The following is a 111,500-nucleotide window of genomic DNA, read 5'->3' on the forward strand; positions in this document are numbered from 1 at the left end:
CGGGGGCGCGCACCTCGTCGACCAGGGCCCGGGCCACGTCGTCAGCGGCGCCGTCGAGCACCAGCAGGTCGGCAGCGCCGAGCAGGTCGACCAGCACCTCGCCCACGGCGCGGATGTCGCCGGCGTGGCGCTGGTCGTCGCGCTCGCGCAGGAGATCGTCGCCGCACAGGTCGTCGAGCAGGCGGGACCCGTCGAGAGCGGCGACGACCGCGCCCATGGTCAGCAGGGGCCGGCGCTCGAGCATCGGCGGCAGGGCCGCAGTGAGTGCCGAGGTGTGGGCGGCCGGCGGGAGGCTCAGCACCAGTGAGGCCCAGCGACCCGCTTCGGACAGGCGGGCCAGCGTCGGCACGATCTCGTGGCGCAGTGCGCAGGAGAGGCACGCGTGGTCGAGGGGCACGGTCTCCCGCTCGAGGATGCCGGTCGCGTCGGAGACGACCCGGGTGATCGTCTGGCCCATCACGTCGAGCTCGAAGCGGGCCAGGGCCGAGTCGGGCAGGGTGAACGCGAGGCTGGCTTCGACCGGCTCCTGGGCCTCACGGGTGAGGCCGGCAAGGACGACGACGGGAGTCTGGCGGCTGGTGAACGAACGCATGGCCCTGACCCTAAATGAGAATGGTTCTCAAACACAACCCGAGATGCGGCAAAAGTTAACGGGGTCGGGTGCCTTGCCGGACTCCGGCCCAGACCCGAGTGTTGGGCTCGACCCGGCCGTCGAGGTGACGGCCATCCCCTCTCGGGAGGATCCACCGCATGACACCCGCACGCACTCGCATCGCGGCCCTGGCCGGCATCGCGACCCTCGCCGCCGGAGTCGCACTTGCCCTGCCCGGCAGCGCCACCGCCCTGCCCGGCGGCGCCACTGTCGACCCTCAGCCGGCAGCCGTGGCGGACGCGCCGGACATCCCGCTCAGCGCGGTGACCACGCATCTCGAGGAGTTCCAGTCGATCGCCGAGGCCAACGGCGGCAACCGCTACACCGGGCAGCCCGGCTACCGCGCCTCGCTCGACTACGTCCAGGCCCAGCTCGACGCCGCAGGGTTCGTCACCGAGGTGCAGTCGTTCAGCACCCGGGCCGGTACGTCGTACAACCTGATCGCCGACTGGCCGGGCGGCGACACGACGAACACCGTGATGATGGGCGGCCACCTCGACAGCGTCGACGAGGGGCCGGGCATCAACGACAACGGCACCGGCTCCGCAGCGATCCTGGCCAGCGCCCTCGCGTTCGCGCAGAGCGGCGCGGAGCCGGCGAACCACGTGCGCTTCGGATTCTGGGGCGCGGAGGAGCTCGGTCTCCTCGGCTCCACGCACTACGTCGACAGCCTCTCGACAGTGGAGGTCGACGACCTGGCGGCGTACTTCAACTTCGACATGGTCGGCTCGCCGAACCCCGGCTACTTCGTCTACGACGACGACGCGAACGGCACCGAGCTGCGCGACAGCCTGACCGCGTCGTACGACGCGGCCGGCATCGACTCCGACTACATCGACGTCGACGGTCGCTCCGACCACGCCGCGTTCATGCAACGCGGCATTCCCACCGCCGGCACGTTCTCCGGCGCCGAGGGCACCAAGACCTCGACGCAGGCCGCGAAATGGGGCGGGCAGGCCGGGCAGGCCTATGACCCGTGCTACCACTCCGCCTGCGACGACATCGACAACCTCGACACCGCGGCACTCGACCTGAACGCCGACCTGATCGCGGACACCCTGTGGGCGTGGGCCGACCACGACTTCGGTGGCGGCACGACGGAGCCGCCGACCGGCGACGACGCGATCACCAACGGCGGCTTCGAGGACGGCACCACCGGATGGCAGGCCACCAACGGCGTGGTCAGCACCGATCTCGACCAGTCCGCGCACGGCGGTTCGGGCAAGGCGTGGCTCAACGGCTACGGCCGGGCGCACACCGACAGCGTCGCGCAGACCGTCACCGTGCCCGACGCCGGCCGGCTCACGTTCTGGCTCAGGGTCGACACCGACGAGGACACCACCGGCCAGGCCTACGACACGCTCCGGGTCAAGGCCGGCTCCACGACGCTCGGCACGTGGTCGAACCTCGACGCAGGCGACTACCGGAGCATCGCGCTCGACCTGTCGGCGTACGCCGGGCAGTCGGTGACCGTCACCTTCGTGGGAACAGAGGACGCATACCTGGCCACGGACTTCGTGCTCGACGACGTGTCCCTCACTTCTGCCGGGTGACCTCGGCGCGGCGCGCGTTTGATCGCTGCGCCACCGGGGGAAGGTTCTGTCATGACGCAGATGCCGCAGCAGCACGACCCGACGTACCAGGCGCTCAACCAGCTCGTGGCCGCCGGACAGCTGTCTCCCGACCAGGCCCAGGCTGCGCTGGACGCCACGCGTGCCGGCGGAGGACGCGCGCCGTTCTTCGCCAACTCGTTGGTGCCGGTGTGGCTGCGTCCCGACGTACTCCTGGTGGTCTTCGGCACGGCGCTGCTCAGTGCGGCCGTCGCCGTCTCCACCGTGTGGACCCGCGAGGACGGCGACATCGACTGGTCGAACTACCTGGTCGGCATCGGTGCCACAGTCGTCCTCCTGGCCGGTGCCGCCGCCGGGTGGTTCCTCGTGCAGGACCCGGCGCGCAAGGCAAACCTGATGTCGTGGCCCGGTGCACTCGGGGCCATCGGAGTGGGCCAGATGATCGGCGTCGGCCTGGACGACAACGACTTTGCCGTCTACGGCGTCGGCGTGGTCATCGTGGCGCTCTGCGCCGGCGGCTACTACCTGATCCGCCAGCCCGCGTTCGTGGTCGCAGCCATCGTCGGCATCTTCCTGCTCTACGTGCAGGTCTTCGACGACACCTACGGCGTCGACGACATCGACGGCGACAACTTCGGCATCGCCCTCGGCCTCGTCGTCCTCGTCTTCACACTGATGATCACCGTCGCTGGATGGTTCCTGCCCACCCGTGACCTGACCGCGCTCATCGTGGGTGCCTTCGCGGTCGGCGCCTACGCGGTCACGCTGGTGGCGCTCGTCGCCATCGCTGCCGTGTCGATGGCGTTCTCCGGGTTCGACGAGATGGACGGAGGGGAGCCCAAGCAGCCGGACAACCCCTACACCAACGACGTGTGGTTCCTGCTCGTCTTCGGAGCGATCCTCACGCTCGTCTGGGCGGCCGCCTGGTGGCTGCGCGGCCACGACGGCTACCGCGTGCTCATCCTGGCGATGCTGACCTCGATCCTTCCCGCTGCCACGTTCGCGCTCGCGGTCGAGCACCCGACTTGGTGGGGTGTCGTGCTGGCCGCGCTCGGCGCCATCGGTCTCGCGCTGGCCGTCGGCCGGGCGCTGGGGATGCTGCCGAACAACCGCCAGGCGCCGGCCCGGCCTCCCGTCTGAGCAGACTCGTTCGCTTCCCGGCGGCGACAGGGACGAGGTGGCTTGTGCGGGCACGGCACACTGTCGGCTGCACCGGCTAACGTCGGCAGCCCGCACCTCGGCCATCTGGGAGGCCCCGCTTGAGCTTCGTCCCCGTCACCGGACCGGCGACCTTCCACGTCGCCGACCCGGCCCGCGACAGCGTGGTCGAGTTCAGTGACGACCGGCGCACGGTCAGCCTGCCGATGCGGGCCGCCCTTCCGGTCCTGACCCGGGCCCGCGGCCGCGACGACGTGCACCCGAGTGTGGGTCTGCTGGCCGGTGCGGCGCTGCTCGGCATGCAGTTCGTGGCTGCCGGCAAGCTCGAGCCCGGCATCGGCGGCTGGCGCATCGCGACGCTCGAGCACGCCGACGAGGAGCGGCTGCGCCTGCTCGCGGAGTCCCGCGACCACGACGGCACCACCGACCCGCTGGGCCTGGTGCGAGGCGTGGTGCACGCCGTCGCCGACGCGATGGCCCGCTCCGCCCCGTCCTCCACGTCCGTACGACGACCCGCGCGCCCGACCGGCATCGGCAGTGGAGGTCCCGGCGGCCTGAAGCGCAGGGCTCCGCACGCCGACGTCACCGCCCGCATCCAGGAGCGGGTGTCGCGGCTGGCCCGGCCCGACGACCTGCCCCACCTCGTCTCCCTGGGGCTGCGCATCGAGGCCGACGAGGAGGAGCTGATCGGCGGCTCCGTGCGCCTCGTGCTCCAGGTGCACGACGAGCAGAATCCGCTCCACTTCGCCGACGCCGCGCGGCTGTGGACCGAGCGCCCGGCCGACGCCACCCACGGTTTCGGCTCGCGCGCCCACATCCATGCCAGCCAGGCGCTCCGGGCCGCGGCCGAGGCCTGGCCGGTGCTCGAGCGACTCCTCGAGCTGCGCGTCCCCGACCAGATCACCCTCGACTCGATCGAGGTCGCCAGCCTGCTCGACGACGGGTTGAGCGCGCTCCAGGCCCGGGGGGTCGACGTGCTCTTCCCACGCTCGCTCGGGCGTGACCTGACCACCCGCGCGGTCCTTCGGCCCGGGGGCGGCAAGCAGGAGGAGCCGTTGGTCGACGGGCTCTTCGGCACCGACGCGCTGTTCAGCTTCAACTGGCAGGTGGCCCTGCACGGCGACCCGCTCACCGAGGCCGAGATGGACGAGCTGGCCGCCGCCACCAGCCCGGTGATCAAGCTGCGCGACAACTGGATGCTGGTCGACCCCAAGGTCGCCAAGCGGGCCAAGAAGCGGCTGATCAGCACCGCCAGGCCGGCCCAGGCCCTGGCCGCCACCCTGACCGGCACGATCGCCGTCGACGAGGTCGACACGTCGGTGATCGTCGGGGCGACGCTCGAGAAGGTACGCGAGCGCATCCGCACTGCCGCCACCCGCGATCCGCTCGCCGCGCCATCCGCGTTGCGGGCCACGCTGCGCGACTACCAGCTGCACGGCCTGACCTGGCTGGCCGAGATGAGCTCCCTCGGCCTGGGTGCCTGCCTGGCCGACGACATGGGCCTGGGCAAGACGATCACCGTGATCGCGCTCCACCTGCACCGACTCGAGTGCGGCCACACCGGACCGGTGCTGGTGGTCTGCCCGGCCTCACTGCTGGGCAACTGGGAGGCCGAGATCAACCGCTTCGCCCCCGGAGTCGACGTACGCCGCTTCCACGGCGGCCAGCGCACCCTCGAGGGGCTGGAATCGGGCTTCGTGCTCACGACGTACGGCACGATGCGCGCCGACGGACAGCCGAAGGGCAAGCGAGAGCTGGCCGGTGTCGAGTGGGACCTCGTGGTCGCCGACGAAGCGCAACACGTGAAGAACCCGCAGTCCTCCACGGCCCGGGCGCTGCGCACGATCGACGGCCAGGCCCGCATCGCCCTGTCGGGCACCCCGGTCGAGAACAACCTGACCGAGCTGTGGGCGATCCTCGACTGGGCGATCCCCGGGCTGCTCGGCTCGCGCAACGCGTTCCGCAAGGTGTGGGCCGGCCCGATCGAGTCCGGCCTCGAGCCGACCAAGGCGCGCCAGTTCGCCGACCTGATCGAGCCGTTCCTGCTGCGCCGTCGCAAGTCCGACCCCGGGATCGCGCCCGAGCTGCCGGCCAAGACCGAGACCGACCACCCGCTCCAGCTCACCCGCGAGCAGGCGGTGCTCTACGAGACGCTGGTGCGCGAGTCGATGGAGCGCATCGAGCAGGCCGACGAGCACGCCCGCCGCGGCCTCGTGCTCCAGCTGCTGACCGGGCTCAAGCAGATCTGCAACCACCCGGCGCACTACCTCAAGCAGGCCAGCTCCCGCCTCGCCGGTCGCTCCGAGAAGCTCGACCTGCTCGACGAGCTCCTCGGCACCGTGCTCGCCGAGGAGGGCGCGGTGCTGATCTTCACCCAATACGTGCAGATGGCGCGGCTGCTCGAGCAGCACCTGGCGCACACCGGCGTCCCGACCCAGTTCCTGTACGGCGGCACGCTCGTGCAGGAGCGTTCGGCGATGGTCGACCGTTTCCAGCGGGGCGAGGTGCCGGTCTTCCTGCTCTCGCTCAAGGCCGGCGGCACCGGGCTCAACCTGACCGCGGCCGACCACGTCATCCACTTCGACCGCTGGTGGAACCCCGCCGTCGAGGAGCAGGCCACCGACCGGGCCTACCGCATCGGACAGACCCGGCCGGTGCAGGTGCACCGGCTGATCACCCGCGGCACGATCGAGGAGCGCATCGCCGAGCTGCTGACCCGCAAGCGGGCACTGGCCGACTCGGTGCTGGCCCGCGGCGAGGCGGCGCTGACCGAGCTGAGCAACGACGACCTGCGCGACCTGGTCACCCTGCGGAGCACCGATTGAGCGCGGTCACCCATCCCCGGTTCGCCCCGCGCCGCTCGACCAGGTCAGCTCCGTGGTGGAGCAAGGCCTGGTCGCGGGCCGTCGAGGAGGCGGCCTACCACCTCACCGACCTGCGCACCGGCCGAGCCCTGGCCCGGGGCGGGCACGTCGGCGCGTTGACCCTCGACCGGGGCAGCCTCTTCGCCGCGGTGCAGCAGGGGGACGACGCCTGGACGGTCCAGATCGCGATGCCCACCCTGTCGGGTGAGGGCATCGCCACGTTCGTCGAGCTGGTGGCCGCCGAGTCCGGGCGCATCGCCCGGCTGCTCGACGGCGACCTCCCGCACCAGCTGGTCGAGGACGCCGAGGACGCCGGCGTCGAGCTGCTGCCGTACGGCGGGGAGCTGTCGGCCGAGTGCAGCTGCGAGGCGTGGGCCCAGCCGTGCGTGCACGGCCTCGCCGTGCTGACCCAGTTCACCTGGCTGATCGACGACGACGCCCTGGCCCTGCTCCACCTGCGCGGCCTCCCGCGCGAGGAGCTGCTCGCCCAGCTGCACGCCCGCCAGGTGCAGAGCGCCGAGACGGAACCCCAGTCAGCGGAAGGCGGCGCAGACCCCGAGCTTCTCGCGGATGTCGACGTGGGAGTCGATGCTGCCCTTCGGGCCGCACGCGTGTTGGAGCTGCTCGAAGAAGGCGCCGACGTCGACCACCTCCTCTGACCCACGAACCGTCAATCCTTGCGTCGCGAACCTGCAATTCTTGATGCGCGAGCCGTGGGTTCTGGACGTCCGAACCGTGGATTCTTGGTGGTCGGTTCAGGCCCAGGGGTCCTCGCGACGCCACACCGTCGGGAAGTGCAGGTCGACGCCGTCGGCACGCGCCAACGGGTCGAGCACCCGCATCGTCTCGTCGAGGTCGTCACCGGCGTAGGGCAGTGCCCGCATCGGCTCGTCGAGCGGCCTGAAGAAGTCGTCCCAGTGGATCAGGACCACGCGTCGGGCGCCCACCGCGCGCACCGTCTCCTGCCAGAACGTGGTCATGTACTCCTCGGACTGGACCCCGAGCTGACCGACGCCGAGGTAGACGACGTCCGCGCTCTGCTCTGCGAGGGCACCGGGGACGAACCCGGCGCTGCCCTGGACGAGCACCGAACGCCCCGACGCGTGCCGGATGAACGTCGACCACGCCTCGCCGCACTTGTACGCCGACGCGCGGGCCGGCGTACCCACGGGAGTGTCGATCGTGCCCGGATAGCGGTCCGGTGGGCAGTGGTGGCTCTCGACCAGGGTGAGCGTGAAGTCGCCGAAGGTCAGCGAGTCGCCCGGCGCCACCTCGTCGATGCGTGACTCGGGCAGTCCGTGGCCGCGCCCGATGTTCGCGGTCGAGGTGCCGCCGACCAGCTGCGCACCGGTGCGCTCAGCGACGACGGCGGAGTCCATCGCATGGTCGAAGTGGCTGTGCACCGGCAGTACGGCGGCCAGTCGGTCGACGCCGACCCGGTTCAACGCAGTGTCGATGCGTGAGTCGTCCGGGTTCAACGCGCGCAGCGCCACCCTGGGCAGGCTCGGCCGGCTGAAGAACCCGTCGGTCATCAACGAGGTCTCGCCGTCGCTGACCAGCAGGGTGGCCACTCCCAGGAAGGTCACCGAGAGGTCACTGTCCGCAGCAGGTACGTCGAACCGGTCGGCGTACTGGGCGAGGTCCGGGCGTCCGAAGCGAAGGCGCATGGCCCGAGGCTAGACCTTGGACCGACCGAGGAGGACCGTGTCGACGTCCTTCCGCAGCGGGCGTGCTGTCGGGTGTGCGTTGGGCTCACGGCGACGGCCAGGTCGGTGTCTCGCTGCATCTGCCGATCCGATTGGCCCCCTCTGCGGTCAGCATTCGAGGCCAATCGGCCCGGCCGACCGAGCGCGCGATGGACTCTCTGGGGACCTACGCGCGAGGCCGGGGATCCGCTCAGCGCCTGTCGACGGCTGGCTCGGGCTGGACGACGGGCCGGGTCAACCGCGGTAGACCGAGACCGCCCAGTCGGAGGCATCGGTGAAGGGATCGAGCTCCCAGGTGCCGAAGCGGTGCTCGAGGGTCCAACCGACAGCGGACGCGTCACGGTCGAGATCGGAGGTCGAGTAGGGCCGGTCGAGGTGGAAGCCGAACACCGCCCGGCCGCCCGGCACCAGCACAGAGGCCATCGCCGCCAGCACCCGCGGCTCGGAGCCCGGGTCGACGTAGACCATCACGTTGCCGGCGCACACGATCACGTCGAAGGTGCCGAGCGACGGCGTCAGGTCGACGAGGTCGAGCACTTCCAGGCGTACGTCGGGGTGCTGCTCGTGGCCCGCTTCGATCAGCAGCGGATCGGCGTCGACGCCGACCAGGTCGTGCCCGACCCGGGCGAGTGCGGCGGCGACCCGTCCGGCACCGCAGCCCGCATCGAGGATCCGGGAGCCGCGCTTCGCCATCGCGTCGGTGAACCTGGCCTCGCCGTCGACGTCCTTGCCCTGGGCCGCGATCTTCACGAACCGCTGGCTGTAGTCCTCACGTTGCTCGAGGGACCGCTCGTCGAACCACCTGGTGCTCACGCTCCCGAGTCTCCCACGCCGACGGACGGCCACCCGGCTCGGTCAGAGGCCGAGCGCGCGGGCGGCCATGTCCTGGAGCAGTCGGCGCATCTCCTTCTCCGGCAGGAAGGCGCTGTGCGGCGTCGAGTTGAGCAGGCCGAACGTGGCGTGGGCCCTGGCCCGGGCCGCGACCAGGGTCAACGAGTCGTCGGCCTTGCGCAGCTCGCCGGCCCACAGGTCGACGTACGACCGCTGGAGGGTGCGGACCTTCTCGCGCGCCTCGGCAGGCAGCGAGGCCCAGTCCCGGTCCTGTACGACGATCAGCGCCTTGTTGGCCAACGCGAAGGAGATGTGCCAGTCGATCAGCGCTTCCAGGGCCGAGCGCGGGTCGGTCGACGCGGCCACTCGAGAGCGCCCGACGCTGAGGAGCTCCTCGCTGATCGCGACCAGCATCTCGGCGAGGATCGCGTCCTTGGCCGGGAAGTGCTTGTAGAGCGCGGGGCCGCTCATGCCGCACGCTGCGCCGAGCTCGCCGACCGAGACCCCGTGGAAGCCACGTTCGGCGAACAGCGTCGCCGCGGTGGCGAGGATCTGTTCGCGTCGGCTCATGCGCGACAGAGTAGGCCACGCACTGTTCAGGACGACGAGGGTGCGCAATCCTCGGTTGTGTCGTAGCCTAAGCAACGGTTAATGATCATTAACCAACAAGATCTTCTGGGAGGGCACGTGACCGACACCGAGTCCGGAGGCCTGCGGGCTGCCGTCGACGAGCTGCGCGACCGCCTGGCCGCCGTACGCAACGACGGCGCCGGTGGCAACGAGGCGGCCCGCACCAAGCACACCGACCGCGGCAAGCTGCTGGTGCGCGAGCGGGTCAACAGGCTCCTGGACCCGGGCAGTCCCTTCCTCGAGTTCAGTGCCCTGGCCGCGACCGGCATGTACGGCAAGGAGGGTGACGAGAACGCCGTGCCCAGCGCCGGCATCGTCACCGGCCTCGGCCAGGTCAGCGGCCGCACCTGCGTGATCATCGCCAACGACGCGACGGTCAAGGGCGGCACCTACTACCCGATGACGGTCAAGAAGCACCTGCGCGCGCAGGAGATCGCCCGCGCCAACAAGCTCCCGGTCATCTCGCTGGTCGACTCCGGCGGCGCGTTCCTGCCGATGCAGGACGACGTCTTCCCCGACAAGGAGCACTTCGGCCGCATCTTCTTCAACCAGGCCAACATGAGCGGCGAGGGCATCCCGCAGATCGCCTCGGTGATGGGCTCGTGCACCGCCGGCGGCGCCTACGTGCCCGCCATGTCCGACGAGACCGTGATCGTGAAGAACCAGGCCACGATCTTCCTCGGCGGCCCGCCCCTGGTGAAGGCGGCGACCGGGGAAGTCGTCACCGCGGAGGACCTCGGCGGCGGCGACGTGCACGCCCGCAAGTCCGGCGTGGTCGACCACCTCGCCAACGACGACGCCCACGCGCTGGCCATCGTGCGCGGCATCATCGAGACTGTGCCGAGGCCCACCTCCACGCCGTGGGAGGTGCTCGAGCCGGAGGAGCCGCACGAGGCGCCCGAGACGTTGTACGACGTGGTGCCGAGCGACACCCGCACGCCGTACGACGTCCGCGAGGTGATCCGCCGCGTCGTCGACGCCAGCCGGTTCACCGAGTTCAAGCAGTACTACGGCGAGACGCTGGTCTGCGGCTTCGCCCGCATCTGGGGTCACCCGGTGGGCATCGTGGCCAACAACGGCATCCTGTTCAGCGAGTCCAGCCTCAAGGGCGCGCACTTCATCGAGCTGTGCAACCAGCGCAAGATCCCGCTGGTCTTCCTGCAGAACATCACCGGCTTCATGGTCGGTCGCGAGTACGAGAACCGCGGCATCGCCAAGGACGGCGCCAAGCTGGTCACCGCGGTGGCGTGCAGCGTCGTACCCAAGTTCACCGTGGTCATCGGTGGCTCGTTCGGCGCCGGCAACTACGGCATGTGCGGCCGGGCCTACGACCCGCGCTTCCTGTGGATGTGGCCCAACGCGCGCATCTCGGTGATGGGCGGCGAGCAGGCCGCGAGCGTGCTGGCCACGGTCAAGCGCGACGGCATCGAGGCCAAGGGCGGCGAGTGGTCGGCCGACGAGGAGGAGCAGTTCAAGGCGCCGATCCGCGACCAGTACGAAGCCCAGGGCTCGCCCTACTACTCCACCGCGCGCATCTGGGACGACGGCGTGATCGACCCCGCCGACACGCGCCGCGTGCTCGGCCTGGGCCTGGCCGCCGCCGCGCACGCGCCGGTGCCCGAGCCCTCCTACGGAATCTTCAGGATGTGAACAGGTGAAGACTCTTTTGATCGCCAACCGTGGCGAGATCGCGCTGCGCGTCATCGGCAGCGCCCGCGCCCTCGGCATCCGGACCGTCGCGATCCACACCGACCTCGACGCCACGGCGCCGCACGTCCGTGAGGCCGACCACGCCGTCCGGGTCGAGGCCTACCTCGACATCGACGCGGTCGTGCAGGCCGCGAAGGACTCCGGCGCCGAGGCCATCCACCCGGGCTACGGCTTCCTGTCGGAACGCGCAGAGTTCGCCCGCGCGGTCGAGCAGGCCGGGCTCACCCTGGTCGGCCCGAGCGCCGACGTGATGGACCGGATGGGCCGCAAGGACGCCGCTCGCGAGGTCGCGATCGCGGCCGGCGTGCCGGTCGTGCCGAGTTACGGCATCGACGACGACCCGGCCTCGATGAACTACCCGATCCTGGTCAAGGCTGCGGCCGGCGGGGGCGGCAAGGGCATGCGCATCGTGCGCGCGGCCGACGAGTTCGAGGCCGCGGTCGCCGCCGCGAAGCGTGAGGCCGCGAAGTCGTTCGGCGACGACACCATGCTGATCGAGAAGTACGTCGAGCGCGGTCGCCACATCGAGGTGCAGGTGATGGCCGACTCCCACGGCAACGTCGTCCACCTCTTCGAGCGCGACTGCTCCACGCAGCGGCGCCACCAGAAGGTGCTCGAGGAGGCCCCCGCGCCCACCATCGACGAGGCCACCCGTGCGCTGATCACCGGCGCCTCGGTCGCCCTCTCGAAGCAGGTCGGCTACGTCAACGCCGGAACGGTCGAGTTCCTCCTCGACGCCGACACCGGCGAGGCCTACTTCCTGGAGATGAACACCCGCCTCCAGGTCGAGCACCCGGTCACCGAGTCCGTCGTGGCCTGTACGCCGAGCGGCGACAAGGTCGACCTCGTGGCCGTGCAGCTGGCGGTCGCGTCGGGCGAGGAGCTGCCGTTCACGCAGGACGACCTCTGGCTCGACGGCCACGCGATCGAGGCCCGCGTCTACGCGGAGGACCCCTACTCGGGCTTCCTTCCCCAGGCCGGCAACGCCACCCTCGTGCGCTGGCCGGTGCCGCCGTTCGAGGGCACCCGGGACGGCATGCGCGTCGACGCGGCGCTGGAGAGCAACCAGGTCGTCTCCACCAGCTTCGACCCGATGCTCGGCAAGGTGATCGCCGTCGGCAAGGACCGCGAGGAGGCCCGTCGCCAGCTGGTCACGGCGCTCGAGCGCACCTCGATCCTGGGCCTGACCACCAACACCGGCTTCCTGCGCGAGATCGCCGAGAGCGACGCGTTCCGCGACGCGGAGATCGACTCGGCCTGGCTCGACCGCCACCCGCCGACTGCGCCGGATCCGTCGTTGGCCCGCACCATCGCGGCGTGGACCGACGTGGCGATCGCCCGCCTGGTCGAGAGGCCCGGACCCTTGATGGCCGACGGATGGCGTGACGGCGGCCCCGCCGTACCCACCCTGGTCGAGCTCGACCAGGTGGTCCGCGTCGACCGCGCCGCAGGACTGGTCGACGACACCCGTGTGGTCGAGCGCTCGATGGCCGACCACGTCGCCAGCCTGCGGGTCGACGGCCAACGCATCGACGCCGTCGTCAACGCCCAGGAGCACGGTATCGACGTCGCCCTGCGTGGGCAGCGCTTCAACTTCGAACGCCCCGACGTGTTCGGCGACCACGGGCCCGTGGTCGGTGACGGCACCCTGCTCGCCCCGATGCCCGGCACCGTCCTGGCGGTCAACGCCACCAGCGGCCAGGAGGTCAAGGAGGGCGACGTGCTCGGCACCATGGAGGCGATGAAGATGGAGCTCGCCCTCAAGGCGCCCTTCGACGGCACCGTCGTCGCCGTGCACCCGAAGGTCGGCGAGCAGGTGCCGTTGGGCGCCGTACTCTTCGAAGTGGAGGCAAGCGCATGAGGCAACCGCAACGCGTCGAGAGCTCTTCGCCGATGCCCGACCGGGTCACCATCTGGGAGGTCGGACCCCGCGACGGCCTGCAGAACGAGAAGGCGATCGTGCCGACCGAGGTGAAGGCCGAGTTCATCCGGCGGCTCCTCGACGCAGGGCTCCCGATCGTGGAGGCGACCAGCTTCGTGCACCCCACGTGGGTGCCGCAGCTGGCCGACGCCAAGGAGCTGATGGAGGGGTTGGCCAATCCGGAGCTGCCCGTGCTGGTGCCCAACGAGCGTGGCCTCGACCGGGCGCTCGAGCTGGGTCTCAAGCACATCGCTATCTTCGGCAGCGCCACGGAGACCTTCGCCACCAAGAACCTCAACCGCAGCCTCGACGAGCAGTTCGCGATGTTCGAGCCGACCGTACGCCGGGCCCGCGAGGCCGGCATGGACGTGCGCGCCTACGTGTCGATGTGCTTCGGCGACCCGTGGGAGGGCGACGTGCCGGTCGAGCAGGTCGTCGGCGTCGGCAAGCGGCTCTTCGACCTCGGCGCCAGCCAGCTCAGCCTGGGCGACACGATCGGCGTCGGCACCGCCGGCCACGTGAAGCGGCTGATCGGCGCCTTCGACGAAGCTGGCCTCGGCGTCGACCACCTTGCGGTCCACTTCCACGACACCTACGGCCAGGCGCTGGCCAACGCGTACGCCGCGCTCGAGGCCGGCGTGACGACGTTCGACGCCAGCGCGGGCGGCCTCGGCGGCTGCCCGTACGCCGAGAGCGCCACGGGCAACCTGGCCACGGAAGACCTCGTCTGGATGCTCCACGGACTCGGCATCGAGACCGGGGTCGACCTCGAGGCGCTGGTCGCGACCAGCACCTGGATGGCCGGACACCTCGGACGGCCCAGCCCCTCGCGGGTGGTCACCGCGCTGTCATGACGGGTGCGGTGCTGTCATGACGCGTGCGGCACAATGCCGCCCATGAGCAAGCGCAAGGTCTACCTGCACATTGGGGCGCCGAAGACCGGCACCACCTATGTGCAGGACAGGCTGGCGCTCAACGCCCGCGGCCTGACCGGCCACGGTGTGCACTTCCCGAACAAGCGGCTCTTCGCCGATCCGACCCTGTTCCACTTCCGTGCGGCCCTCGACCTCCTCGGCCAGGACTGGGGCGGACCCTCGGGGCACGCGGACGGCTCCTGGGCCACCATGCTCAAGCAGGTACGCCGGCGCAGCGGCACGGTGATCATCAGCCACGAGATCCTCGCGCCGGCACCGGCCGACAAGATCGCCCGCGTGATGAACGACCTGTCCGACAGCGAGATCCACGTGGTCTACAGCGCCCGGGACATGGTCCGCCAGCTGCCCGCCGCGTGGCAGGAGAGCGTCAAGCAGGGCCGGAGGTGGACCTTCGAGCGGTTCTTGGCCAAGGCCGAGCACGGCAGCCCCTGGTTCATGAAGGCCTTCGACCTGCCGGCCGTGCTCGAAGCGTGGGGGAGGAGCCTCCCTCCCGAACGCCTCCACGTGGTCACCGTCCCGCAGGGACGCACCGACTCCAACCTGCTCTGGAAGCGCTTCTGCACCGCGTTCGGGGTCGACCCGACGTGGGCGCCCCTCGACAGCGAGCGCTCCAACGCGGGGCTCGGCGTCGCCGAGACGGAGCTGTTGCGACGGCTGAACCGTCAGCTCGACCGCACCACCCGCAGCACGGCGTCCCACGACGAGCTGATCCAGACGATGCTCGACCGAAGTGAGCTCGGGCGGCGCCGGTCGCGCAAGGTTCAGCTCCCGCCGGCCCACTACGCCTGGGCGCAGGGTGAGGCCGAGCGGTGGATCGCGTGGGCCGAGCGCGTCGGCGTCGACGTGGTCGGCGACCTGGCCGACCTGCGCTCCGGAGAGCCGCCCGCGGACCTGCCGGAGGACCCCAACGAGGTCCGGGCCAAGGCGATCACCAAGGCCGCGGTCAGTGCGCTCACGGTGATGACCCGCGAGGCGGCCAGTCGTCCCGACCCCTCACGCGAGATCGGTGCCCGCCTCAAGGCGCGCGCCGAGCAGATGCGGCAGCGGTGACGGTTTGAGCAGTGACGCGCATCGGGAGCCCGGTCTCCATCGCGCCTGGGCCTGGGTCGACCACCTCCGCGCCGGCGGCACGACCCCGTGGAGCGACTTCACCGGCAGCGTCGACTCCCGCGGCAGCCTCCTGCCCGGGGCGATCCAGCTCGAGGTGGCCCGTCGGCTGAACCTGGTCGGCGGGGTCGACTCTGCGGAGCATGCAGCGCTGGTCGACCGGGTCTTCGAGACCAGCGGACCCGGGCGCGGCCAACCCGACCTGGAGCTCGTCGGCGTGCACACCGGCTCCCGCTTCGGGCCCCGGCCCGTCGATCCCGCGGAACTGCCCGGCGACGAGCTGATCCGGATGGCGGTCGGCCTGCTCGCCGACCTCGTCGTCGCGCACGACCCGGGCGAGCCGGTGGTCGAGAAGCCGCGGGCCGCGCTCCCGTGGCGCCGTGCCTACAGCCTGTACGGCGACCCGCTGGCTGTGTCGCAGGTGCGCACCACCCTGGTCCGCGCCGGGGCAGCGCCGGGACGTCGATCGCCCGTCGCGGTGATCCTGGCCGACGACCTGGCCGGCATGCTGGCCGACGTGTGGAGCTGGCGGGTGCAGCACGCGGTGAACCCGTCGTGGCGTTGGTGGCTGGCCGGCTGGGCCCGCAACGACCGGCTGCCCCGGGTGCTCGACCTGCCGTCGGTGGCCGCCAACCAGGCCGCCCGGCTGGGTGCCGACCGTGTGCACATCGTCGCGGCTGCCCATCACGTACCACTGGTCGCCGGCCTGGTCGGCTGCCGACGACCGGTCGACGCGACGAGAGTGGGGCTCTCACCGGAAGCCCTCGACGTGGTGCGCCACGTCAACGTGGTGCTCCGGGTGCTGGCCGACCCCGATCGGCACCAGCACCTCCTCCGTGACGTGCTGCTGCCGTGGCTGGCCGACGAGACCGGCCGCCGCCGCGTCGTACCGCCCCGCCACCTGGAGTGGGTGCGCCACCGGGCGATGCGAATGCGCGATGAACTCCGGGTTGCTGGATACCCTGTGCTCGGGGATCTGGACGCCCTCGTCCCGACCGACCAGCCACGTGCTGCCGGTCCGACCGATGACGGTGTCCTCGACGTGGCCCTGAGAACGTTGCTGAAGGTCAAGGAGATCGATACGTGAGCCCGAAGCGGGTCATCCTCCACGTCGGGACCCCGAAGACCGGCACGTCCTACCTCCAGGACGTGCTGTTCAGCAACCGCGACCACCTCGCCGGACAGGGCGTGCTCTACCCGGCCGACCGTTTCGACGGGCACTTCCTGGCGGCGCTCGACCTGATGCGGCTTCCGTGGGGCGGTCTGGAGACCCAGGCTGTCGGGGCATGGGACCGGCTCGCCGCCCAGGTGCGCGAGTGGCCCGGAACCGCGATCATCAGCCACGAGATCCTGGCCACCGCCGACCGCACGCAGATCCGCCGGGCCCTCGAGACGCTGGGCCACCCCGACACCGAGATCCACGTGGTGCTGTCGGTGCGCGACCTGGTCCGCCAGATCCCGGCGGAGTGGCAGGAGAACGTCAAGCACCGGCGCACGATCAGCTACCGCAGGTTCCTCGCCCAGGTGCAGGACCCCGACCGCGCCGGCCGCATCGCCACGTGGTTCTGGGGCGTCCAGGAGATTCCCGACATCCTCAACCGATGGGGCGCCGAGCTCGATCCGTCACGCGTCCACGTCGTCACCGTGCCGAAGCCGGGCGCACCCAAGACGCTGCTCTGGGAGCGCTTCGCCGAGGCCTTCGACCTCGGCGGCCTCGACCTCGACCTGCACGTCGAGCGGGCCAACCCGTCGCTCGGCGTCCCCGAGACGGCCCTGATCCGGCGGATCAACAAGACCTCGAACGCCGACGTCGAGCCGAGTGCCTACCGGCCTCTGGTGCGCGAGCTCCTGGCCCACCAGACCCTGTCCCGGCGCGCGGAGTCGCCGCGGCTGGCGCTCCCGCCGGACGTCTGGGCCTGGGCCGACGAGCTCTCCCACGCCTGGGTCGACGAGCTGCGCGCGCGGCGGTACGACGTGGTCGGTGATCTCGACGACCTCATCCCGGACCGCAACCCGGTGGAGTTCAGCGACCCCGACCGCCCGCGCCATCGCGAGGTCAACGCCGCCGCGCTCGACGCGATCCACGCGCTGCTGCTCGAGGGTGCCCGCATGCGCCAGGTCGAGGCCGACCTGCGCGACGAGCTCCGCGACACCCAGATCGCGCTGGAGCGGGCCTACCTGCGACCGACGTACCGCGCCCGCGAGAAGATCGTCCGCTCCGCCGAGGACAAGGGCTGGGGGCGCCGGATGCTCGGCCTCTACCGTCGGGTGCGGGGCAGGAGCTCGCGGCCGGCATAGCGGCCGACCTGCCAGGTGCTCCATGCGTCGGCGCTCATGCCGACGACGCCGCCCACCACCGGGACCCGTCGCCCGATCGTGGTGGCCAGTCGCTTGCCCGCGACCTTGCCGATCAGCGACGCGGCCACCTCGGACGCGATGGTCCTGTCGAGTGCCGCGTCGTGCACGGGCGCGGTGGCCAGGGCCATCGGCGGTGCCGGCAGCTTCTTCGACTTCACCATCTTCTTCACCGAGTCCTCACCGAGGGCGCAGGCCAGGATCGCGTTGCGGACCCGCTGGTCGTCGAGGTCGTAGCCGCGCAACGACGCGATCACCGAGATCATCCGGCACTGGATCAGGGCCAGGCCCGTGATGTTCGCGGGCAGGGCGGCGGCGGCCGTGACCAGCCCGCCGAGGTTCGTGGCGAAGCCCTCGGCGCCGGCGTAGGCGGCGTGCAGCTCGATCGTCTCGCGGATCGCGCGGTCGACGTCGCCGCCCTCCTTCGCGAGCTTGCGCCGGGCGGTCGTCTCGGCCGACGGCAGGGGGCCCACGCCCTCGATCGCCCGCCGGAGCGCCTCGCGGACGAACCCGGAAGTCAGGTTGGGTGCTGCCTGCGTGATCTTCGGCGTGATCCGCTTGGTGATGCTCGATCCGATACCCATGCGGTGCATCCTAGGTGGGTGCCCGTCGAACCGCCCGTCACGCCGTGGGAGTTCCCCGATCCCTCGCCCGTGGCCGACGACCTGATCGCGATCGGCGCGGACCTGCAGCCGGGAACGCTGCTGCGCGCCTACCGTGCGGGCTTCTTCCCGATGCCGCTGGAGGGCGACGACCTCGGTTGGTGGTCGCCCCAGCTCCGCGGCGTCCTGCCACTCGACGGGATGAGGGTCACGCGTTCATTGCGCAGGTCGTGCCGTGACTTCGAGATCCGCGTCGACACCGCCTTCGAGGAGGTGATCGACGCCTGTGCCGATCCTTCGCGCGAAGGCTCCTGGATCGACGGCGGCATCCGTACGGCGTACGTCGACCTGCACCACCTCGGGTGGGCGCACTCCGTCGAGGCCTGGCGCGACGGCCGACTCGCCGGCGGGTTGTACGGCGTCGCGACAGGTGGCCTCTTCGCAGGTGAGTCGATGTTCCACCACGAACGCGATGCCTCGAAGGTGGCCCTCGTCGGACTGGTCGACCTGCTCGACGACGGGGTCGAGGGCCGGCTGCTCGACGTGCAGTGGCAGACCGAGCACCTGGCCTCCCTGGGAGTGGTGGAGGTGCCGCGGTCGGCGTACCTCGAGCGGCTGCGGCGCGCCGTCGTACTCCCGCTACCGAAGGCGTTCGCCTGAGCGCTGTGGATCCTCGGGTGCCGGCGCCGTACCCCGCCCCGGTGTCGGCTCAGGTGTCGTGAGTCAGGATGGGCGGAGTTGAACGGGGAAATTCCATCGACCCGAGGAGTGACCGGGATGCGACGAGCCACACTTGCCTGCGCCAGCCTCTTGCTGCTGGCCGGCCTCACCGCCGGCTGCGGTGACGATTCCGGCGACGACTCGAAGAAGGACGACGAGACCTCGTCCGCCTCGCCGACCGAGTCGACCGAATCCACGGACCCGTCCGACGACGCGTCCGAGGAGTCCGACGACACCCCGGACGACGAGTCCAGCGAGGCGCCCTCCGACGGTGCCAGCGTCGACCCGTCCGACGCCGACTTCTGCCAGGCCGCCGAGGACGCGACGGCGGCCGAGGAGATCGACGACCTGAAGGACGCCGTCGGCGACCTCGTCGAGAACCTTCCCGACGACGCGGGCAGTGACGCCGAGGCCGGCCTGGCCTACCTGGAGTCCGCCCTGGCGAAGTCATCGAGCGAGAAGCAGTTCGTGCAGGAGGTCGAGAAGGCCACTCCGGAGCAGCAGGCAACGGTCCAGGCGTACAGCGCCTTCGAGTCCGAGACCTGCTCGATGCCGGCAGCGCCGAGCACGTCCCCGTCCAACTGACCGGGCTGGCGGGCGGGCTGATTTTGCCCCGGATGTCGGGATCAGGGAGCGGTTGGCCCGCTGTTCTCAGGAATTTCTCAAGAAATCTGTGTCGTACATGCATGGAATCTCATTGGGATGGGAACGTGGCGACAGACATTCCCTATTGACGAAGAGGTGACGGGATGCGACGACTCGCACTCGTGGGCGCGAGCCTGGTCCTGGTTGGCGGACTGGCCGCATGTGGCGGCTCCCCGGACGACGCGTCCAAGGACGATTTCTGCAAGGCGATGGACAAGGTCGGCAAGGCCGGCGACGACTTCGACAAGTACAAGGACGCCGTCGACGAGCTCAGCGACACCGGTACGCCGGAGAACATCGACGACGACGCCCGTGACGGCTTCGAGTTCCTGGTTGACGAGGTGGGCGACGCCGACAGCGAGAAGGACCTCGACGACGTCGACGTCAAGGGCGACGACAAGAAGGCCACCGAGGCGTTCGGCAAGTACTACGCCAAGGAATGCCAGTAAGCCTGTTCCAAGGTGTGCAGCGTGACTGCGGGGCGGCCTCTCCGGGCCGCCCCGCAGTTCGCGTTGCGAGCCGGGGCATTGGTTTGATGTACGCACCCGGGCAGGGCTCTGCCCGGGGACGAAGACGAGAGGTGTGACCCATGCGTCGAATCGCATTCCTGTGTGCCAGCGCCATCCTGCTTGCCGGCACCACCGCTGCCTGTGGCGACGACGAGTCGAACGGCGACACCCGCGCCGGCGACCCGGCCAGCCCCGGCGAGTCCACCTCCGAAACCACCGAGACCCCCACCGAGGACGTCAGCGAGACGCCCACCGAGACGGAGTCGACGGAAACCGAGTCGACCGACCCGAACACCTCGGAGTTCTGCACCGCGGCCACCGCGGAGGGCTTCGACGAGGGCGGCTTCACCGAGATCAAGAGCTGGGGCGCGGGCCTGGCCGAGGCCACCCCGCCGTCCGAGCTCAGCTCCGACGAGGCCGCCGGCCTGCAGATCCTGATCGAGATGGTCAACGGCGCGAAGACCGAGGCCGAGCTGACCAAGGCCGGCAACTCCTTCACCCCCGACGAGAAGGCCCAGGTCGACGCGTTCCTGGCCTACGTCAACCGCGAGTGTCTCTGACAACCACCGCACCACCGACTCAGGAGTGACTGTGCAGATCAAGCGACTTGCCGCCGTGGCGGCCTCCCTCACCCTGCTGGGTGGCCTGACCGCCGCGTGCGGCGGCTCACCCGACGACGCGTCGAAGGACGACTTCTGTGAGGCCATGGAGAAGGTCAACTCCTCGACGGGCGACGACTTCGACAAGGCCAAGGACGCCGTGAAGGACCTGGCCGACGTCGGCACGCCCGACGGCATCCCTGACGACGCTCGCGACGGCTTCGAGCTCCTCGTCGACGCGTACGACGACGCGGACAGCGAGAAGGATCTCGAGGGCGCCATCGACGACCTGGGCAAGGACGACGAGAAGAAGGGCCGGGCGTTCGGCGAGTACTACGCCGAGAAGTGTGTCGGTGACCTGCCCACGGGCCTGCCCTCCGACCTGCCGAGCGACATCCCCTCAGACCTGCCGAGCGAGCTCCCGTCCGGCCTGCCGAGCGAGCTGCCGAGCGGCCTGCCCAGCGAGATCCCGAGCGACCTCCTGTCCAACCTGCCCAGTGACTTCCCGAGCAGCCTGCTGACCATGCTCCCCTCGGACATGGCCACCGAATAGGTCGCCTCAGACCACCTGGGGCGCCTGGCCGGTCTCACTCACCATGGGACGGCCGGCGCCCTCCCAGTCGAGCATGCCGCCGTCGAGGTTGACCACGTCGCGGCCCTGACTGGCCAGCCAGGCGGTCGCCTGCGCCGAGCGGCCGCCGACCTTGCACACGACGAGGGTCTGCTCGTGCGGCACGTCGTCGAGCCGGTTGCCGAGCTCGGAGAGCGGGATGTGCTGGGCGCCGTCGATGTGGCCGTGGTCCCACTCGACCTGCTCGCGCACGTCGAGGACGTGCAGCCCCTCGGGCAACGGATCGGGGACGCCGGTGATGCTGACGGTGGGAACGTGCATGCGCCCGAGGCTACTTGAGGAACTTGCTGGTCCGGCGATCGGCCAGCGGCTTGCCGCCGGTCTGGCAGGTCGCGCAGTACTGCAGGCTGGAGTCGGCGAACGACACCTCACGGACCACGTCACCGCAGACCGGGCACTTCGCGCCGGTCTTGCCGTGCACGGCGAGGTTCGACTTCTTCTCACCCTTGAGCTCGCTCATCGCGACACCGTCGGCGCGGGCCACCGCCGCCCCGAGTACGTCGCGGATCGCGGCGTACAACACGTCGACCTCGGTGTCGTCGAGTGAGGAGGCCGGCTTGAACGGCGACATCTTCGCGGCGTGAAGGAGCTCGTCGGAGTAGGCGTTGCCGATGCCGGCGATGGTGCCCTGGTGGCGCAGCACGCCCTTGATCTGCGCGCGCCCGGCGTCGTGCAGGATCTCGCGGAGCACGTCGACCGTGAACTCCTCGGCCAGCGGGTCCGGGCCCAGCCGGGCGATGCCCTCGACGTCCTGCGGCGAGCGGGCGACGTACAGGGCGAGGCTCTTCTTGGTGCCGGCCTCGGTGATGTCGAGGCCACTGTCGTCGTCCAGCACGATGCGGGCGGCCATCGGCGACTTGTTGCTCGGCTTCGGCGGCAGCTTGGGCACCTCGTCGCGCCAGCGCACCCAGCCGGCGCGGGCCAGGTGCAGGATCACGTGGAGGCCGCCGGTGCTGATGTCGAGGAACTTGCCGTGCCGGGTGACGCCCTCGACGAAGGTGCCCTCGACCGCCGACAGTGGCGGGTCGAAGGTCTTCAGTGCACTGAACGCGGCGATGTGGATCTTCGCGATGGCGCGCCCGTCCAGCCGGGACGCGAGGTCCCGGGTGAGCGCTTCGACCTCCGGCAGCTCGGGCACGCGCCCAGCCTAGTGGCCTTCCAGGTCGCGGGTGTGCCGTTGGACATGCAGTTCGGCCGTACGCCGCCCGTGGCCCCGCTCAGCCGGCCGGTCCGGCGCGCGAACTGCATGTTGAACGGTCCGCGCACGGGTGCTGCTCGGTGGAGCCGGCGGCGGCCGGACGGGTCAAGCCGGTGACAGATGCCCGGGGCAGGGGCATCATTGGTCCATGGCACGCTCGCCGTTCTCCCGGGCGGGGTCGATCCACCTCGACGCCCGCGGTGGCGACCGTGCGCTCAAGGTGACCTGGCACCACGAGGCCGGCGTGGTGGTGCTGTCGCTGTGGCGCGACAACGTGTGCGCCGCGTCGTTCCGGCTCGCCGTCGACGAGGTGCCCGACCTGATCGACGCGTTGCGCGCCGGCCTTGCCTCGGCGTACGACGAAGCCCGCCCCGCTCACGACGTCCTGCGGCCCGGTTCTCCGGGCGACCGCCACGCAGGACGTCCGGCGTAACGTCCTGCGGCCCGGTTCTCCGGGCGACCGCCACGCAGGACGTCTTGATCGGACTCGCTAAGAATGTCTACGGAGATTCCTAGACTCCTCGATAGTGTTCGATCGTGGACCCGATCCGTAACCCCTATGCTCCCGGCGCCGGCCAGCGCCCTCCCGAGCTCGCCGGACGCGATGAACAGCTCGGCGCCTTCGACGTCGTCCTCGAACGGATCGCACGGGGGAGGCCCGAGCGGTCACTGGTGCTGACCGGGCTGCGCGGTGTCGGCAAGACCGTGCTGCTCAACGCGCTGCGCTCGGCCGCCGTACGCCGCCACTGGGGCACCGGCAAGCTGGAGGCGCGACCCGACCAGGGGCTGCGCCGTCCGCTGTCGTCGGCGTTGCACCAGGCGGTGCGCGAGCTCGGGCACCCGCAGTCCGACGACGTCGACCACGTGCTCGGCGTGATCCGGGCGTTCGCGCAGCGCGACGCCGGACCCAATGCGAAGCTGCGCGAGCAGTGGAACCCCGGCATCGACGCCCCTGTGGTCAAGGGCCGCGCCGACTCCGGTGACATCGAGATCGACCTGGTCGAGCTGTTCACCGACCTCGGTGGCCTGGCCGCAGACGTCGGCAAGGGTGTCGCGGTGTTCATCGACGAGATGCAGGACCTCGGCCCCGACGACGTGTCCGCGTTGTGCGCGGCGTGCCACGAGATCAGCCAGTCCGGGCTGCCGGTGATCGTCGTCGGTGCCGGACTGCCGCACCTGCCCGCCGTGCTCTCGGCCAGCAAGTCCTACTCCGAGCGGCTCTTCCGTTACCAGCGCATCGACCGGCTGGCCCGCGAGGCCGCGGACCGCGCGCTCTCCGCGCCGGCGGAGGACGAGGACGCCTGCTACACCAAGGAGGCGCTGGCCGCGATGTACGCCGCGACGGGTGGCTATCCCTACTTCATCCAGGCCTACGGCAAGGCGGTCTGGGACCTCGCGCCGCGTTCACCGATCACCGGGGAGGACGTCGCCGTCGCCGCGCCCGAGGCCGAGACCGAGCTCGCCGTCGGCTTCTTCGGGAGTCGCTACGAGCGCGCGACACCCGGGGAGCGCGAGTACCTCCGCGCCATGGCCGACGCCGCGGTCGCGATCGCCGAGAAGGGCGAGGACGAACTCGACGACATCGGCTCGGTGCCGACCGCTGACGTGGCGACCGAGCTGGGCAAGAAGCCCCAATCCCTTTCCCCAGCACGCGATTCGCTGCTGAAGAAGGGCCTGATCTACTCAGGCGAACGCGGCCGGATCGCGTTCACCGTGCCCCACTTCGGCCGCTACCTGCGCGACCACGCCTGACCTGAACCACCCGTGCAGGTGAGTCGGCAGGGGCACTTCGCCCCGGCGTGCTTCAGGCACTAGAGAGGCGCTTCTAGATCCGCACTACTATGTGCGGATGGCCAGGAGCGCGCTCTACTCGCGGGAGGAGATCCTGGATGCGGCGATAGGAGTCGTGCATCAGAGGGGTCACGCGGCCACGATCGCCGATGTGACGTCAGTCCTGAGGGCACCCTCGGGATCCATCTATCACCGCTTTCCCTCCCGCCGTTCGCTGTTCGTGTCGGCATGGGTGCGATGCGTGAAACGCTTCCACGGCACCTTCGCCACCCTGCCTGTGACTGATGACCCGGTCGACGCCATCGTGGCTACCGGCCTCCTGATCCCCACGTTCTGTCGCGAGCACCCCGCCGAAGCTCGAACGCTGACCCTCTACCGCTACGCGACCTTGATGGCCGACCCGCCCGCCGACCTGGTGACGGAACTCGAGGGGCTCAACGACCCAGTCGCCGCGCACCTTGCGAGCCTCACGCAACGCCGTTTCGGCCGTACCGTGCCGAGAGGTCTCGAGTTGGTGGCGCTGGCCTGCCGGGACACGCCGTACGGAATGGTGCGGAGTCTGGTCGGCGGTCAGATCCCGGTGTGGATGGACGTGCCGATCGCGAGCGCCAGTCGCGCGATCGCGCTCTTGGACGATGGCCTGACCTGAACGCTGGAGGTCGTGTCGGCTGGGGCACGCGACTGCGTTCTCGCCCTCAGCCCGGATCCGGGATCGGAGACTGGAGATCAGCTTCCCGGTCGACCCGAGGATCCTCCACGGCCGCGGATGGCGCGGACGTGTGCGCGCGGAGCAGGGCGAGGCCGTAGATGGCGCTGCCCGGGACCGCCATCAGCGCGATGAGAGCAATCGCCGGTCGGATGTCGCCATCCTGTGCGAGCAGGATCAGGGTCGGCCCCTGCAGTGCGCTGACGCAGCAGCCGGTCCAGGTGATCAACCAGGCGATTCGCGGCCACCGACGGGCGGGCTGCGACAGGAACGGAACGACGAACGCCGCGACGGCCAAGACTCCCGTGACAACCAGGACGGTTCGCTGGGCCGGCAGGTCCATGCCTTGCGGTCCGCTCGTCCCCGGCCCGAACGTGCCCCAGTAGCCCATGGCGCCGGCGAAGGGCAGCAATCCGAAGGCACCACCGAGAGTGGCCGCCGACGATGGCCGGCGCGGCGGCCGCGCGATGAGACGACCCCACCGGTCCACGACGTATGCCGCCACCAGAACGGCCATTGCGACCGCGAGAAGCCCGAACCCGCTGTAGACGAGCCCGAACACCCACGGCGCCATGCCGGTGTCCTCGGCCGGTTTCACCTCGCCGAGCACTGTCAGCTGGATCGCCATCCCGAGCGGCAGACCCAGCAGGATCGGAGCCAGCAGTCCCGTGGCGCCAGCACCCAGCACGAACACGATCCCGGTCGGCACCCTCTGGGCCCATGGTCTGGTCAGGGCAATCAGGAAGAGCAGGGCCACCAGGATCAGCAGGACGGTGACGACGTTGCCCACCACGAACCGGGTGCCCTCCATCTCGGCGTCCGCCGCTGCGTCGGTGATTCCGATCGTGGAGCCGCTCAACCACATCAGCTTCAGGACCACGTACGGCACGGTTGCCACTGCAGCGGCTGCCAGCGCCACGTGTGGCGCGGACCTGCGCAGACGGAACATGGGGGCTCCCCGAGATAGAGACAGCAATCTAGATGACGCCATCTAATATGAGGGCCGGCTGTGGCGGAGTCAACCGGTTTCTGCCGCGTCGGCCCAAGGAGACATTCGACCCATCCTGTCCTGCACGGCGGGTTTCACGACCACTGAATCGGGGCGGTGGCCTCAGCGGCGTTCACAGTGCTGAGCGAACTCGACCCGACACAGATCGCGGCCGGCGCGTCCGTCAGCGGTGTCACGGCCGCTCCCTCCAAGGAGTACGTCGGGCATGAAGCCGCCTCGGAGCTGGTCGTTGCCGCGGCCGCCGTAGATGCGGATCGTCGCCGCGTCGCCCATGTAGCCGCAGGAATCCTCCTGGATCGGGAGGTAGATCAGTGCATCGTCACCGGCGCGGCCCGACACGGAACCGTGGCACGCATCCCAGCCGATGCGGTCGGCACCGGTGGTGCCGAGGACACGGGCCCACATGGCGTACACGTGGGTGCGCTCGAACCCAGTGACCCGCGACGTGCGGCCGGCCTGAGTCGGACGTACGAATCGGACCGTGCCCGCGGCGAGGTCGAGGTCGACGTTGCCGTCGTTGTCACCGCGCCCCAGGCGCAGGAGGTCGTTGCCGCCCGCGCCCGCGATCCTCATGGCCGGAGAATCGGCCAGTCTCTCGGGCCAGACCTCGAGGGTGTCGTTGCCCTCACCGAGCGACGCCCGATCCAGGGCCACGAGCGAGCGAACGTGCTCGGCACGAGGGCCTCCGGTGAACGACACCGTGCTGTTGCGACTGTGGTTGAGCTCGAATCGCTCGAAGGATGTCCATGACAGGACGGTCGACCCGTTGCGCGACGCACGGCCGGCCGCATTGTCGAAGACCCACGTGCCTCGCGGTGTCAGTCGTGCGACGGTCAACAGGTCTGAGCCGGTTCCCGCCGCCCAGGACGTGGGTGCGAGGGCGCCGATGACCTCGATCTGGTCGGCGCCTGGACCCAGGTCGATGCTGTCGCCGTCGGGGACCGCCGGGGTGCCGCCGGTGAGGACGTAGTCGGGCCCGCCGCCCGTGTCGATCGAGTCAGTGCCTTCGGCGGGACTCGTCTCGCTCCAGGGATCGGCAGCTTCCACCCAGTCTCGGTCGGAGCCGCCGATGTAGGTGTCGTCACCCGCGCCGAGATAGGCACTGCTGCCGACCCCGTGAGTCGCTGTCGTGTCGATGGTGTCGCGACCGTCACCGGCGGAGATCGTGACCCTGTCCTCGACACCGGGGCCGGCGATGTTGGTGACGCAGATCAGGTCGTCACCGCCACGGGCGTAGACGTCGCTGGCGCCATTGGTGACGATCACGTCTCGGGTGTTGGTGCCGCCGATCGGTCTGCCGGGCTTGCCGACAATGGTGGCCGCGACGCCCCGGCACGACTCGGACTCACCGACAGCCGGGCTGCCCACAGGCATCCCGGCCAGCACGACGCCCACGGCCAGGGCACCTGCGGCCAGGAGTCGACTGCGCGACCTGCTCATTCCGAACCCGCTCTCTGTAGTCGGCTCAGGCTAGGAGCGCGCGGTCTGCGGCGTCGTGGAACCGGCAGAAGTGGCCCAAAGTGTCTACCGGTGCACAGATGCACAGCGGCCGTGGCCTCGGTCACTCCGGCATACTCGAGCGTGATGACTGACGACGAGAAGCCACGACTTGAGATCGACTGGATCAAGGCCTTCGGTGGTGCCTTGGCCGCGGTCTCGACCGCCGTGATGCTCTCGACCCTGGGCGCCGCCGGCACGCTGATCGGCGCGGCACTGGGCAGTCTCGCTTTGACCATCTCCAGCGCCTTCTACTCCCAGGGGCTGGCGCGCAGCAGGCACCGCATCGCGGTCGCGCAGAAGGCGGCCCAGTCTGCCGTCGAGTCCGCGCAGTCCCAGGTGCGCCGGGCCGGCCGTACGTCGGACGAGCGCGAGGTCGAGGGCCGACTGGGGCGGGCCGAGGAAGACCTTGACGAGGCGCGGGCCGAGCTGGCGCACGCCACCGACGAACCTGACGCCCCGACGGTGGGCCATCGGCTCGCGCTGTTGCCGTGGAAGAAGATCGCCCTCGTCGCGGCCGGGTTCTTCCTCGCCGCCATGCTCGTGATCACCGCCTTCGAGCTGATCGCCGGGCGCACGGTCTCGTCGATCACCGGCGGCACCGACTCCAAGGACGGCACCACGATCTCGCGGGTGACCGGCAGCGACTCGTCGAACGACTCGCCCAAGGACCAGCAGCACGACGACGAGACCACGCCGAGCAGCGACCCCACGACGAGTGAGTCGCCCTCGGCGGACCCGAGCACCGACCCCTCTGCGACGGCGTCGACCACGCCGACCGAGTCATCGTCGAGCGAGCCCAGCACCGACCCGTCGCCGACGACGAGCGCCGAACCGACCGAGGAGCCGACCAGCTCGCCGACCGCCGAGGCCGCTCCCGCCGAATGATTGACGGCCCGCCATCCCTGGCAGATGAGACCTGAAGGCTGAGACCTGACGGATGAGGCCTCACAAATGAGAGATCGGGCGACAATGTGGGGTTGTCGCCCGATCTCAGGGGCTCGGACCAGCCGCAGCAGGGTGGGGAGGCCGGTCCGAAGTCTTCAGTCGGCCGGAGTGGCCGGCCGCTCCGGGTTCGTCGGGACCTCGGGGGTGGCCGGCGTCTCGGGGTGGGTCGGCGCCGGGGGCGTGACGGGACGCTTCGGCGTGGCCGGGACCTCCGGCGTGGCGGGGGTGTCCGGCTTCTCGGGGTGAGTCGGCGTGACCGGGTGCTCGGGCTTCGCGGGATGGGTCGGCGTGGCCGGGTGTTCCGGCTTCGCCGGGTGCTCAGGCCTCGCCGTGGGCTCACCCAACAGGCCGACGCAGTACGTCGACACCGAGGCCTCGTCGCCGGCGGCGGTCACCAGCGCGGTGAACGCGGGGTTGGTCAGGTTCTTAGCGTGGCCACTGGACTCACCCGCCTGGAAGGCCTTGCACAGGCCCGCGAGCGAGGGACCCGTGGTGGGTTCGGCACTGGGCGCGTCGCTCGGGTCGGCGGGACCCGTGGTCGGGTCGGCGGCCGGGTCGTCACCGTTGGCGTTGAGGCCCGGCGCGTCCTGCGAACTGCCCAGGTTGGGGTGATCGCCGGCGGCCGGGTTGGGCAGGTGACCGGTGGTGGCAGCGAGGGCCACACCACCGACCCCGGAGACGGCGATGACGCCGACGGCGAGCGCCTTGGCGGTCAGCAGGCGTGAGGTGGCGCGCTTCATGGACGTGGCCCTTCCGGTCGAAGATGCGGACACGAGACCGGCAACGCGGAACTCGGCCAGGGCTCCGGCTTCACCGGGCACCTCGCCAGAAGTCGGGCCGGGAGCGGCGGCTGCCTCCAGCAGCGCATCCAGCTCGGGCGAGCCGGAGCCGCCGCGGAGGTCGAGTGCCTTGTCGGCAGACCTGCGGCTGAGGCGGAACCCGTGTCGCGTGTTCATCTCACTCCATCAGCGTCGGGAGGCCCGAAAGTGTTACTGGCCCCTGCGCCGAGGCGCTCGCGCAACGTCTTGAGGCCGCGATGGGCCGCCGTACGCACGGCACCGGGACTGCGCCCGAGCACCTGTCCGGCAGTCTTCGCGTCGAGTCCCATCACGGCGCGCAGCATCACCGCCTCGGCCTGCTCGCGCGGGAGCGCCGAGATCAGCCGGACTGCCTCGTGGGTCGACATGGAGGTCAGGGCCCCCTGCCCGGCGTCGTCACCCGGAGCCGGTTCGGGCAGCTCCTCGTGGGGCGTGGGCGTCGCGGGACGGCGGCCCCTGGCTCGCAGGTGGTCGAGGGCGCGGTTGCGGGCGATCGTCGTGATCCATCCCCGGAACCCGTCGACCCGGCCGTGGAACCTGCGGAGGTCGCGCACGGCCTGGCCCCAGCTGTCCGACGCGACGTCCTCGGCGTCGTCCGGACCCACCAGCACGCTGAGGTAGCGCAGCAGTGCGGGCTGGATGCTGCGGTAGACGAACCGGAAGCCGGACTCGTCACCGTCGAGCATCCGGCCCAGGGCCTGCTCGAGTTCGTCCTCACCGCCCGGCATAGCCGGAGGTTCTACCAGACCCGCCCGGGACTGGCGGGTGCGGAGCCGCCGGATCAGGCGTCGGTACGGCGCGCAAGTCGGGTCACCAGCAGATACGCCGACCCGGCGACGAGCCCCCAGAACGCGGCGCCGACCCCGACCACCGTCATGCCGGACGCGGCCACCACCAGGGTCAGCGCCGCGGCCTCACGGTGGTTCTCGTCGCGCAGCGCAGAAGCCGCCGAGCCGGCGAGGGTGCCCAGGAGGGCGAGGCCGGCGATGGTCTCGATCAAGCCGGCCGGGGCTGCGGAGGCCGCGGCGGTGACGATCGACGACAACGGCCCGAAGGCCAGGTAGGTGAAGCCGCACGACACTCCGGCGATCCACCGACGGTCAGGGTCCGGGTGCGCCTCCGGACCGGCCGCCAGTGCGGCCGAGATGGCGGCCAGGTTGACCGCGTGTCCGCCACCGACCGCGCCGACCGCGGACGCCGTACCGGTGTAGAGCAGCGGGCCGCGCATGCCGGGGCGGTAGCCGAACGAGGCGAGCACGGCGATGCCGGGAATGTTCTGCGAGGTCATCGTGACGATGAACAGCGGCACCGCGATCGCGATCAGGGCTCCGCCGTCCCAGGCCGGCGCCACCAGCGTCACCACCGGCGTCGCGTCACCGGCTCCGAGCTCGCCGAAGACGCCGTGCGCGGCCATCACGACGACCGCCGCGACCAGCGCCCCGGGCACGGCCCAGCGCCGGGCGAAGGCGGTCAGCAGCAACCACACCAGCATCACCGGCAGGATCGCGGCGGGGTCGTCGACCAGGGAGAGGAACGGCGCCGCGCACAGCGTGAGGAGCACGCCGGCCAACATGGCGCTGGCCAGTGAGGTGGGAATGCGTTCGACCAGCTCCCCCAACGGCCGCACCAACCCGCACAGGGCGAGCAGCACACCGCACAGGATGAACGCGCCGACCGCGGCCGGGAACCCACCGTGCGGCACCGCGGCCGTGGCCAGCAGCGCGGCACCCGGGGTCGACCAGGCCATCGTGATCGGCATCCTGCGACGCCAGGAGAAGGCGACCGTGCCCACGCCCATCGTCAGGCACAGGGCCAGCAGGCCGGAGGCGGCCTCGTCCGACGAGGCGCCGACGGCGCGCAGACCGGTCAGCACGACCGCGAACGAGCTGGTGAACCCGACGACCCCGCACACGACACCGGCCAGCACGGCGTGCGTCGTACCGGCGCGTGAGGTCACGGACGGCAGCGTATCTGGCACGATTCGCTGCATGCAGGTCGTTGCCCATCGGGGCGCCAGCCACGAGATCGCCGAGCACACACTGGGCGCCTACCTCGCCGCGATCGAGACCGGCGCCGACGGCCTGGAGTGCGACGTACGACTGACCGCCGACGGCCACCTGGTCTGCGTGCACGACCGCGACCTGCGGCGTACGGCGAGCAACCGCGGCGTGGTCTCGACGATGGACCTCGACGAGCTGAACGCCTTCGACTTCTCGTCGTGGAAGAACCCGTGGTCAGACCTCGACGACGAGTCGCCCGACATGGATCCCGAGCTCGGCAAGGTGCTCACCCTGCGCAAGCTGCTCGAGACCGTGGCCGACGCCGGCCGGCGCATCGAGGTGGCCATCGAGACCAAGCACCCGACGCGGTACGGCGGCCTGGTCGAGCGTCGTCTCGTGGAGCTGCTCCGCGAGTTCGGCTGGACCGCGGCCGACTCGCCGATCCGCGTCATGAGCTTCTCGTTCACCGCCCTGCAACGCGTCGAGCGGATGGCCCCGGACCTGCCGGTCGTGATGCTCGTGGAGAAGGCGCACCACTGGCCGATGCTGCGGCGACTCGTCGGCAAGGACTGGATCATCGGGCCGGGGATCCGTGAGCTGACCGACCACCCCGGGCTCGGTCGTCGGCTGCAGGACTCGGGGCGTCGGGTCCATGTCTGGACGGTCAACACCGACGAGCAGCTGGCGTTGTGTCGCAGGCTCGGTGTGGAGGCGATCATCACCGACCGGCCGGCGTACATGCTGGAGCGCGTGCGCGGGTAGCCTGCCCGCCATGGGAAAGAGCTCACGCAAGAAGACCCGCGACACCGCAGCACCGGCCGAGGGCGGCGTCGGTCCGCGCCAGCCGTGCCCGTGCGGATCCGGTCGCCGGTACAAGGCCTGCCACGGTGCCGCCGACGGTCCGCCGCAGGCGTTCGTGGCCCGGCCGTTCGAGGGGCTGGCCTCCGAGAGCGACCTGATCGCCCTGCGTGAGCTGGTGCCGGCGGCGAGCGCCCCGTTGCGGCTCAAGGGCAGCGACCGTGCCGTCCGCCTGTGCACGCTGCTGCCCGGTGCTGCGCCGGCCATGGTGCGCGAGGACGGCGCGGTCTGGCTCGGCCTCCAGGTGCAGCACAACTTCGGTGACCCGGCCCGCGACCTCGGCGCCGTGCTGGAGAAGGCCCTGACCGCCGAGGCCGGCGTGGTCGGCCTGACCGATGCCCCCGGCGAGGGCCCGCGCCTGCAGGACCTGATCGAGGACGCGCCCCTCGACATCACCGTGCACGACGGCTTCGCGTTCTGGATCGACGACGTCGAGGAGCAGACGCCGGCGATGCTGGCCGCGCTCGAGCAGGCCAACGGTGCGGTCAACCCGACCGCGCGACTGGCCGGCGTGGATGCGGCGTACTGGACCAACGTGGGTCCCAAGGAGCACTTGCGCTGGGTGATGCCCGAGCCCGAGGACGAGCTCCTCTCCGCGCTGGCGAAGCTCCACGTGCAGGGCAAGGACGCGCTCGTCGAGGGTGGTCGCCTCGTCGGCATGTTCCGTGCCCACGGCCTCCTGGTGCCGGTCTGGGACCTCCCGGTGGGCACGGGTGCGGAGGTGCTCGAGGCGCCGACCGCAGCATTTGCGACCGATCTCGCCGAGGTTCTTGCGGCAGGTGCGGAACTCACCTCCGAGGAGCGCTCGGCCCGGTCCGGCCTGGCCAACCGGCAGGTGACGATCCGCTGAGGGGTCCCCGGACATTTCGTACATCGACTTTTGGACGTGTAGTTGTGTTCGGGCCACTCATGACGTAGGTTTTTCCTCGCCCGGTCGTTGTTGTATCCCCCGTCAACAGCGGCCGGGCTTTCACATTTCCTCAGGTCCGACCCCCGTGGGTCGGGCCTTTTGTGGTTTCCGGACGGGTTTGGAAGAGCCGACAACGGTGCACAAGTGTCGCCGTACGATCACAACCCTTCACCCTGCGGTGCTGACGACCCGGGCCGACCGATGAGGACTCCGATGAGCTCGGGAACCACACCCCCGCCGCCTCCGCCGCCGTACTGGCAGCAGCCCGGCCCTCCGATGCCGCCTCCCCGGCGCAGGTCGCGGGCCTGGGTCTGGGTTCTCGCACTCGTCGTCCTCGTCGTCGGTGGAGGTGCCGTCGGCGGCTTCCTCCTTCTGAACGACGACGGAGACGAGAAGGACGGGGGCGCAGGGGGCGGTGCGGGCAACGCCGCGGCCGGGCCGTATGCCAACGCCTGCGCGGTGCTGCAACCGGAGACCGTGGAGGAACTCATCGGCACGCTCCCCGCAGGGCCTCACGAGGTCAGCGAGGAGTACGCCGAGTCGCTGCCTCCCGGTGACCAACTGTCGCGCACCCGTTCGTCGTGCAGCGTGGGCTCGGTCGAGGAGAGGCGAGAGAACCTCTCCCGTGTAGTCCTGGACATCAACATCTCGGCCGACAAGGAGCTCCTCGGAGACCCCACCGAGCTGCTCGACGGCGGCGAGCCCCTCCCCGGCGTCGACGGCGGCTACATCCAGTCGGACGAACGAGTCACCAGAGTGGCCTGGATCCACGGCGCGGCCGCTCTGACCCTCACGCTCAGTCACGACCGGGCGTTTGCGACAGACGGAGTCCCTGAGGTCGTCGGCGTGCTGAACGAGCGGGTCGACGAACGCCCGACCGACGCGGCCGAGATCCCGACGGCGAAGAAGTTCGGCAGCGACGTCGTGGTCGACGCGTGCTCGGTCTTCACCCACGACGAGTTCGAGGAGGGCGCGGGATATCGAGCTGCCCAGGACCTCGTCTCACGCACCTACACGACGCCGTCGGGGAGCACGTACCCGACCGACTTCGTGAACACGACCTGCCGCCGGACCACCGCCATGAAGCCCTTCGGTGAGGAACAGGGCGCAGACGGGCTTCCCTACATGGACGGCTCGCTGTCGCCCTTGGCGAGCATCGAGACGCACCCGACGCCGGGCGCGGCGCTCGCGGCGGCACAGCGCCGGGTCGACGTCTCGGACTACCGCGAGAAGGTTCGCGACCTGGGTGACTGGGCCTGGCTGGTCGGGAGCAGCAGCCTCTCCCTGATCGTGCTCAAGGGCAACGTCAAGGTCGAACTCACTGCGGGGCTCAGCAACGGCAACGCCGACTGGACGCCGGCCGACATGCGCAAGCGACTGGTGCCGATGGCGGAGAAGATCCTCGCCCGGATGTAGTCGTCTCAGCCGACCTTGAGCGGCTCGCGCGTGATCGGACACGACATGCAGCGCGGGCCGCCGCGACCGGAGCCGACCTCGGAGCCCTCGATCGCGATGACCTCGATGCCCGACTCCTCGAGCCGCGCGTTGGTCTCGTCGTTGCGGACGTAGGCCACGGCCACCCGTGGCGCGATGGCCAGGGTGTTGTTGCCGTCGTCCCACTGCTCACGCTCGGCGGTGACCGGGTCGAGGCCGGTGTCGATCTGGTGGAGCGTGTCGATCTCCATGGCCTTGGCGGCCGCGACGAGGAACGGCGCCGCCTCGGAGACGTGCAGCTGCAGGTCGGCGAAGTTGTCGGTCTCCGCGTGGTTCGCGGTCACGGTGAAGGCCTGCAGGGAGTCGGCGACGTTGGGGTACATCACGATCTTGTCGACGTCGACCATGGTGCACACGGTGTCGAGGTGCATGGTGGCGCGTTCCTGCGCGATGGGTACGGCGAGCACCGTGTGTGCGAGACCGGCGTGGAACACCTGGCGGGAGAGTCGCTCGACGCCGGCGGGCGTCGTACGCTCCCCGACGCCGACGGCGATCACGCCGGGAGCCAGCAGAAGGACGTCGCCGCCCTCGACGTGCTCGTGGTGCCAGCCGTGGATCTTGCGGGTGCCTCCGGGGGCGTCACGGAAGCGCGGGTGCTCGTTGTAGATCAGCTCGGTCAGCTGGGTCTCGCGGGCCCGGGCCGGCATCGCGAGAGAGGTGATCGCGACGCGGTCCTTGATCCACACGCTCGAGTCGCGGGTGAAGAGCAGGTTGGGCAGCGGGTCGATCAGGAACTCGTCGCTCGGCAGCAGCGAGGTGACCAGGCCGTGGCCCCCTCGCACCTCGTCGTTGCGGATGCCTGCGGTGAGCAGCTCGGTCAGCTCCGCGGGGGAGCTCTCGCGCAGGGCCGTGGCCAGGTAGGTGCGCAACGTGTCGCCGAGGTGCAGCCCCGAGAGTGCCGTGGTGATGGCGTGGTTGCGGGCGTCCTCGCTGGCGAGCGTCTCGGTCAGCAGCTCGGTCAGGTAGAGCACCTCGACGCCGCGGTTGCGCAGTGCCTCCGCGAAAGCGTCGTGCTCCTCCTGGGCGCGGCTGATCCACGGGATCCCGTCGAAGAGCAGCCGGTCGTTGTTGCGCGGGGTGAGCCGCTTCAACTCCGGTCCGGGCCGGTGGAGCATGACTGTCTTGAGGGTTCCGACCTCGCTGTCGGCGCCGTGCGTGAACATGCCACGCACTCTAGTCCCGGCAGGGTCAGCTGAGCAGTTCGTAGATCGTCAAACCGGCCAGCAGCAGGCAGACCGTCCCGCCGAGCAGGTGCAGCGCCTTGAGCGAGATGTACTTCATCAGCACCCGGCCGAGGATCACCGCGAGTCCGCTGACCGCGAGCAACGCACCCCAGGCGCCGACGAAGACGCTCACCGGGTCGTCGTACTTCGCGACCAGCGAGAGGGTCAGCAGCTGCGACAGGTCGCCCCACTCGGCGGCGAAGAGCACCAGGAAGCTGGCCCCGACCGCGGCCAGGCCCTGCTTCGGGGCGGTGCCCGCCTTCTCGGCGAACTCCTGCTCGGTCTCGGCCTCCTCGGCGTCGGCCTTCGCTGCCTCGCGGTAGAGCAGGGCGGCCCCGATCAGGAACATCACCGTCGCGCCGATGTGCACGGCGTCGGCCGGCAGCAGGCCGGCCGCCTTGCCGAGGAGCACGGCGATCAGGGTCTGCACGAAGAACGCCAGGCCGACACCGATCCACACCAGCAGGGGCCGGAACTTGGTGCTCAGCACCAGGGTGGCGATGAACGTCTTGTCGGGCAGTTCGACGACGAAGATGGCGCCGAAGGCGAGTGCGGCCACGACCAGATCCATGCGGTGAACCTATCCTGTGGCCATGCCCGGAGTTCCCCCAGCCCGCTACGCCTACCTCGGCCCCGAGGGCACCTTCACCGAGCAGGCGGCGCGCTCGTTGCCGGCCGCCGATCGCGCCGAGCTGATCCCGTGCACGACGGTCACGGTGGCGCTCGACGCCGTACGGGACGGCGAGGCGGCGGGTGCCGTCGTACCCATCGAGAACTCCGTCGAGGGCTCGGTGCCGGTCACCCTCGACGAGCTGGCCACCGGTGAGCCGCTGATGATCACCCGCGAGATCACGGTGCCGATCGAGTTCTCGTTGCTGGCCCGGCGGGGCACCTCGGCAGAGGCCATCCGTCGCGTCGCCACGCATCCGCACGCTGCGGCGCAGACCCGGCGCTGGGTGGCAACCCACCTGCCACACGCAGAGGTGGTGCACACGTCGTCGACCGCCGCGGCCGCTGCCGGGCTGGTCGACGGCGGAGTCGAGTGGGACGCGGCGATCACCGCGCCACTGGCGGCGAGCCACTACCCGTTGGCGGTGCTGGCCAACCGGATCGGCGACACCGCCGACGCCGAGACCCGCTTCGTGCTGGTGACCAGGCCCGGGGCTCCGGCGCCGCCGACCGGTGCGGACAAGTCGTCGCTGGTCGCCTTCATCCGCGACGACCACCCCGGCGTGCTGCTGGAGATGCTCGAGGAGTTCTCCCTGCGCGGGGTCAACCTGTCGCGGATCGAGTCCCGACCGACCGGCCAGGGCCTGGGCCGCTACTGCTTCTCGATCGACTGTGAGGGACACATCGGTGAGGCCCGGGTCGGTGAGGCGCTGATGGGCCTGCACCGCATGTGCGACGACGTGCGCTTCCTCGGGTCCTACGCCCGCGTGGACGGCGTACGACCGGAGATCGCGGCGGGCACCGGCGACGCGGACTTCCGGGAAGCCGAGCGCTGGCTCGCGCGCCTGCGCGATGGTCACTGACTCTCCTCACTAGGCTGCGAGGCATGCAGATTGTCCTTGCCTGTCTTGCGATTGTTCTTGCCGCAGTCGCCCTCGTCGTGTCCCTGACGACCCGCCGCCGCGTGATCGGCAACGGGGAAGGTGAGGCCGCCCTGCCGGAGGACGTGCACGGTCTGCGTCGGGAGGTCGCGGCGCTTCGTCGGGAGGCTACCGACGCGCTCAAGCACCTCGCCGTCGTGCGCTACGACGCGTTCGGCGACATGGGCGGTCACCTCAGCTGGTCGATGGCGCTGCTCGACGACGGCGGTCACGGCGTCGTGGTCACCTCGATCCACGGGCGCAGCGAGGCCCGCACCTACGCGAAGAGCATCGCGTCGTGGAAGTGCGAGCAGCAGCTCTCCCCGGAGGAAGAGGAAGCGATCGGGCACGCCCGCCCGTAGCCCGAAACCCGCCGCCGCCGTCCCCCCGCCCCCCGGAGTAACGCGGGGTTACGGTCGCTCCACACGCGTTCTGACGCGGGCAAACCGTCTACGACACCGCACAAGTGCCGTCGTGCGGCGTGAGAGGTGAGCGGGATCAGCCGACCGGGCGCAGGTGGAAGACCCGGATCGTGCGATCGGTGCGCTGCTCGTACTTCGCATAGTTGGGCCAGGTGCGGTTCATCACTGCCCACAGCTCCTCACGCTCGGCGCCGACGGCCTCGTGGGGCACGACGGCGTACGACCGCCCCTCGAAGTTGACCGACGCGTCGGAGGCGGCAGCGATGTTGCCCACCCAGGCCGGCGGCCTCGGTGCGCCCCAGTTGGACCCGGCGATCAGCCAGCCCCCGTCGTGGGGCACGCACAGCAACGGTGTACGACGCGGCACGCCGCTCCTGGCGCCCGCCACCGTCAGCATCAGTCCGGTGAGACCACCCAGCTTGACCAGTCCGATCCGACCCCGGGTGACTCGCTGGAGGAACCGGTCGACCGCGACGATCTGCTTGTTGATACGGGGCAGCCACGGCTGGCTGCCCAGGAGGATCGTGAGTGGCCGGACCAGCCGCGCGTAGACGTCGTACATGGCGGGCAGCCTAGTGCCGCGGCACTTGTGCGGTGGTGTTGACGGTTCGCCCGCGTCAGAACGCGTGTGGAGCGACCGTAACCCCGCGTTACACCGGGGGGACGGGGGAGGGGTCGGGGAGCGGAGGCGGGTCAGCGGGGGACGCGGACCAGCAGGCGGCCGTGGATGCACTCCATGACCAGCTCGCGGCCGGACCCGATCGAGTCGCCGTCGAGCTGACGCGGGGTGTCGGCGGCGGCGCGGACCACGACCTTGCGGCCGGTGAAGCGCTCGATCGTCTCGTCGGTCTTCGACCGCTTGGTCAGCACCCGGATCGCCAGCGGGATCCACGACAGGAACTTCTTGGGGTGCAGCAGCACCACGTCGAGCACACCGTCGTCGATCAAGGCGTCGGGCAGCAGCGGCATGCCGGCCTGCAGGAAGCCGACGTTGCCGACCAGCACGGTGCGGGCCCGGTGCACGGTGGCCGGCCCGTCGTCGACCGACATCTCCACCTTCACCGCGGGGAACATCAGCGACTTCAACGCCGACAGCACGTAGGCCAGCCAGCCCACCCGCTTCTTGATGTCCTCGTTGACGCCCTCCATGATCGCGGCGTCGAAGCCCATGCCGGCCATCACCATGAAGTGCGAGTCCTCGATGCCGTCGCCGGAGACCTCGACCATGTCGATCGCGCGGTCCTGCCCGTTGAGGGCGACGTCGATCGCGGAGCGGATGTAGAGCGGGATGTCGAGGTTGCGGGCCAGCAGGTTGCCGGTGCCGGCCGGGATGATGCCGACCGGGATGCCGGTGCCGGCCAGCTCGGCGCACACCTCGCGCACCGTGCCGTCGCCGCCGCACACGATCACCAGGTCGGCGCCGGAGACGGAGGCCGCGTGGGCCATGCCGGTGCCCGGGTCCTCGACGGTGGTGTAGTGCCACGAGGGCTCGGACCAGCCGGCCTCGCGTGCCATGGACGACACGATCGCGCGGAACTGCCCGACGTCCTCGACCTTGATCGGGTTCAGGACGACGTGCAGGTCACGGCTCGACGCGGGCACCGAGGCGACCAGGGGCGCCGTGGTCAGTGCCGTGCTCTTCGGGAGCGGGGAGTAGAAGGCCAGCCCGAGCAGCACGAAGCCGGCACCCAGCAGCAGTCCGGCGGCCAGGTCGCTCGGGAAGTGGCGTCCGAGCAGCAGCCGGTCGGCGCAGATCAGCAGGAAGGCCAGCACCAGGGCCCACACGGTCAGGTGCCGTAGTCCGCGCCGGCGTACGAGCATCACCGAGATGACGATCAGCGCCCCACCGATCGCCGCGGCGTACGACGCGTGCCCGGACGGGAACGAGCCGTTGGTCAGCTGCTCCTCAGGGACCCACCACTTCGGCCGGTCGCGGTCGACGACCCACTTGAGCGTGTGCACCGAGGCCATCGTCAACGCGACCACCCCCACGACGTACAGCCCGGCCCGGTGGTGGCCCTTCACCCACAGGAGCACGCCGACCAGCAGCGTGGCGACGGCGCTGGCGATGGTGCCGGTGGCCAGCTCCAGGACGTGCAGTACGTCGGGCAGGGCGCCGCGGTCACGGGTCCACTCGGCGGCCGAGCGGGTGACGTCGTGGTCGAGCTCGTGCAGGGGCCCCCAGGCGTTGGTGACCAGCACCGTGATGAGCACGAACAAGCCGAAGCAGAGCGCGGACCAACTCAGGATGATGGCGCGTGGGCGGTCGATCACAGGCAGGCCGTTTCGTGGGGTTACTGGGCGGTCAGCCCCAAAGTATGCCGTCACCCCGGGGCCAACCGGGTATTCGGCGCGACCGGCGGACCACCCTCCCGATAGCCTTGCCCGCATGATCGATCCCCGCATCCTCCGAGACGAACCCGACCGCGTGCGTGCTGCCCAGGCCAAGCGCGGACTCTCTGACGACGTCGTGGATCGTGCGCTCTCCGCCGACGAGGCCCGACGCAGCTCGATCGCCGCGTTCGAGGCGAAGCGCGCAGAGCAGAAGCAGCTGGGCAAGCTCATCCCGAAGGCGCAGGGTGACGAGAAGGCCGAGCTGCTGGCGAAGACCAAGATCCTGGCTGCCGACGTCAAGGCGGCCGAGGCGGCGCAGACCGCGGCCGAGGCCGAGTGGCAGGAGGCGTTGCTCAGCATCCCGAACCTGGCCGCCGACGAGGCGCCGGCCGGTGGCGAGGACGACTTCGTCGTGCTCGAGACCGTCGGCACCCCGCGTGACTTCGCCGCCGAGGGCTTCGAGCCCCGCGACCACGTCGAGCTCGGCAAGCTGCTCGGCGCGATCGACCTCGAGCGCGGCGCCAAGGTCTCGGGGAGCCGGTTCTACTTCCTCACCGGCATCGGCGCCGAGCTGGAGTTCGCGCTGATCAACCTGGCCATGGAGCAGGCCCGCGAGATGGGCTTCACCCAGGTGATCGCACCGGCGCTGGTCAAGCCGCGGGCCATGGAGGGCACCGGCTTCCTGGGACAGGCCGCCGATGACGTCTACCGCATCGAGGGCGAGGACATGTACCTCGTCGGCACCTCGGAGGTCGCCATGGCGGCGTACCACTCCGACGAGATTCTCGACGGCGAGACTTTGCCGCGTCGCTATGCCGCGTTCAGCCCCTGCTTCCGCAAGGAGGCAGGCTCGCACGGCAAGGACACGAAGGGCATCATCCGGGTGCACTGGTTCGACAAGGTGGAGATGTTCGTCTACACGACGCCCGAGGAGGCCGAGGCCGAGCACCTGCGCCTGCTCGATTGGGAGAAGCAGTTCCTCGACAAGCTCGAGCTCGCCTACCAGGTGATCGACACCGCCGCCGGCGACCTCGGCCTCAGCGCGAAGCGCAAGTTCGACTGCGAGGCGTGGATCCCCACCCAGGGCAAGTACCGCGAGCTCACCTCGACCTCCAACTGCACCGAGTTCCAGGCCCGCCGCCTCAACATCCGCGGCCGCTTCGACGATGGGACCGGGCCGGTGGCGACGCTCAACGGCACGCTCACCGCGATCCCACGGGCGATCGTGGCGATCCTCGAGACGCACCAGCAGGCCGACGGCTCGGTGCGGGTGCCCAAGGCGCTGCAGCCGTTCCTGCAGGGGCGCGAAGTGCTGGAGCCGGTGGTCTAGTGCTCAGCCCCGACCGCGGCTGGGCGCCGAAGCTGATCGCCCTCGACATCGACGGCACGCTGCTGCGCTGGGTCGAGGGTTCCGGCACCGTGCACGGTGAGGTGACCCCCACCGTGGTGGAGGCCGTACGACGGGCAGCCGCAGCGGGTGCGCACATCGTGCTCGCCAGCGGCCGCTCGCTCCACGGCATGACACCGATCGCCGACCAGCTCGGGCTGCCCCTCGACGGCGGCGGCCGCACCTGGATCGTGGCCTCCAACGGTGCGGTCGTGCTGCGCTACCCGCCCGTCGAGGTCGTGCACGAGGAGACCTTCGACGCCTCGGGCGCCGTGGCCGCCGTGCTCGAGCACCACCCGACCGCCCTGGTCGGCGTCGAGGAGCGCGGCAGGGGCTACCGGGTCAACCGGCTGTTCCCCGACGGGGAGCTCTCGGGCGAGATGACGATCACCGACGTGGCCGACCTCGTCGGTGAGCCGGTCAGCCGCGTGATCATCCGCGACCCCGATGCCACGGTCGACGACTTCCAGGAGCTCGCCAAGAAGCTCGGCCTGCACGGCACCGACTACGTGATCGGCTGGACCGCCTGGATGGACCTCGCCCCCCAGGGCATCTCCAAGGCGTCCGGCCTGGCCCACGTGGCCGCCGAGCTGGGCATCGACGCCGGCGACACCCTCGCCATCGGTGACGGCCGCAACGATCTCGAGATGTTCGCCTGGGCGGGGCGCTCCGTCGCCATGGGCCAGGCCGTGCCCGAGGTGCAGGCCGCAGCCGACCACGTGACGCTGCCGGTCGACCGGGACGGCGCCGCGGCCGAGCTCGACCTCTACTTCGGATGACGCCGCGACTGGTCGCCACTGATCTCGACGGAACGCTGCTCGACCCCGACGGCAAGGTCAGCGACCGCACCCGTGAGGTGCTGCTGGCCGTCGAGGCCCTCGGTGTGCCGGTCGTCTTCGTCACCGGCCGCCCGATCCGCTGGATGGACGAGCTCTGGACCGACGTCGGCGGCCACGGACTGGCGATCTGCTCCAACGGCGGCATCGTCTACGACGTCGCGACACACACGGTGCGCAACGCGTTGACCGTGCCGCGCGACACCGCGCTGGCCGTGGCGAACACCCTGCGCAAGGCGGTGCCGGGCACGTTCTTCGCGCTCGAGAAGACCGGCGGCTTCGCCCGCGAGGAGGGCTTCATGGGTCGGCACCGGGAGCCGCTCGGCATCCCGACCGGCCCGCTCGAGTCGATCTTCGACGACACCGTGGTCAAGCTGCTGGCGATCCACCACGAGATCGGCCCCGAGACCTACTGGCGCCGGGCCGAGGAGCTGGTCGGCACCCAGCTCGAGGTGACCTGGTCGTCGTCGTTCTCCTTGCTGGAGATGTCGGCGCGCGGCGTCACCAAGGCGACCACGCTGGCCCGCCTGTGCGACGAGCTCTCCATCGACGCCGCCGACGTCGTGGCGTTCGGCGACATGCCCAACGACGTACCCATGCTCGAGTGGGCCGGCACGTCGTACGCGATGGAGAACGCACACCCCGCCGTACGCCGGGTGGCCGACCACGTCGCACCCGGCAACTCCGACGACGGTGTCGCCACGACACTCGCCCGCCTCTTCGCGCTCTGAGGAACCCCTTCGTGTTGCCCACCCGTCTAACCTGAGACGCTGAGACCTGACAACGATCCTGGAGGTGACCATGCGGCGCTTGATGGTGCTCGTGCTGCTCGCACTCGGCTGGGTGGCGCTCAGCCCGGCGACGGCGTACGCCTGCGACACGCCCGCGCCCCAGCGACCGCAGCAGCTCAAGCAGGCCACCGCGGTCTTCACCGGCACGGTCTCGCAGGTCACCGCGAGCCCGGCCGACGCCGGCGTGACCACGCTGTACGTCGTCAAGGTCGACCGGGTCTACAAGGGTGCCCGGGTGACCAGTGAGGTGACCGTCAGCTCGCCGACCAAGCGCGACAAGTGCGGGCTCGTCGGCGTCAGGAAGGGCAGCCGCTACCTCTTCGTCGCCAGGTCCGTGACCGGGGCCGACTTCCAGGCCCGCAGCTGGCAGGGCACGCAGGCCATCTCGCCCGAGGTGCGCGCCGACGTCGAGGGCGTGCTCGGCAAGGGCACGCTCCCCGCCGACCAGCAGACCACCCCGGAGGAGACCGAGGTGACGACCCAGCGTGTCGACGACTCCGCGCCCCCCGGCGCCACCAAGGCGGTAGCTCCCGGGCTGCTGCTCGCCCTGATCGGCGGGGTGGTCCTCGTGCTGGCCCGCTTCCTCGGTCGCTCCCGACGCGCGTGACCATGCCTGGGCGGGTGTCCCGACTCCCTGGGCTGCACAGCGCCCTGCTCGGCCGGCTCCTGGCCGTGCTGGCGCTGGCGGCCGCCTCGCTCGTGTTCCTCGGCGGGCCCGCGCAGGCCTGTTCGTGCGCGATGGTCCCGACGTCTCGGCTCGTGGAAGGAGCCGACCAGGTCTTCACTGGCTCGGTCACCTCGGTCGACGCCCCGGCCGGCACCCAGCACCGCGTGTTCACGGTCGCGGTCGACCGGGCCTACAAGGGTGAGGTCTCGCCGGTGATGCGCGTGGCCACGAACGCGCAGCCCTCCGCGTGCGGGCTCGACGTGCCCGAGGGCACTCCCTACCTGTTCCTGACCACGTCGCAGGGCGTGTACGCCGGCCGCGGCGACGACGCCTCCGGCGACGACGTCGTGTTCACCGGATCGTGCAGCGGCTCTGAGCCCGCCGCCAAGCCCACGCTGGCGCGGATCGAGAAGGCGATCGGTCCGGGACAGGTGGCGGCGTCACCGTCTCCCGATCACGCCGTGCGTGCCGACGCCGACGATCCGGACGAGGGCCTGCCGGCCTGGCCGTTCATCGGCGGGGTCGTGCTGATCGCTCTGGTCGCCGGCACGATCACTGCCCGGCGTACCTCCTAGAGGTACATGCCGGACGCCGGGCCCTCGCCCTGCTGCTCCGGCGCGCCCTCACCGGGCGCGCCCTGCTCCTGGCCGGCGGCGGCCTGGTTGAGCATGCCGGGCGGGAGCGCGCGGCGCATCTGCTCCAGCTGGGCGCGCGAGGCGACCTGCTGGGCGTAGATCGCGGTCTGGATGCCGTGGAAGAGACCTTCGAGCCACCCGACCAGTTGGGCCTGCGCGATGCGCAGCTCGCTCTCACTGGGCGTGCCCTCGGCGAACGGCAGTGAGAGCCGCTCCAGCTCATCGATCAGCTCGGGTGCCAGACCGGCCTCGAGCTCCTTGATCGACGACTGGTGGATCTCCTTGAGGCGGTTGCGGCTGGCCTCGTCGAGGGGCGCCGACTTCACCTCCTCGAGGAGCTGGCGGATCATGCTGCCGATGCGCATCACCTTGGCCGGCTGCTCCACCAGCTCGGTGATGTGCTTCTCGTCGTCCTCGCCACCCTCGCCGTCCTCACGCTGCGCGGCGTTCACCGCGGACGGAGTCAGCGCGTCTGCGGGGATCGAGCCGATCGGCTGGCCGTCCGGGCCGATGACGACGACGTGGTCCTCGGGCTGGTTCTCGCTCATGGGCTCACCCTATCCGGCACCCAATGCGTCACGGAGTGACTCCACCCGCCGTCACGGAGTGACCAGGATCTTCCCGACGTGGCCGCTGTCCTCCATGAGCTGGTGCGCTTCGGCGATGCGGTCGAGGGGCAGGGTGGTGTGCACGACGGGCCGCACCTGGCCGTCCTCGATCAACGGCCAGATGTGCTCGACCACCGATCCGCAGATGGCGGACTTCTCCTCGGTCGGCCGGGCGCGCAACGACGTGGCGATCACGGCGCCCCGCTTGCTGAGCAGGCGGGCGATGTCGAGCTCGCCCTTCGCGCCGCCCTGCATGCCGATGATCACCAGGCGTCCCTCGGTGGCCAGTGCCTTGACGTTGTCGGTGAGGTACTTCGCACCCATGTTGTCGAGGATGACGTCGGCGCCGCCGGCCTCCTTCATCACGTCGAGGAAGCTCTCCTCGCGGTAGTTGATGGTGACGTCGGCGCCCAGCTCGGCGCAGATCGTCAGCTTCTCCGCCGACCCGGCCGTGGTGAACACCTTCGACGACATCGCCGAGGCCAGCTGGATCGCGAACGTGCCGATGCCACCGGCACCGCCGTGCACCAGGAACTTCTCGCCCGGCTGCAGGCCGGCCACCATGAACACGTTGGACCACACCGTGCAGGCGACCTCGGGAATGGCCGCGGCCTCCACGAGCGTGACGCCCTCGGGCACCGGCATGACCTGGCCGGCCGGCACCGCGACCAGCTCGGCGTACCCGCCGCCGGCCAGCAGGGCGCACACCTTGTCGCCGACCTGCCACTCGGTGACCGCCTCACCGACAGCAGCGATCGTGCCGCTGCACTCGAGGCCCAGCACGTCGGAGGCGCCGGGCGGCGGAGGGTAGAAACCCTGTCGCTGCAGGGTGTCCGCACGGTTGACGGCGGTCGCGGCCACCCGTACGACGACTTCCCCGGGAGCCGGCTCGGGGTCGGGCAGGTCGACGACGGTCAGGGCTTCGGGGCCACCGGGCTCGGCGACGATCACGGCACGCATGTGTCCCAGCGTAGGACCCCGACCCAGTCGGTGAGCCGGTCAGTCCTCGAGCTCCTCCTCGTCGGCGGGCGTGCCGTCGCCCTCGAACTCCGCGATGCTGTCGCCGCTGTGGTCGACCGAGCTGTCGTCGGGGATCGGGTCGTTGATGTCCACGGGGTCGGGGGCATCCGCCGGACGCTCCCACGTGTCGGCCAGCCCGCTGGCCAGGCCGGCCAGCTCCTCCACGCGCGCCGGGTCGGCCGCATGCGTGGCTGCGGCGTACCCGAGCAGGTACGTCGTGATGGGTGCTGCCGGTCGCTGCACGTTGTGCGCCGCCACCCGAGCGAGGTCGAGCACCAGGGCTTCGTCGATCTCGTGCTCGACATCGAGCACGTCGCACAGCTCATCGATCCAGTCGTGCAGGTTCACCCCTCCAGATTCGTGCCCCGAGCGGTTCATGGCAAGACCCCGAACGGTTGAATCCGCACCGGCAAGGTCGCGCAGGTCCGCCCAGCTGTCGATGTCGCGGGCCTCGGCGCCGAGGGCCGGTACGTCGACGAGGTCGAGGCCGTCGAGCAGTCGGTGCAGCGGCATGCCGTGTTCCTCGCCGTACGCCGGACGCACGGCTCGGAGTCGATCGGCCCGCAGCACCATCGCCAGCTGTCGTCGACCACTGAGATCGCAGAGCACGGCGCCGTCGCGTTCGGCCACCGCCGCGCGCAGCCGGGCCAGGGTCGCCATCGACACGTTCGGCATGTCGACGGCGAGCACGACCACCAGGCGCGGCGACCGGGCGAAGGCGTCGAGTCCGGTCAGCAGCCCGGCCACCGGCCCGCCGTGGTGCGGGTCCTCACGGGTGAACGTCACCGGACGGTCGGTGGCCACCCAGTCACCCAGTACGACGACCTCGCCCGCGTCGATCACGGCGTCGAGCGTGTGGGTGAGCAGCGTGCGGCCGTGCAGTTCGATCGACGCCTTGTCGACGCCGCCCATCCGGGCCGCGGTTCCGCCGGCCAGGATGATCGCGCCGAGGTCGAGGGGAGGCAGTGGCATGGGCCCATCCTTCCAGTCGGCCCGGTCGGCCGTGTCGGCGTCTGGCACGCTGGACGGCATGGACGCTCTCACCGTGGCCCTGGTGCAACAGGCCTCCTCCCTCGACCCCGCGGAGAACCGCGCGTTCGTGGCGGCGTTGGACGTCGACGCCGCGTTCGTCGTACTGCCCGAGGCCTTCGCCCGAGACTTCGGCAAGCCCGGCGAGGACATCTCGGCGTACGCCGAACCCGTCGACGGCCCGTTCGGCACGACGGTGGAGCGGGCGGCATCGCAGGAGCGCACGCTCGTGGCCGGCATGTTCGAGACCGCGCCCGACCCGACGCGTCCCTTCAACACGTTGCTGGTGCGGGGTGCCGCGACGGCCTCCTACCGCAAGGTGCACCTCTACGACTCGTTCGGCTACAAGGAGTCCGACCGGCTCACGGCGGGGGAGTGGACGCCGACCGTGGTCGACGTGCAGGGCTTCCGGATCGGCCTGATGACCTGTTACGACCTGCGCTTCCCCGAGCTGGCCCGGGCCCTGGTCGACGAGGGCGCCGACGTGCTGGTCGTGCCGGCCGCATGGGTGCCCGGTCGCACGGAGCCCGAGCACGCCCGCAAGGTCGACCACTGGCGCACGCTGGCCCGGGCCCGGGCGATCGAGAACACCACCTACGTGCTGGCCGCCGGTCAGGCCGCGCCGCGCTACACGGGCCACTCCATGGTGGTCGACCCGTACGGCGAGGTGCTGGCCGAGGCCGGGGGCGAACCGACCGTGCTCACCGCGCGTCTCGAGCGGCGGGTCATCGACGAGGCGCGGGCCACCAACCCCTCGCTGGCGAACCGTCGGCACCCACCGGGATAACCTGTGCGCCGTGTCCAGCCCTGAACGCGCCACCGGTCGACGGGTCGCCGAGCGTCCCCCTTCCCGGATGTCGCGCATGGGACAGCGGTTCCAGAAGCCCGCGTCCGCGCCCTCGGGGCGGCTCCGGTCCACCACGATCGCGCTCGCGGTGGCTGCGGTGCTGGCCTCGGTCGCGGCCGCACTGTGCTCGGTGCTCGGCTTCGGCCCCGACTGGCTGGACCAGGCCGCGGCCGTGACGATCTCGACGGTCTACGCGGTGGCGTTGGCGGCCCGCACCGGGGGTCGACCGTTCATCTTCGGCGCACTCGCGTTGGCGATGGGCCTGACCACCGTGATCTCCGACATGGAGCGGATGCGCACCGGTGCCGCCGTACTCACCGCCGTGATCTCGAGTGTGCTCGCGGTGATGGCCACCGTGCCCGCCCGCAAGTTCCGCCTCGCCGCCCGTGAGGTCTGCGTGACCGTGGTGGTCGGCTGCGTCGGCTCCCTCGGTGTCGTGGGCTTCCGACCGACGGTGTCCCTCGAGCGCTACGACTACGTCTCCCTGGCCCTCGCCTTCATGCTCGTCGTCGTGCTGGTCTACCGCCTCGGCGCCGGGCTGCACGGCCTCGGCCGCCGCGGGCTGATCGTCGTGGCGGTTGGCACCGTCGCCCTCACAGTGGCCCTGGCGTACGCCGAGCTGATCCGGCGCTACGGCTCCGAGGAGTTCGTCGACGACATCCTCGACGGCGTCCGCTGGATGCGCGCCAACCTCGGTGCCGTGCCCCGACCGATCCAGGTGCTGGTGGGCGTCCCGGCACTGGTCTACGGCACCCACCTGCGGGCCCGTCGGCGCCAGGGCTGGTGGATCTGCGCGTTCGGTGTGGGCTCGACCTGCTCGGTCTCCGGCATCCTGATCAACCCGATGACCGGCTGGCTCGAGGCCGCCCTGATCATCGTCTACTCCACGATCCTGGGCCTCGGCCTCGGGTACGTCGTGATCCGCGTCGACCTCGCGCTGACCGGACCGCGAGGCAGTCGCGCCCGACGCGCGGAGGAGCAGACCGCCTCGCGTCCGGAGTCGAGCCGCTTCCGCCCCCTCCGCTGACCACTCCGCGTGTAACGCGGCGTCCATGACACTTCGCCCCCGCCAGCAGGTGTCGAAGAGTCCACAGGGGCGCTGTAGTCGCGCCGTACTGCGGCCAGTAGGTTCGCGGGCATGACACGCGAGCAGGCAACCGACGTCGTGGCGGAGATGGTGGCGAACGTGATGTCCGTCGAGGTCGCAATCGGTGACGCGGTGGCCACCGGCGACACACTGCTGATGCTGGAGTCGATGAAGATGGAGATCCCGGTGCTCGCCGAGAAGGACGGCACGGTGACCAACGTGCGCGTCACCTCGGGTGACGTGGTGCAGGAGGGCGACATCCTGGTCACCCTGCTCGACGCGCCCTGACCCGGCCGAACTCACCGTCCGAGCTGACCGGCCGAACTCACCGTCCGAGCTGACCGGCCGAACTGACCGGCCGAGCTGGACCCTGCCGAGCTGAAGACGGCCGAACTGACGCCCGGCACGATCGACTCGGTCAGGACAACTGGCAGAGGGGGCGGGATTCGAACCCGCGGTAGGTCTCCCTACGACCGCTTTCAAGGCGGTTCCGATAGGCCACTCCGGCACCCCTCCGTGCCCTCTCCGGGGAGAGTGCACGGGGAAGTCTAACCGGGCGGCTGCCGGCTACTCCGAGCCCCCGAGCTCGAGCTCGACCTCGTCGTAGGCCAGGTCGTGGAGGCGCTGCCGGTGGTGGCTGATGTCGGCGACGACCCGGCGCAGCTCCTCACGCACTGCGGAGACGTCGGCCGCCTCGAGAACGGCCGGTCCGAGCGCGGACAGTCTGGTCATCAGCACCGTGCGCTCACGCAGCACGCTGCCCTCACGCGCGACCAGCCACCCGTCGGCGGCCTGGGCCGACTCCAGCGAGAGTCCGTCGCGTACGGCGGCCAGGCGTTGCCGGACCGTCCAACGCCAGTTCCCGAGAGCGGTGCCGTTGGTCACCGGAGCATCGAGCATCTGGGCAAGCGCCGCGAGCGCGTGCTGCACCTGGTCTCTCATGCGGACCTCCCGGGAGTCATTGCATCGAGTGTGACCTGCATCACGCGCCCAGACAAGACCGGATTCGGCCACCCCCGGCGCGTCGGGGAGAATCGTGCCCGTGTCGTCCGACTATCGCCTCGCTCCGCTCCTCGCCGCCCGAATGTTGGGCCTTGCCCTGCTCGTCCTCGGGGGCCTGGTCTTCGTCGCCACGGCGGTCGTGGTGCTGTTCTCCGCCCCGATCGCCTTGCTCACCGCGGCCGTGGTCGTCTGCGTCGTCGGCATCTTCGGCTTCGGCTGGGTGTTGAACCGCAGGGCCTGGATCGTCCGCCTGACCGGTGACGGCTACCGGGTCCGCTTCGTGCGCGGTGCCGGCGTCCGGCAGGCCCGATGGCTCGACGTCGAGCAGGTCGTCACCGACACCATCGCCGGGTCGCCGTGCGTCGTGCTGCGCCTGCGCAGCGGCGGTGCCACGACGATCCCCGTCGAGGTGCTGGCCGTCGACCGGGAGCAGTTCGTCCGCGAGCTGCAGGACCACCTCGACGGTCGCCCCGGCGCGCGCCGCTGACACCGGGGCCACCCGATTCTGTGCCTGCGCGCCTCTTTGGGTACCCTAGGCGCGCATCTTGGAGGCGTCGCCTAGTCCGGTCTATGGCGCCCGCCTGCTAAGCGGGTTTGGGGCTACAACCCCATCGAGGGTTCAAATCCCTCCGCCTCCGCGTTGTGATGTCCCGCGGCACCGTCGAAGGTGCCGCGGGACATCTGTGTCCGCGCACCATGACCGTCTCGATCGATGCAGGTCATCCCCCATTTTCGGGAGTCGCGGGCATGGTCACAGTGGGTAACATTTGCAAGTAGTTGCAATGCCGATTTGTGCAGTTCCATTTGGTGGAGTTCTGCAATGGGGTGGCGCACACTGGTTGTGCGGGGTACATGTGAATAGAAGTGGGGACAATCGACATGAAGACTTTCGTCCGTCGAGTCGCGGCCACGGTGCTGACGACAGGACTGCTTCTCGGGGTAGGCAGTTTTGGGGCGCAGGCGCAGGCCTTGGACGACACCGGCTGGGGCCACATCGCCTCGACCAACACAGACAGCAGTGAGTAGCCGCACGACGAGGACAACAACAGAGACCTGAGACGAGGACCAACCAACCCCCCACATGTTCGGTCCCTGAGCCATCCCCCCGGCTCGTCTCAGAGCGAGGGCAACAACCACGGTTGTTGCCCTCGCCGCTATTTCAGGACCTCTTGCGTCGGGAGTCGCGGGCTTCCTGCTGGCCCATGCGGTACCCGAGCTGGTAGCGGGTCTGCGCGTCGTAGGCCTCCTTCAGCTCCGCCACGTAGCCGGCGTACGTGCGGGGGCTGACCCCGAGCCGCTTGGCGCAGGTGGCGTCGGAGTGGCCCTCCTTGAGCATGCGGATGGCCATCGCCCGCTGCTCGTCGGCAATGCCCTTCACCACGCCCGCCTCGCTGCTGCTGAAGGGGCGGCCGCGGTTCCAGAAGCGTTCGAAGATGTCGACGAGGTAGGCGACCATGTCGACGTCGCGAATCGCCAGGGCGACGTCGAGGTCGTCACCGGCCGGGATGATCGCGACCTCGCGGTCGACCACGATCAGCCGGTTGAAGAACTCGTCGAGGGTGCGCACCTCGCCGCCGGCACCGGTGACCCGGTCGACGTACGCCCGCGCACCGCGGCTGCGACGGGCCGCGTGCTGGTAGATCGTGCGCATGGAGACGCCGCGCTGCAACGCGGCGACGTCGCGGTTGCCCGCGGCCTTCTGGGCAGCGAGTGAGTGGCCGGTCTGCGGCTGGGCGGTGAGCAGCTCGGTCTGGGCGCTGGGTACGACGTCCGCGAGGAACCGGTCGATCTGGTCACCGCGCAACCGTGTGATCGGTCCGTCGACCGTCGAGGGTGAACGCCGGTAGGCCTGGCTGAGGCTGCTGAAGGCCTGGGCCCAGCGGCTGGACTCGGCGATCATCTGCGCACCCTGCTGGCCCAGTGGCGCCACGATCGCGGCCTGGGCCGAGTGGGGGTCGACCACGACGTAGCGGGTGCCCTCGAGGCTCAGCAGTCCGAGCTCGATCAGGAGGTCGGTGGCTGCCCGGTCGCGCGACAGCACGGGGTCGTCGACGGGGACTCCGCCCGCTGCGGCGACGTCCTCGAACAACCTGCTCGCCGCGGACTCGAAGAGCTCACGACGCTGCTGGCCAGTCTGTTGTTCCAAGACACGCCCTCCACTCGATGCCTGGGACCGATTATGCCGGAGTTCGGGCAGACGACGCAGGACGGCCCCGGACTCGCGATGAGTCCGGGGCCGTCCTTGACGTGCTGGTGAGGTCAGGCCTCTTCGTTCTCCAGGTCGGCGGCCACGCGGCGGTGGGCCTCCCAGATCGCCTCAGGCATGTTGTCGAACTGCTTGAGGTGCTCCTCGCGGTTGGCCATCTCTTCCTGCCAACGCGCCTTGTCGATCGACAGGATCGTCTTGAGGTCCTCGGGCTTGGTGTTCATGCCCTCGAGCTGGAGCTCCTCCTCGAGCGGGATGATGCCGACTGCGGTCTGGCGACCCTTCACCTCGCCGTTCTTGAGCTGCAGGAGCCACAGGAGCGGACGCAGGTTGTCGCGGTAGCCGTTCCACAGGAAGTGGCCGTCCTGCGGGTCACGCTGGAACCAGTTGACGTGCGCGAAGATCGGCTGCTCCTTGGCGGCACCGACGATGTCGAGGTAGTGCTGCGCGTAGTCGCCCTCGCCGTACGCCATGAACGGGCGGTTCGACATCGGGTCGTAGCGGAGCACGCCCTCCTTGCCCTCGGCCGCGGCGGTCGCCTCGGCACCCAGGGTGAGGCCGTCGTAGACGCCCTCGGCGAGGTCGGTGATCGCGCGGATCAGCGGCTCGCGGTCACGGGTGCGGCCACCGAAGATGATCGCGTCGATCGGGACGCCGGCCGCGGCGTTGTAGTCCTTCGCGATGTTCGGGACGTTGTCGAGCGTCGTGGTGAAGCGGCTGTTGGGGTGCGCCCACGGGGACGAGTCGCTGTCCTTGCGGTCGGCGATCGGCGAGCCGGTCCAGTCGAGCCAGCCGTGCACGTCCTCGGGGTGGCTGGGCGTGCGGCCCTCCCACCAGACCTCCTGCGTGTTCGGGTTGTAGGCGACGTTCGTGAAGATCGTGCCGGTGCCCGGGTCGACCGAGTGCAGCGCCGTGGGGTTGGTGTTCTCGTTGGTGTCCTTGGCGACACCGAAGACACCGAACTCCGGGTTCATCCCGTAGAGCTTGCCGTCCTCCTCGTTCACCCAGAGCCACGCGATGTCGTCACCGTAGAACGACACGTGGTAGCGCTCACCGAGGGAGTCGGGGGCCAGCATCATGGCGAGGTTGGTCTTGCCCGAGGCACTCGGGAAGCCACCACAGATGTGGTAGTCCTTGCCGGTCTCCTTGTCGTGGATCCCGATGAGCATGTACTGCTCGGCGAGGAACTTCTTGCTCGCCCAGCCGTCGTACGCGCCCTGGCGCAGGCCGTGGGCGATCTTGCCCAGGAGCGCGTTGCCGCCGTACGACGACCCGAAGTGCAGGATCGTGCGCTCGTCACCGACGGTGACGAAGTAGCGCTGGTCGGCGTCCGTGCCCTGGCCGAGGTTCTCCAGGTCGCCGGTCACGTGGACGGCGCGGACGAAGTCGTTGCCGGCGTCGTTGACGTGCTCGACACCGACGCGGGCCATGCGGATCATGTGCAGCACGACGGTGCGGGCGTCGGTCAGCTCGACACCGCTGGCCCACTGGGCGAGGTCGTTGCCGGGAGGCGCCATCAGGTAGGGGATGACGTACATCGTCTTGCCGGCCGAGGCGCCGCGCATGCGGTCCTCGAGCAGCGGCTTCATCTCCGAGGCGGGCTTCCAGTTGTTGTAGACGCCGCGGTCCTTCTCGTCGTTCGTCGCGACGATGGTGCGCTCCTCGGAGCGCGCGGTGTCCTTGTGGTAGCTGCGCGAGTAGTAGCGCCCCTCGCCGGCCGGGAAGAGTTCGCCGGCGTCCAGCGCTTCCTGGATCAGGCGGGCGTCGTCTGCGGCGCTGACGACCTCGACGCGCTCTGCGCCGGTGAGCTCCGCGTAGTAACGGACATACTCACGAACGTCGGGGTTGGTGACCCCTGCCGCATCCAGTGTTGCCTCAACGTCTGCCATCGTGTGCCTTGACCCTCTCGGTGGAAGTGTCGGTTTCGGTGGAACTGCGTAAGTCCCACCCCGTGCATGCAGGGTTACACTAGTTGAAGAAGTTTGCAACTAATGTAGTGTTCATCTCCGGTGAGACCAAGGGAGGTGAAGATGACGACCAGTATCCCCATCAATCAGGCTAAGGCAGACCTCTTCCGCACCTTGGGACACCCCGTGCGGATCCGGGTCCTCGAGCTCCTCCAGGAGCGGCCCATGCCTGTGCGCGAGCTGCTCGCGGATCTGCAGGTCGAGTCCTCGAGCCTGTCGCAGCAGTTGGCCGTCCTCCGCAGGGCAGGACTGGTCACATCGGCGCGCGAGGGCACGACGGTCGTCTACGCGATCAGCACCACCGACATCGCGGACCTCCTCAAGGCCGGACGTCGCATCCTCGAATCGGTCTGGAGCGACACCGAGGGACTGCTCGCCGAACTGCGAGAGGGCTCCTGATTTCGCCGAACCTCACCGGTTCGGCTATTCTCTTCCAGTCCTCGCGCTCGTCGGCGAGGATGAGCGCCTGTAGCTCAACGGATAGAGCATCTGACTACGGATCAGAAGGTTTGGGGTTCGAATCCCTACAGGCGCGCAGAGCGAGAAGGCCCCGACCAGTTGGTCGGGGCCTTCACGCATTTCAGGCGGGCTTCGTCGCGAGAGGGGTGACCACGATCGTGCAGGTGTCGAGCTCTGACACGGATTTCCGCGAAAGAGCGACCCGGATCGTGCAGGTGTCGAATCCGGGTCGCTCCGCAGAGATGAACCGCCGCGTCAGACCTCGACCTTGGACAGTGCGAGCCAGGTGTCGACGACGGTGTCCGGGTTCAGCGACATCGACTCGATGCCCTGCTTGAGCAGCCACTCGGCGAGGTCCGGGTGGTCACTCGGGCCCTGGCCACAGATGCCGACGTACTTCCCGGCGGCCCGACAGGCCTTGATGGCGCGCTCGAGCATGAAGAGGACGGCGGGATCGCGCTCGTCGAAGGAGGCGGCGACGAGCGAGGAGTCGCGGTCCAGGCCCAGGGTCAGCTGGGTCATGTCGTTGGAGCCGATCGAGAAGCCGTCGAAGTGCTCGAGGAACTGGTCGGCCAGGATCGCGTTCGACGGGACCTCGCACATCATCACGACCTGGAGGCCGTTCTCACCGCGGACCAGGCCGTGCTCGCCCAGCAGCGAGATGACGCCCTCAGCCTCGGCGAGGGTGCGCACGAAGGGGATCATGATCTTGACGTTGGTCAGGCCCATCTCGTCGCGCACGAACTTCAGTGCCTCGGCCTCCATCGCGAAGCACTCCGCGAAGTCCTCGGAGAGGTACCGCGACGCGCCGCGGTAGCCGATCATCGGGTTCTCCTCGTGCGGCTCGTAGAGGTCGCCGCCGACGAGGTTGGCGTACTCGTTGGACTTGAAGTCGCTCATCCGGACGATCACCGGCTCCGGGGCGAACGCGGCGGCCAGCATCGAAATGCCCTCCGCGACCCGCTGCACGAAGAAGTCGCGGGGAGTGGCGTACGCCTTGACCGCGTCGGAGATCTGCGAGCGCAGCGGCTCGTCGAGGGAGTCGAGGTCGAGCAGCGCCTTGGGATGGATGCCGATCTGGCGGTTGATGATGAACTCGAGCCGGGCCAGGCCGACGCCGGCGTTGGGGAGCTGCGCGAAGGCGAACGCCTGCTCCGGAGTGCCGACGTTCATCATGATCTTGGTGGGGATCTCGGGCATCGACGACAACTCGGTCTCCTCGATGCTGAAGTCGAGCGTGCCGTCGTACACCAGGCCGGTGTCGCCCTCGGCGCACGAGACGGTGACCTCGCGCCCGTCGGCCAGCTCGCGGGTGCCGTGTCCGGTGCCCACGACCGCGGGGATGCCGAGCTCGCGGGCGATGATCGCCGCGTGGCAGGTGCGCCCGCCGCGGTTGGTGACGATCGCCGAGGCCCGCTTCATGATCGGCTCCCAGTCGGGGTCGGTCATGTCGGCGACGAGCACCTCGCCCTCGACGAACTCGTGCATCTGGTCGATCGAGGTCATCACCCGCACGGCTCCGGCGCCGATCTTCTGGCCGATCGCGCGTCCCTCGACGACGACCGTGCCGTCCTTGGCGTTCATCCGGAACCGCTGCTGCACGCCGGCGCGCGACATCACCGTCTCGGGCCGGGCCTGGAGGATGTAGAGCTCACCGTCGAGGCCGTCCTTGCCCCACTCGATGTCCATCGGCCGGCCGTAGTGCTCCTCGATGGTCAGCGCGTGCCGGGCGAGCTGTTCGACCTCGGCGTCGGTCAGGCTCAGCAATCCGCGCTCGGCGGGGTCGGTGTCGACGAACTCGGTGGTCCGCCCGACCGCCGGGTCGTCGGTGTAGACCATCTTGGTGGCCTTGGAGCCGACGCCGCGCTTGAGCACCGCGGGGCGGTCGGCGCGCAATGCGGGCTTGTAGACGTAGAACTCGTCCGGGTTGACCGCACCCTGCACGACCGCCTCGCCCAGGCCGTACGACGACGTCACGAACACGGCGTCGTCGAAGCCGGACTCGGTGTCCATCGTGAACATGACCCCGGAGGCGCCGATGTCGGAGCGCACCATCTGCTGCACGCCGGCCGACAGTGCGACGGCGTCGTGGTCGAAGTCGTGGTGCACGCGGTAGGCGATGGCGCGGTCGTTGTAGAGCGAGGCGAACACCTCGCGGATCGCCTGCAGCACGCCGTCGATGCCGACGATGTTGAGGAAGGTCTCCTGCTGGCCGGCGAAGGAGGCGTCGGGGAGGTCCTCGGCGGTCGCACTGGAGCGCACCGCGAAGGACACGTCGTCACGCCCGGCCACGAGCGCGTCGTACGCCGTACGGATGTCGGCCTCGAGGTCCGCCGGGAACGGTCGGCTCGCGACGGCCTCCCTCAGCGACCGGCCGACCTCGGCGAGGCGTTGCGTGTCGTCGGTGTCGAGCTCGCGGAGGGCCGCGGAGATCTCCTCGGCCAGGCCGGTGTCGCCGATGAAGCGCCGGAACGCGTCGGCGGTGGTCGCGAAGCCGTCGGGAACCTTGACGCCCAGTGCGGCGAGGTTGCTCACCATCTCGCCCAGGGACGAGTTCTTGCCGCCGACCTGTTCGAGGTCGCTGAGCCCCAGCTCGGCGAAGGGTCGGACGTTGGGGGACTCGCTCATCGTGTGCTCCTGGTGCGGGTGTTCCGGTTGCGGGAAAGCTCGGGGGCGTCGACTTCATCCTTCTTGAGCCGCTGCAGGATGATGGTCGAGATCTCCTCGACCGAGATGGTCGAGGAGTCGACGACCGGGAGTCGGTGTCGCGCGAACATCTCGGTGGTGCGGCGCAGCTCGAAGGTGCACTGCTCCAGCGAGGCGTACGTCGACCCGGGCCGACGCTCCTCTCGTACGGCGGCCAAGCGCTGGGGCGAGGTCGTCATCCCGAAGCAGCGCTCACGCAGGTGCCGCACCGGCTCGGGGAGCTCGATGGTCGCGAAGTCGTCCTCGACGATCGGGTAGTTGGCCACGAACAGGCCGTGCTGGAGCGCGAGGTACATCGACGTCGGCGTCTTGCCGCAGCGCGACGGAGCCAGCAGGATGACGTCGGCCTTCTCCAGGCCACGGACGCTCTGGCCGTCGTCGTGCTCGATCGTGTACTCGATCGCCTGCATGCGGCTGTTGTAGCGCTTGATGTCACCCAGACCGTGCAGCCGGGCGGGCAGTCGGGTGCCGCGGGTCTGCAGGATCGACTCGACCGCCTGCATGTGCATGTCGAAGAAGTCGATGACCGGACAGCGGGTGCGTTGCAGCTCCAGCCGCACCTCGTCGCTGGCGGCCGTGATGAACACCAGGGGCGTCCGGTCGTTCTCGTCCAGGGCCTGGTCGAGTCGCGCGACCACCTCGCGGGCCTCGTCGACGGAGGAGATGAACGGGATCACCGTGCGGTCGAAGCGCAGGTCGGGGAACTGGATCAGCAGGGCGTTGCCCATAGTCTCCGCGCTGATGCCCGTGCTGTCGGACAGGAAGAAGACCGGCACCACGCCGTCGTCGTCGTCGTTCACCCCGCGCGTCCCTTCCCGGCTCCTGGCGAGACCAGTGTCTCGGCGTCACCAGCATGGCGCACCCGGGCGTCGTACGGGCTGTCAGGGCCGTGGTGCGGACCGCGGTTAATCGCTTGAGGTGTCGCGGCCGCTGCGCCACGGTGGGCTCATGTACCTGGAGAACCTCGTCATCGACGCCGTCGAACCGCAGCGGCTGGGCCGGTTCTGGGAGGCGGTGGTCGGCGGCGAGACGCTGACCGACGACCCGGAACACGGGTTCGAGACCCGGCTCAGCATCGAGGGCGGGCCGACCCTCGATCTCTGTTTCCAACCGGTGACCGGGCCGCCGGAGGCCTCGCCGAGGCTGCACCTCGACCTCGCCGGCGGCGTACGCCAGGGCGAGGAGGTCGACCGGTTGCTCGGACTGGGCGCGCGACACCTCGACATCGGCCAGGGCGACGAGCCCTGGGTGGTGCTCGCCGACCCGGAGGGCAACGCCCTGTGCGTGCTGGAGGATCGCGCGGAGTACGCCGACAGCGGTCCCGTCGCGAGCTTCGTGCTCCACTCCGCCGACCCCGACCGCGATGGGGAGTTCTGGGCCTGGCTGACCAGTTGGTCGGAGGTGACGGCCTCCGCGCCCCGGTCGCTGCGCCACCCTTCGCTGAAGGGCCCGCTGCTCGAGTTCTGCGCGGAGCCGGCTCCCAAGGGGGCGACGAAGAACCGGCTGCACCTCGACGTCCGACTCGAGCGAGGCGAGGACGCCGACGAGGTCGAGGCCCTCATCGCCGAGCACGGCGGCAGTCGACTGCACCCGGAGTGGGGTGAGCTGCCGTGGCGTTCCTACCTCGACCCGTCGGGCAACGAGTTCTGCATCCTCCCGCCCCCTCAGGCGCAGCAGGCGGAGCCCTCGCCCTCGACGATCGCGGCCTTGCCGAACGACTCGCTGTCGGACAGCACGGTGTAGATCTCCCAGCGCTCGCCGTTCGGGGCGCCCTCGACCCAGAACTTGTCCTGCTTGGCGTAGCAGCAGGTGGTTCCGCGCTCCTCGACAGAGGCGAAGCCGGCCTCGGCCAGCCGGGTCTGCTCGGCGTCGACCGTGTCGGTGTCGGCGACCTCGACGCCGAGGTGGTTGATGGACCCGCCGTTGCCGGGGTTCTCGATGAGCACCAGCTTCAGCGGCGGCGAGGCCACGGCGAAGTTGGCGTAACCGGGCCTGCGCTTGGCCGGCTCGGTGCCGAAGAGCGTGCTGTAGAAGGCGATCGAGGCGTCGAGGTCGTCGACGTTGAGTGCCAGCTGGACGCGTGACATGAGCTTCTCCAATACATAGATGAATGTCGATGTCCCACCACCTTGCACCCAGATATCGACATCTGTCAATATAGATTCATGTCGAAGTCCTTGATCGAGCTGACGCCCGTGCAGACCGTGGCCTGCTGCTCGCCCCTGATGAAGGAGCCGCTGACCGCCGACGCGGCCGAGCGGATCGCGCCACTGGTCAAGGCCCTGGCCGACCCGGTGCGCCTGCGGCTGCTGTCCCTGGTCGCCTCCCACGAAGGCGGCGAGGCCTGCGTGTGCGACCTCAACGACGCCTTCGACCTCTCCCAGCCGACGATCAGCCACCACCTCAAGGTGCTCCACGAGGTCGGCCTCCTCGACCGCAGCAAGCGCGGCGTCTGGGTCTACTACACGGTCCGGCCGGAGGCGCTGACCGACCTCGGCGCGCTCATCGGCGGTGTGGCCGGGTGACGCCGGATCTGACTCGGCGCGCGGTCGCAGAGTTCGTCGGTACGGCGTTCCTGGTGATGGCCGTGATCGGCTCCGGCATCGCCGCCTCACGTCTGTCGCCGAATGACGTCGGCCTCCAGCTCCTGGAGAACAGTCTGGTCACCGGTGCCGCACTGGTCGCGCTGATCCTCGCCCTGCAGCCGGTCTCGGCGGCGTTCAACCCCGTGGTGACCCTGGTCGAGCTCGTCCTCGGCGGCATCGGCCGCCTCGAGGCCGCCAGCACGATCGCCGCACAGCTGCTCGGCGGAATCGCCGGAGCCGTGCTGGCGAACCTGATGTTCGACCTCGACGCGATCTCGATCGCCGCCACGAGTCGTGACGGCGGCGGCCAGTGGCTGGCCGAGGTCGTCGCGACGTTCGGGCTGGTGCTGATCATCTTCGGTGCCGTGCGCACCGGTCGCGGTGACACCGTCGCGTACGCCGTGGGCGGCTACATCACCGCGGCGTACTGGTTCACCAGCTCGACCAGCTTCGCCAACCCGGCGGTCGCGGTGGCACGGATGTTCTCCGACACCTTCGCCGGCATCGCCCCGGCCGACGTGCCGATGTTCGTGCTCATGCAGCTGGTCGGCGGCGCCCTGGCCCTCGGCCTGGTCCGCTACCTCATGCCCGGAAAGGCGCTTCCATGACAGGCAAGCCCACCGTCCTGTTCGTCTGCGTGCACAACGCCGGTCGCTCCCAGATGGCCGCCGGTTGGTTGCAGCACCTCGCCGGCGACCGGGTCGACGTGCTCTCGGCGGGTTCGGCGCCGGCGGACTCGATCAACCCGGCCGCGGTCGAGGCAATGGCCGAGGTCGGCGTCGACATCGCCGCCCAGCAGCCGAAGGTGCTCACCACCGAGGCGGTGCAGGTCTCCGACGTGGTGATCACGATGGGCTGCGGCGACGCGTGCCCGTTCTTCCCCGGCAAGCGTTATGAGGACTGGGAGCTCGACGACCCGGCCGGCCGGGGAGTCGAGGCGGTGCGCCCGATCCGCGACGAGATCCGCACCCGCATCGAGGCCCTGATCGCCGAGATCGCCCCGAACGTCTAGATCGGTCCCTCCCGCCGGCACTCCCGTTCTGCCATGCTCGACGTGCCCGCACCACACGGCGCGAACCGGGGAGAGTCATGGTCACCACAGGGACCCAGGAGTCATCTTCGCTCGACCTGCGCGCGGTGGCGCGCCCGGCTCCCCGGCTGGTGCTGGCCAGCGCCGTCATGCTGTTCCTGGAGCTGGCGCTCATCCGTTGGCTCGGCGCGAACATCGTGCACCTGTCCTACTTCACGAACTTCGTGCTTCTCGGCTCGTTCCTCGGCATCGGGATCGGCTTCCTCATCTCACGCAAGTCCTGGTCGGTGCTGCCGTGGACGCCGGTGCTGCTCGCCGGCCTGGTGCTCGTCGTGCGTCACTACCCGGTCTCCATCGACCGGCAGGGCGCCGACGTCATCTTCTTCACCGCACTGAAGACCACCGGGCCTCCCGCCTGGCTGGTGCTGCCGATCGTCTTCCTCGTGGTTGCCGCCATCCTCGCCGGACCCGCCGAGGCGGTCGGCCGCTGTTTCGCCCAGCTGCCCCCGCTCACGTCGTACCGGTGGGACCTGGTCGGCTCGTTGTGCGGGATCGTCGCGTTCTCGGTGCTCTCCCTGCTGCACGCCCCGTCGTACGTCTGGGGAAGCATCGTCGGCATCGCCCTGCTCGTGCTGGTCGGCGGATGGCAGCGCTGGCTCGCGCTGCTGGCGGGGGTCGTTCTCGTGGCCACGCTGGTCGCCGAGTCCACCGCCGCGGGCGTCTCCTGGTCGCCTTACTACAAGGTCACGACGGAGTCCGTCGACGCACCCTCGGGCACCCGGGTCTACATCTCGGTGAACGGCGTGCCGCACCAGTCGATGTCCTCGGCCGACTGGAAGCTGAACCGCGCCTCGGAGATCTACGGCGCTCCCTACGAACGGCGCGAGCAGACGCGCCTGCGCGACGTGCTGGTCGTCGGCGCCGGATCCGGTTCCGACGTGGCGATCGCGCTCGAGAAGGGCGCGGAGCACGTGGACGCCGTCGACATCGATCCGCGGATCGTGGAGATCGGGGTGGACGGCAACCCCGACGGCGCCTACCAGGACCCGCGGGTGACCCGGCACATCAACGACGGCCGGGCGTTCCTCGAGCGCACCGACAAGAAGTACGACCTGATCCTGTTCGCGTTGCCCGACTCCCTGTCGCTGGTCAGCGGTGCCTCGCAGATCCGACTCGAGTCGTTCCTCTTCACCGAGGAGGCCTTGCGCTCCGCCCGCGATCACCTCACCGACGACGGTGTCTTCGCGATGTACAACTACTACCGTCAGGACTGGCTGATCGACCGGCTCGGCGGTACGGCGGCCGCGGCGTTCGGCCACGCGCCGTGCATCGACACCTACGGGGCGGCCACGGCGGTCGTCTCGGTCGCGAAGGACCCCTCCAACCAGAGGTGCGGGCCGGACAACCACGCGCTGCCGTCGTCGTACCTCGAGCCGGCCACCGACAACGCACCGTTCCTCTACTACGACGACGGCATGATCCCGACGATCTACCTGTGGGCGCTCGGCGGGATCCTGCTCATCTCGCTCCTCCTGGTGCGGGCGTTCGGCGGCCCGCTGCGGGCGATGCGTCCCTACGCGGACCTGTTCTTCATGGGGGCCGCGTTCCTGCTGCTGGAGACCAAGAACATCGCCACCTTCGCGTTGTTGTTCGGCACCACCTGGTTCGTGAACGCGATGGTCTTCGCTGGCGTGCTGTTGATCGTGCTGGCGGCCGTGGAGACCACCCGTAGGTTCCGCACGCCGTCGTTGTCCGTGGTGTTCTCCCTGGTCGCCGTCTCGCTCGCGGTCGCCTGGGTGGTCCAGCCGAGCTGGCTGCTCGGACTGGCCTTCACCCCGCGACTGCTGGTGGCGGTGCTGCTGGCCTTCGCGCCGATCTACCTGGCCAACATCGCGTTCGCCAAACGGTTCGCCGAGTCCGGCGACTCCCAGGCGGCGTTCGGCGTGAACCTTCTCGGCGCGATCGTCGGCGGGTGTCTGGAGTACGCCGCGCTGCTCACCGGCTACCGCAACCTGCTGATCGTGGTGGGGGTGCTCTACCTCGCCGCGTTCCTGCTCAAGCCTCGCGCCACCGTGCCTGCGTGACGTGCGCTGCCGCTAGATTCACGGCGTGACCCGAGTCGACGAGCAGCCCACGCCGTACCTCGAGATCGACGCCGCGCGGATGGACGCGAACATCGCGCGGGTCGCCGCCAGTGCGGCCTCCCGCGGCGTGGCGGTGCGACCGCACGTGAAGACCCACAAGTGCGTCGAGATCGCCCGCCGCCAGATCGAGGCAGGTGCGGCCGGCATCACCGTGGCCACGATCGGTGAGGCCGAGGTCTTCGTGGAGGCGGGGTGCGACGACGTGTTCGTGGCGTACCCGCTCTGGGTCTCCGAGGCCCAGGCCGCACGCCTCCGTTCACTCGCCGAACGCGCCACGCTCAGCGTCGGTGTCGACTCCGCCGAGGCCGCCGCGCAGTTGGCGCTGGCTGGACCGCAACGCGTGCTGGTCGAGGTCGACAGCGGACATCACCGAACCGGCGTCGCCCCCGACTCCGCCGGCACGGTGGCGGCGGCAGCCCGCCAGGCCGGCCACGACGTGGTCGGCGTCTTCACCTTCCCGGGCCACAGCTACGCACCGGACCGTACGACGACCGCGGCGGCTGACGAGTCCGCGGCACTGGCCGCAGCGGCCGCCGCCCTCGAGGCCGTGGGGCTGCCTGCCCGCATCGTCAGCGGCGGCTCGACGCCGAGCCTGGCGGCCAGCCTCGAGGACGACTCGGCGGTCACCGAGCTGCGGCCCGGCGTCTACGTCTTCGGCGACGCCCAGCAGTGGGAGCTCGGCAGCTCCCGGCCCGACGACATCGCGCTGACCTGTGTCGCCACGGTGATCAGCCACGCCGGCGGTCGCGCCGTACTCGACGCGGGCAGCAAGGCGCTCGGTGCCGACCGTGCGGTGTACGCGACCGGCTTCGGCCGGCTGCTCGAGCACCCCGAGGCGCGCATCGTCGGGCTCTCCGAGCACCACGCGGTGGTCGAGATGGGCGGCCCGCTCCCGGTGCTCGGCAGCCGGGTCCGGGTGGTGCCGAACCATGCCTGCAACGCGGTGAACCTGGCCGACACCTTCACTGTGCTCGAGGACGGCGTACGACTGCAGTGGCCGGTCGACGCCCGCGGGCGGAACACGTGAACGGCGAGGCGTCACCCCGGTCCTGGCTCAGGCCTCGGGCGGGATCACGGCTCGCACGCGGGTGACGAACTCGCCGAAGTTGGCCATGAAGCCGCGCAGGAACTCCTCGGTCGCGGGATTGGTGACGTTGCCGTCGTCGTCCACGAGGCCGTCGGTGAACTGGATGTAGGCCTCGGGTGAGTTCATCTGTGGCGAGTCGCAGAAGCTCAGCACGCTGCGCAGGTTCTGCTGGGCGACCGCCGTGCCGATCGCGCCGACGGAGGCGCCGATGACTGCGGACGGCTTGCGGGAGAAGGAGTTCTTGCCGTACGGCCGGCTGGCCCAGTCGATGGCGTTCTTGAGGCTGCCGGGGATGTCGCGGTTGTACTCCGGGGTGACGAAAAGCATCGCGTCGACTCGGGACAGGTGATCCTTGAGGGCGCGAGCGGCCGGCGGGTAGTCGACGTCGAGGTCCCGGTTGTAGAGCGGCAGGTCCTTGATGACCACCTCCTCGAAGGTGAGGTTGTCGGGGGCGAGCTTGATCAGCGCCGTCGCCAGGCGGCGGTTGATCGAGTCCTTCGACAGGCTGCCGATCAGGTGTCCGACGGTGTGCACAGTCATCGCAGTCCTCCACATCAGTCATTGGTGCCGAGTGCGCCGTACCCACCATGGCGGGTGAGGCCGGTTGAGCACAACGCGTGTCGGGTTAGGCTCGATGCCATGTCTGCCATCGAACTGGGTGCCGCCAACTTCGAGACCACCGTGACCAGCAACGACATCGTGCTGGTCGACTTCTGGGCGTCGTGGTGCGGCCCGTGCCGCCAGTTCGCGCCGATCTACGAGGCGGCGGCCGAGAAGCACGCCGACATCGTCTTCGGCAGCATCAACACCGAGGAGGAGCAGCAGCTTGCCGCCGCGGCCAGGGTCACCTCGATACCGACGCTGATGGCCTTCAAGCAGGGCCAGCTGGTCTTCTCCCAGCCCGGCGCGCTCCCCGCCGAGGCGCTTGAGCAGGTCATCACCGCCGTGCGCGACCTCGACCTGTCACCCGTCGAGGAAGACGCCTGACCGCAGCGGGCGACCACGATCGTGCACGTGCATGGTTGTGACGTCGATGTGGCCGCATTTCGTGTCCAAACCATGCACCTGCACGATCCGGGTCGCAGTCCAGCGAGCGAGCCGGCCCGGCCCGCGGGGCTACTCGCTGGATGAAGGTGACGGCTCGACGGCGCCGCTGGGCTCGGGCTCGTCCGAAGCGGGTGCGTCGGAGCCGCCCGAGGTGCCGGTGTCGAAACCACAGACCTTGGCCTCGTAGTCGACCTGCTTGGTCAGCCGCGACTTGCCGGCCTCGTGTGCCTCGGCGACCGTGCCTTCATAGATCTTGCCGTCCTTCGACTCGCGGTTGACCGCGGGTACGTCGGCGCAGAGGTGGAAGACCTCACCGGACTTGGTCCAGTAGACGAGGTTCTCGCCGACGACGTCCTCGACCTGGTTGGTCTCGTCGGTGTACTGCTCGACAGAAGGCGAGTCCCATTCGATCCCGAACAGGGTGGCGACGGCCATCACCGCGATGCCGATGCCGCCGGCGATCGCCTTGTCCTTCTTGTCCATCGTGTCGTTGAGGAAGATCATCACGATCAACGGCAGGAACGCGATCACCGTGATGATCGCGCCGAGCTGGTTCTGCACGAAGAACCGCACGGTGTCCTGGCGCGAGGCCGGATCGAGCCGGTTCGCCTTCTTCCACAGGAACGAGCCACCCATGGCAAGGGCGCCGATCACCACGATGAGTGCGATCAGCAGGACCATGTTGACGTCGTCCTGGCGCAGCACGTAGAAGATGCCGAACATCTCTCCGGCGATCGCGAGCACCCACAGGGTCGCGGCGATGAGCCGGAACGTCGTGGCCTTCTTGTTCGCCTCGGGCGTCGGCTTCCAGGTAGGGCCGGGGTCCTCGACGTCGCCGCCACCGCCCGAGCGGCCGGCGCCGCCCTTGGGTGCCGGGGCCTTGTCGGCGCGGACGACCTTCTTGCCGGATCGAGACTTCTCGGTCATGTGGGTTGCTCCCGGAATGCGTAGCCCTGGCAGTGACGAGGGTCAGCATCCCATGACGGACACGAAGTGGGCTACAGGTCGAGGGCGCGGTTCACCCACGTCGAGGTGACCTCCATGCCGACCTTCTCGTAGAGGCCCAGTGCCCCGGTGCGCGAGTCGGTGCTGAGCTCCGAACGGGTGGCGCCGTGTTCCCGCGCGACTGTGAACGAGTCGGAGAGCAGTGCCTGCGCCAGGCCGCGGCCGCGAAGATCCTTGCGTACGGCGAGCTTCTCGATGAAAGCGCCGTACTCGCCGTCGATCACGAACGAGACCCCGACGACCGCGTCGGCCTCGTCGGCGACGACCCGGAGGTTCCACGGCTGGAAACCCGGTCGCTCCATCACCTTGGCAGCGAAGTCCTCGAACGGATCGCGTTCCCGCACCGACCACTCGAGGAATGCGTCCTCGACGACTGTCCAGACAGCACGGGCCTCGTCGGCTCGCGCCTCGCGCAGGGTGAACCCCTCGGGCAGCGGCCTAGGCTCAATCGCCTTGCCCGGTGGGAGTTCCAGCCCCCACGACGTCCAGCGAACCCGGTAGCCGCGGGCCTCGAGCAGCCGGTCGCCCGGAGATCCCTGCGGCACCGGCATGCCCAGCAGCGGTGCACCGGCGCGGCGGGCGTGCTCCTCGAGCCACTCGGCGATGAACGTGCCGATGCCGCGGCCGTGGTACGCAGGGTCGACCGCCGCGTCGGCCCTGCTGCCGAGCGAGCGCTCGCCGTACCCGATCAGGCGGTCGCCGTCGAGGACGCCGATGGTGGAGGCGGCCAGGTCGAAGCTGGGGCGCTGCCAGTCGCTGACGATGTCGGCCTCCTCGATGGCGACCTCGCCGATGTCGGCCAGCTCCTCGGCGGCCATCAGCGCGGTCACGGCCGCTGCGTCGTCGAGGGCGAGGGGCCGAGTGGTCAGGCCTGCGAGGAGGGGCATGTCCCGATTGTCCGGTCAGGGTCGCCCGGGGCGCACCTGGTTTTCAGGGACGACGAAACCGGCCGGCCCCAAGGGGACCGGCCGGCTGGCGCATCAACAATCCATGGTTCGAGGCGCAAGAACGCACGGTTCGCGCATCAAGAAGCCACGGTTCGTCAGGCGTTCTTGATCGCGGAGACGTCGAACTTGAGCTTGACCTTCTCCGAGACGAGCACGCCGCCGGTCTCGAGCGCGGCGTTCCAGGAGAGGCCCCAGTCCTTGCGGTTGACGGCGATCTCGCCCTCGAAGCCCACGCGGACGTTGCCGAACGGGTCCTGGGCGGAGCCGGTGAACTCGAACGGAACCGTGACGGGCTTGGTGACGTCCTTGATGGTGAGGTCGCCGGTGACGGCCCAGTCGTCGCCGTCCGCCTCGACCTTGGTGGTGGTGAACGTGATGGTCGGGAAGTTCTCCACGTCGAAGAAGTCGCCGGAGGCCAGGTGGCCGTCGCGGTCGGCGACACCGGTGTCGACGCTGTTCACGGCGATGGTCAGCTCGGCCTTCGAGGCGGCCGGGTTCGCGGCGTCGATCGTCGCGGTGCCCTCGAACTCCTTGAACGCACCGCGGACGGTCGTGACCATCGCGTGGCGAGCCTGGAAGCCGATGTAGGTGTGGGAGGCGTCGATGGTGTAGTCGCCCGAGATGTCAGCGAGGGCGCTGGTGCCGGCGTCGAAGACGGGCTCGGCGGTGGCGGTGGACTTGCTGCGGCTGAAGATGCTCATTGCGGGTCTGCTCCTGAAAGTTGAGGTGTTCGTGGCATTCATTGAACTTTCAACTACAGGTTAGGCGAGGTCATTCCCGAGTTGCACCCAATGTGGCGCGTGTCACATCACTGAGCGCTCGGTCCGCTCCAGGAGGAGTCGATCGCGCGAGCCACGTCGATCGTGCGCGCCGCCCGGAGTGCCGGCTTGTCGAGCTCACGGGCGACGTACTTCGCCACGAAGCGCTGGATCTCGCCCTCGACCCCGGCCACCCTCTGCAGCAGCGAGGCGCGCAGGCCACCGGCCTTCAGCTCGAGCTCGACCTGCTCGGCCCGAGGAGGAACTGCCTCGATGAAGATGGTGCAGCCGTCCAGCGCTCGCGCGGTCAGCTCGAGCGGTACGACGAGGTGGGCGTCGAACCGGTGCGTGTCCAGCTGCAGGTCGATGGTGAGGTGCAGGTCGACCGGAAGGTCGACGCGGTAGCCGACCAGCTCGCCGGGGCGTGGGCTGGCAGTGGGACGGCCGATACGGCCCTTGGCTTCCACCTTGGCCAATCGGCCGGGCCCGACCCCGATGGGGCCGAACTCGATGGGCTCGCCGGCGAGGACGTCGACACCGGCCAGGATCCGGTCGGCGGTGACGGCGGCAACGAAGAACTGGCGGCCGAAGTCCTCGTAGGAGACGTACTCAGGTCGCGGCTCATCGGCGTCGCTCATGCCTCTGGACAGTAGTGATCGGGGCCCGAATTGCCCACCCCTGTTGGAAAAAGTCCGAGAAATTTGAAGACTCAACTTGCTTGAAACACGTGACCTGGGCCACCCGGGCGTCGTACAGTCGCCGGACGCTTGCACGAGCAAGCGCTCGGGCGGAAGGACTGAGTCGTGATCGAGATCCATGAACGCACCAGCTGCCGGTCCGTCGCGCTCGGGACGGCCGCGAAGCTCGTCGCCCGGCCCGCACTGCGCTGGTTCCCGGTGAACGGGCCGATCGCGCCCCTGCGCCACGCTCTCGACATCGGCGCCCGCATCGCCCCGCGCCACCGCGGCACGCGCGTGGAGAAGGTCACCGGCGACGGCTGGATCGGTGAGCTGGTCACGCCCCGCGACGCACAGCCCGGGACAGCGGGCCTGGTCTACTTCCACGGCGGCGCCTTCGTGTTCTGCGGGCTCGCCACCCACCGACGCATCGTCGAGCACCTGGCCCTGCGCACCGGAGTCCCGGTGCTGTCGGTCGCCTACCGCCAGCACGACAAGGCCCTGGTCGACCAGAGCATCGCCGACGGCGTCGACGCCACGAACTGGATGATCCGGCGCGGCTTCGACGCCTCATCGATGGTGCTGGCCGGTGACTCCGCCGGGGGCCACCTCGCCTTCGCCGTGGCGATCGAGGCCACCGCGCAGGGAATCAGCCTCGGCGGTGTCGTCGGCCTGTCACCGTGGCTCGAGTTCGACAACACAGAGCGGCGCAACCACGTCAACGCCCGGCGCGACCACTACATCCCGGCCCGACGCCTCGACGCGATCACCCGCCTGGTCACCGGCAAGCCGATCCTCGACCCCGCCGCGTCGCCGGTGAACCGCGACCTCGCAGGACTGCCGCCGGCGCTGATCATCTGTGCCGCCGACGAGATCCTGCGCTACGACGCGGAGCTGATGACCGAGCGACTCCAGCGGGCCGGCGTGCCGGTGACGCTGCACATCTGGAACGGCCAGGTGCACGCGTTCCCGGTGTTGGGCGACCTGCTGCCCGAGAGCAGCGAGGCGATCGACCGGGTGGCCGGCTTCGTGCGCGACACGGTCGGCGGGCGCCGGCTGCGTGCGGTCGACGACCTCGCCGTCTGACCGGCGCGGAGCCACGCGGTCTACACGCTCGGCGCGGTCCACCCCGAGCGCTCGATGAACGCGAACTGGGCCGTCTTCTGCGGCATCTCGACCTGGGGTCCGAGACGGGCGCCGATCCGCGGCATCAGGCTCACCGAGGCGTTGTTGCGGGCATCGGGCTCCAGCACGATGCGCTGCACCCCGGGATCGCTGAAGACCCACCCGGGCAGTTGCGTGAACATCGCCTCCGAGAACCCGTCGGGTCGTCTCCCCGGGCCCATCAGCAGGTGCACGCCGACGTCGCCGGGCCGTCGGTCGTAGAACTCACCGATCTCGTCGACCGCCGGGTCGTAGGTCTGGAACAGCGCCCAGGGCTCGTCGTCCCAGCAGACGAGGTACGCCGCCAGGTGCGGCTGCTCCTGGATGTAGGTGTAGATGTCGATGACCTCGTCGAGCGGTCGCTCGAGCATTCCCCAGAACCTGGCCCGTTCCTCGGTGACCCAGCCGTGGAGCAGGGCACCGTCGGACTCGGGGTGCACCGGGCGGAGGGCGAGGCGGGCGTTGAGCGTGATCGTCACGAGTGCTCCTTGCGAAGGGTGTCCCAGTCGGTGGTGACCTGGAGGAGGGTCCCGTCGCGCCAGGCCTCGAACTGGTCGACCTGGTGCGGGTCTCCGGGGATGCCCGAGGCGCCGAGCGGGACGGCCCACCGGCTGTGGTCGCGGTCGGCGAGGTCCCAGACGTAGCGGGCGACGGGCCCCCGCACCGAGGTGTCGGTGCCGGCCAGCCAGCCCATTGCCGCGACGCACTCGGCGTCGCCGGGGAGCGGCTCGCCGGCCACCGGCACGACGTCGTCGTCCAGCCCGAACTGGGCCAGTCCGGTCAACGGCCCGAAGCCGTGGCGCTCGCCCCACGGCCGCGGGGTGGCGGCGGCGGACTCCTCGACGGCGGCCCGCACGAGTGCCGGCAGGTCGATGCCGATTCCCTCACCGTGGGCCAGCAGCTTGGTCAGGGACTGGCCGACGCGTCCGGGCAACCACAGCCACGGCACGTACATCTCGCCGTACACCGTGGCATCGGTCAGCCCGGCCAACGCTGGGTGGGCGCTGACGGCCAGCACGATCCGCTCGCGGACGTCGTTGAAGGCCGCTGCTCCGGCACTGTCGACGGCCATCGCGAGATCCCAGGAGCCCAGTGTGCGTTGAAGATCAGCGGCTTCCGGCGACAGGTCGGTGAGTGCGGCGACCGCGGCGAGGAGCGCGTCGCCACCGAGCTGGCGGACGTCGGTGAGTGGCTCGATCGCGCGTTCGGCAGACCAGGACTCCTCGGCGTCGAGGCGCGTGCCGATGCGGTCCGCGCGCCAGGACTCGGCGAAGTGACTGCTGATCGCGTCGTACGCCGGGGTGGTCCGCTCGTTCGCAGTGACCACGCGCCCGTCGTCCCCGGGATCGACGACGGGCAGGTCGTCCACCCAGCCGGACCATGCGTGCCGGCCGTCGGAGGCCGGCACGATGCCGAACCGGTTGGCAAGGTCCCGCTGCGGCACCCGGCCCGCCACCCGGTGGCGTACGACGCCCACGGAGTCGGCGATCACCCAGTTGTTGACCGGTTCGACCCAGTGCTCCAGGGCGGACTCGACGTCGGCGACCGTCTGGGAGCGCAGCAGGGGGAGCAGGGCACCGAAGCCCAGGTCGCCCAGCGCCCACGATGCGGTGCGCAACGAGAGCGCTTCGGACTCGAAGACGATCGGCCCGCGCTCGGTGACCACGATCTCGACCGGCTCGGGCTCGTCGTCGAGGTTGTCGAGGAACTCCTCGCGCACCTCGACCGGCTCCCAGCCGTCGGGGCCGAGTGCCACCAACCGGCCGTCGCGCACCTCGAGTTGCTCGGCGTACAGGTCCTGGTAGTCGGCCATCGCGTTGGTCAGGCCCCACGCCACCGAGCCGGCGTGGCCGAAGTGCTGGATGCCCGGGACCCCGGGGAAGCAGAAGCCGACCACGTCGAAGTCGGGGCAGGCGAGATGGGTCTGCAGGTAGACGTTGGGTGCCTCGAAGACCCGGTGCGGGTCGCCGGCGACGAGCGGAAGGCCCGTGCTGGTGCGGTCACCGGTCAACGCGTAGGCGTTGCTGCCGGCCACCGTCGGCGGCTCCACCGACAACGCCCGCACCCCCGCCGGCCCGAGCGTGGTGGACACCCGGTGGCGCCAGAGCTTGGACGGGTAGGCGCCGAACTGGAGTTGCTGGACGAGGAAGACGCCGAGTGGCGTCCAGGGCATCCAGCGCCGGTCGCGGAAGGCGACGTTGATGCCGTCGGTGAAGGCGACGAGGAAGTCGCGGGTCTCGTCGTCGACGGCGTCGTAGCCGCGCTGTGCGAGGTCATCGATGCCGGCCCGCCGAGAGAAGCGGTCCCACTCGAGTCCGGCCCGGCCGAGGTGGGCGGCCGTTCGCCCCTCGCTGCGGAGTCGTTCGAGCTCGAGCTGGCCGGCCCGGGCGGTGGCCATCTCGTGTCCCTGGGCGAAGGCGAGCTCCTCGAGCGAGTCGGCCCGGATGTGCGGGATGCCGTGTGCGTCGTGGATGACCTCGGAGCTCATTCGGTGTCCCTGTTCAAAGCGGTACGGAGTGAGCATTTGAATGGGGTGGTCATTCCGCAACCGTTGCAGGAGCGGCCGGGTTCGCCAACTCCCCGGCGAACAGCAGGGAACCTGCCTGATCGGTCAGGTCCACCATCTGCAGCGTGTTGCGCAGCTGCAGGCGGTTGAGGCAGCTGTGCCGGAACGTCGGACGCAGCAGGTCGTGCTTCGCCGCCCCGTCGGCCAGCTCCGGGTGGTCGGCCAGGTGCCGCTCGATGCAGGCCCGCACCTCGCTCCAGAAGTCGGCGGCCGGCAGGACGCCGTCCTCGTCGAGGATTGCGGCCAGGTGGCGGAAGAAGCCGTCGAAGACGTCAGTGTGGATCGCCAGCGACTGCTCGTCGGCCGGCACCGCCGCGCGGATCCTCTCGACCTCCTCGGGCAGGGGCAGGCCGCCCATCACGGCGACCTCCTCGCCGATGTCCTTCATGAACATCCGCACCGGCACGTGCTCCTCGATCACCATGACGAGGTTCTCCCCGTGCGGCATGAACGCGAGGTCGTAGCGCAGCAGGCAGTGCACCAGCGGCCGCAGGTAGGCGTCGAGGTAGGTGCGCAGCCACTGCGCCGGCGCGACCCCGGACTCCGCGATCATCGCGGCCGCCAGCGAGGAGCCCTTGGCGTCACGGTGCAGCAGCGACGCCATCGTGGCCAGTCGCTCCCCGGTGCGCAGCTGCGGCAGCGGGCTCTCACGCCACAGTGCGGCGATCATCTTCTGGTACGGCGACGTGAAGCCGAGGTGGTGGAACGCGTCACCGGTGTAGCCGATCGCGGCGCACTCGCGCAGCACGCCGAAGCCACGGGCCCGCAGCTCGTCGTCGGCCGCGACCAGGTCGTGCACCCAGTCGTTGATCGCCGGGGTGACCCGCATGTACTTCGGCGAGAGCCCGCGCAGGAAGCCCATGTTCTGGATCGCGAGTGCGGTCTTCACGTAGTGCCGCTGCGGGTTGCTGGTGTTGAAGAACGTGCGGATCGACTGCTGCGCCCGGAAGGTGTCCGGCGCCTCGCCGAGGAGCACGATGTCGCGGCGGGCCACGTCGGGGGCGAACGTGATCGCCACCCGGTTGACCCACTGCCACGGGTGCAGCGGGAGATAGAGGTAGTCGTGCGCGTCCAGCCCGAGGTCGGCCAGGGTCCCCTCGAAGCCGGCCAGCGTCTCCGCGCCCAGCTCGTCGCGGTAGAGCGACTCCTCGGTCAGGCCACTGCCCACGGACAGCCCCGCCTTGTCACGGCGTACGGCGACCCACAGCAGGCGCAACTCGTTGCCGGTCTCGGGGGCGTAGGCCGCGAAGTCGTCGCCGCCGTAGCCGATCCGGCCGTTGTTGGCCACGAACGCCGGGTGGCCCTCGGTCATCGCGGCCTCGAGCGCCTGGTAGTCGGCGTGCACCAGGTCGTCGGCCGACGCCGTGGAGTTGCCGAGCTTCCACATCGAGGAGGCCAGTGTCGAGGCGAGCTCCTCGAGATAGGTCGGCAGCAGTGCCTCGGGAATGCCCAGCAGGGGTGCGAACTCGACGAGGAACTGCTGGACGTCGACGGGGCGCTGTGTGTCGTCGACGGTGCGCTCGAGCGAGTCGCGGTCGAGTACCCAGTGCTCGAGCTGGTGGCGGCGCGCGGTGAAGGTGTAGCGGGCCGAGCCGTCGGGGGAGACCAGCTCCCAGGCGTGGCCGTCGGCGACGGGGGCGAGCAGTCGCTCGTGGGAGAACTCGGCGATCGCCTTGCAGACAAGGGAGATCTGGGCGGTCGCGAGCAGATCGGGTTGCAGGTGCGTCACGTCGTGGCTTCTCATGCGGGGTCCCTGTTCGAGGCAGAACGAAGTGAGCATTCGAATGGGGTGCTCATGCCGGCACTCCCAGTGCGGAGTCGAGGAACGCCTCGCGGGTGCAGAACGACAGCGCGGCGGTCTTGTGGCCGAGGTCGACGTGGCGCTCGACGACGAAGCCCGCGGCGGCATTGAGTGCGGCGATCTTCTCGTTGCGGGCGTCGGGCTCGACCACCACCCGGCGTACGGCGGGATCGGCGAAGCAGAACTCCATCACCGCGCGGAACACCTCGGTGGTGAAGCCGGGGCGGTACGTCGAGGGCGGTGCCACCAGCACGTGCATGCCGAGGTCGCCCTCCTCGATCTCGGGCAGCCCGGACAGGGGACCGTGCTGCGGCTCGTAGGTCTCGGCCAGGAACTGCGGGGTGCCGTCGGCGCGACCGAGCCACGCGTGGTGGTGCGGATTCGCGGTGATCGCGTCGTACTCGCGGGCCACGTCCAGGGCGGTGGCGCCCTGCATCTCCCAGTAGAGCGAGCGCGGGTGGGTCACCCACGCATGCAGCAGGCCGAGGTCGCGCTCGACGACGACGGGTTCCAAGTTGAATTTCACGGTGTGCTCCTGAGGTGGTCGGGGACGCCGAACTCCTGGAAGGCGATCCGCTTCTCGATGGGGTAGGTCTCGCGGCCGAGCATCGCGGCGATCAGCCTGGAGTTGCGGTAGGCGCCCATGCCGAGGTCGGGGGCCACGAAGCCGTGGGTGTGCTCCTCGGCGTTCTGGACGTAGATCTCGTTGCCGGCCACGTCGATCGCGTAGTTGGCGTCGGCGAGGAAGCGACCGTGGTCGTCCCACCGGATCCGGTCGCGGATCGGGGAGAGGAACTCCGGCACCTCGCGGTTGTAGCCCGTCGCGAAGACGACGCCCCGGGTCTCCAGTGCGAAGTGCTCGTCCTCCTCGACGTGGTGCAGCTCGAGCCGGACTCCACCGTTGACGGCCGACGCGGCGGTCACCGCCGTGTTGGTGACCAGCGTGGTCTCGGTGCCGCCGTGCACCTGGCGCCGGTAGAGCTCGTCGTAGATGTGGTTCACCAGCTCTGCGCTGATCCCCTTGTAGAGCGAGCGCTGCCCGCGCAGGAGCTCCTCCCGGGTCTCGCCCGGCAGGCCCTGGAAGTACGACGTGTACTCCGGCGAGGTCAGCTCGAGGGTGAGCTTGGTGTACTCCATCGGGAAGAACCGCGGTGACCGGGTCACCCAGGTCAGCGTGTAGCCGTGCTCGTCGATGCCGGCCAGCAGGTCGGCGTACACCTCGGCGGCGCTCTGCCCGCTGCCGACGACGGTGATCGACTCGAGCTCCTGGAGCTCGGCCTTGCGCCGCAGGTAGTCCGCCGAGTGACACGTGACCCCCGCTGGTTGCGGAAGGCGCTCTGCGCCTGCCTCGGGACCAAGCACCCCGCGCGCCACCTCGGGGACGTAGGGCTGCGTGCCGGTGCCGAGCACCAGCCGCCTCGCCTCGTGCTGCTCGCCGGAGCCGGTGGTCACGACGTACGCCGACCCGTCGTGCTCGATGCGAGTGACCGGTGAGTCGAAGCGCACCGAGTCGAGCCGGGAGGCGGCCCAGGCGCAGTAGTCGCTGTACTCCTGGCGCAGCGGGAAGAACGACTCGCGGATGTAGAACGGGTAGAGCCGGCCGATCTCCTTGAGGTGGTTCAGGAACGAGAACCGCGAGGTGGGGTCGGCCATCGTGACCAGGTCGGCCAGGAACGGCACCTGGAGGGTGGCGTCCTCGAGCATCATGCCGGGGTGCCATGCGAACTCGGACCGGGCCTCGAGGAAGAGCCCGTCGAGCTCGTCGATCGGGTCGGTCAGGCAGGCCAGGCCGAGGTTGAACGGCCCGAGGCCGACGGCGACGAAGTCCTTCATCGGGCGGCTCCCGTCAGGATCTCGGCCCCGGTCACGCGCACCCGGTCGACGATGTCGAGGATGTTGCGCGAGGTGGCCATCGGGTTGAGCAGGGTGAACTTGAGCCACACCTCGCCGTCGACCTTGGTCGAGGCGACCATCGCGCGGCCGCTGTCGAAGAGCGCCGCCCGGATGCGGGTGTTGACCTCGTCGGTCGTCGCCGGGTCCGCCCCCCGTGGGCGGTAGCGGAACACCAGCGTGCTCAGCGTCGGCTCGGCCGCGAGCTCGATGTCGGGGCACTGCACCATCGCGTCGTGCACCTCGGCCGCGAGGTCGATGACGGTGTCGAAGTAGTCGCCGATCAGGTCGGGGCCCATGATCCGCAGGGTCAGCCAGAGCTTGAGCGCGTCGAAGCGACGCGTGGTCTGCATGCTCTTGTCGACCTGGTTGGGGTGGGCCGCGTCCTTCGGGTTCAGGTAGTCGGCGTACCAGGTGATGTGGCGCAGTGTGGCCGTGTCGCGCACGATCAGCGCGCTCGCGGAGACCGGTTGGAACCACGTCTTGTGGTAGTCGACGGTCACCGAGTCGGCGCGCTCGATGCCGGAGAGCAGGTGCCTGCGCCGAGGTGAGGCCAGCAGCCCGCCGCCGTACGCCGCATCGACGTGGAACCAGGTCGCGTAGGTGTGGCAGAGGTCGGCGACCCGGTCGAGGGGGTCGATGGCGCCGAAGTCCGTCGTGCCGGCGGTGGCGACGACGGCCATCGGGACGTTGCCGTCGGCGAGGCACCGGTCGAGGGCCCCGCGGAGTAGGTCGGGGCGCATCCGGTGGCGCTCGTCGACGGGGATGCAGACCACGGCGTCGTCGCCCAGGCCCAGCAGGCGGGCGGCCTTCTGGACGCTGAAGTGCCCGTCGGCGGAGGCGAAGATGCGCAGCCGGTCGAGGCCCCGGCGCTCGACCCGGCCGCGGGCCAGGTGGAGTGCCTGGAGGTTCGTCTGGGTTCCGCCGCTGGTGAAGATGCCGTCAGCGGTGGTCTCGGGGAAGCCGATTCGGGCCGCGGTCCAGTCGATGAGGTGCCGCTCGATGAACGTGCCGCCGACGCTCTGGTCGTAGGTGTCGAGCGAGGAGTTCACCGACGACACGTAGAGCTCGGCCAGCAGTGCGGGGATCACGACGGGACAGTTCAGGTGAGCGGCGTAGCCCGGCTCGTGGAACCACACGGCGTCGTCGAGGTAGAGGCGGGACATCTCCTCGAGGGCGGCGGTCGTGTCGCCCAGCGGGGTGTCGAGGTCGACGTCGGCGACCAGTTTGGCGGCAAGTTCGGGGGCGGTGCCGTTCGACGGCCCGTCGACCTCGGCCAGCTGGCGGCCCAGGTGGGCGACGCCGCTCAGCACGGTGGTCGCCCAGGCGTCGGCATTGGCCGGATGGAACAGGTGGTGCGCGGAGGGATGGGACACCGCGAACTCCTTCCGAGATTAAGGTAAGGCTTACCTTAGTAAACAGTCGGCGGTGTTTGTCGAGAGGGGGGTGGTGTGACCTGCGTCGCTCCCACGCATACTGGGGGTATGCAACGCGTGACCACCTACAGCAATGCCGGGCTCACCTTCGACGTCATCGACGAGGGGCCGGTCGACGGGCCCGTCGCCGTGTTGCTGCACGGCTTCCCGCAGCGCGCAGCGTCGTGGAACGAGGTGGCCATACGCCTGCACGGGCGCGGCATCCGCACGGTCGCGCCCGACCAGCGTGGCTACTCACCACGGGCCAGGCCGCGCCGGCGGACGGCGTACCGCATGGAGAACCTGGTCTCCGACGTCGCGGCCCTGATCCGCACGCTCGACGTCGGGCCGGTGCACCTGGTCGGCCACGACTGGGGTGCCGCGGTGGCCTGGCCGACCGCGGCCGCGCACCCCGAGCTGGTGCGCAGCCTCACGGCGGTCTCGGTCACGCACCCGGCCGCGTTCATGCGTTCGATGGTCGGCAGCCAGGTGCTGCGCTCCTGGTACATGGGCTTCTTCCAGCTGCCGTGGGTCCCCGAGCGCGTGCTCGGCGAGGAGGTCGGTGCCCGCCTGGCGCTGGGGCGGGCCGGCATGACTCCCGAGATGGTCGAGACGTTCCGCACCGACATCGTGGAGTACGGCGCCCTGCGCGGCGGGCTGAACTGGTACCGCGCGCTCCCGTTCACCCATCCACGCATGGCGCGCGGCCGCGTGGTAGCTCCGACCACCCAGGTCTGGAGCGACGGCGACGTCGCACTGGGCCGCCGCGGAGTCGAGCTCGCCGAGCGCCATGTCGACGGCCCGTTCGAGCTCCAGGTGCTGACCGGCGTGAGCCACTGGATCCCCGACGAGGCGCCCGACGTGCTCGCCGAGATCGTGTGTGAGCGGATCGACTCCGCCGAAAATAAGGGGTTCCAGCCGCGCGGGCACTAGGTTGGACCCCATGACTGACCCTGAAATCGATGCTGTTCCGACCTTCGATGAACTCGGGCTCGATGAACGGGTGCTCAAGGCACTGAAGAAGATCGGCTACGAGTCGCCTTCTCCCATCCAGGCCGCCACCATCCCACCGCTGCTCGAGGGACGCCACGTCGTCGGCCTCGCGCAGACCGGAACCGGCAAGACCGCCGCCTTCGCGCTGCCGATCCTCTCCCAGCTCGACCTCAAGCAGAAGACCCCGCAGGCGCTGGTGCTCGCGCCCACGCGTGAGCTCGCGCTCCAGGTCTCCGAGGCGTTCGAGAAGTACGCCTCCCACATGAACGGCGTCCACGTCCTGCCCGTCTACGGCGGCCAGGGGTACGGCGTCCAGCTCTCGGCGCTGCGTCGCGGCGTCCACGTCGTCGTCGGTACGCCGGGTCGCATCATGGACCACCTGGAGAAGGGCACCCTCGACCTCTCCGAGCTGCGCTTCCTGGTGCTCGACGAGGCCGACGAGATGCTCAAGATGGGCTTCGCCGAGGACGTCGAGACGATCCTGGCCGACACCCCTGACTCGAAGCACGTCGCGCTGTTCTCCGCGACGATGCCGCCGCAGATCCGCCGCATCGCGAAGAAGTACCTCAACGACGCCGCCGAGATCACGGTCAAGAACAAGACCACCACCGCCGCGAACATCACCCAGCGCTACATGACGGTGTCCTACCCGCAGAAGATCGACGCGCTGACCCGCATCCTCGAGGTCGAGAACTTCGAGGCGATGATCATCTTCGCCCGCACCAAGTCCGCCACCGAGGAGCTCGCCGAGAAGCTGCGGGCCCGTGGCTTCTCCGCGATCGCGATCAACGGTGACGTCGCCCAGAACCAGCGTGAGCGCACGATCAACCAGCTGCGCCAGGGCAAGCTCGACATCCTGGTCGCCACCGACGTCGCGGCCCGTGGCCTCGACGTCGAGCGGATCAGCCACGTCGTGAACTTCGACATCCCGACCGACACCGAGTCCTACGTGCACCGCATCGGCCGCACCGGGCGCGCCGGCCGCAGCGGTGACGCGATCTCGTTCATCACTCCGCGCGAGCGCTACCTGCTCAAGGCGATCGAGAAGGCCACCCGCCAGTCGCTGACCCAGATGCAGCTGCCGACGGTCGACGACATCAACACCACGCGCCTGGCCCGCTTCGACGACTCGATCACCGAGGCGCTCAACTCCGACCGGGTCGAGTTCTTCCGCGACGTGGTCAACCACTACGTCCGCGAGCACGACGTGCCCGAGGCCGACGTGGCCGCCGCGCTGGCGGTCGTACTCCAGGGCAAGACGCCCCTGCTGATGGAGCCCGAGCCGGCCCAGACCTTCACGCGCTCCGACCGCTCCGACCGTTCCGACCGTGGCTCCCGAGACGACCGCGGCCCCCGCCGCGAGCGTCCCGACCGCCCGTCGCGAGGTCGCAGCGACGTGCCGATGGCGCCGTACCGCATCTCCGTCGGCAAGCGCCACAAGGTCGAGCCGCGCCAGATCGTCGGCGCGCTGGCCAACGAGGGCGGCCTGGGTCGCGGCGACTTCGGCAAGATCGACATCCGTCCCGACCACTCGATCGTCGAGCTGCCGGTCGACCTGCCCAGCGATGCGTGGGACAAGCTGCGCGGCACCCGCATCTCCGGCAAGCTGATCGAGCTGAGCAAGGCCGACGGCGAAGAGATCAGCCGCACACCCCACAACAAGTACGACGGCGGCGCCAGCGACCGTGGCCCGAAGAAGTTCGAGAAGAAGCCCCGCCACAAGAAGTACTGACCCGCGCGAACCGTGGATTCCTGTGCCGCGAACCGTGGGTTCTTGCGGTGCTGAGCAGCGGCATTCCGTCGTGATGGAGGAGCAAGAGGCTCCCGCCGTGAGCGCACGGAATCTGTCGGGTTCCCCCGCAGGCTCGACATGAATCGTGCACTCAGTGGCGGATGCCGAACTTCCTCGCCGTGATCGTCTCGACCAGCCCGCGGGGCGCGACTCGGCGCAGCGCGAAGACCAGGGGTGCGTTGCTGCCGCGGGCGTAGAGCGACCTCGGCTTCTCGGCCTCGATCGCCTCACACAGGGTCGCGGCGACGTCGTGGGCACTCACGCCGCCCGCCTCGAGCTCGTCGAGTCGCGCGATCACGATGTTGCACTCACGCTTGTACGGCGAGTCGTCGGCGACGTACTTCGTGCGGCGCTGGCTGATGCCGGTGTTGATCGACCCGGGCTCGACCGTGGTCAGCCACACGCCGTACGGCGCCAGCTCCTCTCGTGCGGCCGTGGCGAACGCCCGGATCGCGGCCTTGGTGGCGGCGTACGACGACCGGTAGGGCAGGGGAAAGCTGGCGATCATCGAACCGATCATCACCACCCGTCCGTAGCCACGCTCGCGCATGCCGGGCAGGAGCAGCTGGGTCAGCTGCACGGGGCCGAGCACGTTGAGCTGGAAGAGCCGGTCGAGGGCGTCGACCGGCAGCTCCTCCAGCGGACCGGACTGCGACTCCCCGGCGTTGTTGACCAGCACGTCGACCGGGCCTGCTGCCTGCGCGCAGGCCACGATGGACGCGCGGTCCTCGAGGTCGAGCGCCAGCCATTCGACCCCCTCGACGAGTTGGTCGTCGCGCAGCGACTTCGGGTTGCGACTGGTGCCGATCACCCGGAACCCCTTGCCCAGCAAGGCGATTGCGGTGGCCTGACCGATTCCGGAGGAGGCGCCGGTGACGAGGGCGGTGCGCATCAGAGGGCCTTCGCCAGGGCCAGGCCCGCGGCGCGACCCGAGAAGATGCAGCCCCCGAGGAAGGTGCCCTCGAGTGCGTTGTAGCCGTGCACGCCGCCACCGCCGAACCCGGCGACCTCGCCTGCGGCGTAGAGGCCGGGGATCGGCGCACCGTCGCCGCCGATGACCCGCGAGTCGAGGTCGGTCTGGATGCCGCCGAGGGTCTTGCGGGAGAGGATGTTGAGGCGCACCGCGATCAGCGGACCGTTGTCGGCGTCGAGGATGCGGTGCGGTGAGGCCACCCGGATCAGCTTGTCGGTACGCGACAGGCGGGCGTTGCGGATCGCCATCAGCTGCAGGTCCTTGGAGAAGGCGTTGTCGAGCTGGCGGTCGCGCTCGACGATCTGCTTCTCGACGTGGGCCGCGTCGAGCACCGCGCCGTCCCGGCCGAGCTCGTTCATGCCGGCCACCAGCTCGCCGATCGTGTCGGCTACGACGAAGTCCTCGCCGTGCTCCTTGAACTTCTCGACCGGGCCGGGTGCGCCCTTGGCCAGACGGGACTGGAGCATGAACTTCAGGTCGCGGCGGGTGATGTCGGGGTTCTGCTCGGAGCCGGAGAGGGCGAACTCCTTCTCGATGATCTTCTGGGTCAGCACGAACCACGAGTAGTCGTGGCCGGTGGCCAGGATCGCCTTCATCGTGCCGATCGAGTCGAAGCCCGGGAAGTTCGGCGAGGGCAGCCGGTCGCCCAGCGCGTCGAACCACATCGACGACGGTCCGGGGATGATCCGGATGGCGTGGTCGGGCCAGATCGGGTCCCAGTTGTGGATGCCCTCGGTGTAGGCCCACATGCGGTCGGAGTTGACCAGGTTGGCGCCGGCGGCCTCCGAGATCGCGAGCATGCGGCCGTCGACATGGGCAGGCACCCCGGCGATCATGTGCTTGGGCACGGGACCGAGCCGGTCGACCGGCCAGTTCGCCCGCATCAGGTCGAAGTTGTGGCCGATGCCGCCGGAGGTGACGACCACGGCGCCCGCGCGCAGTTCGAAGTCTCCGACCACCTCACGGGAGGACTTCACGCCGCGCTCGGCGTCGCTGTCCTCCAGCACGGAACCGCGTACGCCGACCACGGCGCCGGCGTCCACGACCAGCTCGTCGACCTGGTGACGGAACGCGAACCGCACGAGACCCTGCGCCTCGCCGTCGAGCACCGGCTTCTCGAAGATCTCCACGACCGCCGGCCCGGTTCCCCAGGAGAGGTGGAACCGCGGCACGGAGTTGCCGTGACCGCTCGCCGAGCCCGAGCCGCGCTCGGCCCAGCCGACGAACGGCAGGAACTTCAGGCCGAGGCCCCGCACGTAGTCGCGCTTGCCGCCGGCAGCCCACGCGACGTACGCCTCGGCCCACTGGCGGCCCCAGACGTCCTGGTCGTCGAGGCGGTCGAAGCCGGCCGAGCCGAGCCAGTCCTGCATGGCGAGCTCGGGGGAGTCCTTGATGCCCATGCGGCGCTGTTCGGGGCTGTCGACGAAGAAGAGCCCGCCGAGCGACCAGAACGCCTGCCCGCCCAGGTTGTTGCGGTTCTCCTGCTCGACGACCAGCACGCGTTTGCCGGCCTTGACCAGTTCGTGGGTGGCGACGAGCCCGGCCAGGCCGGCGCCGACCACGATCACGTCGGGGCGGAAGTCGTCGTCGGTCATGGGGTCTCCTCGGGTGGGGTGTGGGTGACGTCGGTGTCGGCCTCGACGGTGTGTGCCGTGACCAGGAGGACAAAGAGGTCTGTACGGCGCTGCAGGACGGCAGCGTTGTCGGGTTCGATCAGGCACTGCACGGAGGTGCCGTCGTGCACGGCGACCAGGGCCGGGCCGAGTGCTGCCGGATCGATGACGCGTCGTCCGACCCGGGCCAGGAGTGCTTCGAGCGTCGGCATGAGGCCCGCCTCGATGCGTTCCTCGCGTTGCGCCATCACGCGCCGCAGCGCCGGGTTGCGCAGTGCGTGCGCGGTGAACTCGGCGGTCACGCGGTACCACTCGTCGTCCAGCGGAACCGCCGAGAGCACGTGCTCGACGGCCTCACGCAGCGACGTGACGGGCGGTGGCTCCTGGGTGAGGAACGCCGCGAGGTCGGACTGCATCTCCTCGGACCGCTGCTCCCAGATGGCCAGGAAGAGCTCGTCGAGCGAGGTGAAGTTGGAGTAGAACGCGCCGCGGGTGAACCCCGCCTGCTCGCAGACCTGCTCGACGGTCGACCGGCCGAACCCCTCGCGGGCGAAGACCACGAGGGCGGCGTCGAGCAGGCGTTGCCGGGTCTGCTGGCGGCGTCGCGTCGGTGCCGGAGTACTCACGATACGAAAATGTATCCGATACAGCTCTGTATCGGAAGGGCTGAAGTGCCGTGAACCACGGGCGCCCGCCACTACCCTGTCGGGGTGACCCTTCCTGTCCTGTTCATCCTCGGTGCCGGGCCCGGCCTGGGCCGCGCGGTGGCGCACCGGTTCCACAACGACGGCTACAAGATCGTGCTTGCCGCGCGCTCCGAGCACCGCCTCGGCCAGCTGGCCGACGACCTGCGAGGGGCGGGCACGAAGGTGGACACGGTGGCGGTCGACCTCACCGACGAGAAGGCCGTACGCCGGGCAGTCGACGAGGTGGGTCGCAGGCACGGCCACATCGACGTGCTGCACTTCAACCCGAGCACCTTCCGCCAGAAGGACCCGCTCGCCCTGACCGTCGACGAGCTCCTGGACGACCTCCGCCTCGGCGTTGCGCCGTTGCTGCCCGCCGTGCAGGCCGCGCGGCCCTACCTGCGCAGCGGGGCCCGCGTGGTCGTCACCGGCAGTGCCGCCGCCGACAAGCCGTGGAACCAGGCCGCGTCGCTCGGCGTGCAGAAGGCCGCCCTGCGCAATCTGGTGATCAGCCTCGACACCACCCTCGAGCCCGACGGAATCCGTGCGGTCAACGTGCAGGTCGACGGAGTGCTGGCCCAGTCGGGCACCTTCGGTCCGGGCAACGTGGCGACGGCGATCCATGCGGCCGTCGTACGCCGGGACGCGGAGTGGACGCCCCTCGTGCACTACCCCGGCTGACCTCGTGAGGCGCTGAGGGCAGAGACACCTTCCGTTCACCTTGGTGCCACACACTCCGCGCGTGAACCCCGCTCCAACGACGCTCCTGCCTGCCCTCCTGGCCGGCGACCGGGCGCCACGACCGCGCACCTTGGTCGACATCTTCCGCACCACGGTCGAGGAGTGCCCTGACGCACTCGCCGTCGACAGCGGCATCGAGACCCTGACGTACGCCGAGCTCGCCGAGGCCGCCGACGACCTGGCCGACCGGCTGGCCGCGCTGGGCGTGGGGCGTGGCGACAAGGTCGGCGTACGCATCAAGTCCGGGACCACCGACCTCTACGTGGCGATCATCGGCATCCTGGTCGCCGGCGCGGCCTACGTGCCGGTCGACGCCGACGACCCCGACGAGAGGGCCCGCGTGGTCTTCGAGGAGTCGGCGGCTGCCGCGGTGATCGGCAACGACCTGGTGATCGCCGCGACCGTCGACCGCGACCCGCGCGAACGCGATGCGCCGGGCCACGACGACGACGCGTGGGTGATCTTCACCTCCGGCTCCACCGGCAGGCCCAAGGGCGTGGCGGTCACCCACCGCAACGCCGCGGCCTTCGTCGACGCCGAGTCGAACATGTTCCTGGTCGACGAACCGATCGGGCCCGACGACCGGGTGATGGCCGGCCTCTCGGTCGCCTTCGACGCCAGCTGCGAGGAGATGTGGCTGGCCTGGGCGTACGGCGGCTGCCTGGTCCCCGCACCACGCTCCCTGGTGCGCTCCGGTGTCGACGTCGGGCCCTGGCTGGTCGCCAACGACATCACCATCGTCTCGACGGTGCCGACGCTGGTGGCGCTGTGGCCCGCAGCGGCCCTCGACAAGGTCCGCCTGCTGATCATGGGCGGCGAGGCCTGCCCGCCCGAGCTGGCCGCGAGGCTCCAGCGTGAGGGCCGCGAGGTGTGGAACACCTACGGCCCGACCGAGGCCACCGTGGTCGCCTGTGGTGCCCTGCTCGACGGCTCCGACCCGGTGCGCATCGGCCTTCCCCTCGACGGCTGGGACCTCGCCGTGGTCGATGCGGAGGGTCACCCGGTCGGCGAGGGCGAGTCCGGCGAGCTGATCATCGGCGGCGTCGGGCTGGCCCGCTACCTCGACCCGGAGAAGGACGCCGAGAAGTACGCACCGATGCCGACGCTCGGCTGGGAGCGCGCCTACCGCTCGGGCGACGTCGTGCGCAACGACCCGGCCGGCCTGGTCTTCGCCGGTCGCGCCGACGACCAGATCAAGCTGGGCGGTCGACGCATCGAGCTCGGTGAGATCGACGACCAGATGCTCCGCGTCCCCGGCGTGCTCTCGGCCGCGGCCGCCGTACGCTCCACGAAGTCGGGCAACAAGCTGCTGGTCGGCTACCTCACCGTCGACGCGGGCTACGACGCCGACCGGGCCAAGGAGCTCCTGCGCCACCGGATGCCGGCCGCGCTGGTGCCGCGGCTGGCGGTCGTCGAGGAGCTCCCCACGAGGACGTCGGGCAAGGTCGACCGCGACGCCTTGCCGTGGCCGCTGCCGAAGGTGCCCGCCTCGACCGTGGCGCTGAGCGGCACCAGCGCGTGGATCGCCGAGATCTGGGCCGAGGTGCTGGGCGCCGACGTGACCTCGCCGAAGGACGACTTCTTCGACTTCGGCGGCGGCTCGCTGACCGCGGCCCAGGTCGTCAGCAGGCTGCGCGAGAAGCACCCGGAGGTGGTAGTCGGCGACGTCTACGCCAACCCCTCGGTCGGCACGCTGGCCGCGACGCTCGACGAGATGGGCGGCTCCACCGTCCTCTCGGACCGCAAGGTGCAGCCGATCCGGCGCAAGACGCAGGTCGGCCAGCTCCTCGCGCTGCTGCCGCTCCGCGCCCTGGCTGCACAGAAGTGGCTGGCCTGGCTGATGCTCGGCTCCACGCTCGGCGCGGCGATCACCGACCTCGAGTGGCTGGTCTCGTTCCCGCTGTGGCTGCTGGTGCTGACCACCTGGTTCTTCCTCGTGCCGCCGGGCCGGATGACCGTGGCCGCCCTGCTCGCCCGCTTCCTCCTGCGCGACCTCGAGCCCGGCACCTATCCGCGCGGCGGCAAGATGCACCTGCGGCTCTGGTTGGCCGAGAAGATCCAGGAGGAGCTCGGCGCCGCCGGACTCTCCGGCGCACCCTGGTTCCCCTACTACGCGCGGCTCCTGGGCGCCCGGCTCGGCAAGGGCGTCGACCTGCACACGCTGCCACCGGTCACCGGGCTGCTCGAGGTCGGCAACGACGCCGCGATCGAGCTCGAGGTCGACCTGGCCGGCCACTGGATCGACGGCGACGTGGTGCACGTCGGTGCCGTCGCGATCGGTGCCCGGGCCCGCATCGGCGCCCGCAGCACGCTCGCGCCCGGTTCCCGGGTCGGCAAGGACGCCGAGGTCGCCCCCGGGTCCCATGTCGTCGGCGAGGTTCCTGACGGAGAGTTCTGGTCGGGCTCCCCGGCCGAGCGGCAGGCCCGCGCCCGCGGCCCGTGGTCGAACACCGCACCGCCCCGGTCCTCGCGCTGGATCGGGGTCTACGGCGCGGTCGCCTGGCTGGTCGCAGTGCTGCCGGCCGTCTCGATCGGCGTCGGTGCGTCGGTGCTGCTGCCGGCGCTCGACGGAACCGACAGCCTCGGCGAGGCCCTGCTGGCCGCGCTGCCCTGGCTGCCGCTCGCGGCCTTCACGGCGTACGCCGTCCTCATGCTGCTCGTCGTGGGCCTGACCCGCCTGTTCGCGTTGGCCGTCGAACCTGGCCACCACCCGGTGCGTTCTCTGGCCGGCGTCTCGATCTGGGGCACGGTGCGCCTGCTCGACGAGGCCCGCGACTGGCTGTTCCCGGTCTACTCCAGTGCGATCACCCCGATCTGGTTGCGCCTGCTCGGCGCCCGCATCGGCCACGGCGTCGAGGCCTCGACCGTGCTGCTGATCCCCAGCCTCGTGCACGTCAACGACCACGCCTTCCTGGCCGACGACACCCTGATCGGCTCCTACGAGCTGGGCGGCGGCTGGATCCGCGTCGAGCGGGTCAAGGTCGGCAAGCGCGCGTTCGTCGGCAACTCCGGCATGCTCGCGCCCGGCCGCAAGGTGCCCAAGCAGTCGCTGGTCGCCGTGCTCTCGGCGGCACCGGGGCGTGGTGTGGCCAAGGCCGGCTCGTCGTGGATGGGCAGCCCGCCGCGGAAGCTGCGGCGTACGACCGGGGAGCGGGACAGCAGCCGCACCTACGACCCTCCGACCCGCCTGCACGTGCTGCGCGGGCTCGTCGAGACCGGCCGCGTGGTGCCGATGTTCCTCGGCGTCCTGCTGCACCTGGGCATCGGCGCAACCCTGTTCTGGGCGCTCGACCAGGGCGGCTACATGCTGGCGCTGGTGCTCGGCGGCTTCGTGATGGTCGCCGGCAGCCTGGTCGCGGCAGCCGTGACGGTGGCCGCCAAGTGGCTGATCGTCGGACGGCACCGCCGGGGCGAGCACGCGCTGTGGACGTCGTTCGTGTGGCGCAACGAGCTGGCCGACACCTTCACCGAGGTGCTGGCCGCGCCGTGGTTCGCCCGGGTCACCTCCGGCACCGTTGCGTTGAACGTGTGGTTGCGCAGCCTGGGTGCCGAGATCGGACCCGGCGCCTGGTGCGAGTCCTACTGGCTGCCCGAGACCGACCTGGTCCGCCTGGACGCGGGCGCGACGGTCAACCGCGGGTGCGTCGTGCAGACCCACCTCTTCCACGACCGGGTGCTCAGCATGGACACCGTGGTGCTGGGGGCAGGGGCCACCCTCGGCCCGAACAGCGTGATCCTGCCGGCCGCGTCGATCGGTCGCCACGCGACCGTCGGCCCCGTGTCGTTGGTGATGCGCGGCGAGGGCGTACCCTCGCGGACGCGCTGGATCGGGAACCCGATCGGGCCCTGGGAGGAAGAGGACGCGTGAGGCGAGGCGGCACCGACAGTTATGTTCCCGGGCACGGTGACGCGTCGTACGACGTGGAGCACTACGGGCTGGCGCTGGGCTACAAGCTGATCGGCAACCGGATCGACGGCGACGCCACCCTCCGCTGCCGGGCGCGGGCGAACCTCGAGTTCCTCGAGCTCGACCTGCACGCGCTGCGTCCGGCGAAGGTCCTCCTCAACGGCAGGTCGGCCTCCTTCACCCACCGCAACCAGCGCATCCACGTCAAGCTGGGCACGACGATCCCGGCCGGCGAGGTCTTCGACCTGCGCGTGAAGTACGCCGGCAGCCCGAGGCCGGTGCCCTCGAGGGTGCTCGGCACGTCGGGGTGGGAGGAGCTGGACGACGGCGTGATCGTCGCCGCGCAGCCGCATGGTGCGCCGTCGTGGTTCCCCTGCAACGACCGCCCCGACAACAAGGCGACCTACTCGATCGCGGTCTCGGCGCCCTCCGACTACTACGTGGCCGTCTCCGGCGAGCTGGTCTCGTCCCGTCGCAGTGGCAGCGCGACCACCTGGCTCTACGAGCAGCAGTCGCCGATGCCGACGTACCTCGCGACGGTGCAGATCGGCCGCTACGAGGTGGTCGAGCTCGAGGCCGACGTACCCCTGCGGGTGATCGGCCCGGCCGACCGCGACGAGGACGCGTTCGCTGCCGGTTTCGGCCGCCAGCCGGAGATGCTGGCGTTCTTCGTGAAGCTGTTCGGCGACTACCCGTTCGCCTCCTACACGGCGGTGATCACCGACGACGACCTCGAGATTCCCCTGGAGTCACAAGGGCTCTCGACGTTCGGACGCAACTTCGTCAGCGACGACTGGGACGCCGTCCGGCTGGTCGCGCACGAGCTCTCGCACCAGTGGTTCGGCAACGCGGTGACGCTGACCAAGTGGAAGGACATCTGGCTGCACGAGGGCTTCGCCTGCTACGCGGAGTGGCTGTGGTCGGAGGAGTCCGGGTCGAAGAGTGCCGACGAGCGCGCCGCGATCCACCATGCGCGGGTCGCCGACGACGACGGCCCCGACCTGCTGCTGGGCGACCCGGGCGCGGAGCTGATGTTCGATGACCGCGTCTACAAGCGTGGGGCGCTGACCTTGCACGCGTTGCGGGCCGAGGTGGGCGACGAGACGTTCTTCGCGATCCTGCGCGGCTGGGTCGCCGAACACACCGGCGGCAACGTGACCACCGAGCAGTTCATCGCGCACGCGGCGGGGGTCGCCGGCCGCGACCTCACGGAGCTCTTCGACGCCTGGTTGTTCAGCGTCGAGCTGCCGGAGCTGCCGAAGCTCTGACCCCGGGTCGGACCGGCAGCACGACGACCGCGGCCACCGAGCCGACGGGCGCGTCCAGCTCGCGCACGTCGTGATCGGCCAGGCGCACCGACGTCATCGCCACGTCGAGTCCGGTGCCGCGCGCCTTGAGGATGGCCTCCTTCGCGGCCCAGGCCCATGTGGCCTCGACGCCGGGCGGGTCGTCCGGATGCAGCACGAGGCCCGGGTCCCAGCGCGCCTCGACATCGGCGACCACCTCGATGTCGACGCCGACGGGACTCGTCGCCACCGCTGTGACCAGGTGGTCACCGGCGCGCGACAGGCTGACGTGGGCGCCGGTGGCCCACGGCCGCCCGTGCGCGTCCGAGCCGCAGCGCGGGCACAGTCGACCGACGCGGACGCCGCCCGCGTCGACTCCGAGAAGGGCGGCGACGTGCCGGGCGAGCGCCTCGTCGGCGTCCCCGGTGCGGGGGTGCCAGGCGATGTCGGCGACCCCGTCGCCCGGGAGTCCGCCGGAAGAACTCATGGCGTGAACCCTATGCGTGCCCTTAGTGTGACGTGGGCCACATGTGGGGATCGACAAAGGAGTCGTGTGCATGAAGTGGAAGATCTCGGGCGCGGTTGCTGCGGCAGCCTCGGTCCTCACCGCCACGCTGGTGGCCGCTCCCGCGGCCCACGCCGCCGGTCCGTCGTACGTCGCCCTCGGTGACTCGTACGCCTCGGGTACCGGCACTCGCAGCTACATCGACGACGGCACCTCGTGTCAGCGCTCGACGTACGCCTATCCCTCACTGATCGCGGCGGCCCGCGGCTACTCGCTCAACTTCCGGGCCTGCTCGGGGGCGCGGATCCCCGACGTCACCAACAACCAGCTGAGCGCGCTCACCTCGACCACGAAGTACGTGTCGATCTCGGTGGGCGGCAATGACGCCGGCTTCGCCGACGTGCTCACCGAGTGCGCACAGCCCGGCTGGATGAGCGACTGCGACGGTGCCATCGACGGGGCACAGGCCTACATCAACAACACCCTGCCTGCGAAGCTCTCCACGCTCTATGCCGCGATCCGGGCGAAGTCACCCACCGCCAAGGTGGTCGTGGTCGGCTACCCGCGCATCTTCAACGGCGAGGACTGCAACGCGCTGACCTGGTTCTCGCCGGCGGAGGAGAGCCGGCTCAACGCCACGGCCGACCTGCTCAACAGCCGTACCGCCACGCAGGCCGGCGCCAAGGGCTTCAGCTTCGCCAACCCCACGAGCCGGTTCGTGGGCCACGCCGTCTGCGACGACCCCGAATACCTCAACGGGCTGTCGAACCCGATCTCGGAGTCCTACCACCCGAACAAGCCGGGCCATGCGAGCGGCTACACGCCGACGGTGAGCCCGCTGCTCACCGGTGCCTCGTTGACGGTGACTGCCGACGTACGCCGGACCGCCGCGGCGAGCGCCGACGACCTGGCGGCGCAGCAGCGCCAGTACGCCGCGGCCGACGCGTCGATCACGCCGGAGACCTTCGGTGTGCCCGACCTCGACAGCCCGCGCGCCCGGGCGGCCGCCCGCAAGGCCGGCATCGACATCGACCGGTGGGTGGCCAGGCAGGCCCGGCGCTGACCCGGAACCTCCGAAAATGGGCCGTTGTGGGGCGAAATCTGCCTCTGCGCACGCTGGGCCACCCCGCAGTGGAGGAGAACTGCGGACTTCTTCGGTGGAAGAACGTGCGAAATGGGGACGGGCGTGCGATACTCAAGGTGAACAGAAAGTGAACAGGAGGTGTCCCATGCGCAGCCACGACCAGAACGACCGCCCCACGATGACGTGGATCGAGGTCAAGGACGCGGATGGTCGCACGCACCTGGAGGCACGCTGGAGCGTCACCACGCACACGTCCGCCGCCACCGTGCACGCGGCCTGAGCTGGATTCAGACAGACGCAGCAATCTCTCGAACCGGCCCGCCACCGAGTGGCGGGCCGGTTCCGTGTTCGGGTAAGGATTGCCCATGCGTGCTGCCTGGCGAGACCTCTCGGAGAGACTCGGCCCCGGCACGCTCCGCGACATCCTGCTGGTGAACCTCGCCGTCGGCATCGTCGGTGTCTCGTACGGCGCGATCACCGTCGGCGACGGACTGCCCCTGTGGGCTCCCAACCTGATGTCGATCGTCGTGCTCGGTGGGGCGAGCCAGTTCCTGTTCACCGGCATCATCGGGGCCGGTGGCAGTCCGGTCGCGGCCGTGCTGGCGGGCCTGCTGGTGAACGCCCGCCACCTCCCCTTCGGCTTCGCCCTTGCCGACACGGTCAAGAATCGGCCCGTGCTGGGGTCCTACCTGATGATCGACGAGGTCGTCGCCTTCGCACTGTCCGAGAAGGATCCGGTGCGGCGCCGCCTGGTGTTCTTCACCTGCGGTGCCTGCCTGTGGGTGTTCTGGAACATCGGCTCGCTGCTGGGCGGGCTGCTCGGCAACGCGATCACCGACACGGACACCTTCGGGCTCGACGCGGCGTTCCCCGCCGTGCTCGTGGCGTTGGTGATGCCCGCCCTGCGTGACCGTCGGACCCGCACCCTCGCGTTGGTCGGTGCGGTCGTGGCGGTGGCGGTCACCCCGCTCCTGCCGGCCGGGACCGCGGTGCTGCTCGCGCTTGCCGCGTTGGCCCTGCTGCCCCTCATGCGCGGAGCCGGTGAGGCGTCGTGATCTCGGCCCCGGTGCTGATCGCCTCCGCCGTCCTGCTCGGCCTCGGCACGTTCGCGTTCCGGGCCGTAGGCCCCCTGCTGCACGCCCGCATCCGGGTGAGCCCGTCCGTGCAGTCGCTGATGTCGATGTCCGCGACCGTCCTGCTGGTCGCCCTCGCCGCCACGGCCGCGATCTTCGACGGGTCGTCGCCGGCCGGCTGGGCCCGGGTGTCCGGGGTCGCGGTCGCCGTGGTCCTGGCCTGGCGCCGGGCGCCGTTCGTGGTCATCGTGCTGGCCGCGGCCGGGACCGCCGCGGGCCTGCGCGCGCTCGGCGTCTGAGAACTGGCGACAGGTCGATCGGAACTGGCGACGGGTCGATCGGAACTGGCGACGGGTCGATCGGAACTGGCGACGGGTCAGTCGTCGTCGACCCGCTTGCCGTCCTTGTAGATGATCCTCGTCCTGAGCTCCGGCACCGTCACCTCGGCGGCCACCAGCGGGTGGTCGCTGGCGCGCTGGATGTCCGGGGTGCGCAGCGCGCGGTAGTCGCTGAACTCCACCTTGTCGGAGCCGAACACCCAGTCGACGGCGAGCGGTCGCGGCGGCGGGGCGCACGAGCTGCCGGTGCTACCACCGTTCGCTGCCTTGAGTCCCGTCGAGGTGGTGATCCGACAGAAGTAGCCTTCCCAGTCGTTCATGTCACCGGTGAGGAACACGGGCTCGTCGGGGTGGTCGGCGGCGAGCTGGTTGGCCAGGTCGATCTCGACCTGGGTCGCGGCTCCGCGCCACTTGGCGGCGTTGCCGTGGGCGTTGGCCGGGTTGTGCACGTTCATCAGCCACAGCTTCTGGCCGGTGGCGATGTGCTCGAGCTGGACCACCGGCATCTGCCGGATCTGGCCGAAGAAGTAGGGGATGCCGAACGTCTCGCTCTGCACCAGGTTGAACGTGTCGGTGCGCCACGCGACGGCGTTGGCATGCAGCTGTACGCCGGCGCTGGCCGGCGGGTACACGCCGTACGACCCGCCGGTCTGGGCCAGGAACGCGCCCATCTGCGGGGCCTGGAACTCCTGGAAGCCGACCAGGTCGACACTGCTGTTGCGCAGGGCGCCGACCGCGAGCCCGGTGCGCACGCCGCTGGGGGCCATGCCCTTGCGGTCACCGCCGGGGGCGGTGTGGCTGTGTCCGAGCAGGTTGAACGACGCGATCGTGAAGCTGAACTGCGGCGCCACGTCGTACTTCGGCTTGGGCTTGCGTTTGATCGTCACCGTCGGACCGACCAGCTTCTTCTGCACCGTCGAGCCCTCGGGACGCCCCGGAACCGTCGAGGACGCCGTCGGCGATCCCGAAGGCTGCTGCGAGGGCGGGGCGGAAACCGTGGTGCTGGGCTCGGCACTCGTCTTGTTGCTGTCGTCGGACTCGCCGCCGAGCACGAACCCGAAGATCACCACGAGGGCGGTCACGAGCGCAGCCGGAGCCAACATCACGAGGAGCTCGGGTGGTTTGCGCACCGGAGAAGGTTACCTGTGGGAAGCCTCAGTGCCGAACCTGCCGAGATCCACCCCCGCACTAGGGTGAAAACATGAGCGATGTCTTCGATGTCCTGGACCCCGTCGACGGATCGGTGATCGACCGGGTGCCCGACGCCACCGTCGCCGACGCGATCGGCGCACTCGACCGGGCGGTCGCCGTGCAGGCCGAGTGGGCGGCGACCCCGCCGCGAGACCGCGGGGAGATCCTGCGCCGGGCGTTCGAGCTGATCACCGAGCGCGCCGACGAGTTCGGCCGCACCATCAGCCTCGAGATGGGCAAGCCCCTGGCCGAGGGCAAGGGCGAGGTGGCCTACGGTGCCGAGTTCCTGCGCTGGTTCAGTGAAGAGGCGGTCCGCATCCGCGGCAGCTGGCTGAACGCACCGGCCGGCGGCTCGCGGCTGCTGACCCTCAAGAAGCCGGTCGGCCCATGCCTGTTCGTCACCCCGTGGAACTTCCCGCTGGCGATGGGAACCCGCAAGATCGGACCGGCGATCGCGGCCGGCTGCACGATGATCGTCAAGCCGGCCTCGGCCACCCCGCTGACGATGATCAAGCTGGCCGAGGTCTTCGCCGAGGCCGGCCTCCCCGACGGGGTCCTCCAGGTGGTCACCACCAGGTCGTCGAGGGAGGTCACGGCGGCGCTGATGGCCGACGACCGACTCCGCAAGGTCTCGTTCACCGGCTCCACCGCGGTCGGCAAGGGCCTGGTCGAGCAGTCGGCCGCCAACCTCCAGCGGGTGTCGATGGAGCTCGGCGGCAACGCACCGTTCCTGGTCTTCGACGACGCCGACGTCGACGCGGCGATCGAGGGCGCGATGGTCGCCAAGATGCGCAACATGGGCGAGGCCTGCACCTCGGCCAACCGGTTCCTGGTGCAGTCGGGTGTGGCCGAGGAGTTCACGAGGAAGCTGGCCGAGCGCATGGGCGCGTTGAAGGTCGGCCGCGGCCAGGACGACGGGGTCGAGGTCGGTCCGCTGATCGACGCCGACGCCGTGGCCGGCGTCCGCGAGCTGGTCGACGACGCAGTGGCGCAGGGCGCCCGGGTCGCCACCGGTGGTGGTGAGCCCGACGGCAACTTCTACCCGCCGACCGTGCTCGCCGATGTGCCGGCCGGTGCGCGGATCAACCGCGAGGAGGTCTTCGGGCCGGTCGCGCCGGTGACCACGTTCACCGACGAGGACGAGGCGATCCGGCTGGCCAACGACACGGAGTACGGCTTGGCGTCCTACGTCTACACCCGCGACCTCGACCGCACGCTGCGCGTCGTGGAGTCGCTCGCCTTCGGCATGGTCGGGGTCAACACCGGCCTGGTCTCCAACCCGGCGGCTCCGTTCGGCGGGGTGAAGGCCAGCGGGTTCGGCCGCGAGGGTGGCTTCGAGGGCATCGAGGAGTACCTCGACACGACGTACGTCGGCATCGCGCGCGGGTGACTCTCGCGAGCGGCTCGGCCGACGTGGCAGGCTGGGACCATGGCTGACAACCCGCAGGGCACGCCAGGGCCGCCCACCACGATCGTCCTCTTCGGCGCCACCGGTGATCTCTCCCGGCGCAAGCTGCTGCCGGGCATGCTGCACCTGTGGCGCTCGGGGCTGCTGCCCGAGATGCAGGTGGTCGGCACCTCGCTCGACGAGCACACCCGTGAGTCGTTCGTCGACTTCGCCCGTGAGGCGATCGGCGAGTTCAGCGACGACGAGCAGGACAAGGACGAGTTCGAGGAGTTCGCCAAGCGGCTCTTCTGGGCCAACGATGGTGTCGACAACCTGAAGGCCGGCATCGAGGAGGCCGAGGCCGACTGCGAGAAGCCGCAGGCCCGGCTGCACTATCTCTCCGTGCCGCCGAAGGCCGCGCTCAGCGTCGTGGACACCCTCGACAAGGCCGGCCTGGTCAAGAACAGCCGCATCGTGATGGAGAAGCCGTTCGGCACCGACCTGGCCTCGGCCAAGTCGCTGAACGACTCGATCCACAAGGTCTTCAAGGAAGAGCAGATCTTCCGCATCGACCACTTCCTCGGCAAGGAGCCGGCGCTCAACATCCTCGCGCTGCGCTTCGCCAACGGCCTCTTCGAGCCGATCTGGCACCGCAACCACATCGACCACATCCAGATCGACATCCCCGAGACGCTCGGCGTCGAAGGTCGGGCGGCCTTCTACGAGGGCACCGGCGCCTACCGCGACATGGTGGTCACCCACCTCTTCCAGGTGCTCGCCTTCATCGCGATGGAGCCGCCGACGGCGCTCGACCCGATCTCGATCAGCGAGGAGAAGCACAAGGTCTTCCGCTCGATGCTGCCGCTCGACCCCCACGACGTCGTGCGTGGGCAGTACGACGGCTACCGGGCCGAGGAGGGCGTCGACCCGCAGTCCGACACCGAGACCTTCATCGCGCTGAAGTGCTTCGTCGACAACTGGCGCTGGGCCGACGTGCCGTTCTACCTGCGCACCGGCAAGAAGCTCGCCGAGGGTCAGCGGATCATCTCGATCGCGTTCCGTGAGCCACCGAAGTCGATGTTCCCCGAGGGGTCCGGCATCGGCGACCACGGGCCCGACCACCTCACCTTCGACCTGGCCGACACCGCGAAGATGTCGTTGTCGTTCTACGGCAAGCGCCCGGGCCCGGGGTTCGGCCTCAACAAGCTGTCGATGCAGTTCGCCATGGAGGACACCGGCTGGGCCGGGTCGATCCTCGAGGCCTACGAGCGCCTGATCCTCGAGGCGGTGAAGGGCAACCGCACCCTGTTCACCACCGCCGAGGGCGTCGAGCGGTTGTGGGAGATCTCCGAGCCGCTGCTCGAGCACATGCCGCCAGTGCGCAACTACCCCCAGGGCTCGTGGGGCCCCAACCAGATCCACCAGCTGATCGCCCCGTTCGCGTGGCGGCTGCCGTTCGAACGCAAGTGGCGCGCCAACTAGGCCCTCGCCGCTGATGGAGCCCTACGCCGAGGTCGTCGCGTCGTACACGTCCTTCGCCGAAGAGGCTGGGGACTCGCCCTGCTTCGTGGAGTGGTCGCTCGGCGTCGCCGGTGACCCGGAGGTGCAGCGCCTGATCCGCACCCTGCCGCCGGTCAAGCAGCAGCCGAACCTGGTCTTCGCCGCCGCACGCTGGCACGGCACTCCCGCGCCCGGGCCGTACGCCGGACTGCGCGCGACGTTGCTGGAGCGCTGGTCGCAGGTGCGCGAGACGATCCTGGCCCGCTCGACCCAGACCAACGAGGTGGGGCGGCTGGCCACCCTGCTGCCGGCGTTCGCCACGCTCGGTGACCGGCTGCACCTGATCGAGGTCGGTGCCTCGGCCGGGCTGTGCCTCTACCCGGACACCTACCGCCACGAGTGGGTGCAGTACGACGACCCGACGGTGATGCACCACGTGGGCGACGGGCCGGTGCTGACCTGCCGGGTCTCCGGGCCGGTCCCGTTCCCGGAACGGATGCCCCGGGTCTTGTCGCGCGCAGGCATCGACCTGAACCCGCTCGACGTCACCGACGCCGACGAGATGGCGTGGTTGGCGAACCTCGTCTGGCCCGAGCAGGACGCGCGTCGGGCCCGCCTGGCCGCGGCGATCGACGTGGCCAGGCAGGACCCGCCGAACCTGACCCGCGGCAACCTGCTCGACGCGCTGCCGCGGCTGCTCGACCGGGCACCGGACGAAGGATCGGGGGAGAAGGCGGTCACCGTCGTCTTCCACTCCGCGGTGATCGCCTACCTCGAGGAGCCCGATCGCCGTCGGTTTGCCGCGCTGATGGCCGGCCTGGTGGCCGAGGGTCGGTGCCACTGGGTGAGCAACGAGGGCCCGAACGTGCTGCCCGGGGTGACCTCCACCGGCCCGGCCCCGACCAGGCCCGGGTTCGTGCTCGGCATCGACGGTCGCTCGGTCGCCTTCACCCACGGCCACGGCAGCACCCTCCGTTGGCACGAACCAGCAACTCTTGATGCGCGAACCGTGGGTTCTTGATGCGCGAACCGTGGATCCTTGATGAAGTTTGACTTCAAGCGAACTTCAAGTTTCACCATGGAGTCATGAGAGCGATCAGACTTCATGACTTCGGCCCCGCCGACAACCTGCGGCTCGACGAGCTGCCCGACCTGACACCCGGAGACGGACAGATCCGCATCGCCGTCGAGGCGGCCGGCGTCCACCTGCTCGACACCACCCTGCGTGCGGGCGACCCGGCCGGGCCGATGCCCCTGCCAGACCTTCCGACCGTGCCCGGTCGCGAGGTGGCCGGTGTCGTCGACCGCGTCGGACCCGGCGTCAGCGAGAGCTGGCGGGGCGCCCGGGTGGTCGCGCACCTCGGCATGGTCCCCGGCGGGTACGCCGACCAGGCGGTCACCTCGGTCGACAACCCCAACCTCTTCCGGGTCCGTGACGGGGTCGACCTGTCCGATGCGGTGGCCATGGTCGGCACCGGCCGGACCGCGCAGGGCATCCTCGAGATCGAGCCGCCGATGGTCGGTGACGTGGTGCTGGTGCCGTCCGCGGCCGGCGGGCTCGGCTGGCTGCTAGCCCAGGCCGCCCGGCGCGGCGGCGCCCGCGTCGTGGCGCTGGCCGGCGGCCCGGAGAAGGTGGACCGGCTCGCCGCACTCCGACCCGATCTCGTCGTGGACTACCGCGAGTCCGGCTGGCACAAGCGGGTGGCGGACGGCCCCGGCCCGATCAGCCTCGTCTACGACGGCGTCGGCGGCGAGGTCGGCCGGCATGCCCTCGAGCTGCTGCGCCCCGGCGGCCGGATGGTGATGTTCGGCTGGTCCTCCGGCACGGCCACCGACTTCACCTCGGCCGACCTGGTCCAGCGCGGGTTGTCCGTCTCGTGGAGCCTCGGCCCGCGGATGGCCGCGCTGCCCGGCGGGATTCCCGGCCTGGCCGGTCGGGCGCTCAACCGCCTGGCAGCCGGTGACTGGAAGCCGCTCGTGTCGACGTACCCGCTGGCCGACGCCGCCCGGGCGCACTCCGACCTCGAGCAGCGCAGGGCGCTCGGCAAGGTTGTCCTGCTGCCCCGACAGTGATCCCGGGGCTGAACCACCGATGAAACAAGGTGCATTTGTCGGTCTGCACGACAAGAATGGCCCAAGCCTGATCGGAGCACCTCGTGACTGACCTCCACCCCGCGGCCCGGGAGCCGCTGGAGGAACCCCCGCCGCTGCCGCGGCCGTTGCCGCGCGCCCTCGTGCCGTTCCGTACGCCGGCCTACCGCAAGCTCGCCATCGCCCTGGTATTCACCCTGTTCGCATGGGGTGTCTGGGTGATCGCGCTGGTGTGGGAGGTGATCCGGCTCGGCGGTTCGGCGGGCGACCTGTCCTTCGTCGCCGGGGCCAACGCGGTCGGCATGCTCGTGCCGGTGCTCTTCGCCGGCGTGGTCGCCGATCGCATCCCGCAGAAGGTGATCCTGCTCGGGGTCGCGGCCGTGCAGTTCTCGGCGATCGCACTCGTCGGATTCCTCTCGCTGACCGACCTGTCGAGCATCCCGGTCCTGATCGGCATCAACTTCGCCTACGGCTGCGCCACAGCGTTCTACTACCCGGCGTACTCCGCCTGGCTGCCCTCGCTCGTCCCCGAGGAGGACCTGCTGGCGGTCAACGGCTTCGAGGGCGCGGTGCGGCCGATGATCGGCCAGGCCATCGGCCCGGCGTTGTCCGGCTTCATGGTCGGTGCGGCCTCGCCCGGGTGGGCGATCATGGTCGCCGCCGTCGCGGCCGGGCTGGGCATCGTCACGCTGCTCGCCGTACCACTCACCCCGGTCCACCGCGACCGGTCCAGCGACGCGCCCGTGCACCCGGTGCGGTCGGCCCTCACCGACATGGGCGAGGGCTTCGGCTACATGGTGCGTACGCCGTGGCTGCTGGCCACCCTGGTCTTCGCGAGCCTGATGATCCTGGTCTTCATCGGCCCGTTCGAGGTGCTGGTGCCGTTCCTGATCAAGGACACGCTCGGCGGTGACGCGGGCGACCACGCCCTCGTGCTTGCCGCGTTCGGCATCGGTGGTGCGGTCGGCTCGTTCGTGATGGGCTCCCTGCCGATGCCACGGCGCTACCTGACCGTGATGAACCTGATGTGGGGCGTCGGCTGCCTGCCGATCGCGTTGTTCGGCATCGTCGACCACGTGTGGATGCTGGTCGGCCTCGGCCTGCTGCTGGGTGGCATGTTCTCGGCGCCGATGGTCATCTGGGGCACACTCCTGCAGCGGCGGGTGCCACCGCACATGCTGGGCCGGGTCTCGTCCCTCGACTTCTTCGTCTCGATCTCGTTGATGCCGGTGTCGATGGCGCTGGCCGGTCCGGTGGCCGAGGTGATCGGCGTCCGCGAGACGTTCTACATCGCCGGCGCCGTGCCGATGGTGGTCGCCGTCGTGGCGATCATCTGGGCGCGCCTGCCGCGCGACGAGATCGCGCACCCGCTCAGGTAGGCAGCTCCTTGCGTCCGCTGATGCCGAGCTTGCGGTAGACGTTCGACAGGTGCCACTCGACGGCCTTCACGGTGACCACGAGCCGGCCCGCGATCTCGCGGTTCGTGAGGCCGCTGGCGGCCAGCTCGACGACGCGCAGCTCGCTCGGAGTCAGGCCTTCCAGCCCCGGTGGTGCCGTGGAGCCGGCAGGCTGGTCGAGGCGCGTCAGCAGTCGTCGTACCCGATCGAGGAGAGGCCGCAGGCGGGAGCGGACGGCGATCAGCTCGGCCTCGCGCAGGAGCCTGATCACCCCCGGTCCGCGGTCCTCGTGCAGCAGGACGAGTACGCCGGCCAGGTCGGTCAGCACCTGGGCACGCAGGCGGGTCGCCTGGATCCCTTCGAGCTCCTCGAGCGCCTGGGTGAGCAGGTCACGCCGACTGCTCGCGCCGTCGACGGCGGCCAGCGTGCGCAACGCGAGCGCACGCGCGTACGCCGACCCGGAGGCCCGGGCCCGGGTCAGGTGCTCGTGGGCCAGCCGGACCGCCTCCGGTGACCGGCCCTGACGGGTCAGCGCGAGTGCCAGGCCGGCGCGCCAGGGCAGCAGGTCGGGGTCGTCGGGGCCGGCCTCACCGGCCGAGCGGAAGTGCCCGGCCGCCCGGTCGTGGTCGCCCTCGAGCTCGGCGAGCCCGGCAAGGGCCCAGTGCGCCAGGCCGGTGTGGTGGTCCTTGCTGGGTGCGTGCAGCGCGGCGTCGGCCAGGTGCGGCATCAGGGGGGCCACCCGGTGGGCCTCACCCAACGCGAGCCGGCTCTCGACGAGGCCGGCCAGCACGGCAGGGTCGGGGCGACGCGGATCGTGCATCTTCTCGAAGAGGACCAGGGCGCGACTGACCTCGCCCTTGCGTAAGAGCTCGTGAGCGTCGAGCGGAGAGGCTCCCGAGGCGACAGGCACCCCCATGTCCAGCAGGTTAGGGCGACCTCACCTCAAATAACCAGACAACTGTCAAGGGATCACCCAAAAGGGGTACGTTGCCCTGATCTCAACGGACCACCCGAGACCCCAGTTTCGGGACAACTCCGACCGAGGAAGGCCAACAGCCGGACCGAGGCCGGAGCGGCGTCGGGGACCGGCAGCGCCTCTGCGAAGCGTACGCCGCGATCCGCCGCGTCGACCAGGGCGTACGCCGCCGGCAGGAGGTCTGTGGCCAGCCCCTCCGGGAGTGGTGCGTCGAAGCGGGTGGCCCGGGCCACGTCCCAGGCGTGGACGGCGATCTCGAGGGCGCCGGCGCTCAGCAGGATGCCGCTGGCCAGGCGTCGGTCGCCGAGCCGGACGGTGCGGGCGGCCGGTGAGGTCCAGGCGCCGAGCAGCGTGCAGGCCTGGTCGTAGAGCACGCCGACAGGTGTCGGGTCGTCGCCGCTCGGCGGGCGGATGCTGATCAGCCCGGAGCTCGCCTCGGTGAACGCGTCGAGTGAGTCGGACATGTGGGCCAGGAGTGCGCCGAGCCGCCACTCGGAGCAGGGCGTGGGGGAGTCGGGGTCCGCGGTGGCCGCGGCGCCGAGTGCTCCGCGGGCGTAGCCGATGGCGCGTTCGAGCAGCTCCACCGGATCGGTGGTGTTCATCGCGGGCTCAGCTGGTGGTGGGGGCGAAGCGCTCGGGAAGGTCGTCCTCGGTGAGCACCAACGGGAGGCCGAAGCGGGCGAAGGCGTCCTTCTCGAAGAACGCGGCCACCCGGGCCACGCGGTTGCCCTCGATCTGGAGCACCTGCAGGTGGAACGGCGTGTAGGTGCCGTCGGGCTGCTTCAGGTAGAGGCCGAACGCGGGCTGGCCGTTGGCGGTCGTCGGCAGCATCGGCATGTCGTTGACCCCGCCGGGGCACTGCGTGGCGATCAGCTCGCCGATGTTCTGGTTGCCGACGTACCAACCGGTGAAGGGCGGCATCTCCCAGATCGCGTCGGCCTTGAGCATGTCGACGATGGCGGTGATGTCCTTGCGCCAGAAGGCGTCGACGTAGGCGTCGAGCAGGGCCTGTTGGTCGGGCGCGACCGTCGCGCTGGCGTCGTCGGCGGAGAGGTGCGCCTCCTCCATCTGGGCGTGGGCCCGCTGGAGTGCGGAGTTCACCGCGGCCGGCGTGGTGTCGAGCGCCTCGGCGACCTCCTTGGCCGACCAGCGGAGGACGTCGCGCAGGATCAGCACGGCGCGCTGCCGGGCCGGAAGGTGCTGGAGGGCGGCGACGAAGGCGAGGCGGATCGACTCCCGGTCGGTGACCACGACGGCGGCGTCGGGCACCGGCTCGAGCCACGGCACCTCGTTGTCGGCGATCAGCTCGTCGGAGGCCTGGGCGTCGGCGGTGCCGAGACCGGTGGGCAGCGGCCGGCGGGCCTTGCCCTCGAGGTTGGTCAGGCACACGTTGGTCGCGATGCGGTAGAGCCACGTGCGCACCGAGGAGCGACCCTCGAAGTTGTGGTAGGCCTTCCAGGCGCGCAGGTAGGTCTCCTGGACCAGGTCCTCGGCCTCGTGCACCGACCCGGTCATGCGGTAGCAGTGGGCGATCAGCTCACGGCGGTAGCCGTTGGCGACGTCCTGGAAATCCGTCTCGTTCACAAGTGTGGTGGTCACGCCCGCCTCCTGGTGCGTTTCAGTCTGCCGGAAGTAACGACCGCCCGCCACCGGAAAACTCATCGCTCATCACGAGACGAAGTTCCGTGAGCGATGAGTTCGATGCTCGGGCCGGGTCGGAACGGTGACGCGAACACACGAGAAGGAGCACCACATGGGACGCATGATCTTTCCGAACCTGCCGGTCAAGGACGTCTCCAGGACGATCGACTTCTGGACCAGCCTCGGCTTCGAGTTCAACCGTGACTTCAGCAGCCCCGACGCCGCCTGCCTGGTCGTCAACGACCAGGCCAGCGTGATGCTCCTGCAGGAGAAGTTCTTCCACGGGTTCCACGACACCACCCCGCACACCGGCACCGAGACCCTGCTGTGCCTGGGGGTGGAGAGTCGCGAGGAGGTCGACCGCCTCTGCGAGGCCGCTGCCGCAGCCGGCGCCACGGACGCCGACCAGCGGGTCGACCAGGGGCCGATGTACGGCGGCTCGTTCCGCGACCTCGACGGTCACATCTGGGAGGCGTTGTGGATGGCCACTACCTGACCGCGGCCACCAGTTGAAGGGCGCGCTCTGCGGCCGGTACGGCGAGCACGCGGTCGGCCGGAACCAGTCCGACGCGGGTACGCCGGTCGAGCAGGTCGTCGACATCGACGGCACCCTCATGGGTCACGCCGAAGATCAGCTCCGCCAGCGTGGCCGGAACGGTGGGCGCGATCGGAGCCAGCAGTTCCTCGTCGGAGAGACCACTGACCGTGCGGGCGTTCTCGAGCACGGCCCTCGCCTCGGTGCCGAAGCGACGGACCAGTCTGGCCGGCTCCTCGAGCTTCGCGAGCTCGGCGCGCGGGGCGGCACCGACCAGCGGCAGGTTGCGGGTGCGGCAGCGGCCGTCGGCCAGGTGCGTGGCGTCGACGGCGTCCTCGGCCATCTGGCGGTAGGTCGTGAGCTTGCCGCCGACGATCGTGATGACCCCGGTGTCGGAGGTCAGCACCGCGTGCTCGCGTGACAGGTCGGAGGTGCTGCCCTCGCTCTGGAGCAGTGGCCGCAGCCCGGCGTACGCCCCGATCACGTCGGAGCGGTGCAGCGGCCGGTCGAACGCGGCGGCCACCACGTCGAGCAGGAAGCCGATCTCGGCCTCGGACGGTTCGGGGACGTCGGGGATCTCGCCCTCGACCTCTTCGTCGGTGAGCCCGACGTAGATCGTGCCGTCGGGCTGCGGGAGCACGAGCACGAACCGGTTGGAGGTGTGGGGGATCGGTGCGGTGACGGCCGTGGTCAGGCCCGGCAGGGTGTCGGCGCGCAGCACGAGGTGGGTGCCGCGGCTCGGCTTGAGGGTGACGTCGACGATGCTGGCCGCCCAGACGCCGGTGGCGTTGATGACCTTCTTCGCGCGGATCGTGTGCTCCGCGCCGGTGATCTCGTCGCGGATCACGGCGCTGGTGCCGGTGGCGCTGAGCACGCGGGCATGGTTGCGGACGTCGGCGCCGTGCGCGACCGCCGTTCGGGCGACGGCCGTGACGAGTCGGGCGTCGTCCTCGAGCTGGCCGTCCCACGACAGCAGCCCACCGCGGAGTCCGGCGCTGCGCAGGGCGGGCGCCATCCTGAGTGCCTCGGTGCGCGAGACGCGTCGGGGCCTGGGCAGGGTGTCGGCCGTGGTGCGGGCCTTGCGTCGCAACAGGTCTCCGGCGAAGAAGCCGGCCCGGGCCAGGCTCGCCTGCGGCCGGCTCACGCTCGACATCAGCGGCAGCAGCATCGGCATCGCGTGCGTGAGGTGCGGGGCGGTGGTCTCCATCAGGATGCCGCGCTCGACCGCGCTCTCGTGGGCCACGCCCAGCTGCAGCTTGGCGAGGTAGCGCAGGCCGCCGTGCACCAGCTTGGACGACCAGCGCGACGTGCCGAAGGCCAGGTCGAACGCGTCGACGGCCACGACGTCGAGGCCGCGCGAGGCGGCGTCGAGGGCGACGCCGGTGCCGGTGATGCCCAGGCCGATGACGAGCACGTCGGTCTGGTCGGGCAGGTCTGCCACACCGGTGCGGATCCTGGGCTCGGTGACGGGGTCGGTCATGGTGTCAGGCCTCCGGTGATCAGGTCGGCGAGGGCGGCGCCCAGGTCGCCCTCGGAGATGGTGTCGTCGGCCATGGTGTGGGCCGAGAGGGTGAAACCGTGGGCGGCCAGCAGCACGGTGCGAGCCAGCAGCTGCGGGTCGCCCGCCCGGACGTGACCGGCCTTCTGCCCCGCCGCGATGCGCGGCGCGATCATTTCGAGGATCAGCTGCTGGGAGCGACCGCGGCGGACGAGCAGGTAGGGGAGCAGGAGCTCGGGGTCGACGTCGAGGATGCGTCGCATCAGCGGGTTCTCACGCAGTGCGCCGATCGCCGCGACGATGCCGTCGGCGATGCGTCGTGGGGTCGGTGCGTCGTCGGGCGCCTCGGGCACGGTGGCCACGATGTCGCCCCATTCGCGGGTCATCAGGTCGGCGAGGAGGGTCTGCATGTCGGGCCAGGCGCGGTAGATCGTCATGCGCGAGACGCCGGCGCGACGTGCCACCTCGGTCAGCGTCGTGCGCTTCCAGCCGAGGTCGAGGATGCAGCCGCGGGCCGCGTCGAGGTGGATATTGTGACGGGTTGACGTCATATGTCACACTGTAACACATGACCACAGAGATGCACCCCTCCCGCTGGGGCAACCCGGCCGAGGCCACCGCCCTGCCCGAGTCCACCCGAGGGCTGGTCGAACTGGCCCTCGGAGTCCGCGAGACCCCGGCAGTCGAGGAGGTCTCGTTGCCGCCCGTCGGGCTGGCCGACGACGTCCTCGCCGAGCTGCGCGCCCTGCTCGGTGACGACCACGTGCTCACCGACGACGAGCACCGCCGACTCCGCACCCGTGGCAAGTCGACCCCCGACCTGCTGCGCGCCCGCTCCGGTGACCTCACCGACGCGCCCGACGTGGTGGCCCGCCCCGGCACCCACGACGACGTCGTCGCGCTGATCGCGCTCGCCGTTCGCCATCACATTGCGATCGTCCCCTTCGGCGGCGGTACGTCGGTCACCGGCGGCCTGGTCGCCCGACGCGAGGGCTACGCCGGCGTCGTCTCGGTCGACCTGATCCGCATGAAGGCGTTGCGAGAGGTCGACAAGGAGTCGATGACGGTCGTGCTCGAGCCGGGCCTGCGTGGACCGGAGGCCGAGGAGCTCCTCGCGGCCGAGGGCCTGATGCTCGGTCACTTCCCGCAGTCCTTCGAGTTCGCCTCGATCGGTGGTTTCGCGGCCACCCGGTCCAGCGGCCAGTCGAGCGCCGGCTACGGCCGCTTCGACGCGATGGTGATGGGCCTGACCCTGGCCACGCCCCAGGGCACGCTCGAGGTCGGCAGCTCGCCGGCCAACGCCGCCGGCCCCGACCTGCGCCAGCTCGTGCTGGGCTCCGAGGGTGCCTTCGGCATCATCACGTCGGTGCGCGTCCGGGTGAAGAAGCTGCCCGTCGAGAAGGTCTACGAGGCGTGGAACTTCCCCTCGTTCACCGCCGGTGCCGACGCGATGCGCCACCTCGCCCAGAACGGCCTCATGCCCACGGTGCTGCGGCTCTCCGACGAGAACGAGACCGCCCTCAACCTGGCCTCGCACTCCGACGTCGGCGGCGAGTCCACCGGCGGCTGCCTGATGATCGTCGGCCACGAGGGGATCTCGGTGGCCGCTCGCCAGGCCCTCGTCGGCGCGGCCCTCGAAGAGCTCGGTGGCACTCCGCTGGGCGAGGACCGCGGTGCCGTGTGGGCCGAGGGACGCTTCCACGCCCCCTACCTGCGCGACTCGCTCCTCGACGTCGGCGTACTCGTCGAGACCCTCGAGACCGCCACGTTCTGGTCGAACCGCGACCGGCTCTACAAGGCCGTCGCGAGCGCACTCACCGAGGCGCTGGGTGAGAAGACCTTGGTGCTCTGCCACATCTCGCACGTCTACGAGACCGGTTGCTCGCTCTACTTCACCGTGGCCGCGCCCCAGGCCGACGCGCCCCTCGAGCAGTGGCTCGCCGCCAAGGCGAAGGCCAGCCAGGCCATGGTCGACGCCGGCGCCACGATCACCCACCACCACGCGGTCGGCACCGACCACAAGCCCTGGCTCGCCCAGGAGATCGGCGAGGTCGGTGTCCGCATCCTTCGCGCGGTCAAGGCCGACCTCGACCCGACCGACGTGCTCAACCCGGGGGTGCTGATCCCGTGACGCGCTCCTTCTCGTTCCTGGTCAACCCGTCCTCCGGCGGCGGTGCGGCCCCCGGCGCCGTCGTACCCGTCGCCAGGCTGCTCCGCGACGCCGGAGCAGCGGTCGACGTGACCTACTCACCGGGCCCCAAGGCGACCCACGACCTGGTCTCCGGTGCTGTCGAGCGCGGCGACGTGGTCGTCTCGGTCGGTGGCGACGGCATGCTCTCCTCGATCGCCGGCGAGGTGTCGCGACTCGGGGGCACCCTCGGCATCGTGCCGGCAGGACGCGGCAACGACTTCGCCCGCATGCTCGAGCTGCCCGATGAGCCCGACGCCGTGGCCAGGATCCTGCTCGACTCCGTGCCGACCCCTACCGACTTGGTGCGCGCGACGCTGCCCGACGGCACCAGCCACGACGTGGCCGGCTCCGTCTACGCCGGAGTCGACGCGAAGACCGCCGACCTGGTCAACAGGATGCAGTGGCTGCCCAAGAAGCTGCAGTACCCCGCCGCCACGGTGCGGGCACTGGCCACCTTCAACGCGGCGTCGTACACGGTCGACGTCGACGGCGACAGCCACGACTTCGCCGCGGCCACGGTCGTGGTGGCCAACTCCGGCTACTACGGCAAGGGCATGCACATCGCCCCGTCGGCATCCGTCGACGACGGTGAGCTCGACGTCATCGTGATCGAGGCGGCCGGCCGGTTCGACATGATCCGCTCGTTCCCCAAGGTGTACGACGGCCGGCACATCGACCTCGACCAGGTGCACGTCTTCCGTGGCAGGGCGATCACCCTGACGTCGCGTCCCGGTGTGGTGATGGGCGGCGACGGCGAGCCCCTCGGCATGCTCGGTGACGCGCCGGTGCGCATCGAGGTGCTTCCCGGCGCCGTCAACATCCTGCGCTGACTGGCGAAACTCACCCGTCCGGGTTCGCGACGCTCATCGGTCGCGCAGGCGTGCAAGGCGGCCGCGGACCCGGACGGTGAACGGCCGGCTTTCGACGCCCCGCCCCCGAGCAGCGCGGCGCAGCGCCTTGGCGTGCTGCCTGGCCGTCTTCCGCTCGCGGCGCAGGGCCATCCTGATCGCGCCCTCGACGGCCTGGGCGGCGGCGTCGAGCGAGATCGTCGACGGCTCCGGGTCGGTGCCCTCGTCGACCTCGACCCGGTCGAGCAGGTCGAGGTCGCCGATCACCCGGACGCCCAGGGCCTGGAGACCCTCGACGCGTTGGCGGTTCAGCTCGGCGATGCGCTCGACCGCCCACGCGGGAATGCCCGGAACCCTCGCGTCCGTGGGAGCGGGCGCGGCCCGGCGCATGCGCAGGACGACGCCGTTCTGCACCACCTGGTGGTAGAGCTCGCCGGACCAGCCCTCGTCCGCGAAGACGTGGTTGATCCGCCGGACCAGCTCGGCCTCCGGCAGCGTCAGGGACCGGTTCGAGTGCTCGGCGGAGAGGTCGAGCAGCCCGGTCGGAAGCCCGAGGAGCTGCTCGAAGGCATCGGGCGCCATCCGGTTGCGGGCCTCGTCCGCGACGATCACCGTGACGTTGTCCAGTCCGGCGTGCCCCGCCCAACGCTCGACGACCGACGGGGTGCTCTGGGGAAGCCAGATGCGGCGGTGCCGGGGCCCGCCCGTCGGCTGCAGCACCACACGAAGCCACTCGTGGTAGGCCATCTGCTCGCCGCCCTTGACCAGCTCCTGCCAGTACGACGGCAGCAGCCGGTCGTAACGACGAGCCACCATCAGCACGTGCGGCCTGCCCTGGCCGAGCTCGCGCACGATGCGTCCGGCCTGGTAGTCGTGTGCGCGCCCGAAGTCCTCGTTGCTGACCAGCACCGTCGAGTCGCCGGCCGCGCCGACCTCGTCGACGAGGTCGGTCCAGGCGCTCGGCGGGGGCATCGTCCGCCCGCGTGGCGCGGCTCCCATCAAGGCCCAGCCCGCCCGTCGTGGACGTACGTCGTCGCCTGCGTAGACCACTCCGTGATCCGTGAGGGCATCACGTGAGGCGTGGAGGGCGTGCTGCAACGCCGTGGATCCGGTCTTGGGCGGGCCGATGTGGATGACCCGGCTGCCTCGGGGCAGGCGAAGTCCAGGGTCGGCCGGGGGAGCGTCGGGGCTCATTTGCTGCACCTCAAATGTCACGCGACGTGTCTGCGGGGGTCCGGTCACCGTATCCGAGTCGGGCCGTGGCCTCCGGTGTGAGCGAGATCCTCAGCTCGGGGTGGGGGGCTTGATCCGCATGGACTCCAGGGCCAGGGCGACGACGATGTGCTTGTCGTTGCCCGGGTCCTGTGCGTCGTACCAGAGATCGGTGGTCTGGCCGTCGGTGATCGGAGCGGCTCTGCGCACCATCATCGGCCGCTGCACCCACCGCTGCACGCCGTGCGCGTCGTGGAAGGTGAAGGTGACGGTGGTGAAGACGCTCGAGCCCTCGCTGGACGCTGTGTATCCCTTGTCGGACACGGTGGCCAGGGTGCGGGTTCCGGTCTTCATCAGCTCCTCTGCCAGCCGGGCTCGCGCGATCCGGCGGCGGTAGGCGAACAGGCTGAGCAGCAGCAGCGCGGCCGCGAGCACCAGCAAGCCCAGACCGACTCGCTCCGCGACCCGGCTCTCGATCTCGCGTGCCGTCGTCCAGGTGCCGAGGCCGCCTCCCGACGCAGCCGCGGCGAGGCCCTGGGCGATGCCGAGCTTCGAGGAGCGCAACAGCAGGGGACCCCATGCGATCAGGCCGATGACCGTCAGGGTCATGCCGACCGGGACGGCGGCCATGGTGACGGTGCTGGGCGGCGACTCAGTGACGTCGGCGGACATCTCCGTCCAGCCGACGCCGGTCAGGTAGCCGCCGATGACGAGGACGACCAGGTTCAGGCCGACGCGCAGGGCACCCGGGGCACGCTCGGCCTTGGCCCGGCGCGCGGCAATGGGATCGATCGTGCTCATGCGCGACATTCAACAGGAACCCCGCGCTCAACCGCCGAAATTCCACAGCAACAGTTCCGTGGGTGCAGTGGCGGTGACCGTGCCGCCCTCGTCCCTCAGTCGTACGGCGTAGGCCTCGCCGAGCGCCACGTCGTCGAGGGTCGCCGATCCGGTGGTCACGAAGAGGTGTCCGAGTGGGGCATCTGGCAGGTCGACGCGTTCGCCGGGGGCCAGGCGTGCGGCGTACAACGTCGCTCCGGAGGCGCCGATCCGGGTGATCGCGTCGGGTCGTGACCCCGACACGACCGGCTGCCACGCGGCCTCGGGCTCCACTGGTGCCGAGTCGTAGCGGGTCGGGCCGCCGGGCTCGTCGGGCAGCACCCAGGTCTGGATGAACCTGGTCGGGCCGCTGGCCACGTCCACGGTCTCGGAGTGCACGACACCGTCGCCGGCCGACATCACCTGCACCCGACCGGGCTCGATCACGCCGGACGTGCCGGACGAGTCCGCGTGGCGGAGCGCGCCGTCCAGCACCCAGGTGACGATCTCGAGGTCGCGGTGCGGGTGGTCGGGATAGCCGCCACCCGGCTGCACCAGGTCGTCGTTGTGGCAGACCAGCAGGCCGAAGCGCAGGTTGTCGGGGTCGTAGTGCGACCCGAACGACAGCGAGTGGCGGGTCACCCGTCCGTCGGCATCGGTGACGAAACGCTCGCCGGCCCGGTGGATTTCCATGCCTCAGAGACTAGGTTGATCGAGGTGAGCATCGACCTGCCGTCCACCTTCCGATTCGGCGCCAGCACCGCGGCCTACCAGATCGAGGGCGCGGTCGCCGAGGGCGGCAGGGGCCGCAGCATCTGGGACACCTTCTGCGCCGAGCAGGACCGGGTCGTCGACGGGTCGAGTGGAGCGGAGGCCTGCGACCACTACCACCGGTACGCCGAGGACGTCGCGCTGCTCAAGGGGCTGGGCGTCGACGGCTACCGGCTCTCGATCGCCTGGCCGCGGATCCAGCCCGACGGCACCGGGGCGCCGAACGCCGAGGGCATCGCGTTCTACGACCGCCTGCTCGACGAGCTGCTCGGTGCCGGCATCGACCCGATGGTCACGCTCTACCACTGGGACCTGCCCCAGGCCCTGGAGGACGATGGCGGCTGGCTGAACCGGGCGACTGCCGAGCGCTTCTCCGAGTACGCCGCGATCTGCGGCGAGCGATTCGGCGACCGGGTGCGCCAGTGGGTGCCTGTCAACGAGCCCAATGTGGCGAGCCTCATGGGCTACGCCCTCGGGATGCACGCTCCGGGCAAGACGCTGATGTTCGACGCGCTGCCCGCCTGCCACCACCTGCTGCTGGCGCACGGGCTCGGCACGCAGGCGCTGCGCGGGGCCGGGGTCGGCGAGATCGGCTGCGCCAACAACCACGCCCCGATGTGGCCGGCCAGTGACGGCGACGGCGACCTCGCCGCGACCGGGCTCTTCGACGACCTGTGGAACAACCTCTTCGCCGACCCGATGCTGCTCGGCGAGTGGCCCGAGGACCTCGCTCCGCTGATGGAGCCGCTGGCCCGGGAGGGGGACCTCGCGACGATCAACCAGCCCCTCGACTTCTACGGCGTCAACTACTACAACCCCTACCTGGTGGCGGCCGCCGCCGAGGGTGCGGAGTTGCCGTTCGAGTACCGCGACATCGAGGGCTGCCCGACCACCGACTTCGGCTGGCCGGTCGTGCCCGACGGCCTGCGCGAGCAGCTGGTGACCCTGCACCGGCGGTACGCCGACCTGCCGCCCGTGGTCATCACCGAGTCCGGCTGCGCCTACAACCTGGGCCCCGACGAGGCCGGCGTCGTCGACGACCGGGCCCGCATCGACTACCTCGACTCACACCTGCGCGCGGTGGCCGACGCGATCGCCGAAGGTGTCGACGTGCGCGGCTACTTCACCTGGTCGATCATCGACAAC

At 70.2% G+C, this 111,500-nt stretch carries 109 protein-coding genes and 3 tRNA genes (2 of these 112 running past the window's edge); 62 read left to right on the forward strand and 50 right to left on the reverse strand.

Features of this window, described 5'->3' with window-relative positions; all coding sequences use genetic code 11:
- Positions 1–592, reverse strand: partial view of a GTP-binding protein gene (locus tag ASD30_RS17885; protein WP_056684402.1) — the 5' portion only. Its footprint begins 533 nt before the window's first position; 592 of the gene's 1,125 nt are visible here — the first part of the coding sequence; the start codon lies at positions 590–592; the stop codon falls past the left edge of the window.
- Between the two features lie 158 nt (positions 593–750).
- On the opposite strand from ASD30_RS17885, the gene ASD30_RS17890 reads away from it, so the two are divergent.
- The 4 genes from ASD30_RS17890 (at position 751) to ASD30_RS17905 (ending at position 6,904) form a co-directional block, all read left to right on the forward strand.
- The gene (locus ASD30_RS17890) at positions 751–2,205 is read left to right on the forward strand and encodes a M28 family peptidase (protein WP_082563923.1); all 1,455 of its coding nucleotides are present in this window, start codon (positions 751–753) and stop codon (positions 2,203–2,205) included.
- Between the two features lie 51 nt (positions 2,206–2,256).
- On the forward strand, positions 2,257–3,363 hold the full coding sequence (locus ASD30_RS17895) for a hypothetical protein (RefSeq protein WP_056684405.1): 1,107 nt from the start codon (positions 2,257–2,259) through the stop codon (positions 3,361–3,363).
- 119 nt (positions 3,364–3,482) lie between these two features.
- Positions 3,483–6,206, forward strand: coding sequence for a DEAD/DEAH box helicase (locus tag ASD30_RS17900; protein ID WP_056684408.1), 2,724 nt, complete (start codon positions 3,483–3,485; stop codon positions 6,204–6,206).
- The gene (locus tag ASD30_RS17905) at positions 6,203–6,904 is read left to right on the forward strand and encodes an SWIM zinc finger family protein (RefSeq protein ID WP_056684412.1); all 702 of its coding nucleotides are present in this window, start codon (positions 6,203–6,205) and stop codon (positions 6,902–6,904) included. The genes ASD30_RS17900 and ASD30_RS17905 overlap by 4 nt, the downstream gene beginning before the upstream one ends.
- 96 nt (positions 6,905–7,000) lie before the next feature.
- On the opposite strand, the gene ASD30_RS17910 is transcribed toward ASD30_RS17905, so the two are convergent.
- The 3 genes from ASD30_RS17910 to ASD30_RS17920 all read right to left on the reverse strand — a co-directional run bounded on the left by ASD30_RS17910 (position 7,001) and on the right by ASD30_RS17920 (position 9,352).
- Positions 7,001–7,912: an MBL fold metallo-hydrolase gene (locus ASD30_RS17910; RefSeq protein ID WP_056684415.1), complete on the reverse strand. Its 912-nt coding sequence runs from the start codon at positions 7,910–7,912 to the stop codon at positions 7,001–7,003.
- 273 nt (positions 7,913–8,185) lie between these two features.
- A complete protein-coding gene (locus ASD30_RS17915; protein WP_056684418.1) occupies positions 8,186–8,764 on the reverse strand; it encodes a class I SAM-dependent methyltransferase in 579 nt (192 codons plus the stop codon).
- Between the two features lie 42 nt (positions 8,765–8,806).
- Positions 8,807–9,352 (reverse strand): SACE_7040 family transcriptional regulator, encoded by a 546-nt coding sequence (locus ASD30_RS17920; protein WP_056684422.1) that lies wholly within the window; start codon positions 9,350–9,352, stop codon positions 8,807–8,809.
- A 117-nt stretch (positions 9,353–9,469) separates the two neighbouring features.
- Here ASD30_RS17920 and ASD30_RS17925 point away from each other — a divergent pair, with 117 nt between their 5' ends.
- From ASD30_RS17925 to ASD30_RS17950, 6 genes are read left to right on the forward strand one after another with little or no spacing between them, the layout of a single operon-like run.
- Positions 9,470–11,062, forward strand: a complete 1,593-nt coding sequence (locus ASD30_RS17925) for a carboxyl transferase domain-containing protein (RefSeq protein ID WP_327152741.1) — start codon at positions 9,470–9,472, stop codon at positions 11,060–11,062.
- A gap of 4 nt (positions 11,063–11,066) precedes the next feature.
- Positions 11,067–12,983 (forward strand): acetyl/propionyl/methylcrotonyl-CoA carboxylase subunit alpha, encoded by a 1,917-nt coding sequence (locus tag ASD30_RS17930; RefSeq protein ID WP_056684425.1) that lies wholly within the window; start codon positions 11,067–11,069, stop codon positions 12,981–12,983.
- Positions 12,980–13,897, forward strand: coding sequence for a hydroxymethylglutaryl-CoA lyase (locus ASD30_RS17935; protein WP_056684427.1), 918 nt, complete (start codon positions 12,980–12,982; stop codon positions 13,895–13,897). The genes ASD30_RS17930 and ASD30_RS17935 overlap by 4 nt, the downstream gene beginning before the upstream one ends.
- 42 nt (positions 13,898–13,939) lie before the next feature.
- The gene (locus tag ASD30_RS17940) at positions 13,940–15,028 is read left to right on the forward strand and encodes a hypothetical protein (protein ID WP_056684430.1); all 1,089 of its coding nucleotides are present in this window, start codon (positions 13,940–13,942) and stop codon (positions 15,026–15,028) included.
- A 4-nt stretch (positions 15,029–15,032) separates the two neighbouring features.
- The gene (locus tag ASD30_RS17945) at positions 15,033–16,172 is read left to right on the forward strand and encodes a hypothetical protein (protein ID WP_056684433.1); all 1,140 of its coding nucleotides are present in this window, start codon (positions 15,033–15,035) and stop codon (positions 16,170–16,172) included.
- On the forward strand, positions 16,169–17,383 hold the full coding sequence (locus tag ASD30_RS17950; RefSeq protein WP_056684438.1) for a hypothetical protein: 1,215 nt from the start codon (positions 16,169–16,171) through the stop codon (positions 17,381–17,383). The genes ASD30_RS17945 and ASD30_RS17950 overlap by 4 nt, the downstream gene beginning before the upstream one ends.
- Here ASD30_RS17950 and ASD30_RS17955 read toward each other — a convergent pair.
- The gene (locus ASD30_RS17955; RefSeq protein WP_056684441.1) at positions 17,344–18,024 is read right to left on the reverse strand and encodes an EcsC family protein; all 681 of its coding nucleotides are present in this window, start codon (positions 18,022–18,024) and stop codon (positions 17,344–17,346) included. The genes ASD30_RS17950 and ASD30_RS17955 overlap by 40 nt on opposite strands.
- Positions 18,025–18,042: 18 nt before the next feature.
- Here ASD30_RS17955 and aat point away from each other — a divergent pair, with 18 nt between their 5' ends.
- The 5 genes from aat (at position 18,043) to ASD30_RS17980 (ending at position 21,068) form a co-directional block, all read left to right on the forward strand.
- Entirely contained in the window at positions 18,043–18,702 is a 660-nt protein-coding gene (gene aat, locus ASD30_RS17960; protein ID WP_056684445.1) for a leucyl/phenylalanyl-tRNA--protein transferase, read from the forward strand.
- Positions 18,703–18,819: 117 nt separating this feature from the next.
- Positions 18,820–19,347 carry a hypothetical protein gene (locus ASD30_RS17965; RefSeq protein ID WP_056684448.1) on the forward strand — a complete coding sequence of 176 codons (528 nt, stop codon included), beginning with the start codon at positions 18,820–18,822 and terminating at the stop codon, positions 19,345–19,347.
- A 164-nt stretch (positions 19,348–19,511) separates the two neighbouring features.
- The gene (locus ASD30_RS17970) at positions 19,512–19,856 is read left to right on the forward strand and encodes a hypothetical protein (RefSeq protein WP_056684452.1); all 345 of its coding nucleotides are present in this window, start codon (positions 19,512–19,514) and stop codon (positions 19,854–19,856) included.
- 140 nt (positions 19,857–19,996) lie between these two features.
- A complete protein-coding gene (locus ASD30_RS17975; RefSeq protein ID WP_056684456.1) occupies positions 19,997–20,476 on the forward strand; it encodes a hypothetical protein in 480 nt (159 codons plus the stop codon).
- Positions 20,477–20,507: 31 nt separating this feature from the next.
- The gene (locus tag ASD30_RS17980; RefSeq protein ID WP_056684459.1) at positions 20,508–21,068 is read left to right on the forward strand and encodes a hypothetical protein; all 561 of its coding nucleotides are present in this window, start codon (positions 20,508–20,510) and stop codon (positions 21,066–21,068) included.
- Between the two features lie 6 nt (positions 21,069–21,074).
- On the opposite strand, the gene ASD30_RS17985 is transcribed toward ASD30_RS17980, so the two are convergent.
- Both ASD30_RS17985 and ASD30_RS17990 read right to left on the reverse strand, forming a co-directional pair.
- Complete coding sequence (locus tag ASD30_RS17985) at positions 21,075–21,407, reverse strand: rhodanese-like domain-containing protein (protein ID WP_056684462.1); 333 nt, start codon at positions 21,405–21,407, stop codon at positions 21,075–21,077.
- Between the two features lie 10 nt (positions 21,408–21,417).
- Positions 21,418–22,284, reverse strand: a complete 867-nt coding sequence (locus ASD30_RS17990; protein ID WP_056684466.1) for an Fpg/Nei family DNA glycosylase — start codon at positions 22,282–22,284, stop codon at positions 21,418–21,420.
- Positions 22,285–22,492: 208 nt separating this feature from the next.
- On the opposite strand from ASD30_RS17990, the gene ASD30_RS17995 reads away from it, so the two are divergent.
- From ASD30_RS17995 to ASD30_RS18005, 3 genes are all read left to right on the forward strand, one after another.
- A complete protein-coding gene (locus ASD30_RS17995) occupies positions 22,493–22,777 on the forward strand; it encodes a hypothetical protein (RefSeq protein ID WP_200951171.1) in 285 nt (94 codons plus the stop codon).
- Positions 22,778–22,881: 104 nt separating this feature from the next.
- A complete protein-coding gene (locus ASD30_RS18000; RefSeq protein WP_056684469.1) occupies positions 22,882–24,096 on the forward strand; it encodes an ATP-binding protein in 1,215 nt (404 codons plus the stop codon).
- Positions 24,097–24,193: 97 nt separating this feature from the next.
- Entirely contained in the window at positions 24,194–24,784 is a 591-nt protein-coding gene (locus tag ASD30_RS18005) for a TetR/AcrR family transcriptional regulator (protein ID WP_056684472.1), read from the forward strand.
- 46 nt (positions 24,785–24,830) lie between these two features.
- Here ASD30_RS18005 and ASD30_RS18010 read toward each other — a convergent pair whose 3' ends face one another.
- Complete coding sequence (locus ASD30_RS18010; protein WP_156393686.1) at positions 24,831–25,790, reverse strand: hypothetical protein; 960 nt, start codon at positions 25,788–25,790, stop codon at positions 24,831–24,833.
- Between the two features lie 162 nt (positions 25,791–25,952).
- A complete protein-coding gene (locus ASD30_RS18015) occupies positions 25,953–27,290 on the reverse strand; it encodes a calcium-binding protein (protein ID WP_056684478.1) in 1,338 nt (445 codons plus the stop codon).
- Between the two features lie 144 nt (positions 27,291–27,434).
- Between ASD30_RS18015 and ASD30_RS18020 the strand changes: the two genes are divergently transcribed.
- Positions 27,435–28,235, forward strand: a complete 801-nt coding sequence (locus ASD30_RS18020) for a hypothetical protein (RefSeq protein WP_056684481.1) — start codon at positions 27,435–27,437, stop codon at positions 28,233–28,235.
- 155 nt (positions 28,236–28,390) lie between these two features.
- On the opposite strand, the gene ASD30_RS18025 is transcribed toward ASD30_RS18020, so the two are convergent.
- From ASD30_RS18025 to ASD30_RS18035, 3 genes are read right to left on the reverse strand one after another with little or no spacing between them, the layout of a single operon-like run.
- Positions 28,391–29,251 (reverse strand): hypothetical protein, encoded by an 861-nt coding sequence (locus tag ASD30_RS18025; RefSeq protein WP_056684484.1) that lies wholly within the window; start codon positions 29,249–29,251, stop codon positions 28,391–28,393.
- A complete protein-coding gene (locus tag ASD30_RS18030; protein ID WP_056684489.1) occupies positions 29,248–29,841 on the reverse strand; it encodes an RNA polymerase sigma factor in 594 nt (197 codons plus the stop codon). Before ASD30_RS18030 ends, ASD30_RS18025 begins: the two co-directional genes overlap by 4 nt.
- Positions 29,842–29,894: 53 nt before the next feature.
- A complete protein-coding gene (locus tag ASD30_RS18035; protein WP_235532615.1) occupies positions 29,895–31,070 on the reverse strand; it encodes a benzoate/H(+) symporter BenE family transporter in 1,176 nt (391 codons plus the stop codon).
- A 31-nt stretch (positions 31,071–31,101) separates the two neighbouring features.
- Between ASD30_RS18035 and ASD30_RS18040 the strand changes: the two genes are divergently transcribed.
- The 3 genes from ASD30_RS18040 (at position 31,102) to ASD30_RS18050 (ending at position 34,297) form a co-directional block, all read left to right on the forward strand.
- Positions 31,102–31,875: a glycerophosphodiester phosphodiesterase family protein gene (locus ASD30_RS18040; RefSeq protein ID WP_056684492.1), complete on the forward strand. Its 774-nt coding sequence runs from the start codon at positions 31,102–31,104 to the stop codon at positions 31,873–31,875.
- 10 nt (positions 31,876–31,885) lie between these two features.
- Positions 31,886–32,821 carry a DUF5926 family protein gene (locus ASD30_RS18045; RefSeq protein WP_056684495.1) on the forward strand — a complete coding sequence of 312 codons (936 nt, stop codon included), beginning with the start codon at positions 31,886–31,888 and terminating at the stop codon, positions 32,819–32,821.
- A gap of 273 nt (positions 32,822–33,094) precedes the next feature.
- Positions 33,095–34,297, forward strand: a complete 1,203-nt coding sequence (locus tag ASD30_RS18050; protein ID WP_056684498.1) for a hypothetical protein — start codon at positions 33,095–33,097, stop codon at positions 34,295–34,297.
- A 5-nt stretch (positions 34,298–34,302) separates the two neighbouring features.
- Here the strand turns inward: ASD30_RS18050 and ASD30_RS18055 are convergent, their stop codons facing one another.
- Both ASD30_RS18055 and ASD30_RS18060 read right to left on the reverse strand, forming a co-directional pair.
- The gene (locus tag ASD30_RS18055) at positions 34,303–35,538 is read right to left on the reverse strand and encodes an arginine deiminase (RefSeq protein WP_056684501.1); all 1,236 of its coding nucleotides are present in this window, start codon (positions 35,536–35,538) and stop codon (positions 34,303–34,305) included.
- Between the two features lie 25 nt (positions 35,539–35,563).
- Complete coding sequence (locus tag ASD30_RS18060; RefSeq protein ID WP_056684505.1) at positions 35,564–36,169, reverse strand: TMEM165/GDT1 family protein; 606 nt, start codon at positions 36,167–36,169, stop codon at positions 35,564–35,566.
- Between the two features lie 22 nt (positions 36,170–36,191).
- Between ASD30_RS18060 and pheA the strand changes: the two genes are divergently transcribed.
- Both pheA and ASD30_RS18070 read left to right on the forward strand, forming a co-directional pair.
- The gene (pheA, locus tag ASD30_RS18065; RefSeq protein WP_056684507.1) at positions 36,192–37,130 is read left to right on the forward strand and encodes a prephenate dehydratase; all 939 of its coding nucleotides are present in this window, start codon (positions 36,192–36,194) and stop codon (positions 37,128–37,130) included.
- A gap of 23 nt (positions 37,131–37,153) precedes the next feature.
- Entirely contained in the window at positions 37,154–37,549 is a 396-nt protein-coding gene (locus ASD30_RS18070) for a DUF4446 family protein (protein WP_056684512.1), read from the forward strand.
- A 136-nt stretch (positions 37,550–37,685) separates the two neighbouring features.
- On the opposite strand, the gene ASD30_RS18075 is transcribed toward ASD30_RS18070, so the two are convergent.
- Together ASD30_RS18075 and ASD30_RS18080 are read right to left on the reverse strand one after the other, a co-directional pair.
- The gene (locus ASD30_RS18075) at positions 37,686–38,171 is read right to left on the reverse strand and encodes a nitroreductase family deazaflavin-dependent oxidoreductase (RefSeq protein WP_056684515.1); all 486 of its coding nucleotides are present in this window, start codon (positions 38,169–38,171) and stop codon (positions 37,686–37,688) included.
- A 131-nt stretch (positions 38,172–38,302) separates the two neighbouring features.
- Positions 38,303–39,883, reverse strand: a complete 1,581-nt coding sequence (locus tag ASD30_RS18080) for a diacylglycerol kinase family protein (protein ID WP_056684519.1) — start codon at positions 39,881–39,883, stop codon at positions 38,303–38,305.
- 115 nt (positions 39,884–39,998) lie between these two features.
- Between ASD30_RS18080 and serS the strand changes: the two genes are divergently transcribed.
- The 5 genes from serS (at position 39,999) to ASD30_RS18105 (ending at position 44,199) form a co-directional block, all read left to right on the forward strand.
- The gene (serS, locus tag ASD30_RS18085; RefSeq protein WP_056684522.1) at positions 39,999–41,273 is read left to right on the forward strand and encodes a serine--tRNA ligase; all 1,275 of its coding nucleotides are present in this window, start codon (positions 39,999–40,001) and stop codon (positions 41,271–41,273) included.
- Positions 41,273–42,109 carry an HAD family hydrolase gene (locus ASD30_RS18090; RefSeq protein ID WP_056684525.1) on the forward strand — a complete coding sequence of 279 codons (837 nt, stop codon included), beginning with the start codon at positions 41,273–41,275 and terminating at the stop codon, positions 42,107–42,109. Before serS ends, ASD30_RS18090 begins: the two co-directional genes overlap by 1 nt.
- Positions 42,106–42,897 carry a Cof-type HAD-IIB family hydrolase gene (locus ASD30_RS18095; protein WP_056684529.1) on the forward strand — a complete coding sequence of 264 codons (792 nt, stop codon included), beginning with the start codon at positions 42,106–42,108 and terminating at the stop codon, positions 42,895–42,897. The genes ASD30_RS18090 and ASD30_RS18095 overlap by 4 nt, the downstream gene beginning before the upstream one ends.
- A gap of 70 nt (positions 42,898–42,967) precedes the next feature.
- Positions 42,968–43,564, forward strand: coding sequence for a hypothetical protein (locus ASD30_RS18100; RefSeq protein ID WP_056684532.1), 597 nt, complete (start codon positions 42,968–42,970; stop codon positions 43,562–43,564).
- 14 nt (positions 43,565–43,578) lie between these two features.
- Positions 43,579–44,199, forward strand: a complete 621-nt coding sequence (locus ASD30_RS18105; RefSeq protein ID WP_056684534.1) for a hypothetical protein — start codon at positions 43,579–43,581, stop codon at positions 44,197–44,199.
- Here the strand turns inward: ASD30_RS18105 and ASD30_RS18110 are convergent.
- The 3 genes from ASD30_RS18110 to ASD30_RS26140 are packed head-to-tail and all read right to left on the reverse strand — an operon-like array spanning position 44,196 to position 46,859.
- Positions 44,196–44,807 carry a bacterial proteasome activator family protein gene (locus tag ASD30_RS18110; protein ID WP_056684536.1) on the reverse strand — a complete coding sequence of 204 codons (612 nt, stop codon included), beginning with the start codon at positions 44,805–44,807 and terminating at the stop codon, positions 44,196–44,198. The genes ASD30_RS18105 and ASD30_RS18110 overlap by 4 nt on opposite strands.
- Before the next feature lie 51 nt (positions 44,808–44,858).
- Positions 44,859–45,827, reverse strand: coding sequence for an NAD(P)H-quinone oxidoreductase (locus tag ASD30_RS18115; RefSeq protein WP_056684539.1), 969 nt, complete (start codon positions 45,825–45,827; stop codon positions 44,859–44,861).
- Between the two features lie 39 nt (positions 45,828–45,866).
- Positions 45,867–46,859 (reverse strand): NTP transferase domain-containing protein, encoded by a 993-nt coding sequence (locus ASD30_RS26140; protein WP_082563991.1) that lies wholly within the window; start codon positions 46,857–46,859, stop codon positions 45,867–45,869.
- Between the two features lie 58 nt (positions 46,860–46,917).
- On the opposite strand from ASD30_RS26140, the gene ASD30_RS18125 reads away from it, so the two are divergent.
- From ASD30_RS18125 to ASD30_RS18135, 3 genes are all read left to right on the forward strand, one after another.
- Positions 46,918–47,703: a carbon-nitrogen hydrolase family protein gene (locus ASD30_RS18125; protein ID WP_056684542.1), complete on the forward strand. Its 786-nt coding sequence runs from the start codon at positions 46,918–46,920 to the stop codon at positions 47,701–47,703.
- A gap of 10 nt (positions 47,704–47,713) precedes the next feature.
- Positions 47,714–48,790 (forward strand): hypothetical protein, encoded by a 1,077-nt coding sequence (locus tag ASD30_RS18130; protein WP_235529984.1) that lies wholly within the window; start codon positions 47,714–47,716, stop codon positions 48,788–48,790.
- Between the two features lie 111 nt (positions 48,791–48,901).
- Positions 48,902–49,138: a biotin/lipoyl-binding carrier protein gene (locus ASD30_RS18135; RefSeq protein WP_056684548.1), complete on the forward strand. Its 237-nt coding sequence runs from the start codon at positions 48,902–48,904 to the stop codon at positions 49,136–49,138.
- Positions 49,139–49,278: 140 nt separating this feature from the next.
- On the opposite strand, the gene ASD30_RS18140 is transcribed toward ASD30_RS18135, so the two are convergent.
- Together ASD30_RS18140 and ASD30_RS18145 are read right to left on the reverse strand one after the other, a co-directional pair.
- Positions 49,279–49,366: transfer RNA gene (locus ASD30_RS18140), tRNA-Ser, on the reverse strand.
- A 51-nt stretch (positions 49,367–49,417) separates the two neighbouring features.
- On the reverse strand, positions 49,418–49,792 hold the full coding sequence (locus ASD30_RS18145; protein ID WP_056684551.1) for a hypothetical protein: 375 nt from the start codon (positions 49,790–49,792) through the stop codon (positions 49,418–49,420).
- Positions 49,793–49,892: 100 nt separating this feature from the next.
- Here ASD30_RS18145 and ASD30_RS18150 point away from each other — a divergent pair, with 100 nt between their 5' ends.
- Positions 49,893–50,339 carry a hypothetical protein gene (locus ASD30_RS18150; RefSeq protein ID WP_235529983.1) on the forward strand — a complete coding sequence of 149 codons (447 nt, stop codon included), beginning with the start codon at positions 49,893–49,895 and terminating at the stop codon, positions 50,337–50,339.
- A 60-nt stretch (positions 50,340–50,399) separates the two neighbouring features.
- Positions 50,400–50,490 (forward strand) — tRNA-Ser (locus ASD30_RS18155).
- 521 nt (positions 50,491–51,011) lie between these two features.
- On the opposite strand, the gene ASD30_RS18160 is transcribed toward ASD30_RS18155, so the two are convergent.
- Together ASD30_RS18160 and ASD30_RS18165 are read right to left on the reverse strand one after the other, a co-directional pair.
- Positions 51,012–51,998, reverse strand: a complete 987-nt coding sequence (locus tag ASD30_RS18160; RefSeq protein WP_056684554.1) for a hypothetical protein — start codon at positions 51,996–51,998, stop codon at positions 51,012–51,014.
- Between the two features lie 113 nt (positions 51,999–52,111).
- Positions 52,112–53,947 carry a phosphoenolpyruvate carboxykinase (GTP) gene (locus tag ASD30_RS18165; protein WP_056684557.1) on the reverse strand — a complete coding sequence of 612 codons (1,836 nt, stop codon included), beginning with the start codon at positions 53,945–53,947 and terminating at the stop codon, positions 52,112–52,114.
- A 141-nt stretch (positions 53,948–54,088) separates the two neighbouring features.
- Here ASD30_RS18165 and ASD30_RS18170 point away from each other — a divergent pair, with 141 nt between their 5' ends.
- Positions 54,089–54,424 carry an ArsR/SmtB family transcription factor gene (locus ASD30_RS18170; protein WP_056685258.1) on the forward strand — a complete coding sequence of 112 codons (336 nt, stop codon included), beginning with the start codon at positions 54,089–54,091 and terminating at the stop codon, positions 54,422–54,424.
- Positions 54,425–54,487: 63 nt separating this feature from the next.
- A tRNA-Arg gene (locus tag ASD30_RS18175) sits at positions 54,488–54,560 on the forward strand.
- A 179-nt stretch (positions 54,561–54,739) separates the two neighbouring features.
- On the opposite strand, the gene ppsA is transcribed toward ASD30_RS18175, so the two are convergent.
- Together ppsA and ASD30_RS18185 are read right to left on the reverse strand one after the other, a co-directional pair.
- A complete protein-coding gene (gene ppsA, locus ASD30_RS18180; protein WP_056684560.1) occupies positions 54,740–57,112 on the reverse strand; it encodes a phosphoenolpyruvate synthase in 2,373 nt (790 codons plus the stop codon).
- Positions 57,109–57,990, reverse strand: coding sequence for a pyruvate, water dikinase regulatory protein (locus tag ASD30_RS18185; protein ID WP_056684563.1), 882 nt, complete (start codon positions 57,988–57,990; stop codon positions 57,109–57,111). Before ASD30_RS18185 ends, ppsA begins: the two co-directional genes overlap by 4 nt.
- A gap of 148 nt (positions 57,991–58,138) precedes the next feature.
- On the opposite strand from ASD30_RS18185, the gene ASD30_RS18190 reads away from it, so the two are divergent.
- A complete protein-coding gene (locus tag ASD30_RS18190; RefSeq protein ID WP_162251001.1) occupies positions 58,139–58,933 on the forward strand; it encodes a VOC family protein in 795 nt (264 codons plus the stop codon).
- Here ASD30_RS18190 and ASD30_RS18195 read toward each other — a convergent pair.
- Entirely contained in the window at positions 58,855–59,277 is a 423-nt protein-coding gene (locus ASD30_RS18195; RefSeq protein WP_056684566.1) for an ArsI/CadI family heavy metal resistance metalloenzyme, read from the reverse strand. The two genes, ASD30_RS18190 and ASD30_RS18195, sit on opposite strands and share 79 nt — an antisense overlap.
- 78 nt (positions 59,278–59,355) lie before the next feature.
- Here ASD30_RS18195 and ASD30_RS18200 point away from each other — a divergent pair, with 78 nt between their 5' ends.
- From ASD30_RS18200 to ASD30_RS18220, 5 genes are all read left to right on the forward strand, one after another.
- A complete protein-coding gene (locus ASD30_RS18200) occupies positions 59,356–59,715 on the forward strand; it encodes an ArsR/SmtB family transcription factor (RefSeq protein WP_056684569.1) in 360 nt (119 codons plus the stop codon).
- Positions 59,712–60,383 (forward strand): aquaporin, encoded by a 672-nt coding sequence (locus ASD30_RS18205; protein ID WP_082563928.1) that lies wholly within the window; start codon positions 59,712–59,714, stop codon positions 60,381–60,383. Before ASD30_RS18200 ends, ASD30_RS18205 begins: the two co-directional genes overlap by 4 nt.
- On the forward strand, positions 60,380–60,787 hold the full coding sequence (locus ASD30_RS18210) for an arsenate reductase ArsC (protein ID WP_056684572.1): 408 nt from the start codon (positions 60,380–60,382) through the stop codon (positions 60,785–60,787). Before ASD30_RS18205 ends, ASD30_RS18210 begins: the two co-directional genes overlap by 4 nt.
- 77 nt (positions 60,788–60,864) lie before the next feature.
- Positions 60,865–62,889 (forward strand): spermidine synthase, encoded by a 2,025-nt coding sequence (locus tag ASD30_RS18215; protein WP_056684575.1) that lies wholly within the window; start codon positions 60,865–60,867, stop codon positions 62,887–62,889.
- A gap of 25 nt (positions 62,890–62,914) precedes the next feature.
- Complete coding sequence (locus ASD30_RS18220; protein WP_235532616.1) at positions 62,915–63,976, forward strand: alanine racemase; 1,062 nt, start codon at positions 62,915–62,917, stop codon at positions 63,974–63,976.
- Positions 63,977–64,003: 27 nt separating this feature from the next.
- Here ASD30_RS18220 and ASD30_RS18225 read toward each other — a convergent pair whose 3' ends face one another.
- Positions 64,004–64,576, reverse strand: a complete 573-nt coding sequence (locus ASD30_RS18225) for an NADPH-dependent FMN reductase (RefSeq protein ID WP_056684580.1) — start codon at positions 64,574–64,576, stop codon at positions 64,004–64,006.
- Between the two features lie 99 nt (positions 64,577–64,675).
- Here ASD30_RS18225 and trxA point away from each other — a divergent pair, with 99 nt between their 5' ends.
- Positions 64,676–65,023: a thioredoxin gene (trxA, locus tag ASD30_RS18230; RefSeq protein WP_056684583.1), complete on the forward strand. Its 348-nt coding sequence runs from the start codon at positions 64,676–64,678 to the stop codon at positions 65,021–65,023.
- Between the two features lie 129 nt (positions 65,024–65,152).
- On the opposite strand, the gene ASD30_RS18235 is transcribed toward trxA, so the two are convergent.
- From ASD30_RS18235 to ASD30_RS18250, 4 genes are all read right to left on the reverse strand, one after another.
- Positions 65,153–66,010 (reverse strand): ABC-2 transporter permease, encoded by an 858-nt coding sequence (locus tag ASD30_RS18235; protein WP_056684586.1) that lies wholly within the window; start codon positions 66,008–66,010, stop codon positions 65,153–65,155.
- Between the two features lie 71 nt (positions 66,011–66,081).
- Entirely contained in the window at positions 66,082–66,975 is an 894-nt protein-coding gene (locus ASD30_RS18240) for a GNAT family N-acetyltransferase (RefSeq protein ID WP_056684589.1), read from the reverse strand.
- Positions 66,976–67,130: 155 nt separating this feature from the next.
- Positions 67,131–67,736 (reverse strand): YceI family protein, encoded by a 606-nt coding sequence (locus ASD30_RS18245; protein WP_056684592.1) that lies wholly within the window; start codon positions 67,734–67,736, stop codon positions 67,131–67,133.
- A gap of 107 nt (positions 67,737–67,843) precedes the next feature.
- Positions 67,844–68,431 (reverse strand): hypothetical protein, encoded by a 588-nt coding sequence (locus ASD30_RS18250; RefSeq protein WP_056684595.1) that lies wholly within the window; start codon positions 68,429–68,431, stop codon positions 67,844–67,846.
- Positions 68,432–68,596: 165 nt separating this feature from the next.
- On the opposite strand from ASD30_RS18250, the gene ASD30_RS18255 reads away from it, so the two are divergent.
- Positions 68,597–69,556 (forward strand): alpha/beta hydrolase, encoded by a 960-nt coding sequence (locus ASD30_RS18255; RefSeq protein ID WP_056684598.1) that lies wholly within the window; start codon positions 68,597–68,599, stop codon positions 69,554–69,556.
- Positions 69,557–69,576: 20 nt separating this feature from the next.
- Here ASD30_RS18255 and ASD30_RS18260 read toward each other — a convergent pair whose 3' ends face one another.
- From ASD30_RS18260 to ASD30_RS18285, 6 genes are read right to left on the reverse strand one after another with little or no spacing between them, the layout of a single operon-like run.
- Positions 69,577–70,113, reverse strand: a complete 537-nt coding sequence (locus ASD30_RS18260) for a GNAT family N-acetyltransferase (RefSeq protein ID WP_056684601.1) — start codon at positions 70,111–70,113, stop codon at positions 69,577–69,579.
- On the reverse strand, positions 70,110–72,122 hold the full coding sequence (locus ASD30_RS18265; RefSeq protein ID WP_056684604.1) for a penicillin acylase family protein: 2,013 nt from the start codon (positions 72,120–72,122) through the stop codon (positions 70,110–70,112). The genes ASD30_RS18260 and ASD30_RS18265 overlap by 4 nt, the downstream gene beginning before the upstream one ends.
- A 49-nt stretch (positions 72,123–72,171) precedes the next feature.
- Positions 72,172–73,944: an IucA/IucC family protein gene (locus tag ASD30_RS18270; RefSeq protein ID WP_200951172.1), complete on the reverse strand. Its 1,773-nt coding sequence runs from the start codon at positions 73,942–73,944 to the stop codon at positions 72,172–72,174.
- A gap of 49 nt (positions 73,945–73,993) precedes the next feature.
- Complete coding sequence (locus ASD30_RS27245) at positions 73,994–74,527, reverse strand: GNAT family N-acetyltransferase (protein ID WP_056684609.1); 534 nt, start codon at positions 74,525–74,527, stop codon at positions 73,994–73,996.
- Positions 74,524–75,834, reverse strand: a complete 1,311-nt coding sequence (locus tag ASD30_RS18280) for a lysine N(6)-hydroxylase/L-ornithine N(5)-oxygenase family protein (protein WP_056684612.1) — start codon at positions 75,832–75,834, stop codon at positions 74,524–74,526. Before ASD30_RS18280 ends, ASD30_RS27245 begins: the two co-directional genes overlap by 4 nt.
- Complete coding sequence (locus ASD30_RS18285) at positions 75,831–77,267, reverse strand: pyridoxal phosphate-dependent decarboxylase family protein (RefSeq protein ID WP_056684615.1); 1,437 nt, start codon at positions 77,265–77,267, stop codon at positions 75,831–75,833. Before ASD30_RS18285 ends, ASD30_RS18280 begins: the two co-directional genes overlap by 4 nt.
- A gap of 108 nt (positions 77,268–77,375) precedes the next feature.
- On the opposite strand from ASD30_RS18285, the gene ASD30_RS18290 reads away from it, so the two are divergent.
- Together ASD30_RS18290 and ASD30_RS18295 are read left to right on the forward strand one after the other, a co-directional pair.
- Entirely contained in the window at positions 77,376–78,239 is an 864-nt protein-coding gene (locus tag ASD30_RS18290; RefSeq protein WP_056684619.1) for an alpha/beta fold hydrolase, read from the forward strand.
- A 10-nt stretch (positions 78,240–78,249) separates the two neighbouring features.
- Positions 78,250–80,031, forward strand: coding sequence for a DEAD/DEAH box helicase (locus ASD30_RS18295; protein ID WP_082563930.1), 1,782 nt, complete (start codon positions 78,250–78,252; stop codon positions 80,029–80,031).
- 151 nt (positions 80,032–80,182) lie between these two features.
- Here the strand turns inward: ASD30_RS18295 and ASD30_RS18300 are convergent, their stop codons facing one another.
- From ASD30_RS18300 to ASD30_RS18310, 3 genes are read right to left on the reverse strand one after another with little or no spacing between them, the layout of a single operon-like run.
- The gene (locus ASD30_RS18300; RefSeq protein ID WP_082563931.1) at positions 80,183–80,983 is read right to left on the reverse strand and encodes an SDR family oxidoreductase; all 801 of its coding nucleotides are present in this window, start codon (positions 80,981–80,983) and stop codon (positions 80,183–80,185) included.
- Positions 80,983–82,659 carry an FAD-binding dehydrogenase gene (locus tag ASD30_RS18305; protein WP_056684622.1) on the reverse strand — a complete coding sequence of 559 codons (1,677 nt, stop codon included), beginning with the start codon at positions 82,657–82,659 and terminating at the stop codon, positions 80,983–80,985. The genes ASD30_RS18300 and ASD30_RS18305 overlap by 1 nt, the downstream gene beginning before the upstream one ends.
- Complete coding sequence (locus ASD30_RS18310; RefSeq protein ID WP_056684625.1) at positions 82,656–83,303, reverse strand: TetR/AcrR family transcriptional regulator; 648 nt, start codon at positions 83,301–83,303, stop codon at positions 82,656–82,658. Before ASD30_RS18310 ends, ASD30_RS18305 begins: the two co-directional genes overlap by 4 nt.
- An 84-nt stretch (positions 83,304–83,387) precedes the next feature.
- Here ASD30_RS18310 and ASD30_RS18315 point away from each other — a divergent pair, with 84 nt between their 5' ends.
- The 3 genes from ASD30_RS18315 (at position 83,388) to ASD30_RS18325 (ending at position 89,279) form a co-directional block, all read left to right on the forward strand.
- Positions 83,388–84,044, forward strand: coding sequence for an SDR family oxidoreductase (locus ASD30_RS18315; RefSeq protein ID WP_056684628.1), 657 nt, complete (start codon positions 83,388–83,390; stop codon positions 84,042–84,044).
- A 61-nt stretch (positions 84,045–84,105) separates the two neighbouring features.
- Positions 84,106–87,972, forward strand: coding sequence for a Pls/PosA family non-ribosomal peptide synthetase (locus ASD30_RS18320; protein WP_235532617.1), 3,867 nt, complete (start codon positions 84,106–84,108; stop codon positions 87,970–87,972).
- Positions 87,969–89,279, forward strand: coding sequence for a M1 family metallopeptidase (locus ASD30_RS18325; RefSeq protein ID WP_056684634.1), 1,311 nt, complete (start codon positions 87,969–87,971; stop codon positions 89,277–89,279). The genes ASD30_RS18320 and ASD30_RS18325 overlap by 4 nt, the downstream gene beginning before the upstream one ends.
- On the opposite strand, the gene ASD30_RS18330 is transcribed toward ASD30_RS18325, so the two are convergent.
- Positions 89,245–89,784 (reverse strand): 4'-phosphopantetheinyl transferase family protein, encoded by a 540-nt coding sequence (locus ASD30_RS18330; RefSeq protein ID WP_056684638.1) that lies wholly within the window; start codon positions 89,782–89,784, stop codon positions 89,245–89,247. The two genes, ASD30_RS18325 and ASD30_RS18330, sit on opposite strands and share 35 nt — an antisense overlap.
- Before the next feature lie 70 nt (positions 89,785–89,854).
- Between ASD30_RS18330 and ASD30_RS18335 the strand changes: the two genes are divergently transcribed.
- The 4 genes from ASD30_RS18335 (at position 89,855) to ASD30_RS18345 (ending at position 92,258) form a co-directional block, all read left to right on the forward strand.
- Entirely contained in the window at positions 89,855–90,865 is a 1,011-nt protein-coding gene (locus tag ASD30_RS18335; protein ID WP_056684641.1) for an SGNH/GDSL hydrolase family protein, read from the forward strand.
- Positions 90,866–91,031: 166 nt separating this feature from the next.
- A complete protein-coding gene (locus ASD30_RS27790; protein WP_268788297.1) occupies positions 91,032–91,166 on the forward strand; it encodes a hypothetical protein in 135 nt (44 codons plus the stop codon).
- An 85-nt stretch (positions 91,167–91,251) separates the two neighbouring features.
- Positions 91,252–91,941 carry an AzlC family ABC transporter permease gene (locus ASD30_RS18340; RefSeq protein ID WP_056684644.1) on the forward strand — a complete coding sequence of 230 codons (690 nt, stop codon included), beginning with the start codon at positions 91,252–91,254 and terminating at the stop codon, positions 91,939–91,941.
- On the forward strand, positions 91,938–92,258 hold the full coding sequence (locus tag ASD30_RS18345; protein ID WP_056684647.1) for an AzlD domain-containing protein: 321 nt from the start codon (positions 91,938–91,940) through the stop codon (positions 92,256–92,258). Before ASD30_RS18340 ends, ASD30_RS18345 begins: the two co-directional genes overlap by 4 nt.
- A gap of 77 nt (positions 92,259–92,335) precedes the next feature.
- On the opposite strand, the gene ASD30_RS18350 is transcribed toward ASD30_RS18345, so the two are convergent.
- A complete protein-coding gene (locus tag ASD30_RS18350) occupies positions 92,336–93,427 on the reverse strand; it encodes an endonuclease/exonuclease/phosphatase family protein (RefSeq protein WP_056684650.1) in 1,092 nt (363 codons plus the stop codon).
- 71 nt (positions 93,428–93,498) lie between these two features.
- On the opposite strand from ASD30_RS18350, the gene ASD30_RS18355 reads away from it, so the two are divergent.
- The 5 genes from ASD30_RS18355 (at position 93,499) to ASD30_RS18375 (ending at position 99,845) form a co-directional block, all read left to right on the forward strand.
- On the forward strand, positions 93,499–94,878 hold the full coding sequence (locus ASD30_RS18355) for an NAD-dependent succinate-semialdehyde dehydrogenase (RefSeq protein ID WP_082563932.1): 1,380 nt from the start codon (positions 93,499–93,501) through the stop codon (positions 94,876–94,878).
- Positions 94,879–94,917: 39 nt separating this feature from the next.
- Positions 94,918–96,357: a glucose-6-phosphate dehydrogenase gene (gene zwf / locus ASD30_RS18360; protein WP_056684654.1), complete on the forward strand. Its 1,440-nt coding sequence runs from the start codon at positions 94,918–94,920 to the stop codon at positions 96,355–96,357.
- Between the two features lie 13 nt (positions 96,358–96,370).
- A complete protein-coding gene (locus ASD30_RS18365) occupies positions 96,371–97,396 on the forward strand; it encodes a DUF2332 domain-containing protein (RefSeq protein ID WP_056684657.1) in 1,026 nt (341 codons plus the stop codon).
- A 65-nt stretch (positions 97,397–97,461) separates the two neighbouring features.
- On the forward strand, positions 97,462–98,448 hold the full coding sequence (locus ASD30_RS18370) for a zinc-binding dehydrogenase (RefSeq protein ID WP_056684659.1): 987 nt from the start codon (positions 97,462–97,464) through the stop codon (positions 98,446–98,448).
- Between the two features lie 83 nt (positions 98,449–98,531).
- On the forward strand, positions 98,532–99,845 hold the full coding sequence (locus tag ASD30_RS18375) for an MFS transporter (protein ID WP_200949897.1): 1,314 nt from the start codon (positions 98,532–98,534) through the stop codon (positions 99,843–99,845).
- On the opposite strand, the gene ASD30_RS18380 is transcribed toward ASD30_RS18375, so the two are convergent.
- The 3 genes from ASD30_RS18380 to ASD30_RS18390 are packed head-to-tail and all read right to left on the reverse strand — an operon-like array spanning position 99,838 to position 102,501.
- Positions 99,838–100,779, reverse strand: a complete 942-nt coding sequence (locus tag ASD30_RS18380; protein ID WP_056684662.1) for a LuxR C-terminal-related transcriptional regulator — start codon at positions 100,777–100,779, stop codon at positions 99,838–99,840. The two genes, ASD30_RS18375 and ASD30_RS18380, sit on opposite strands and share 8 nt — an antisense overlap.
- 53 nt (positions 100,780–100,832) lie before the next feature.
- A complete protein-coding gene (locus tag ASD30_RS18385; RefSeq protein WP_056684664.1) occupies positions 100,833–101,441 on the reverse strand; it encodes a TIGR03086 family metal-binding protein in 609 nt (202 codons plus the stop codon).
- A 7-nt stretch (positions 101,442–101,448) separates the two neighbouring features.
- Positions 101,449–102,501: a sigma-70 family RNA polymerase sigma factor gene (locus ASD30_RS18390; RefSeq protein ID WP_082563934.1), complete on the reverse strand. Its 1,053-nt coding sequence runs from the start codon at positions 102,499–102,501 to the stop codon at positions 101,449–101,451.
- Positions 102,502–102,592: 91 nt separating this feature from the next.
- Here ASD30_RS18390 and ASD30_RS18395 point away from each other — a divergent pair, with 91 nt between their 5' ends.
- Positions 102,593–102,976, forward strand: coding sequence for a VOC family protein (locus tag ASD30_RS18395; RefSeq protein ID WP_056684670.1), 384 nt, complete (start codon positions 102,593–102,595; stop codon positions 102,974–102,976).
- Here ASD30_RS18395 and ASD30_RS18400 read toward each other — a convergent pair.
- On the reverse strand, positions 102,969–104,495 hold the full coding sequence (locus ASD30_RS18400) for a glycerol-3-phosphate dehydrogenase/oxidase (RefSeq protein ID WP_056684673.1): 1,527 nt from the start codon (positions 104,493–104,495) through the stop codon (positions 102,969–102,971). The two genes, ASD30_RS18395 and ASD30_RS18400, sit on opposite strands and share 8 nt — an antisense overlap.
- Positions 104,492–105,064: a TetR/AcrR family transcriptional regulator gene (locus tag ASD30_RS18405; RefSeq protein WP_056684675.1), complete on the reverse strand. Its 573-nt coding sequence runs from the start codon at positions 105,062–105,064 to the stop codon at positions 104,492–104,494. Before ASD30_RS18405 ends, ASD30_RS18400 begins: the two co-directional genes overlap by 4 nt.
- A gap of 17 nt (positions 105,065–105,081) precedes the next feature.
- Here ASD30_RS18405 and ASD30_RS18410 point away from each other — a divergent pair, with 17 nt between their 5' ends.
- Together ASD30_RS18410 and ASD30_RS18415 are read left to right on the forward strand one after the other, a co-directional pair.
- On the forward strand, positions 105,082–106,644 hold the full coding sequence (locus tag ASD30_RS18410) for an FAD-binding oxidoreductase (protein WP_056684678.1): 1,563 nt from the start codon (positions 105,082–105,084) through the stop codon (positions 106,642–106,644).
- Positions 106,641–107,534: a diacylglycerol/lipid kinase family protein gene (locus ASD30_RS18415; RefSeq protein ID WP_056684681.1), complete on the forward strand. Its 894-nt coding sequence runs from the start codon at positions 106,641–106,643 to the stop codon at positions 107,532–107,534. Before ASD30_RS18410 ends, ASD30_RS18415 begins: the two co-directional genes overlap by 4 nt.
- Positions 107,535–107,567: 33 nt before the next feature.
- Here ASD30_RS18415 and ASD30_RS18420 read toward each other — a convergent pair whose 3' ends face one another.
- The 3 genes from ASD30_RS18420 to ASD30_RS18430 form a co-directional block, all read right to left on the reverse strand.
- A complete protein-coding gene (locus ASD30_RS18420) occupies positions 107,568–108,746 on the reverse strand; it encodes a hypothetical protein (protein ID WP_156393687.1) in 1,179 nt (392 codons plus the stop codon).
- A 90-nt stretch (positions 108,747–108,836) separates the two neighbouring features.
- Entirely contained in the window at positions 108,837–109,565 is a 729-nt protein-coding gene (locus tag ASD30_RS18425) for a DUF3592 domain-containing protein (protein WP_056890410.1), read from the reverse strand.
- A 27-nt stretch (positions 109,566–109,592) separates the two neighbouring features.
- Entirely contained in the window at positions 109,593–110,276 is a 684-nt protein-coding gene (locus ASD30_RS18430; protein WP_056684690.1) for a pirin family protein, read from the reverse strand.
- Between the two features lie 24 nt (positions 110,277–110,300).
- Here ASD30_RS18430 and ASD30_RS18435 point away from each other — a divergent pair, with 24 nt between their 5' ends.
- A protein-coding gene (locus tag ASD30_RS18435; RefSeq protein WP_056685270.1) for a GH1 family beta-glucosidase crosses the window boundary here: on the forward strand, positions 110,301–111,500 show its 5' portion. Its footprint extends 132 nt past the window's final position; only the first 1,200 of its 1,332 coding nucleotides appear in the window; it begins with the start codon at positions 110,301–110,303; its stop codon lies beyond the right edge, outside the window.

It is taken from the genome of Nocardioides sp. Root140, from assembly GCF_001426745.1.
Taxonomy (GTDB): Bacteria; Actinomycetota; Actinomycetes; order Propionibacteriales; family Nocardioidaceae; genus Nocardioides.

Excerpts from the sequence above, each read along its gene's own strand:
- ASD30_RS17970 (WP_056684452.1), top strand. The coding sequence starts at position 19,512 with ATGCGACGACTCGCACTCGTGGGCGCGAGCCTGGTCCTGGTTGGCGGA.
- ASD30_RS18265 (WP_056684604.1), bottom strand. The coding sequence starts at position 72,122 with ATGAGCTCCGAGGTCATCCACGACGCACACGGCATCCCGCACATCCGG.
- ASD30_RS17985 (WP_056684462.1), bottom strand. The coding sequence starts at position 21,407 with ATGCACGTTCCCACCGTCAGCATCACCGGCGTCCCCGATCCGTTGCCC.
- ASD30_RS18070 (WP_056684512.1), top strand. The coding sequence starts at position 37,154 with ATGCAGATTGTCCTTGCCTGTCTTGCGATTGTTCTTGCCGCAGTCGCC.
- ASD30_RS18355 (WP_082563932.1), top strand. The coding sequence starts at position 93,499 with ATGAGCGATGTCTTCGATGTCCTGGACCCCGTCGACGGATCGGTGATC.
- ASD30_RS17910 (WP_056684415.1), bottom strand. The coding sequence starts at position 7,912 with ATGCGCCTTCGCTTCGGACGCCCGGACCTCGCCCAGTACGCCGACCGG.
- ASD30_RS18010 (WP_156393686.1), bottom strand. The coding sequence starts at position 25,790 with ATGTTCCGTCTGCGCAGGTCCGCGCCACACGTGGCGCTGGCAGCCGCT.
- ASD30_RS26140 (WP_082563991.1), bottom strand. The coding sequence starts at position 46,859 with ATGCCACTGCCTCCCCTCGACCTCGGCGCGATCATCCTGGCCGGCGGA.
- ASD30_RS18410 (WP_056684678.1), top strand. The coding sequence starts at position 105,082 with ATGACCACAGAGATGCACCCCTCCCGCTGGGGCAACCCGGCCGAGGCC.
- ASD30_RS18005 (WP_056684472.1), top strand. The coding sequence starts at position 24,194 with ATGGCCAGGAGCGCGCTCTACTCGCGGGAGGAGATCCTGGATGCGGCG.
- ASD30_RS18095 (WP_056684529.1), top strand. The coding sequence starts at position 42,106 with ATGACGCCGCGACTGGTCGCCACTGATCTCGACGGAACGCTGCTCGAC.
- ASD30_RS18195 (WP_056684566.1), bottom strand. The coding sequence starts at position 59,277 with ATGTCACGCGTCCAGCTGGCACTCAACGTCGACGACCTCGACGCCTCG.
- ASD30_RS18290 (WP_056684619.1), top strand. The coding sequence starts at position 77,376 with ATGCAACGCGTGACCACCTACAGCAATGCCGGGCTCACCTTCGACGTC.
- ASD30_RS18420 (WP_156393687.1), bottom strand. The coding sequence starts at position 108,746 with ATGAGCCCCGACGCTCCCCCGGCCGACCCTGGACTTCGCCTGCCCCGA.
- ASD30_RS18030 (WP_056684489.1), bottom strand. The coding sequence starts at position 29,841 with ATGCCGGGCGGTGAGGACGAACTCGAGCAGGCCCTGGGCCGGATGCTC.
- ASD30_RS18110 (WP_056684536.1), bottom strand. The coding sequence starts at position 44,807 with ATGAGCGAGAACCAGCCCGAGGACCACGTCGTCGTCATCGGCCCGGAC.
- ASD30_RS18040 (WP_056684492.1), top strand. The coding sequence starts at position 31,102 with ATGCAGGTCGTTGCCCATCGGGGCGCCAGCCACGAGATCGCCGAGCAC.
- ASD30_RS18235 (WP_056684586.1), bottom strand. The coding sequence starts at position 66,010 with ATGACCGAGAAGTCTCGATCCGGCAAGAAGGTCGTCCGCGCCGACAAG.
- ASD30_RS18200 (WP_056684569.1), top strand. The coding sequence starts at position 59,356 with ATGTCGAAGTCCTTGATCGAGCTGACGCCCGTGCAGACCGTGGCCTGC.
- ASD30_RS18305 (WP_056684622.1), bottom strand. The coding sequence starts at position 82,659 with ATGACCGACGACGACTTCCGCCCCGACGTGATCGTGGTCGGCGCCGGC.
- ASD30_RS18225 (WP_056684580.1), bottom strand. The coding sequence starts at position 64,576 with ATGACTGTGCACACCGTCGGACACCTGATCGGCAGCCTGTCGAAGGAC.
- ASD30_RS18395 (WP_056684670.1), top strand. The coding sequence starts at position 102,593 with ATGGGACGCATGATCTTTCCGAACCTGCCGGTCAAGGACGTCTCCAGG.
- ASD30_RS17940 (WP_056684430.1), top strand. The coding sequence starts at position 13,940 with ATGAGCAAGCGCAAGGTCTACCTGCACATTGGGGCGCCGAAGACCGGC.
- ASD30_RS18165 (WP_056684557.1), bottom strand. The coding sequence starts at position 53,947 with ATGGCAGACGTTGAGGCAACACTGGATGCGGCAGGGGTCACCAACCCC.
- ASD30_RS18100 (WP_056684532.1), top strand. The coding sequence starts at position 42,968 with ATGCGGCGCTTGATGGTGCTCGTGCTGCTCGCACTCGGCTGGGTGGCG.
- ASD30_RS17965 (WP_056684448.1), top strand. The coding sequence starts at position 18,820 with ATGCGACGAGCCACACTTGCCTGCGCCAGCCTCTTGCTGCTGGCCGGC.
- pheA (WP_056684507.1), top strand. The coding sequence starts at position 36,192 with ATGCCCGGAGTTCCCCCAGCCCGCTACGCCTACCTCGGCCCCGAGGGC.
- ASD30_RS18270 (WP_200951172.1), bottom strand. The coding sequence starts at position 73,944 with ATGAGAAGCCACGACGTGACGCACCTGCAACCCGATCTGCTCGCGACC.
- ASD30_RS18020 (WP_056684481.1), top strand. The coding sequence starts at position 27,435 with ATGACTGACGACGAGAAGCCACGACTTGAGATCGACTGGATCAAGGCC.
- ASD30_RS18050 (WP_056684498.1), top strand. The coding sequence starts at position 33,095 with ATGAGCTCGGGAACCACACCCCCGCCGCCTCCGCCGCCGTACTGGCAG.
- ASD30_RS18330 (WP_056684638.1), bottom strand. The coding sequence starts at position 89,784 with ATGAGTTCTTCCGGCGGACTCCCGGGCGACGGGGTCGCCGACATCGCC.
- ASD30_RS18135 (WP_056684548.1), top strand. The coding sequence starts at position 48,902 with ATGACACGCGAGCAGGCAACCGACGTCGTGGCGGAGATGGTGGCGAAC.
- ASD30_RS18365 (WP_056684657.1), top strand. The coding sequence starts at position 96,371 with ATGGAGCCCTACGCCGAGGTCGTCGCGTCGTACACGTCCTTCGCCGAA.
- ASD30_RS18075 (WP_056684515.1), bottom strand. The coding sequence starts at position 38,171 with ATGTACGACGTCTACGCGCGGCTGGTCCGGCCACTCACGATCCTCCTG.
- ASD30_RS17895 (WP_056684405.1), top strand. The coding sequence starts at position 2,257 with ATGACGCAGATGCCGCAGCAGCACGACCCGACGTACCAGGCGCTCAAC.
- ASD30_RS18025 (WP_056684484.1), bottom strand. The coding sequence starts at position 29,251 with ATGAACACGCGACACGGGTTCCGCCTCAGCCGCAGGTCTGCCGACAAG.
- ASD30_RS18300 (WP_082563931.1), bottom strand. The coding sequence starts at position 80,983 with ATGCGCACCGCCCTCGTCACCGGCGCCTCCTCCGGAATCGGTCAGGCC.
- ASD30_RS18215 (WP_056684575.1), top strand. The coding sequence starts at position 60,865 with ATGGTCACCACAGGGACCCAGGAGTCATCTTCGCTCGACCTGCGCGCG.
- ASD30_RS18430 (WP_056684690.1), bottom strand. The coding sequence starts at position 110,276 with ATGGAAATCCACCGGGCCGGCGAGCGTTTCGTCACCGATGCCGACGGA.
- ASD30_RS18245 (WP_056684592.1), bottom strand. The coding sequence starts at position 67,736 with ATGAGCATCTTCAGCCGCAGCAAGTCCACCGCCACCGCCGAGCCCGTC.
- ASD30_RS17890 (WP_082563923.1), top strand. The coding sequence starts at position 751 with ATGACACCCGCACGCACTCGCATCGCGGCCCTGGCCGGCATCGCGACC.
- ASD30_RS18335 (WP_056684641.1), top strand. The coding sequence starts at position 89,855 with ATGAAGTGGAAGATCTCGGGCGCGGTTGCTGCGGCAGCCTCGGTCCTC.
- zwf (WP_056684654.1), top strand. The coding sequence starts at position 94,918 with ATGGCTGACAACCCGCAGGGCACGCCAGGGCCGCCCACCACGATCGTC.
- trxA (WP_056684583.1), top strand. The coding sequence starts at position 64,676 with ATGTCTGCCATCGAACTGGGTGCCGCCAACTTCGAGACCACCGTGACC.
- ASD30_RS18240 (WP_056684589.1), bottom strand. The coding sequence starts at position 66,975 with ATGCCCCTCCTCGCAGGCCTGACCACTCGGCCCCTCGCCCTCGACGAC.
- ASD30_RS18295 (WP_082563930.1), top strand. The coding sequence starts at position 78,250 with ATGACTGACCCTGAAATCGATGCTGTTCCGACCTTCGATGAACTCGGG.
- ASD30_RS27790 (WP_268788297.1), top strand. The coding sequence starts at position 91,032 with ATGCGCAGCCACGACCAGAACGACCGCCCCACGATGACGTGGATCGAG.
- ASD30_RS17935 (WP_056684427.1), top strand. The coding sequence starts at position 12,980 with ATGAGGCAACCGCAACGCGTCGAGAGCTCTTCGCCGATGCCCGACCGG.
- ASD30_RS18340 (WP_056684644.1), top strand. The coding sequence starts at position 91,252 with ATGCGTGCTGCCTGGCGAGACCTCTCGGAGAGACTCGGCCCCGGCACG.
- ASD30_RS18425 (WP_056890410.1), bottom strand. The coding sequence starts at position 109,565 with ATGAGCACGATCGATCCCATTGCCGCGCGCCGGGCCAAGGCCGAGCGT.
- ASD30_RS18370 (WP_056684659.1), top strand. The coding sequence starts at position 97,462 with ATGAGAGCGATCAGACTTCATGACTTCGGCCCCGCCGACAACCTGCGG.
- ASD30_RS17995 (WP_200951171.1), top strand. The coding sequence starts at position 22,493 with ATGGCACGCTCGCCGTTCTCCCGGGCGGGGTCGATCCACCTCGACGCC.
- ASD30_RS18385 (WP_056684664.1), bottom strand. The coding sequence starts at position 101,441 with ATGAACACCACCGATCCGGTGGAGCTGCTCGAACGCGCCATCGGCTAC.
- ASD30_RS18125 (WP_056684542.1), top strand. The coding sequence starts at position 46,918 with ATGGACGCTCTCACCGTGGCCCTGGTGCAACAGGCCTCCTCCCTCGAC.
- ASD30_RS18210 (WP_056684572.1), top strand. The coding sequence starts at position 60,380 with ATGACAGGCAAGCCCACCGTCCTGTTCGTCTGCGTGCACAACGCCGGT.
- ASD30_RS18045 (WP_056684495.1), top strand. The coding sequence starts at position 31,886 with ATGGGAAAGAGCTCACGCAAGAAGACCCGCGACACCGCAGCACCGGCC.
- ASD30_RS18190 (WP_162251001.1), top strand. The coding sequence starts at position 58,139 with ATGTACCTGGAGAACCTCGTCATCGACGCCGTCGAACCGCAGCGGCTG.
- ASD30_RS18060 (WP_056684505.1), bottom strand. The coding sequence starts at position 36,169 with ATGGATCTGGTCGTGGCCGCACTCGCCTTCGGCGCCATCTTCGTCGTC.
- ASD30_RS17975 (WP_056684456.1), top strand. The coding sequence starts at position 19,997 with ATGCGTCGAATCGCATTCCTGTGTGCCAGCGCCATCCTGCTTGCCGGC.
- ASD30_RS17920 (WP_056684422.1), bottom strand. The coding sequence starts at position 9,352 with ATGAGCCGACGCGAACAGATCCTCGCCACCGCGGCGACGCTGTTCGCC.
- ASD30_RS18250 (WP_056684595.1), bottom strand. The coding sequence starts at position 68,431 with ATGAGCGACGCCGATGAGCCGCGACCTGAGTACGTCTCCTACGAGGAC.
- ASD30_RS17955 (WP_056684441.1), bottom strand. The coding sequence starts at position 18,024 with ATGGGTATCGGATCGAGCATCACCAAGCGGATCACGCCGAAGATCACG.
- ASD30_RS18055 (WP_056684501.1), bottom strand. The coding sequence starts at position 35,538 with ATGTTCACGCACGGCGCCGACAGCGAGGTCGGAACCCTCAAGACAGTC.
- ASD30_RS18405 (WP_056684675.1), bottom strand. The coding sequence starts at position 105,064 with ATGACGTCAACCCGTCACAATATCCACCTCGACGCGGCCCGCGGCTGC.
- ASD30_RS18380 (WP_056684662.1), bottom strand. The coding sequence starts at position 100,779 with ATGGGGGTGCCTGTCGCCTCGGGAGCCTCTCCGCTCGACGCTCACGAG.
- ASD30_RS18280 (WP_056684612.1), bottom strand. The coding sequence starts at position 75,834 with ATGAAGGACTTCGTCGCCGTCGGCCTCGGGCCGTTCAACCTCGGCCTG.
- ASD30_RS18145 (WP_056684551.1), bottom strand. The coding sequence starts at position 49,792 with ATGAGAGACCAGGTGCAGCACGCGCTCGCGGCGCTTGCCCAGATGCTC.
- ppsA (WP_056684560.1), bottom strand. The coding sequence starts at position 57,112 with ATGAGCGAGTCCCCCAACGTCCGACCCTTCGCCGAGCTGGGGCTCAGC.
- serS (WP_056684522.1), top strand. The coding sequence starts at position 39,999 with ATGATCGATCCCCGCATCCTCCGAGACGAACCCGACCGCGTGCGTGCT.
- ASD30_RS18115 (WP_056684539.1), bottom strand. The coding sequence starts at position 45,827 with ATGCGTGCCGTGATCGTCGCCGAGCCCGGTGGCCCCGAAGCCCTGACC.
- ASD30_RS18170 (WP_056685258.1), top strand. The coding sequence starts at position 54,089 with ATGACGACCAGTATCCCCATCAATCAGGCTAAGGCAGACCTCTTCCGC.
- ASD30_RS18390 (WP_082563934.1), bottom strand. The coding sequence starts at position 102,501 with ATGAGTTTTCCGGTGGCGGGCGGTCGTTACTTCCGGCAGACTGAAACG.
- ASD30_RS18015 (WP_056684478.1), bottom strand. The coding sequence starts at position 27,290 with ATGAGCAGGTCGCGCAGTCGACTCCTGGCCGCAGGTGCCCTGGCCGTG.
- ASD30_RS18400 (WP_056684673.1), bottom strand. The coding sequence starts at position 104,495 with ATGACCGACCCCGTCACCGAGCCCAGGATCCGCACCGGTGTGGCAGAC.